Origin of the sequence: Streptomyces africanus, assembly GCF_030816955.1 — a bacterium.
GTDB classification, from domain to species: Bacteria; Actinomycetota; Actinomycetes; order Streptomycetales; family Streptomycetaceae; genus Streptomyces; species Streptomyces africanus.
In genome coordinates this window covers 6,532,838-6,646,646 of record NZ_JAUSYP010000001.1, presented here as the reverse complement: position 1 = coordinate 6,646,646, position 113,809 = coordinate 6,532,838, and the positions used below count along the sequence as shown (strand labels likewise).

The 113,809-nt window shown below is 70.5% G+C and carries 102 protein-coding genes and 6 pseudogenes (2 of these 108 cut by a window edge); 51 read left to right on the top strand and 57 right to left on the bottom strand.

Annotated elements, in window-relative coordinates:
- The 3 genes and pseudogenes from QF034_RS30810 to QF034_RS41610 all read left to right on the top strand — a co-directional run.
- Positions 1–213 carry the final stretch of a DUF6531 domain-containing protein gene (locus tag QF034_RS30810; protein WP_307177953.1) on the top strand. 4,227 nt of this gene lie to the left of the window's left edge, so 213 of the gene's 4,440 nt are visible here — the last part of the coding sequence; the start codon falls outside the window, past its left edge; it ends in the stop codon at positions 211–213.
- 774 nt (positions 214–987) lie between these two features.
- Positions 988–1,799, top strand: a pseudogene (locus tag QF034_RS30805) (UvrD-helicase domain-containing protein); the annotation flags it as partial.
- Positions 1,800–2,410: 611 nt separating this feature from the next.
- On the top strand, positions 2,411–2,725 hold the full coding sequence (locus QF034_RS41610) for a hypothetical protein (RefSeq protein ID WP_370880871.1): 315 nt from the start codon (positions 2,411–2,413) through the stop codon (positions 2,723–2,725).
- On the opposite strand, the gene bdeA is transcribed toward QF034_RS41610, so the two are convergent.
- Positions 2,644–3,582 (bottom strand): bis(hydroxyethyl) terephthalate hydrolase, encoded by a 939-nt coding sequence (bdeA, locus tag QF034_RS30795; RefSeq protein ID WP_307177952.1) that lies wholly within the window; start codon positions 3,580–3,582, stop codon positions 2,644–2,646. The genes QF034_RS41610 and bdeA overlap by 82 nt on opposite strands.
- 472 nt (positions 3,583–4,054) lie before the next feature.
- Here bdeA and QF034_RS30790 point away from each other — a divergent pair, with 472 nt between their 5' ends.
- Both QF034_RS30790 and QF034_RS30785 read left to right on the top strand, forming a co-directional pair.
- Positions 4,055–5,710 (top strand): LuxR family transcriptional regulator, encoded by a 1,656-nt coding sequence (locus QF034_RS30790; RefSeq protein ID WP_307177951.1) that lies wholly within the window; start codon positions 4,055–4,057, stop codon positions 5,708–5,710.
- Positions 5,711–5,822: 112 nt separating this feature from the next.
- Positions 5,823–6,173 (top strand): annotated as a pseudogene (locus QF034_RS30785) (hypothetical protein).
- Between the two features lie 607 nt (positions 6,174–6,780).
- On the opposite strand, the gene QF034_RS30780 reads toward QF034_RS30785, so the two are convergent.
- The 7 genes from QF034_RS30780 to QF034_RS30750 form a co-directional block, all read right to left on the bottom strand.
- Entirely contained in the window at positions 6,781–7,455 is a 675-nt protein-coding gene (locus tag QF034_RS30780) for a 4-carboxy-4-hydroxy-2-oxoadipate aldolase/oxaloacetate decarboxylase (protein ID WP_307177950.1), read from the bottom strand.
- A gap of 10 nt (positions 7,456–7,465) precedes the next feature.
- On the bottom strand, positions 7,466–8,692 hold the full coding sequence (locus QF034_RS30775; protein ID WP_307177949.1) for an aspartate transaminase: 1,227 nt from the start codon (positions 8,690–8,692) through the stop codon (positions 7,466–7,468).
- A 5-nt stretch (positions 8,693–8,697) separates the two neighbouring features.
- Positions 8,698–9,441, bottom strand: coding sequence for an SDR family oxidoreductase (locus QF034_RS30770; protein ID WP_307177948.1), 744 nt, complete (start codon positions 9,439–9,441; stop codon positions 8,698–8,700).
- Positions 9,442–9,510: 69 nt separating this feature from the next.
- Positions 9,511–10,821 carry an MFS transporter gene (locus tag QF034_RS30765; protein ID WP_307177947.1) on the bottom strand — a complete coding sequence of 437 codons (1,311 nt, stop codon included), beginning with the start codon at positions 10,819–10,821 and terminating at the stop codon, positions 9,511–9,513.
- A gap of 82 nt (positions 10,822–10,903) precedes the next feature.
- The gene (locus QF034_RS30760) at positions 10,904–11,890 is read right to left on the bottom strand and encodes a 5-oxoprolinase subunit C family protein (RefSeq protein ID WP_307177946.1); all 987 of its coding nucleotides are present in this window, start codon (positions 11,888–11,890) and stop codon (positions 10,904–10,906) included.
- On the bottom strand, positions 11,883–12,596 hold the full coding sequence (locus QF034_RS30755) for a 5-oxoprolinase subunit B family protein (protein ID WP_307177945.1): 714 nt from the start codon (positions 12,594–12,596) through the stop codon (positions 11,883–11,885). The genes QF034_RS30760 and QF034_RS30755 overlap by 8 nt, the downstream gene beginning before the upstream one ends.
- A gap of 1 nt (position 12,597) precedes the next feature.
- Positions 12,598–13,371, bottom strand: coding sequence for a LamB/YcsF family protein (locus QF034_RS30750; protein ID WP_307177944.1), 774 nt, complete (start codon positions 13,369–13,371; stop codon positions 12,598–12,600).
- Between the two features lie 333 nt (positions 13,372–13,704).
- Here QF034_RS30750 and nac point away from each other — a divergent pair, with 333 nt between their 5' ends.
- From nac to QF034_RS30715, 7 genes and pseudogenes are all read left to right on the top strand, one after another.
- Positions 13,705–14,634: a nitrogen assimilation transcriptional regulator NAC gene (gene nac / locus QF034_RS30745; protein ID WP_307177943.1), complete on the top strand. Its 930-nt coding sequence runs from the start codon at positions 13,705–13,707 to the stop codon at positions 14,632–14,634.
- Between the two features lie 102 nt (positions 14,635–14,736).
- The gene (locus QF034_RS30740) at positions 14,737–15,726 is read left to right on the top strand and encodes a 2-hydroxyacid dehydrogenase (RefSeq protein WP_307177942.1); all 990 of its coding nucleotides are present in this window, start codon (positions 14,737–14,739) and stop codon (positions 15,724–15,726) included.
- Positions 15,723–16,493, top strand: a complete 771-nt coding sequence (locus tag QF034_RS30735; protein ID WP_307177941.1) for an SDR family oxidoreductase — start codon at positions 15,723–15,725, stop codon at positions 16,491–16,493. Before QF034_RS30740 ends, QF034_RS30735 begins: the two co-directional genes overlap by 4 nt.
- 20 nt (positions 16,494–16,513) lie before the next feature.
- On the top strand, positions 16,514–17,542 hold the full coding sequence (locus tag QF034_RS30730; protein WP_307177940.1) for an L-idonate 5-dehydrogenase: 1,029 nt from the start codon (positions 16,514–16,516) through the stop codon (positions 17,540–17,542).
- A gap of 94 nt (positions 17,543–17,636) precedes the next feature.
- Positions 17,637–18,152: a hypothetical protein gene (locus QF034_RS30725; protein ID WP_307177939.1), complete on the top strand. Its 516-nt coding sequence runs from the start codon at positions 17,637–17,639 to the stop codon at positions 18,150–18,152.
- 16 nt (positions 18,153–18,168) lie between these two features.
- A pseudogene (locus tag QF034_RS30720) lies at positions 18,169–18,700 on the top strand (RICIN domain-containing protein); the annotation flags it as partial.
- A gap of 447 nt (positions 18,701–19,147) precedes the next feature.
- Positions 19,148–19,454, top strand: a pseudogene (locus tag QF034_RS30715) (SDR family NAD(P)-dependent oxidoreductase); the annotation flags it as partial.
- Here the strand turns inward: QF034_RS30715 and QF034_RS30710 are convergent.
- Positions 19,439–19,699, bottom strand: a complete 261-nt coding sequence (locus QF034_RS30710; protein WP_307177938.1) for a hypothetical protein — start codon at positions 19,697–19,699, stop codon at positions 19,439–19,441. The pseudogene QF034_RS30715 and the gene QF034_RS30710 overlap by 16 nt on opposite strands.
- 790 nt (positions 19,700–20,489) lie before the next feature.
- On the opposite strand from QF034_RS30710, the gene QF034_RS30705 reads away from it, so the two are divergent.
- The 8 genes from QF034_RS30705 to QF034_RS41605 all read left to right on the top strand — a co-directional run bounded on the left by QF034_RS30705 (position 20,490) and on the right by QF034_RS41605 (position 31,245).
- The gene (locus QF034_RS30705) at positions 20,490–21,857 is read left to right on the top strand and encodes an ABC transporter substrate-binding protein (protein ID WP_307177937.1); all 1,368 of its coding nucleotides are present in this window, start codon (positions 20,490–20,492) and stop codon (positions 21,855–21,857) included.
- A complete protein-coding gene (locus tag QF034_RS30700) occupies positions 21,812–22,840 on the top strand; it encodes an ABC transporter permease (protein WP_370880870.1) in 1,029 nt (342 codons plus the stop codon). The genes QF034_RS30705 and QF034_RS30700 overlap by 46 nt, the downstream gene beginning before the upstream one ends.
- A complete protein-coding gene (locus tag QF034_RS30695; RefSeq protein ID WP_307177936.1) occupies positions 22,837–23,802 on the top strand; it encodes a carbohydrate ABC transporter permease in 966 nt (321 codons plus the stop codon). The genes QF034_RS30700 and QF034_RS30695 overlap by 4 nt, the downstream gene beginning before the upstream one ends.
- An 88-nt stretch (positions 23,803–23,890) precedes the next feature.
- Entirely contained in the window at positions 23,891–25,360 is a 1,470-nt protein-coding gene (locus QF034_RS30690; protein ID WP_307177935.1) for a glycoside hydrolase family 43 protein, read from the top strand.
- Between the two features lie 146 nt (positions 25,361–25,506).
- Positions 25,507–27,195, top strand: a complete 1,689-nt coding sequence (locus QF034_RS30685) for a cellulase family glycosylhydrolase (RefSeq protein ID WP_307177934.1) — start codon at positions 25,507–25,509, stop codon at positions 27,193–27,195.
- Between the two features lie 81 nt (positions 27,196–27,276).
- Positions 27,277–29,418 carry a beta-galactosidase gene (locus QF034_RS30680; RefSeq protein WP_307177933.1) on the top strand — a complete coding sequence of 714 codons (2,142 nt, stop codon included), beginning with the start codon at positions 27,277–27,279 and terminating at the stop codon, positions 29,416–29,418.
- 140 nt (positions 29,419–29,558) lie between these two features.
- Positions 29,559–30,605 carry a LacI family DNA-binding transcriptional regulator gene (locus tag QF034_RS30675; protein ID WP_370880868.1) on the top strand — a complete coding sequence of 349 codons (1,047 nt, stop codon included), beginning with the start codon at positions 29,559–29,561 and terminating at the stop codon, positions 30,603–30,605.
- A gap of 373 nt (positions 30,606–30,978) precedes the next feature.
- On the top strand, positions 30,979–31,245 hold the full coding sequence (locus QF034_RS41605; RefSeq protein WP_370880972.1) for a transposase: 267 nt from the start codon (positions 30,979–30,981) through the stop codon (positions 31,243–31,245).
- 51 nt (positions 31,246–31,296) lie between these two features.
- Here QF034_RS41605 and QF034_RS30665 read toward each other — a convergent pair whose 3' ends face one another.
- The 4 genes from QF034_RS30665 to QF034_RS30650 all read right to left on the bottom strand — a co-directional run bounded on the left by QF034_RS30665 (position 31,297) and on the right by QF034_RS30650 (position 36,133).
- Positions 31,297–31,668: an STAS domain-containing protein gene (locus QF034_RS30665; RefSeq protein WP_307177932.1), complete on the bottom strand. Its 372-nt coding sequence runs from the start codon at positions 31,666–31,668 to the stop codon at positions 31,297–31,299.
- On the bottom strand, positions 31,665–33,116 hold the full coding sequence (locus QF034_RS30660) for a PP2C family protein-serine/threonine phosphatase (protein WP_307177931.1): 1,452 nt from the start codon (positions 33,114–33,116) through the stop codon (positions 31,665–31,667). Before QF034_RS30660 ends, QF034_RS30665 begins: the two co-directional genes overlap by 4 nt.
- Before the next feature lie 1,073 nt (positions 33,117–34,189).
- Positions 34,190–35,209, bottom strand: a complete 1,020-nt coding sequence (locus QF034_RS30655; RefSeq protein WP_184990417.1) for an aldo/keto reductase — start codon at positions 35,207–35,209, stop codon at positions 34,190–34,192.
- A 27-nt stretch (positions 35,210–35,236) separates the two neighbouring features.
- The gene (locus QF034_RS30650; protein WP_307177930.1) at positions 35,237–36,133 is read right to left on the bottom strand and encodes a helix-turn-helix transcriptional regulator; all 897 of its coding nucleotides are present in this window, start codon (positions 36,131–36,133) and stop codon (positions 35,237–35,239) included.
- A gap of 776 nt (positions 36,134–36,909) precedes the next feature.
- Here QF034_RS30650 and QF034_RS30645 point away from each other — a divergent pair.
- The 6 genes from QF034_RS30645 to QF034_RS30620 all read left to right on the top strand — a co-directional run bounded on the left by QF034_RS30645 (position 36,910) and on the right by QF034_RS30620 (position 44,202).
- Complete coding sequence (locus QF034_RS30645) at positions 36,910–37,800, top strand: helix-turn-helix transcriptional regulator (RefSeq protein ID WP_307177929.1); 891 nt, start codon at positions 36,910–36,912, stop codon at positions 37,798–37,800.
- A 233-nt stretch (positions 37,801–38,033) separates the two neighbouring features.
- Positions 38,034–38,675 carry a (2Fe-2S)-binding protein gene (locus QF034_RS30640; protein ID WP_307177928.1) on the top strand — a complete coding sequence of 214 codons (642 nt, stop codon included), beginning with the start codon at positions 38,034–38,036 and terminating at the stop codon, positions 38,673–38,675.
- Between the two features lie 5 nt (positions 38,676–38,680).
- A complete protein-coding gene (locus QF034_RS30635) occupies positions 38,681–39,661 on the top strand; it encodes an FAD binding domain-containing protein (protein WP_307177927.1) in 981 nt (326 codons plus the stop codon).
- Entirely contained in the window at positions 39,658–41,865 is a 2,208-nt protein-coding gene (locus tag QF034_RS30630) for a xanthine dehydrogenase family protein molybdopterin-binding subunit (RefSeq protein WP_307177926.1), read from the top strand. Before QF034_RS30635 ends, QF034_RS30630 begins: the two co-directional genes overlap by 4 nt.
- A gap of 133 nt (positions 41,866–41,998) precedes the next feature.
- Positions 41,999–43,198 (top strand): XdhC family protein, encoded by a 1,200-nt coding sequence (locus tag QF034_RS30625; RefSeq protein WP_307177925.1) that lies wholly within the window; start codon positions 41,999–42,001, stop codon positions 43,196–43,198.
- A 26-nt stretch (positions 43,199–43,224) separates the two neighbouring features.
- Positions 43,225–44,202, top strand: coding sequence for an aldo/keto reductase (locus QF034_RS30620; RefSeq protein WP_307177924.1), 978 nt, complete (start codon positions 43,225–43,227; stop codon positions 44,200–44,202).
- 351 nt (positions 44,203–44,553) lie between these two features.
- On the opposite strand, the gene QF034_RS30615 is transcribed toward QF034_RS30620, so the two are convergent.
- From QF034_RS30615 to QF034_RS30575, 9 genes are all read right to left on the bottom strand, one after another.
- A complete protein-coding gene (locus QF034_RS30615) occupies positions 44,554–44,775 on the bottom strand; it encodes a hypothetical protein (RefSeq protein WP_307177923.1) in 222 nt (73 codons plus the stop codon).
- Positions 44,775–44,987: a hypothetical protein gene (locus tag QF034_RS30610; RefSeq protein WP_370880867.1), complete on the bottom strand. Its 213-nt coding sequence runs from the start codon at positions 44,985–44,987 to the stop codon at positions 44,775–44,777. Before QF034_RS30610 ends, QF034_RS30615 begins: the two co-directional genes overlap by 1 nt.
- 356 nt (positions 44,988–45,343) lie before the next feature.
- Complete coding sequence (locus tag QF034_RS30605) at positions 45,344–46,045, bottom strand: HAD-IA family hydrolase (protein ID WP_307177922.1); 702 nt, start codon at positions 46,043–46,045, stop codon at positions 45,344–45,346.
- A gap of 100 nt (positions 46,046–46,145) precedes the next feature.
- Positions 46,146–46,346 (bottom strand): Gfo/Idh/MocA family oxidoreductase, encoded by a 201-nt coding sequence (locus QF034_RS30600; RefSeq protein WP_307177921.1) that lies wholly within the window; start codon positions 46,344–46,346, stop codon positions 46,146–46,148.
- Positions 46,343–47,392, bottom strand: a complete 1,050-nt coding sequence (locus QF034_RS30595; RefSeq protein WP_307177920.1) for an NAD(P)-dependent oxidoreductase — start codon at positions 47,390–47,392, stop codon at positions 46,343–46,345. Before QF034_RS30595 ends, QF034_RS30600 begins: the two co-directional genes overlap by 4 nt.
- 258 nt (positions 47,393–47,650) lie before the next feature.
- Complete coding sequence (locus QF034_RS30590) at positions 47,651–49,165, bottom strand: MFS transporter (RefSeq protein WP_307177919.1); 1,515 nt, start codon at positions 49,163–49,165, stop codon at positions 47,651–47,653.
- A gap of 70 nt (positions 49,166–49,235) precedes the next feature.
- Positions 49,236–50,081, bottom strand: coding sequence for an SDR family oxidoreductase (locus tag QF034_RS30585; protein ID WP_307177918.1), 846 nt, complete (start codon positions 50,079–50,081; stop codon positions 49,236–49,238).
- Between the two features lie 86 nt (positions 50,082–50,167).
- The gene (locus QF034_RS30580; RefSeq protein WP_307177917.1) at positions 50,168–50,932 is read right to left on the bottom strand and encodes an SDR family NAD(P)-dependent oxidoreductase; all 765 of its coding nucleotides are present in this window, start codon (positions 50,930–50,932) and stop codon (positions 50,168–50,170) included.
- 309 nt (positions 50,933–51,241) lie between these two features.
- The gene (locus QF034_RS30575; RefSeq protein WP_307177916.1) at positions 51,242–52,285 is read right to left on the bottom strand and encodes an NAD(P)-dependent alcohol dehydrogenase; all 1,044 of its coding nucleotides are present in this window, start codon (positions 52,283–52,285) and stop codon (positions 51,242–51,244) included.
- Positions 52,286–52,538: 253 nt separating this feature from the next.
- Between QF034_RS30575 and QF034_RS30570 the strand changes: the two genes are divergently transcribed.
- Both QF034_RS30570 and QF034_RS30565 read left to right on the top strand, forming a co-directional pair.
- The gene (locus QF034_RS30570; protein WP_307177915.1) at positions 52,539–53,426 is read left to right on the top strand and encodes a helix-turn-helix transcriptional regulator; all 888 of its coding nucleotides are present in this window, start codon (positions 52,539–52,541) and stop codon (positions 53,424–53,426) included.
- 90 nt (positions 53,427–53,516) lie between these two features.
- On the top strand, positions 53,517–53,936 hold the full coding sequence (locus QF034_RS30565; protein ID WP_307177914.1) for a (R)-mandelonitrile lyase: 420 nt from the start codon (positions 53,517–53,519) through the stop codon (positions 53,934–53,936).
- A 30-nt stretch (positions 53,937–53,966) separates the two neighbouring features.
- On the opposite strand, the gene QF034_RS30560 is transcribed toward QF034_RS30565, so the two are convergent.
- The 9 genes and pseudogenes from QF034_RS30560 to QF034_RS30520 all read right to left on the bottom strand — a co-directional run bounded on the left by QF034_RS30560 (position 53,967) and on the right by QF034_RS30520 (position 61,371).
- On the bottom strand, positions 53,967–54,623 hold the full coding sequence (locus QF034_RS30560; protein ID WP_307177913.1) for a response regulator: 657 nt from the start codon (positions 54,621–54,623) through the stop codon (positions 53,967–53,969).
- Positions 54,620–55,909, bottom strand: coding sequence for a sensor histidine kinase (locus tag QF034_RS30555; RefSeq protein WP_307177912.1), 1,290 nt, complete (start codon positions 55,907–55,909; stop codon positions 54,620–54,622). The genes QF034_RS30560 and QF034_RS30555 overlap by 4 nt, the downstream gene beginning before the upstream one ends.
- Positions 55,910–56,169: 260 nt before the next feature.
- Positions 56,170–57,000, bottom strand: a complete 831-nt coding sequence (locus QF034_RS30550) for an SDR family NAD(P)-dependent oxidoreductase (RefSeq protein ID WP_307177911.1) — start codon at positions 56,998–57,000, stop codon at positions 56,170–56,172.
- Positions 57,001–57,285: 285 nt separating this feature from the next.
- A complete protein-coding gene (locus QF034_RS30545; protein ID WP_307177910.1) occupies positions 57,286–58,506 on the bottom strand; it encodes a cytochrome P450 in 1,221 nt (406 codons plus the stop codon).
- A 94-nt stretch (positions 58,507–58,600) separates the two neighbouring features.
- On the bottom strand, positions 58,601–58,795 hold the full coding sequence (locus tag QF034_RS30540; RefSeq protein ID WP_307079882.1) for a ferredoxin: 195 nt from the start codon (positions 58,793–58,795) through the stop codon (positions 58,601–58,603).
- A 95-nt stretch (positions 58,796–58,890) separates the two neighbouring features.
- Positions 58,891–59,072, bottom strand: a pseudogene (locus QF034_RS30535) (cytochrome P450); the annotation flags it as partial.
- Positions 59,073–59,096: 24 nt separating this feature from the next.
- A complete protein-coding gene (locus tag QF034_RS30530) occupies positions 59,097–60,299 on the bottom strand; it encodes an NAD(P)/FAD-dependent oxidoreductase (protein ID WP_307177909.1) in 1,203 nt (400 codons plus the stop codon).
- Positions 60,296–60,430, bottom strand: coding sequence for a hypothetical protein (locus tag QF034_RS30525; RefSeq protein WP_307177908.1), 135 nt, complete (start codon positions 60,428–60,430; stop codon positions 60,296–60,298). The genes QF034_RS30530 and QF034_RS30525 overlap by 4 nt, the downstream gene beginning before the upstream one ends.
- A gap of 116 nt (positions 60,431–60,546) precedes the next feature.
- Complete coding sequence (locus tag QF034_RS30520; RefSeq protein WP_307177906.1) at positions 60,547–61,371, bottom strand: SDR family oxidoreductase; 825 nt, start codon at positions 61,369–61,371, stop codon at positions 60,547–60,549.
- Between the two features lie 393 nt (positions 61,372–61,764).
- Between QF034_RS30520 and QF034_RS30515 the strand changes: the two genes are divergently transcribed.
- From QF034_RS30515 to QF034_RS30505, 3 genes are all read left to right on the top strand, one after another.
- A complete protein-coding gene (locus QF034_RS30515; RefSeq protein WP_307177905.1) occupies positions 61,765–62,412 on the top strand; it encodes a TetR/AcrR family transcriptional regulator in 648 nt (215 codons plus the stop codon).
- Between the two features lie 190 nt (positions 62,413–62,602).
- On the top strand, positions 62,603–63,529 hold the full coding sequence (locus tag QF034_RS30510; RefSeq protein WP_307177904.1) for an alpha/beta hydrolase: 927 nt from the start codon (positions 62,603–62,605) through the stop codon (positions 63,527–63,529).
- A 198-nt stretch (positions 63,530–63,727) separates the two neighbouring features.
- On the top strand, positions 63,728–65,899 hold the full coding sequence (locus QF034_RS30505) for an ABC transporter permease (protein ID WP_307177903.1): 2,172 nt from the start codon (positions 63,728–63,730) through the stop codon (positions 65,897–65,899).
- Positions 65,900–66,164: 265 nt separating this feature from the next.
- Here the strand turns inward: QF034_RS30505 and QF034_RS30500 are convergent, their stop codons facing one another.
- From QF034_RS30500 to QF034_RS30480, 5 genes are all read right to left on the bottom strand, one after another.
- Positions 66,165–68,141, bottom strand: a complete 1,977-nt coding sequence (locus QF034_RS30500; protein ID WP_307177902.1) for a zinc ribbon domain-containing protein — start codon at positions 68,139–68,141, stop codon at positions 66,165–66,167.
- 253 nt (positions 68,142–68,394) lie between these two features.
- The gene (locus QF034_RS30495; RefSeq protein WP_307180010.1) at positions 68,395–69,120 is read right to left on the bottom strand and encodes an SDR family NAD(P)-dependent oxidoreductase; all 726 of its coding nucleotides are present in this window, start codon (positions 69,118–69,120) and stop codon (positions 68,395–68,397) included.
- Positions 69,117–69,293 carry a hypothetical protein gene (locus QF034_RS30490; protein WP_307177901.1) on the bottom strand — a complete coding sequence of 59 codons (177 nt, stop codon included), beginning with the start codon at positions 69,291–69,293 and terminating at the stop codon, positions 69,117–69,119. The genes QF034_RS30495 and QF034_RS30490 overlap by 4 nt, the downstream gene beginning before the upstream one ends.
- A 262-nt stretch (positions 69,294–69,555) precedes the next feature.
- On the bottom strand, positions 69,556–71,109 hold the full coding sequence (gene paaZ, locus QF034_RS30485) for a phenylacetic acid degradation bifunctional protein PaaZ (protein ID WP_307177900.1): 1,554 nt from the start codon (positions 71,107–71,109) through the stop codon (positions 69,556–69,558).
- 70 nt (positions 71,110–71,179) lie between these two features.
- The gene (locus QF034_RS30480) at positions 71,180–72,040 is read right to left on the bottom strand and encodes a VOC family protein (RefSeq protein WP_307079865.1); all 861 of its coding nucleotides are present in this window, start codon (positions 72,038–72,040) and stop codon (positions 71,180–71,182) included.
- Between the two features lie 80 nt (positions 72,041–72,120).
- On the opposite strand from QF034_RS30480, the gene QF034_RS30475 reads away from it, so the two are divergent.
- The 12 genes from QF034_RS30475 to QF034_RS30420 all read left to right on the top strand — a co-directional run bounded on the left by QF034_RS30475 (position 72,121) and on the right by QF034_RS30420 (position 83,493).
- Complete coding sequence (locus QF034_RS30475) at positions 72,121–72,711, top strand: carboxymuconolactone decarboxylase family protein (protein ID WP_307177899.1); 591 nt, start codon at positions 72,121–72,123, stop codon at positions 72,709–72,711.
- On the top strand, positions 72,708–73,556 hold the full coding sequence (locus tag QF034_RS30470) for a fumarylacetoacetate hydrolase family protein (RefSeq protein WP_307177898.1): 849 nt from the start codon (positions 72,708–72,710) through the stop codon (positions 73,554–73,556). The genes QF034_RS30475 and QF034_RS30470 overlap by 4 nt, the downstream gene beginning before the upstream one ends.
- Before the next feature lie 23 nt (positions 73,557–73,579).
- Complete coding sequence (locus tag QF034_RS30465) at positions 73,580–74,122, top strand: MarR family winged helix-turn-helix transcriptional regulator (RefSeq protein ID WP_286068058.1); 543 nt, start codon at positions 73,580–73,582, stop codon at positions 74,120–74,122.
- A 123-nt stretch (positions 74,123–74,245) separates the two neighbouring features.
- On the top strand, positions 74,246–74,776 hold the full coding sequence (locus tag QF034_RS30460) for a cupin domain-containing protein (protein ID WP_307177897.1): 531 nt from the start codon (positions 74,246–74,248) through the stop codon (positions 74,774–74,776).
- Complete coding sequence (locus QF034_RS30455; RefSeq protein WP_307177896.1) at positions 74,773–75,996, top strand: cytochrome P450; 1,224 nt, start codon at positions 74,773–74,775, stop codon at positions 75,994–75,996. The genes QF034_RS30460 and QF034_RS30455 overlap by 4 nt, the downstream gene beginning before the upstream one ends.
- A 22-nt stretch (positions 75,997–76,018) precedes the next feature.
- Complete coding sequence (locus QF034_RS30450) at positions 76,019–76,342, top strand: 2Fe-2S iron-sulfur cluster-binding protein (RefSeq protein WP_307177895.1); 324 nt, start codon at positions 76,019–76,021, stop codon at positions 76,340–76,342.
- On the top strand, positions 76,339–77,580 hold the full coding sequence (locus QF034_RS30445; RefSeq protein WP_307177894.1) for an NAD(P)/FAD-dependent oxidoreductase: 1,242 nt from the start codon (positions 76,339–76,341) through the stop codon (positions 77,578–77,580). The genes QF034_RS30450 and QF034_RS30445 overlap by 4 nt, the downstream gene beginning before the upstream one ends.
- Positions 77,577–79,028 (top strand): class I adenylate-forming enzyme family protein, encoded by a 1,452-nt coding sequence (locus QF034_RS30440; RefSeq protein ID WP_307177893.1) that lies wholly within the window; start codon positions 77,577–77,579, stop codon positions 79,026–79,028. The genes QF034_RS30445 and QF034_RS30440 overlap by 4 nt, the downstream gene beginning before the upstream one ends.
- 73 nt (positions 79,029–79,101) lie before the next feature.
- Positions 79,102–80,220: an alcohol dehydrogenase catalytic domain-containing protein gene (locus QF034_RS30435; protein ID WP_307177892.1), complete on the top strand. Its 1,119-nt coding sequence runs from the start codon at positions 79,102–79,104 to the stop codon at positions 80,218–80,220.
- Positions 80,221–80,319: 99 nt separating this feature from the next.
- The gene (locus tag QF034_RS30430; RefSeq protein WP_307177891.1) at positions 80,320–81,510 is read left to right on the top strand and encodes an acyl-CoA dehydrogenase family protein; all 1,191 of its coding nucleotides are present in this window, start codon (positions 80,320–80,322) and stop codon (positions 81,508–81,510) included.
- On the top strand, positions 81,507–82,400 hold the full coding sequence (locus QF034_RS30425) for a 3-hydroxybutyryl-CoA dehydrogenase (RefSeq protein WP_307177890.1): 894 nt from the start codon (positions 81,507–81,509) through the stop codon (positions 82,398–82,400). The genes QF034_RS30430 and QF034_RS30425 overlap by 4 nt, the downstream gene beginning before the upstream one ends.
- A gap of 4 nt (positions 82,401–82,404) precedes the next feature.
- Entirely contained in the window at positions 82,405–83,493 is a 1,089-nt protein-coding gene (locus QF034_RS30420; RefSeq protein WP_307177889.1) for an S-(hydroxymethyl)mycothiol dehydrogenase, read from the top strand.
- Between the two features lie 901 nt (positions 83,494–84,394).
- On the opposite strand, the gene QF034_RS30415 is transcribed toward QF034_RS30420, so the two are convergent.
- The 3 genes from QF034_RS30415 to QF034_RS30405 form a co-directional block, all read right to left on the bottom strand.
- Positions 84,395–85,723 carry a class I SAM-dependent RNA methyltransferase gene (locus tag QF034_RS30415; RefSeq protein WP_307177888.1) on the bottom strand — a complete coding sequence of 443 codons (1,329 nt, stop codon included), beginning with the start codon at positions 85,721–85,723 and terminating at the stop codon, positions 84,395–84,397.
- Between the two features lie 110 nt (positions 85,724–85,833).
- Entirely contained in the window at positions 85,834–87,885 is a 2,052-nt protein-coding gene (locus QF034_RS30410; RefSeq protein ID WP_307177887.1) for an APC family permease, read from the bottom strand.
- Between the two features lie 299 nt (positions 87,886–88,184).
- Positions 88,185–89,129 carry a PfkB family carbohydrate kinase gene (locus QF034_RS30405; RefSeq protein WP_307177886.1) on the bottom strand — a complete coding sequence of 315 codons (945 nt, stop codon included), beginning with the start codon at positions 89,127–89,129 and terminating at the stop codon, positions 88,185–88,187.
- 245 nt (positions 89,130–89,374) lie between these two features.
- Here QF034_RS30405 and QF034_RS30400 point away from each other — a divergent pair, with 245 nt between their 5' ends.
- Positions 89,375–90,046 carry a potassium channel family protein gene (locus QF034_RS30400; protein ID WP_307177885.1) on the top strand — a complete coding sequence of 224 codons (672 nt, stop codon included), beginning with the start codon at positions 89,375–89,377 and terminating at the stop codon, positions 90,044–90,046.
- Positions 90,046–90,723, top strand: coding sequence for a potassium channel family protein (locus QF034_RS30395; RefSeq protein WP_010035052.1), 678 nt, complete (start codon positions 90,046–90,048; stop codon positions 90,721–90,723). Before QF034_RS30400 ends, QF034_RS30395 begins: the two co-directional genes overlap by 1 nt.
- A gap of 163 nt (positions 90,724–90,886) precedes the next feature.
- On the opposite strand, the gene QF034_RS30390 is transcribed toward QF034_RS30395, so the two are convergent.
- The 8 genes from QF034_RS30390 to QF034_RS30355 all read right to left on the bottom strand — a co-directional run bounded on the left by QF034_RS30390 (position 90,887) and on the right by QF034_RS30355 (position 98,675).
- Positions 90,887–91,615, bottom strand: coding sequence for a DUF3159 domain-containing protein (locus QF034_RS30390; RefSeq protein ID WP_307177884.1), 729 nt, complete (start codon positions 91,613–91,615; stop codon positions 90,887–90,889).
- A 3-nt stretch (positions 91,616–91,618) separates the two neighbouring features.
- Positions 91,619–92,017 (bottom strand): OB-fold nucleic acid binding domain-containing protein, encoded by a 399-nt coding sequence (locus QF034_RS30385; RefSeq protein WP_086559477.1) that lies wholly within the window; start codon positions 92,015–92,017, stop codon positions 91,619–91,621.
- A gap of 53 nt (positions 92,018–92,070) precedes the next feature.
- Complete coding sequence (locus QF034_RS30380) at positions 92,071–92,754, bottom strand: response regulator (RefSeq protein WP_307177883.1); 684 nt, start codon at positions 92,752–92,754, stop codon at positions 92,071–92,073.
- The gene (locus QF034_RS30375) at positions 92,751–95,309 is read right to left on the bottom strand and encodes a sensor histidine kinase (RefSeq protein ID WP_307177882.1); all 2,559 of its coding nucleotides are present in this window, start codon (positions 95,307–95,309) and stop codon (positions 92,751–92,753) included. Before QF034_RS30375 ends, QF034_RS30380 begins: the two co-directional genes overlap by 4 nt.
- 130 nt (positions 95,310–95,439) lie before the next feature.
- Positions 95,440–96,615 (bottom strand): alginate lyase family protein, encoded by a 1,176-nt coding sequence (locus QF034_RS30370; protein WP_307177881.1) that lies wholly within the window; start codon positions 96,613–96,615, stop codon positions 95,440–95,442.
- A 164-nt stretch (positions 96,616–96,779) separates the two neighbouring features.
- Entirely contained in the window at positions 96,780–97,532 is a 753-nt protein-coding gene (locus QF034_RS30365; RefSeq protein ID WP_086559454.1) for a DUF3710 domain-containing protein, read from the bottom strand.
- Between the two features lies 1 nt (position 97,533).
- Complete coding sequence (dut, locus tag QF034_RS30360; RefSeq protein WP_307177880.1) at positions 97,534–98,094, bottom strand: dUTP diphosphatase; 561 nt, start codon at positions 98,092–98,094, stop codon at positions 97,534–97,536.
- On the bottom strand, positions 98,091–98,675 hold the full coding sequence (locus tag QF034_RS30355; RefSeq protein ID WP_307177879.1) for a PaaI family thioesterase: 585 nt from the start codon (positions 98,673–98,675) through the stop codon (positions 98,091–98,093). The genes dut and QF034_RS30355 overlap by 4 nt, the downstream gene beginning before the upstream one ends.
- 58 nt (positions 98,676–98,733) lie before the next feature.
- On the opposite strand from QF034_RS30355, the gene QF034_RS30350 reads away from it, so the two are divergent.
- Positions 98,734–99,186: a DUF3093 domain-containing protein gene (locus QF034_RS30350; protein ID WP_307177878.1), complete on the top strand. Its 453-nt coding sequence runs from the start codon at positions 98,734–98,736 to the stop codon at positions 99,184–99,186.
- Positions 99,187–99,475: 289 nt separating this feature from the next.
- Here the strand turns inward: QF034_RS30350 and QF034_RS30345 are convergent.
- From QF034_RS30345 to QF034_RS30330, 4 genes and pseudogenes are all read right to left on the bottom strand, one after another.
- Positions 99,476–100,430 (bottom strand): annotated as a pseudogene (locus QF034_RS30345) (hypothetical protein).
- 13 nt (positions 100,431–100,443) lie between these two features.
- Entirely contained in the window at positions 100,444–100,740 is a 297-nt protein-coding gene (locus tag QF034_RS30340; protein WP_003993510.1) for a DUF4193 domain-containing protein, read from the bottom strand.
- 405 nt (positions 100,741–101,145) lie between these two features.
- The gene (locus tag QF034_RS30335) at positions 101,146–102,378 is read right to left on the bottom strand and encodes a sensor histidine kinase (RefSeq protein WP_306962794.1); all 1,233 of its coding nucleotides are present in this window, start codon (positions 102,376–102,378) and stop codon (positions 101,146–101,148) included.
- Positions 102,379–102,384: 6 nt separating this feature from the next.
- A complete protein-coding gene (locus QF034_RS30330) occupies positions 102,385–103,038 on the bottom strand; it encodes a response regulator transcription factor (RefSeq protein WP_003993508.1) in 654 nt (217 codons plus the stop codon).
- 414 nt (positions 103,039–103,452) lie between these two features.
- On the opposite strand from QF034_RS30330, the gene QF034_RS30325 reads away from it, so the two are divergent.
- Positions 103,453–103,626, top strand: coding sequence for a hypothetical protein (locus QF034_RS30325; protein WP_010035018.1), 174 nt, complete (start codon positions 103,453–103,455; stop codon positions 103,624–103,626).
- 75 nt (positions 103,627–103,701) lie between these two features.
- On the opposite strand, the gene QF034_RS30320 is transcribed toward QF034_RS30325, so the two are convergent.
- Positions 103,702–104,517: an inositol monophosphatase family protein gene (locus QF034_RS30320; RefSeq protein WP_307177877.1), complete on the bottom strand. Its 816-nt coding sequence runs from the start codon at positions 104,515–104,517 to the stop codon at positions 103,702–103,704.
- Positions 104,518–104,525: 8 nt separating this feature from the next.
- Complete coding sequence (locus tag QF034_RS30315; protein ID WP_307177876.1) at positions 104,526–105,653, bottom strand: ferrochelatase; 1,128 nt, start codon at positions 105,651–105,653, stop codon at positions 104,526–104,528.
- Positions 105,654–105,813: 160 nt separating this feature from the next.
- Here QF034_RS30315 and QF034_RS30310 point away from each other — a divergent pair, with 160 nt between their 5' ends.
- From QF034_RS30310 to sepH, 3 genes are all read left to right on the top strand, one after another.
- Positions 105,814–107,052 (top strand): MFS transporter, encoded by a 1,239-nt coding sequence (locus QF034_RS30310; protein ID WP_307177875.1) that lies wholly within the window; start codon positions 105,814–105,816, stop codon positions 107,050–107,052.
- A complete protein-coding gene (locus QF034_RS30305) occupies positions 107,012–108,331 on the top strand; it encodes a D-arabinono-1,4-lactone oxidase (protein WP_307177874.1) in 1,320 nt (439 codons plus the stop codon). Before QF034_RS30310 ends, QF034_RS30305 begins: the two co-directional genes overlap by 41 nt.
- A 389-nt stretch (positions 108,332–108,720) precedes the next feature.
- Positions 108,721–109,755: a septation protein SepH gene (gene sepH / locus QF034_RS30300; protein ID WP_307177873.1), complete on the top strand. Its 1,035-nt coding sequence runs from the start codon at positions 108,721–108,723 to the stop codon at positions 109,753–109,755.
- Between the two features lie 109 nt (positions 109,756–109,864).
- Here sepH and QF034_RS30295 read toward each other — a convergent pair whose 3' ends face one another.
- Positions 109,865–110,716: a sulfurtransferase gene (locus tag QF034_RS30295; RefSeq protein WP_307177872.1), complete on the bottom strand. Its 852-nt coding sequence runs from the start codon at positions 110,714–110,716 to the stop codon at positions 109,865–109,867.
- Positions 110,717–110,967: 251 nt separating this feature from the next.
- Here QF034_RS30295 and QF034_RS30290 point away from each other — a divergent pair, with 251 nt between their 5' ends.
- Positions 110,968–111,771: a VOC family protein gene (locus QF034_RS30290; RefSeq protein WP_307177871.1), complete on the top strand. Its 804-nt coding sequence runs from the start codon at positions 110,968–110,970 to the stop codon at positions 111,769–111,771.
- A gap of 16 nt (positions 111,772–111,787) precedes the next feature.
- On the opposite strand, the gene QF034_RS30285 is transcribed toward QF034_RS30290, so the two are convergent.
- The 3 genes in view from QF034_RS30285 to QF034_RS30275 are tightly spaced (at most 51 nt apart) and all read right to left on the bottom strand, a layout consistent with a single transcriptional unit that may run on beyond the window.
- The gene (locus tag QF034_RS30285) at positions 111,788–112,438 is read right to left on the bottom strand and encodes a thymidine kinase (protein ID WP_010034989.1); all 651 of its coding nucleotides are present in this window, start codon (positions 112,436–112,438) and stop codon (positions 111,788–111,790) included.
- A 51-nt stretch (positions 112,439–112,489) separates the two neighbouring features.
- Entirely contained in the window at positions 112,490–113,686 is a 1,197-nt protein-coding gene (locus QF034_RS30280; RefSeq protein ID WP_307177870.1) for an alkaline phosphatase family protein, read from the bottom strand.
- On the bottom strand, positions 113,686–113,809 hold the end of the coding sequence (locus tag QF034_RS30275; protein WP_020270574.1) for a DUF5998 family protein. Its footprint extends 473 nt past the window's final position; the window shows 124 of its 597 coding nt (coding positions 474–597); its start codon lies off the right edge, out of view — the gene reads right to left on this strand; it ends in the stop codon at positions 113,686–113,688. The genes QF034_RS30280 and QF034_RS30275 overlap by 1 nt, the downstream gene beginning before the upstream one ends.

The following is a 113,809-nucleotide window of genomic DNA, read 5'->3' as shown; positions in this document are numbered from 1 at the left end:
GAGGGTGACGACTTCGTCCTGGGCCGACGGCTCCGGGAGGGCGTCGACGGCACCCCCGCCACCCCCAATCCACGTGCCAGGGCCGGGCAGGACAGCCACCTTCACCGCTTCGAACACGGCGAGCCCGTGGGCATCAACGGCAGCGGGCGGGAGACCAGAGACGTGGAAGTCGTCATCCGCGACGGCCATATCCATACGGCGTATCCGGTCTGAGAGGGCCGGTCGGTGACGGATACGCCGACCGCAGATAGGAGCCCATTCAGGGCAAGCTCTCAAGAAGCCGGGAGTTACGGTGACGTGGTACGCCTCGACGGCACCACGACGTGAAGGAGTGGCGTCAGCGGATCAAGGACACGGGGTACGCGGGAGCCCGCCCCGCCAACCTCGTGTGGGAGCCGTACGGCGCGGCCGGACAGCAGCGGGCCCGCGACTACGACGACCGCGTGGGCCGGGGCCTGCCCGGTGAACTCGCCGAGACGGTGTGGGTCAACCCGGCCCGGCTGCTGCTGGCCTATCTGCGCTCTCCCGACCCGGAACGCTGGAGGCGGCGAGCGGAGGCGGCTGCCGCCGGACTCAGCGGGGCGGACGAGGTCCGCGCCGCCGCGCTCACCGGCGAAGGGGCCGGCGAGGGGCTCAGGGCAGCGCTGCGCGGCGGAATGCCCGCCGGGGGCGCCGGACCCGTACGCCTGCTCTCCGGTCCCGACGCGTCGGGTTGCCGTCTGGTACTGGCCGCGGACGGCAGACGCACCCCTCCCGTGTGGACGGGACTCACCGTCCTGGACGACGGTGACGCGGCCCTCGCCGACGAGCCGGCCCACAAGCGACGCTGGCGTGCCTGGCTGTACTGGAGCAACGTGCTGCAGTTCCTGGAGCACGGAGATGGAGACAGCGCCCAGCTGACAACGAGCATGATCGACGGTTTCACCCCCGAGGTTCTCACCCTGACCGGCGGGGAGGGCTTGCTGACGTCGACGCGTACGCCGGTGCGGCCGCGAACAGCGCATCCAGAGCATCGCCCGACAGCGGGAGGAGACGGGCGGCCTCGACAACATCCACCTCCAGGACGGCTCAGTGGGCCGACTGCGCCACCGCTACCGGCACATCGTGGTGGACGAGGCACAGGATCTCCGACCCGCCCACTGGAAGATGCTGCGTGCGATGGCACCTCGCGGCGCCGACGACCTGTTCCTGGTCGGCGACACCCACCAGCGCATCTACAAGAACCAGGTGACGCTGGGAAGCCTGGGCATCAACATCCGAGGCTGGTCCTCGAAATTGAGCCTCAGTTACCGCACGACGCGGCAGATCCTGCGCTCCGCCCTCGGCGTGCTGGGCGAGACGAAGTACGACGACCTCGACGGCAGCGAGGAAACGCTCGCCGGCTATCGGTCAGTGCTCAGCGGAGGGCTTCCAGCTGGGCATGCCTTCCCGGACTGGGTCTCCGAGCGGAAGGCGTGGCCGCACTCATCGAGGAGTGGGACGCCGACACGGACATGGCCCTTCCGCACGAGCAGATCGCGATCTGCGTGCCGACGAATTCCGTCCGCCACGCCCGCAATGACCATGCGCTGGTACTCAAGCCCTTTGAACCGGAACATCGTGCCCTCGTGCCACGTTGGGCCGTCAACAGCCTGCGCGACAGGGACCCTGTCCGTTACCGGCATGAACTCCAGCGCGCCCGGTCCCTGCTGTTCGTGGCGGCGACACGGGCCCGCGACAGTGTGGACGTCTTCTGGCACGGAAAGCCCAGCCCGTTCCTCGACGACTCGTGGGTCGCCTCGGAAGCGTCGCCATCCTGAGAGTTGACCGATGGCATTCCCAACGGGATGGGAATGGTCCCGGACGTCAGAGTCATGTCCCGGATCCCGTGCGGTTACAGGCCCGGAGGCCCCAAATCGGCAGGTCAGCGTCCCCTGCCGACCGGCTCCAAAATCGCCACGCACTCCACATGATGCGTCATCGAAAACATGTCACGTTGCGCCTAGGTGAGAGAACATGCAGGTCAGGCTGGGTTTGGCGATCCCGCCAGGAGGCTGTCGGACGCCCGGAGCGTCAAATGAGCGTCACAGCCGTTGAGCTGTGAGGCCCTACTCCGGACTGCTGGGGAGGCAGTACCCCATCTGTCGCGCTCGGCGGGGCCCACGGCTGGGCAGCCCCGCACCCGACGAACGCGACCGCATCCGCGCGGCCATGGACCGCATTCTGTAGGGAACCGCACAGCGCTCCAACGGCGCGCTGACCATCGTCGCCCTGGCCCAGGAAGCCGGCGCACCCCGCAACGCTCTCGCCCAGCGCCACTTGGACCTCAAGAACGACTTCTACGCGCAGGTCAGGACACGCGGGCAGATGCCGGACTCCGAGATCCGCCCTGCGCCGTGACGCGAGCGACGCCGAGGACTTCCCCAAGCAGGTGGCCGAGCTGCACTTCCTCGGCGACGACTTCCCGGCCGAGCACCCCTACGCCGACCGCGTGTACGCCGTGCCGGGGCCCGCCCAGGACCGGCTGAACGGCGTCACCCCGCCCACCGGCCGCCTGCCGGTGTGGCTCCTCGGCTCCTCCGGGTACTCGGCGCACGCTTTGGCGTCGCTGTGGGTGGGGGACGAGACGATCCGGAATATCCGTTCTGGGCGGTCGCACCGGGGTCACGCGGTGTGCGGGCAGTTGCCCCGGTACTCCGCGATCGACGAGCTCGGCTGCGGCAACGGGCACAGGAAGTGCTCGTAGCGGGTGTCGTTGTCGATGAACCGCTTCAGCCAGCTGATGCTGTACTTCGCGATCGTCGTGTTCGACATGTTCGGCGTCAGGTGGTTGGCGTTGTTCAGCTCCAGGTACGCCCGATCCAGCGAGGACGGCAGGCTCTCGTAGAACGGTTCGGAGTGCGAGCGGACCGGGGCGACAGTGTCGCCGTCCGCTCCGACGATGAGGGTGGGCGTCTGGATCTCCGGCCAGTTCTTGTCCAGGTTCCACGCGGTGAGCGGAATGGCGGCCTTGAGCGAGGGCCGGTCCTTGGCCGCCTCCAGCGTGCCGCCGCCGCCCATCGAGTGGCCCATGACCCCGAGTCGCGTGCTGTCCACTCGGCTGCGGACGCTGCTGGTCTTCGTGAGGTAGTCGAGCGCGGCCAGCAACTGGTCACCGCGGGAGGCCGGCTGGTCCGAGGTGGTGTTGGTGTCGATGGTGAACACCACGAAGCCCTGGGAGGCGAGCCGCGGCCCCAGCCAGGCGATCGAGGACTGGCGCTCGGTGTACCCCGGGGAGATCGCCACGGCGCCGAACGTGCCGTCGCCGGTGCTGGTCGGGTAGTAGATCGTGCCACCGCCGAACCCGGACACGCTGAACTGGGAGACCCTGGTCTCGGAGACGGCGTACGCGCCGCGCGTGGCCGTCACACTGGCCTCGGTGGGGGCCGGACCACGCTCGTAGGGGTTCTCGGCGGCGTTCGCGCCGGCGGTGAGCATGGTCGCCAGGCCGGCCAGCGCCGCCGCGGACGCGAGGAGACCCAGGATCGGGCCGCGGGACCGACGGCGGTGCCGCGCCGGGCCGTTCTCCGGGGCGGGCGTGGACGACTGGGGAGTTGCCTGCATGAGCGGTTTTCCTCTCGCCTCGGCCCCTGACGGCGGGTGCGCGGGCGGTCCCGAGAGCCGGGCGCCCAACGGCTGTTGACACGTGTCGTCGGCCGCGAACCGTGTCGTCATGGAGGTCGAGGAGGACGGTGGTACGTGGATCGGGTAGGCGTCCGGGCCGTATGGGGACGGCAGGAGCGTGGGGCACTCCTGATCGGACACCTGCGGCCGGTTCCCGGGGCCACCCCGGGACGATCGGCCGGGCCCAGCGTAAGAGCCGGGACACTCCTGGGCATCGGTGAAATCACCGGTCTCACAGCTCACACTCAGCAAGCTCACGGCCGCGTCGCTCTAGGCCGCCCTCCCTTACTTGTCTGAGAATCGGCTGCCCGGGCTGCGCACTTCTGTGCTGTTCGACCAACCGATCCCCTCCAGGATGTCTTCAAACCCTCTGTTACGCTCCGGAAACGTAAGACAGGAAGCGGCAGTGAACATGTACGACCAGACAGCCGACACGGGCGGCGACCGGGCCTCCCAGTTGTTCAAGGCCGCTGAGCGTGCTCGCCGCGGCGGGCAGACCCGCCGCGCTCTTGCCCTGCTCGTGGCCGCCGCCCACAGCACGGCCGGTGACAACGCACCGCTGCGCGCCCGGGCCGAACTTCGGCGGGGTCTGCTCCTGTTGAGCGACGGCCCCGTGGCCGATGCCCACCAGACCCTGCTGCTCGCGGCCGAGTCGTTGGGCTCGCACGACGTGGAGGGCGCGGAGCAGGCCCTTGCGGCGGCGGCGGAAGCAGCCTGGGCCGCCGGCGACCTCACGGCTTACCTCCAGACGTTGGAACGCACCGCGGGCGAGACGCCGCCGGCCGGACCCCCCGAGAGCACGGGCGCCGCGGCGGCACCGTGGGGTGCCTTCCGGGCGGGCATGCGCCACGTCGTGCTGGTCGACTTCGCCCGGGCGGCGCAGGAGCTGGAGCCGCTGCTCGCCGCCGCGGCGCGCGCACAGCACCCGGACGCCCTGCTGTACGCGGGCCGCGCGGCGCTGGTGCTGGGCGACATCGCCGCCGCGCGGCGCCTGCTCGGCCGGGCCCTGGCGGCCGCCGGCGCCGAGGGCGTGTCCGGGTCGACCGCCCGCATCCTGGAGTTCCTGGCCTACGCCGAGCTGCGCGCCGGCTTCCACCAGCAGGCCCGTGCCCACGCCGAGGAAGGTCTCCGTGCCGCCCGCCGGCTCGGTCAGCGCAACATCGGCGCGCAACACCACGCCCTGCTGGCACTGGTCTTCTCCCTGGTGGGCGCCGACTCCGCCACCGAACACCACGCCAAGGCCGCCCTGTCGGTCGCCCGGCCGCATGGGCTGCTCCAGGTGAGCACCATGGCGGAGTGGGCCCGCGCCCGTGCCGACCTGGGCCACGGCCGGGCCGAACAGGCCGCGATCCGTCTCGCTCCGCTACTCCGACCGGGCCCCCGGCGCGGGCACTTCGGCCTGTGGATGCTCGCAGTGCCGTGCCTCGTAGAGGCGACGGTCCTGGCGGGACTGGACGAAGACGTCACCGACATGGTCGACCTGTACGCCGAGTGGGCCGCCCTGGGCGCCGATCCACAGGCCGTGGCCCAACTGACCCGCCTCCGAGCCCTGACGGCACGGGAAGAGGACTGCGACACTCTGTACCAGCGGGCTCTGGCGCAGCACGAGGCCGCCGGCGGCCAGTTCGAGCACGCCCGCACGCTCCTGTCCTACGGCATGTGGCTGCGCCGCCGGCGCAGGCCCCTGGAGGCCCGGCAGCAACTGCGGGCCGCCCTGGTCGGCTTCGAACGCTGCGGCGCCCTGCTGTGGGAGAAGCGAACACGGTCCGAGCTGCGGGCCGCCGGGGACAGCGCAGCCGGCGACGACGTCAGCGCTCTCGGGCGGCTGACTCCGCAACAACAGCGCGTGGCGGGCCTGGTGGCGTCGGGCGCCACGAACCGCGAAGTGGCCGCGCGACTGTCGCTCAGCCCTCGCACCGTGGACCACCACCTGCGCAACATCTTCAGCCAGCTGGACGTCCGCTCACGGGTCGAGCTGGCACTGCTGATGAACGGCGACCGAACAGAACGGAGCGGCGGCAGCGGGGGGCGAGAACGTCTGACCGGGGGCAGGGGCCGGGACGTCTGACCGGCAGCCGCTCGGCGGACGTGGTCGCTCCCCCGAGCACCTTCAGAAGCCGGCACCACCTCCTGCACCGGCCCCACTGGCGCCGCCGACGACACCAAGCCCGCACCTGCCACTGCAAACGGGCGCGGTCGCCGAGGACCTGGCGCTGTACCGGGAGAAGTTCCGGCGGCGCCTGCCGAAGTCGCTGGACGAGTTGCGCGGCCCGATCCAAGGGGTCGTGGAGCTGCCGCTGCACATGGCCTGGTCCGGGAGGACCTCGTGACCTGGGCAAGCCTCGCCGGCGCATGGGTCTGTACCGCACCGTCCTGCACGAGGGCCCGCGCAACGACCTGCCCCGCTTTCTCGACCAGGATCTGCTCCTCCAGATGTGGCCGGTTCTGCGCACCTTCGTCGGTCGCACCGTGCGCACCGTGTGGGAGGACGCCTTCCCCAGCTCGCCGCCCGCTCCCGGGCAGCCGCGTGACGGACATGCCGGAGCTGCACAGGCGGCTCCTGTCGGATGTGATCGCCCTCGGCTCGCCGTATCCTCTGGTTCTCACCGGCGAACATGCCGTGCGGGCGCACCGCCTCGTGAACCGCCCCAGCCAGGACCTCGATGTCGCCACGAGAACCCAGCACGTATGGCCGTTCGAGGGTGGAGCGGGAGGGTCGACGGCAGGAGGTCGGCGGCGGGCCCTCGGGGGGTCCAGTACGAAGGTCAACCAGCTCCGTCAGGGCAGCGGGATGCCAACCAGCGGCCTCGCTCTCGTCGATGCCCGGAGCTTTTCCCTGATCAGGCACTTGCTCCGGGCCGGTATCCAGCTCGGGTTCGAGGGTCTGGTCGGGTTCGGGGATGGCGGCGCGTTGGACGCTGAGGAACGCGGTGGCCAGCATGCGGGCGGTGACGTGGCGTGCCAGGGGGTCCACTTGCACACCCCGACGCCAACCATGCACGTGGCCATGGGCGGTCCTTCGGATCGGTCACGCTCCAGCAGTTCCGGGTTGGCCACCCCCTTCGAAGGACGGGCTGCCCGCTCCCTCTCCGTCCTCTGCCTCCCGAAGCCCGGCCTCACCCACATGCCGGACAGGACCTACTCATTGATCACGATGCCCTTCGCGGCAAGCATCGGCATCAGGTTGCAGATCTCCGCCACCGTCTTGCCGGACCGGTACGCGGCGATGAACTCCGCCTCGGTGTCAACCCGCTGCTGCGAAGCCGCGATCACCTCGGCGAGGTTCTCGCGCCGGACGACCACCACGCCATCGGCGTCCGCGCTGACCACGTCCCCGGGGCGGACCACCTGGCCTCCGACAGTGATCGGCTCGCAGACCGGGCCGACGGTCTCCTTCACGGTGCCCTTGATGCAGACGCTGTGGGAGAACACGGGGAATCCCAGAGCCCGCAGGTCCTCCGTGTCACGGACGCCGGTGTCGGTGATCAGGCCGCCGAGCCCCTTCGCCTGGCACGCGTTGGCCAGGACATCCCCGAAAGAGCCGGCCTCGGCATAGGCGCCGCCCGACACGACGATGACGTCGCCGGGGCCGGCGTAGTGGATTGCTGTCTGGAGCATCAGGTTGTCCCGCGGTGCGCAGACGACCGTGAATGCCGGACCGCACAGCTTCATGCGATGGTCGACCGGCTTGATGGTCGAGTCGAGTGCACCGAGCCGGCCCTGCGCCTCGTGGATCGTCGCGGAGGAGAAGGTGCTCAGCTGCTTGACGAGATCGGGGTCGGGGCGCTCGAACTTCGTGCTGATGTTGATCACGGAATGCCTTTCAGGCGGACACGGCAGGAGTCAGGGCGGCGCAGGCGGCGGCGACGCGCGCGCACGCCTCGGTCAGGACGTCCGTGGAGGTGGCGTAGGAGATGCGGAAGTAGCCCGGGGCCCCGTAGGCGGTGCCGTGGATCACGGCGACCTGTTGGCTGTCGAGGAGATAGCGGGCGAACTGCTCGTCGTTCTCGATCCGCTCACCGTCGGGCGTGCGCAGTCCGATGGCGTCGGCGCAGTTCACGAGCAGGTAGAAGCCACCGGCCGGGGAGGGGCAGCTCAGGCGGGGAATGTCGTTGACGAGTTTGACCGTGGTGTCGCGCCGGCTCCGGTAGACGCGGACGGTCTCCGCGACGAACTGCTGCGGACCGGTGAGAGCCGCGGCGGCGGCCGCCTGGCTGACGGAGGACGGGCAGGAGGAGATCTGCGACTGCAGCGTGCTGACCGCGGTCACCAGGTCGGCGGGTCCGGCTCCGTAGCCGATCCGCCAGCCGGTCATCGCATAGGTCTTGGACACGCCGTTGGTGAGGAACACCCGGTCGGCCAGGCGCGGTTCGACCGCGGCCAGGGACCGGTTCTCCCCGTCCGCGTACCAGATCTCGTCGTAGATCTCGTCGGTGAGGACCCGGACCCCCGGGTGCTCCAGCAGCACCTCGGCGAGCGCGCGCAGTTCGTCCGTGGTGTAGGCGGCGCCGGTGGGATTGCCGGGGGTGTTGAGGATCACCCAGCGGGTGCGGTCGGTGAGTGCCGAACGCAGCCGCCGTGGCGTCAGCTTGAAGCCCTCCGCCTCGGAGCAGGGGACGATGACGGGGGTGCCGTCGTTGGCGAGCACCATGTCCGGGTACGACACCCAGTACGGGGCGGGTACGACGACCTCGTCGCCCTCGTCCAGGGTGGCCATCAGGGCGAGGAAGATCACCTGCTTGGCGCCGCCGCCGACGGTGAGCTGTGCGTCCGTGTACTCCAGGCCGTGGCGCAGGCGGAGCTTGTGCGCGATCGCGGCCCGCAGCCGCGGTGTGCCGTTGACGGGCGTGTACTTGGTCTCTCCCTCCTCGATCGCCCGCACCGCCGCCGCCCTGACGTGGGCGGGAGTGTCGAAGTCGGGTTCGCCGACCGTGAGGTCGAGGATGGTGAGCCCTTGGCTCTTGAGTTCACGCACACGCTGCGCGGCCGCCGTGCTGGGCGAGGGGTTGATGCGGCGTACACGTGCCGCGGTGGTGCGGGCGGTGGACATCGTTCTCAGCCTCCGCGACGTTCGAAGTTCAGGCCGCCGGGGACCTGGAAGGTGGGCAGGATCTCGACGTGACCGATGTTCACGTGCCGCGGGGAGTCGACGGCGAACTCGATGGCGTCGGCGATGTCCTCGGGCTTGAGGGACTCGTAGCCGTCGTAGAACTGGCGCTGGGCGGCCTCCATGTCGCCGAGCAGCCGGCCGAAGATCTCCGTCTCCACACGGCCGGGGCAGATCTCGGTGACGCGGACGCGGCGGCCGTAGCCGTCGACGCGCAGCTGGCGGGAGAGCGTGTGCACGGCTGCCTTGGTGGCGTGGTAGATCGTGTTGCCGCCGAAGTTGTAGACGCCTGCGATCGAGCTGATGTTGACGATGTGTCCGCGGTCGCGCTCGACCATTCCGGGCATCAGAAGCCTTACGAGGTGCAGGACGGCCTGGATGTTCACGGCGATCTGCTCGTCGACGGCGAACTCGTCGGCGGTCAGGATGTTGCCGGTGCGGGAGACGCCGGCGTTGTTGACGAGGACGTCGGCCTCCAGGCCGTCCAGCACCGCGGTCAACGCCTCGGTGTCGGTGATGTCGACGGCGTGCGGAATGCAGCCGGTGGCGTCCGCGAGGGCCCGCAGGCGTTCGGCGTTGCGGGCGACGGCGTGGACTTCGAGACCGCGCTTGGCCAGCCGTTCGACGACCACGGCTCCGATTCCGGTGGACGCTCCGGTGACGAGGGCGGTCCTGTAGTCGGAGATGGGCATGAAGGTGTACTCCTTCGAGGTGGGGGGGCGGGTGCCGGTGGAGGTGGGGGGTGCCGGTGCTGGTGCCGGTCAGGTGTCGCGCAGCGGGAGGTGTGCCCGGTCCTTGACCACCGAGACCGCCGCGAGGGTGCCGAGGGCGGTGAGGACCGCGTAGAAGGCCGGCATGTTGACGTTGCCGGTGGTGGCGATGAGCCAGGTCATCAGCAGGGGCGCGGTGCCGCCGAAGAGGGCCGAGGAGACGTTGTAGCCCAGGCCGTACGCGGAGTAGCGCACGCGGGTGGGGAAGAGCTCCACGAGAAGGACGTGGATGACGCCGGTGTGTCCCGCGAAGACCACGGCCATGATGCAGGCGCCGAGGACGGCGAGAGCCAGGTTGCCGGTTCCGATCAGCAGGTAACAGGGGATGCCCACGACGGCCATGGCGATCGCGGCTGTGGCGATGACCTTCTTGCGGCCCACCCGGTCGGAGAGCCGTCCCATGTAAGGGATGGCGATGCAGATGGCGACCAGGCTGGAGGCGGTGACGAGGAGGCTCTGGACCTTGCCGAAGTGCAGTTCGGTGTTCATGAAGGTGGGCATGTAGCTGAACAGGACGTAGTACCCGGAGCCGTTCATCAGCGGTATGAACAGGGCCAGCAGCATGGCACGGCGGTGTTCCGCGGAGGAGAACGCCTCCTTGAGCGGGTTCCTGGCCAGGCTGCCCTCCTCACGCAGGCGGTTGAAGTTCGGGGTGTCCGTGATGCGCTTGCGGATGTATATGCCGGTGATGCCCAGCGGGACGGCGAGGAGGAAGGGGATACGCCAGCCCCAGGTCTCCATGCGCTCGGCGCCGAGCCCGCTGGTCATGGCGGCGGCGACGAGTGTGCCGGTGAGCAGGGAGAGGAACGAGGCGATCTGCGCGTAGCTGGTGTAGAGGCCGCGCTTGCCCTCCGGTGCGTGCTCGGCGAGGAAGCTCATCGCACCGGCCGCCTCGCCGCCGACGGAGAAGCCCTGGGCGACGCGCAGCAGGATGAGCAGGACGGGCGCGGCGATGCCGATGCCGGCGTAGGTCGGCAGGAGGCCGATGGCTGCCGTGGCGACGCTGATCAGCATGATGACGAAGACCAGCATGCGCTGGCGCCCGATGCGGTCGCCGAGGTGGCCGCAGATGATGCCGCCGAGCGGGCGGAAGAAGAAGGAGATGGCGTAGCCGAGGAACACGAGTTGCACGGCGTTCTCGGAGCCGGGGAAGAAGACGGCGGCCAGCGTGCCGGCCATGAAGCCGAAGATGCCGTTGTCGTAGAGTTCGGCGAAGATACCGACGCACCCGGCGAGGGTGATCCTGCGAGCGGTTCTCGGGTCGACGGTGTTGGGGACGGGTTGAGCGGCCATGGTACTCATGGCGTCTCCTGTCTGGCGCAGACATTGGTGCAGGGGCAGGGGGCTGCGTGCGGGGCGGCCAGGAGCAGCTGGGAAATCATGGTCAGCTGCCGACGGGAAGAGGTATGCGCAGGGCGGCGAACGTGCTGTGGACACGGGTCCTCAGCGCATCGACGGCGTTGCGCTGCGCGCGGTAGGCGGTGATCGCCTGGTCCAGCGTGCGGTGGCGGAAGCGGATGGCCTGTCCGGGACGGACCTGTCCCAGAGTGGACAGACCGGTGGCGGTGACAACGGCGAGGACGGGATAGCCGGCCGTGACGCCGCGGCCACGGTGCAGCACGAGGAGTTCGTCCCCTGCCGGTACCTCGATGGCCCCGATGGGTACGCCGCGGGAGAGGATCTCGCCCTTGGTGACACGCCGGGGTACGTCGCCCCGCAGACGCAGGCCGATGTGATTGCTCTGCGGGGTGACGGTGAAGGGAGCCGCGAAGATCCGGGCTCCGGTGTCGCCGAACTCGGCCCGGTCGGGGCCATCGGTGACGTCGATCGTCCACGGGGAGGAGAACCGCGGGAGGGGCGCGTGGAGGCGGAACAGCGGGATGCCGGAGAACGGGTGGGCGACGGGCGGGCAGGCCGTCCGCAGGACCAGTTCGTCTCCCGTACTCAGGCCGGTGCCGAATCCGAGGATGGAGTCCGGGGCGCAACTGCCCTGGAGGTAGTCGGCTTCGAAGGAGCCGAGTACAGCCAGGTAGACGCGCAGCCCTTGCCGGATGTTGCTCACCCGGACGGTGTCGCCCGCGCGGACGGAGACCGGTTCCCACTGCGGGCGGAGGACTCCGGCCACGGTGAGGTCCGCCGGGGCCCCCGTCACGGCGATGAGGATGTCGCTGGACGGGGTGCACGCGAAGTCCAGAGCGGTGATCTCCAGCAGCGGTGCCCGATCGTCGTTACCGCACAACACGTTGGCGACGCGCGCCGAGTGCTGGTCGCAGGCCCCGTTGGCCGGCAACCCGTAGCGGGAGCGGCCGACCCGGCCCAGGTCCTGCACGGTGGTGAGGCCAGGGGTACGGATCACGAGGGTCTCAGCCATGGCAGGCCGCCAAGGGGGTGTCGGCGTAGTCGTCCCACTCGTCGGTGCTGATCGCGACGAATCGGAACGCGTCCCCGGGGAAGTACGCGGTGAGCGGGTCGCTGCGCAGGTCGAGAACGCGCACGGGGGTACGGCCGAGGAGCGGCCAGCCTCCGGGCGAGGGCATCGGGCAGATCACGGCCTGGCGGCCGGCGACCGCCACGCAGCCGGGCTCGACCCGGACGCGGGGTGACGCCAGTCGCGGTACCGGCGCGGGAAAGGGCGGGCCGTCCATCATCGGCGCACCGGCGGGGGCGCCGAGGCAGCGCACCATGAGATCGGAGCCGGTGTGCAGGTCGACGACCTCGCTCACGGTCAGACCGAGCTGTGCGGCGACCTCGGGCAGGTCGGGGCCGTGCTCGCCGCCGTACACGACGGGTACTACGAAACGTCGGGGTTCCCTGGGGCGGCGGGCCGCCGAGGCGAATCGTGCGGCCTCGTGCCACAGGATGCTGCGCAGGGTGTCGTGGTCCGTGCCGGTGCAGTCGAATTCCACGAGCAGGGTGTCGTAGGTGGGTACGACACCCTGCACGCCATGGAGTTGTACGGCGTCGAGCGCGTCCGCCAAGGCGTGGACGAGCTGCCAGGCCTCCTCCGTGCCCAGCCCCACGGCCCGGGCGATCAGGCCGGAGTCACCGCAGTCCGTGATCACGACGTTGCTGTGCATGTCAGTGGCCTTTGCCGTTCAGTACCTCTTCGAGGCCGGTGATGCGGACGCCGGCGGCGAGGAGTTCGCCCCGGATGCGGCCGGCCAGCGCGATGGCTCCGGGGGTGTCTCCGTGCAGGAGCACGGTGTCGCAGACGACCGGCAGGTCCTTGCCTCCGACGCTGCTGACGACGCCCTCGGTCACCATGCGCAGGGTGCGACGGGCGATCTCGTCCGCGTCGTGGATGACCGCGCCGGATTCGGAGCGGGGCACGAGGGTGCCGTCGTCCCGGTAGGCCCGGTCGGCGATGCCGACGATCCCGACACGCAGACCGCGGTCCCGAGCCGCTTCGGCCAGCTCGCCGTCCTGGGCGAGCACGATCAGCGAGTCGTCTAGAGAGGAGACGGCGTCCACGACGGCCCTGGCGTAGTCCGGCCGGACGGCGACCAGGTTGCCCAGCCGCCCGTGCGGAGCGACGTGCCGTACTCGGGTCCCGTACGCCGTGGCGAACGCCTGCAGGGCACCGACCTGGTACAGAACGTCCGTGCGTACCTCCTCGGGCGTGAGGTCCATGGCGCGTCGGCCGAAGCCGGCCAGGTCCGGGAAGCTCGGATGGGCGCCGACGGCCACGTTCCTGTCCACGCATCCGCGGACGGTCGCGTCCATGATGCGCGGATCGCCGGCATGGAAGCCGCAGGCGACATTGGCCGAGGTGAGCAGTTCCAGGAGGGCTTCGTCGTCGCCCATCGTGTAGGCGCCGAACCCCTCGCCGAGATCGGCGACGAGATCAACCATGTGGGTCAAGGCGTCCTCCGGGAGAGAAGGGGGAATGAAATCGCCGGGCACCGTGACGCGCTCCGCATGAGAATCCGAATTCACGGGAGCGGAAAGAACGAATACGAAACGGTGGAGAAAAGCCCTGGACGAACTACCGGATGCTCGTCTTCGAGCAGCTCCACGGATGATGTTTCGCTCAACTTAATCGAGCACTCGCCCGGCCGCCAATACCTGTTCGGTTTGGCGTTATCGCGGATCGGTATGACGCCGCCCACATCCGGCCCGCCGAAGTCTGTGCTCCACCCTGGCGGCTTCCTACGATGTGACTCCGCTCGACCGGAAGGCTCCCGCATGGACACCAGACGGCTCTACTCGTTCATCAAGATCATCGATGCGGGGAGCATCACGCGCGCAGCCGACATCCTGCACATCGCACAGCCCGCACTGAGCCAGCAGCTCTCGGCCTTGGAGGCGCAGTTCGGGCAACAACTGCTGATCCGCAGCAAACGCGGGGTCGCACCGACCGAGGCGGGCCGGGCCTTGTACCGCCACGCACAGCTGATCCTGCGGCAGGTCGACCTCGCCCATGCGGCGGTCAGGGTCTCGGGCCGCGCCCCCGCCGGCAGCGTCTCGGTGGGTCTGGCCCCGTACAGCCTGGGTGCGGCGCTCGCGCTGCCCCTGCTGAAGAGCGTGCGCGAGCGCTACCCCGACATCCTGCTGCACGTCAACGAGAACTTCGGCGGCGTCATCAGCGAGGCGATCATGACTGGCCGGATGGACATGGCGTTCATCTACGGGGCAGGCCCTCTGCGCGGTGTGCAGTTCGAACACCTGCGCACGGAGGATCTCTTCCTGATCGGGGCCGAGGACGGCACCGGCACGCACGGAGAGGGGGATGTGAGCCTGCACCAACTGGAGCGCGTCCCCCTTCTGTTGCCCAGCCGGATCCACACCATCCGGCAGGTGGTGGACGCAGCCTTCCAGCAGGCGTCGATGGAGCCGACCGTGGTCGGCGAGGTCGAGTCCGCCCTCACGCTCGTGAACGCCGTGGACGCCGGCCTCGGCGCCACCGTGCTGCCCTGGTCCGCCGCCCGCGCGATCCTCGACGTCCGCTCCCTGAGCGTGCGCCGCATCGTCGACCCGGTGATCCAGGTCAAGCTCTCCCTGGTCATGTCCGACAACCAGCCGCTCTCCGAACCGGCATTGGCGGTGCACGACCTTTTCCTGGAGCTGGTGAGAGCCTTCGACGACCATTCTGGCGAGGATAAGAACCACCAATAGCGTCACACCGAATTGCTATTTGTACCCGGTCAAGACGGTGGTTAGCGTGTGCCAAAACCTCCCGCCCGGCCGGCAGGGCTTGATTCGGCACTGGAGTTACAGATGACAGTTCGCGTGCTCGCCACCCGAGAAGAACTGCCCGGTTTCGGGTTGCAGCGGCTGGCCGACGATGCGGAGGTGGTCTCCTGGCGAGGCACCGCCAAGCCCGGTCCCGACGAACTGGCCGCGATCGTCCCCGGGAGCACCGGCATCCTCGCCCTGGGCAACGACCCGGTCGACGCCGCGCTGATGGACGCCGCCGGCCCGTCACTGCGCGTGATCGCACTCGCCAGCATGGGCTTCGACAACGTGGACCGAGCCGCTGCCGCCGAGCGCGGCATCGTCGTCACCCACACGCCGGGTGTCCTCGCGGAGACCACCGCCGACCTCACCTTCGCCCTGATCCTCGCGGCCCGACGACGGCTCGGCGCCGCCGCCGCGAGCTTGGCGCAGGGCGACTGGGACCTGTTCCGGATGCACGACTACCTGGGCCTCGACATCCACGGAGCCACCATCGGCCTCATCGGCTACGGGCAGATCGGCCGTGCGGTGGCCCGCCGGGCGCAGGGCTTCGGCATGCGCGTGGTCCATCACGATCCGTACGCGGCCGACGAGCCCCTCTCGATCTCGGTGGGCCTGGAGACGCTGCTGGCCCAGGCAGACATCGTCTCGCTGCACGTACCGCTCACGGCGGAGACGCGGCATCTGATCTCCCACCGGGAACTCGCGGCGATGAAGCCGACGGCGACTCTGGTCAGCACCTCGCGCGGCGGTGTTGTGGACGAGGAGGCACTGCTCAAGGCGATCCAGGAGGGCGGACTGCACTCCGCCGGCCTCGATGTGTACGAGCGCGAGCCGATGGGCGAGGAGCTGTCCCCCCTGGTCGCCGAGCCCTACGTCGTCACCCTGCCGCACATCGGATCGGCGACGGACAGCACCCGCGCCGCCATGGTGGACCTGGCCGTCGACAACATCCTCGACGTCCTCCAGGACCGTCCCGCACGTACGCCGCTGCCCGGCACCGCGGCCGTTCCGGGCGGGGTGCGCGCATGAGCCACCCCACGTTCGACATCGCGGGAAAGACCGCCCTGGTGACCGGCTCCAGTCGTGGCATCGGCAAGGCGCTCGCCGCGGGGCTGCTGGAGGCCGGATGCACGGTCGTCCTCAACGGGCGTGACGGCGTGGCGCTGGAGACGACGCGCGCCGAGTTCGCCGCCCTGCACGGCGACCGGGTGCACGCCGCCGCGTTCGACGCGACGGATCCGGCGGCGGTTGCCGCCGGCGTCGCCGGCATCGAGGAAGAGACAGGCCCGATCGCCATCCTGGTGAACAACACGGGCGCACAGCACCGCTCCCCGCTGCTGGAGTTCACCGACGAGGACTGGCACCGCCTGCTCGACACCAATCTCACCAGCGCCTTCCTCGTCGGCCGTGAGGTCGCGCGGCGCATGGCCCCTCGTGGCCACGGCAAGATCGTGAACATCTGTTCGCTGCAGAGTGAGGTGGTCCGGCCCGGAATCGCGCCGTACGCGGCCACCAAGGGCGGTCTGAAGATGCTCACCAAAGGCATGTGCGCGGACCTCGGTCCCCTCGGTATCCAGGTCAACGGCATCGGCCCGGGGTACTTCGACACGGAACTGACGTCGGCCCTGGTGGCCGACGAGGAGTTCAGCGCCTGGGTCCGAGGGCGCACGCCTGCCGGCCGCTGGGGCACAGTCGAAGACCTCGTCGGAGCCCTGATCTTCCTCTCCTCCCCCGCGTCGGACTTCGTCAACGGACAGGTCCTCTACGTGGACGGCGGCATGCTCTCCGTCCTCTGATCGAGAAGGAAACCTCCACCATGCACGCCTGCGTCATCCACAAGGCAGGGGACCTCCGCGTCGAGGAGCTCACGCCGTCCGCGCCCGGTCCCGGAGAGGTGGCCGTCACCGTCGCCTTCGGTGGCATCTGCGGATCCGACCTGCACTACTACCGCCACGGCCGCGTCGGTGACTTCACCGTTCGGGAGCCCATGGTGCTGGGCCACGAGATCGTGGGCCACGTGGCCGCCCTGGGTCCGGGGGCCGACGGCCCGGCTGTGGGCACCCCGGTGGCCGTCCACCCGGCCACCCCGTGCGGCGACTGCACCGAGTGCGGTTCCGGCCGGCGAAACGTCTGCGCCGACACCCGCTACCTCGGCAGCGCCGCCCGCACGCCGCACGTCCAGGGCGGATTCGCCCAGCACGTCACGGTCCCGGGCGCACAGATCCGTGCCCTTCCGCCGACGCTCGACCTGCGCCGCGCGGTACTGGCCGAGCCGCTGTCCGTGGCCCTGCATGCGGTACGACGGGCAGGCGACGTACGCGGCAAGCGTGTTCTGGTCACCGGCGCGGGGCCGATCGGCTGTCTCGTCACCGCCGTCCTGCACCACAAGGGTGCCGCCGAGATCGTGGTGAGCGACCTGATCGACACGCCTCTGCGGATCGCAGGGGCCTGCGGCGCCACCGGGCTCGTCCGCGCGGACGAGCCGGACGCCCCCGCCTGGGGAGCCCCGTTCGACGTTTCGGTGGAGGCGTCCGGAGCTCCCGCAGGACTGCGCGCGTGTGTGGAGCGGACCGGCCGGGGCGGCACGGTCGTCCTCCTCGGGCTGCTGCCCCCCGGCGAGGTTCCGCTGCTCGGGAACATCACCGTCACCCGCGAACTGGAACTGCGCGGCGCCTTCCGGTTCGACGCCGAGTTCGACGAGGCGATCGAACTGCTCGCCGGCCCCCTGCCCGTCGACGCCGTCGTGACCCACACCTTCCCGCTGCCCGACGCACAGGCGGCCTTCGACATCGCCCACGACCGCACGGTCGCCTCCAAGGTTCTGCTGGATCTGACACACGCCTGAAGACCAAGGACACCCTGCGAACGCAGGCAACCACCACGACGCCGTCCTCGCGGACCTCGTACGCCGCGATCCTGGAGAACCCGAGTTCCACCAGGTGGCCCACGAGGTCCCAGGCACTCGCGCCGGTGCTGGACGACCACCCGGAATACCTGGACGCCCGCATCGTGGAGCGCATGTGCGAGCCGGAACGGCAGATCATCCTCCGGATGCCCTGGACCCACGACCGTGGAACAGTCCAGGTCAACCGGGGTTTCCGGCCATTCTGCGGGAGGCGGGTGTCCTTTTTGGGCCCGGGCAAGGCGACCACGCCGGCGGTGTGGCGACCTCAGCCCTGGATAAGCAGCAGAACGCCATCCGTCGGCAGTGGACGTTCGAGGAGACCGAGAAGCGTCTCGCGTTCGTGATGAGCGACATCCACACGCTGTGCCGCGAGAACGCCGACCGCTACGGCGGCGGGGAGGGCTACGTCCTGGGGCGCGAACGCGGGTGGTTTCCTGCTCACCGCAGCGGCGATGACCGAGCAGGGCCTCGTCTGAAATCCGGTTCAGGGGTCGGCCGGGCGCCCAGCCCACCGTGCGTGCCTGTTCGGCCTGCCGCAGCACTCCGGTGAGCGACTCCCTCGACCCAAGTCCCTCGTGTACATCCTGCCCATGGGTGCTGTCGCCACCTTCGTATGGAACGGCACCGACGGCGATCCCACCGATCCGCCCACGGGCACCATCGACCCGGCCGCCTGGTACCACGTCGCGGGCGCCGACAGCGGCGCGTGCCTCGACGCGGCCGACTGGGGCACCGGCAAACGGCACCGCGCTGCAGCAGTGGGCCTGCGGCACCGGAGCCAACCAGTCCTGGCAGTTCCGCCCCATCAACGATGGCTTCTATCAGGTCGTCAACCGGTACGACAGCAAGGTCTGGGACGTCGACGGCGGTCCCGGCGCAACCGTCGACGGCACCAAGGTCCACCCGTGGAGCTACGAAGGCGGCACCAACCAGCAGTGGCGCCCCGACTCCATCGGCACCGACGGGCAGTACCGCTTCACGGCCCGCGACAGCGGCAAGTGCCTCACAGTCGACAACGGCTCCACCGCCAACGGCGCTCGCCTCTCCCAGCAGCCCTGCACCAACTCAACTGCCCAGACGTTCACGCTGGCCGACTGATCACGGTGGGCCGCTCGGGCCCGGTGTACAACACCGGGCCCCGTTCGGGGCATCCAGCCCATCCGCTCCCGCCGACTCACTGACCCAACCTCCACGCGCTACGTGAAGGCGAAGACACGCTCAAGGATGCGGCGGCCGGCGCGGCGGCCCCAGGTCGGCTGTCCGCCTGGGAGACCTCGCTCCCCCGCTCGACCGATGGAGATGAGGTCAAGCGCTGACAGGACGGCAGAGGCCGCCGGCCCAGAGGACTCGGCCCGCCTTCCCGCCACACCCCTCGTCCACCCGGGCGGCCTGCGCGCGGACGAGGCCCGGGACTTCCGCCTCGCCGGCGTCATCGTCTTCGCCGCCACGATCGGATCGCCTGTTCCGCCCCCGAAAGCGCCACCCACCTCCGACTGGCCCTCCCGACGACCGCCGCCCGCGGTACCTCCGGCAGGAGCCGTCAAGGGACAGGCGGCCTATACCGCGGCCAAGCACGGCGTCATCGGCCTGACCCGTTCGGCCGCCCTCGACTACGCGGCCTCGGGCATCCGCATCAACGCCATCTGCCCCGGCACCATCAACACCCCCAGTGTCAGCGACATGATCGCCAAGGGAGAACTCGACCGCGCCGAAGCCGAGGCCGACCAGCCCATCAACCCGCCCCTGCACCGCCGAGGAAATAGCCCAGGCAGTCCTATGGCTGTCCAGCCCCGGAGCCGGCTTCGTCGTCGGCGTCGGCCTCCCCGTCGACGGCGGCTACGTCGCCCGATAGGGACGGGCCACGACGCCGTCGTCCGGCTGGCACCCCAAGCCCCGCTCGTAGGCACCGGTGCGTGAGGCGCCATGAAGTTCGTCAAGAACCAGCCAGCAAACCCCGGTGAAGGAGGAGCTGAGCGCGGCGATCACGTGACCGGCGGCGAAGACGGCCAAGGTCAGCACCGGGGTGGAGCGGCGGGGCAGCCGAAGCGTGGCCAGTCCCGTCACCGGGGCGCCGATGGCGGCGCCGGCGCCGGTCACGCAGCCGGCTCACCACGGGCGCCCACGCCTGAAGGCTGTTGGTGCCGCCTACGGCAAGACCGTCGCCTCGCCGAGCCAGGCCCCGCCGTACAGGGCGCTCGACGGGCGGCGCGCACGGGTGCAGCAGTGGGATCGGTCCTCTCGTCGATCGTAAGTCGTTGCAGCAGGTCGTCGAAGCGCTTCGAAAGCGTCAGCGCGGGATCGCGAATCGCCGAACGACAGCCGGCCGACGTCAGGCCGGAGAGCGGGTCCTCGGGGCAGACTTCCCAACCAACTGGATAAAAACGGCACTTGGCGACGCGTTTCGACGGTCCCATCGCTCGCAATAGAGTGTCAATGCCTCAAAGGAAAGAAAGTTTCTTTGAGTTCAACCTCTTGTTTCGATAGAAACACATCACTACCTTCCCTCCTCATGTGAAGCGCTTCGACGCCCGGAGTGCCCTCCGAGCGCGATCCGAAGGCGAGAGGGCCAGCCCCATGAGTCAAGACTTGAGCCGCAGGAAGTTCGTCGGCACGGCCGCATCCGTCGCGGGAGTCGCCATGGCAGCACCGCTGTTGTCCGCCTGCGGAGGCGGGGGCAAGCAGCACACCGGCGCCAACACCAAGTCGGGCCTGAAAGCGGCCCTGCCCGCATACGTGCCACGCAACCCCGTCAAGCCGGACATCGCCCCTGTCTCCGGCAGCGACGGCGCGGTGACGGACCCGGGCTTCCTGCGCTACCCGACCGAGCACGTCGCCACTGTCGAGGGCGTACCGGGCAGGGGCGGCAGCTACACCGCCGTCACCCCCGATGTGGGGCACGGTGCCGTCGCAGGGCAACTCGTTCTACCAGGCCATGGACAAGGTCCTCGGCATCAAGCTCACCATGAAGCCTGCCGACGGCAACAACTACTCCACCATCGTGCCGACCATGACGGCGGCCAAGCGCCTGCCCGACTGGATCCAGCTGCCCGCCTGGTGGAACAACAACATCAACGTGGGCAGGCTGGCCGGCACCCAGCTCGCCGACCTGACCCCCTACCTGTCGGGCGACAAGATCAAGAAGTATCCGAACCTCGCCGCTCTGCCGACCGGTGCCTGGCAGGCCGGGGCGTGGGGCGACAGACTGTACGGCATCCCCTGCTTCTCCAGCAGGTTCGTCGTCCCCGGCACCACGTTCTACCGGCGCGACATCCTGGAGCCGAAGGGCATCACGCCCGACCAGATCAAGTCCGTCGACGACCTGATGAGCCTCGGCAGGGAACTGACCGACGCCAAGCGCGGGGTATGGGCCTTCGACGACGTGTGGACGTACCTCTACCCTCTCTGGGGCCTGCCCAAGGAGTGGGCGATCGAGGACGGCAAACTCCGTTACTCCTTCGAGCTCCCGCAGTACCTGGAGGCCCTCGACTGGCACCACAAGCTCGCCAAGTCCGGCTATGTGCACCCTGACGCGCTCGCCGGCAACAACGCCAACGGCACCACTCGCTTCTACTCCGGAAAGGTGCTCGTCGCGGGCGGCGGCACCGGCGCCTGGAACCTGGCCGACCACCAGTCCGGCAGAGCGGCCGACAAGAACTACCGGCGCGGCGCGTTCGACGTCTTCGCCGCCGACGGCAAGAGCGCCCCGCGCACCTTCATGGGCGCCACGACCACCATGATCAGCTACTTCAACGCCAGGCTGAAGCCCGAGCAGATCAAGGAGCTCCTCGCCGTCGCCGACTACCTCGCGGCGCCGTACGGTTCCCGCGAGTACACGATGGTCAACTACGGCGTCGAGGGCGTCCACCACACGATGGAGAAGGGCGTGCCGACGGCCACCGCCGCCGGCAGGAAGTACGTCCAGTCCGCCGGGTACTCCGGGCTCGCGTCACCCGCCGCCGTGATCAGCAACCAGGGCGCCGATCTCGTCACCAAGGACTACGCCGCCTGGCAGGCCACCAACGTCAGGCGCCTGTACAAGCCGGTGTTCTGGAACATGAACATCAGCATGCCGCAGGCGATGACCACGGCCGCTGCCGCGCAGTCCGTCCAGGACGTCGTCAAGGACTGCTACCACGGCAAGAAGAAGGTCAAGGACGTTCAGGACGCGATCGCCGGCTGGAAGGCCGGCGGCGGGGACCGGCTCACGCAATGGATGACCGAGAACGTCCTGGAGAAGTACGGGACCGGCCAGTGACCACGACGGACGCACCGCACTCCGCACGACCTAAGGCACCGCACTCGCCGTGGGCTCGCGCGGCGCAGCCGAAGGGGCTCACCTGGCGGATGAGGCTGCGCCGGGACCGGACGCTGCTGATCATGACGGTGCCCGCGGTCATGCTGCTCCTGGTCTTCAACTACGCACCGCTGGTCGGGCTCGTCACCGCGTTCCAGTACTACGACCCGCTGACAGGGATCTGGACCAGCGAGTGGGCCGGGCTCGGCCAGTTCCAACAGCTGTTCCAGGACGCGCAGTTCTGGGGGTCGTTGCAGAACACCCTCTATCTCAGCTTCGTCCAGCTGATCCTCTTCTTCCCGGTCCCCATCGCGCTGGCACTGCTCCTCAACACGGTGATCAGCGAGCGGATCCGCAACGTCATCCAGTCCATCGTCTACTTGCCGCACTTCTTCTCGTGGGTCCTGGCCATCACGATCTTCCAGCAGATGCTGGGCGGCGCAGGCGTGCTCAACCAATTCCTGCGCTCGCACGACATCGGCGCCTGGAACATCATGACCGACCCCGACACCTTCGCCCTCCTCGTCACCTCTCAGGCGGTGTGGAAGGAGGCGGGCTGGGGAATCATCGTCTTCCTCGCCGCGCTGTCCGCGATCAACACGGAGCTCTACGAGGCGGCCGCCGCCGACGGCGCTGGCCGGTGGCGGCGCACCTGGCACATCACCCTGCCGGGACTGCGCGGCGTCATCATGCTGATGCTGGTGCTACGCCTCGGCAACGCCCTGACGGTGGGGTTCGAGCAGTTCCTGATCCAGCGTGACGCTGTCGGCCATGAGACGGCCGACGTGCTGGACACCTTCTCCTTCTACTACGGCATCGCCACCGGCAACTACGGCTACGGCGCGGCGGCCGGGCTCTTCAAGAGCGTGATCTCGCTGCTGCTCATCTGGGGCGCCAACCGGCTGGCGCACGCCTTCGGCGAGGACGGGTTGTACCGCAAATGACCAACGTATTCCCGATCGGCCGCAGGCCCGCCCCTGCGACATCGACGGCCCGAGGCGCCTCGAAGGCGACGCGCGCGCCCTGGGAGGAACCACCCACCGCCGTGGGACGGGCGGCGAAGGTGCTGACGCTCACCGCGGTGGTGGGCACGGTGCTGGTCCCGCTGTGGATCATCGTGGTGACCAGCTTCTCGACACCGGGTGCCATCAACCGGGCCGGTGGCCTGGTGCTGTGGCCGGACGGCCTGACAGCGCGGGCGTATCGGGAGATGCTCGGTGAACCGACCGTGCGCACAGCGCTTCTGGTGAGCCTCGCGATCACCGTGATCGGCACCGCGGTCTCCATGGTCGTCTCGGTGCTGTGCGCCTACGGTCTGTCCCGGTCCGGCTCCTTCGGGCACCGCGCCGTGCTCTGGCTGCTGATCGTCACGATGTTCGTCAGCGGCGGTCTGATCCCGACCTTCCTGGTGGTCACCGGTCTCGGCGGCTACGGCCAGTTCTGGGCGCTGATCCTGCCGAGCTCGGTCTCCGTCTTCAACATCCTGGTGCTGCGCTCCTTCTACTCGCAGACCTCCTCCGAGCTCATCGACGCGGCACGGGTGGACGGCGCGGGTGACTGGCGCATCCTGTGGTCCGTGGTGCTGCCCACCTCGCGCGCCGTGACCGCGGTGATCACCCTGTTCTACGCGGTGGGCTACTGGAACTCCTTCTTCAACGTCATGTTGTACATGCCGACGGAGAGCGAGAAGTGGCCGCTGCAGTACGTGCTCCTCACCTACGTGAACCGGGGCATCGGGCTGCCGGGCCAGACCAATGGCGGCTTCGGCGAGACACACGCGCAGACCGCTCCCCTCTCGCTGCAGATGGCCGTGGTCGTGCTGACACTCGTGCCGCTGCTCGTCGTCTACCCGTTCGTCCAGAAGCACTTCCGCACCGGCGTGCTCACCGGAGCCATCAAGGGATGACCGCCCGGATGTCCGGGCGCTCGCGGCCGTACGCCCTCACGGGGTTCGTGAACCGTCCCCTCCCACCACGATCCACCAGGAAAGGCCCATGGTGTCCGCCCAGCCCGTCATCCCCGGCTTCCATCCCGATCCCAGCGTCTGCAGGGTCGGCGACGATTACTACCTCGTCTGTTCCAGCTTCGAGTACTTCCCGGGCGTCCCGCTCTTCCACAGCCGCGACCTGCTGCACTGGACCCGGATCGGCAACGTCCTGGACAGGCCGGCGCAGCTGCGGCTGCCCGTCGGCATGCCGTCGTCCGGCGGGGTCTACGCGCCGACACTGCGCCACCACGACGGCCGTTTCTGGCTGATCGTCACCAACTGCGCGGAGGGCGGCGGCAATCTGCTGGTCACCGCCACCGACCCGGCGGGCCCCTGGTCGGACCCGGTCCGGCTGCCCGGGGTCAAGGGCATCGACCCGGACCTCGCCTGGGACGAGGACGGCACCTGCTGGTGCACGTACGCCGGTGTGAGCCAGGTCGCCATCGACCCGTACACGGGGCGCACGCTGGGCGAGGAGCGCCGTCTGTGGTCCGGGGCGCCGGGCGCCAAGGCCCCCGAGGCACCGCACCTGTACCGGATCGGTGAGTACTGGTACCTCCTCATCGCCGAGGGCGGCACCGAGCGCGGGCACGGCGTCTCGATCGCACGCGGGCCCGGCCCGGCCGGCCCCTTCGAGCCGTGCCCGCACAACCCGGTCCTCACCCACCGCGGAACGGACCACCCCGTGCAGAACACCGGCCACGGCGACCTGGTGCAAGCCCCTGACGGCTCGTGGTGGCTGGTGTTCCTCGGTGTACGGCCGCGCGGCGGCGGCCCCGACTGGCACGTGATGGGCCGCGAGACGTTCCTCGCCCCGGTCACCTGGACCGAGGACGGCTGGCCGGTCGTCGGCGACATCGTCGCGCCCGGCACCCATGCGGCGGACGAGCCCTTCCGGGACGACTTCGACCTCCCCGAGTTCCACCCGTCCTGGATCTCCGTACGCGACCGGTCCCCCGAGCACTGCACCACCAAGGAGCGCCCCGGCTGGCTGACCCTGCGGGCCCGCGGCGCGTCCCTCGACGAGCGGGACGCCGTCTTCATCGGCCTCCGACAGCAACAACTTGCCTGCCGGGTCGACGCGTTGATCGATGGAACGCAGGGCGTCGGCGGCCTCGCCGTCCGCCTCGACGAGCGGCACCACTACGGCATCGAGACGGACGGCATCCACGCGCGGGTCATCTCGCGGGTCGGCTCGGTGCGGGCCGTCGTCGCCACGCTGCCGGTGCCCGCGGGCCCGGCCGTCCTGTCCGTACGGATCACACAGCCGCCCCGGCCGCACGACGCGCGCACCGGACCCGACGTCGTCATCCTCGGCGTGGAGCAGCCCGACGGCACGTTCGCCGCACTCGCCACGCTCGACGGCCGCTATCTGTCGACCGAGGTGGCCGGCGGCTTCACGGGCCGCGTCATCGGGCTGTACGCCGCCCAAGGCACCGTCCACGCCGACTGGTTCACGTACGAGCCGACGACCTGAGCAAGCCGTCATCCCATGGATTTCCGCCTGTACGCACGTCCCGCAGGCGGAGCACCCCCCACAACCCTCCCGAATCCGAAAGGGACACAAGGGACATGACAGAGTCGCACCAAGCCGCGAGACGCCTCCCGAGGCGCATAGCCGACATGCTGCTCGCACTCGTCGCCGCCGTCGGCCTGCTGCTCGGCGCCGGGCTCACCGCTCCGGCCGCCGACGCCGCCCCGAAGAAGCCGCGCGTCCCGGCCAAGGCCATGGACGCCGTCGCCACGATGCAGCCCAGCTGGAACCTCGGCAACACCCTGGACGCCTTCCCGAACGAGACCTCCTGGGGCAACCCGCTCACCACCAGGGCGCACCTGGCGAAGATCCGCGCGGAGGGCTTCCGCAGCGTCCGTATACCGGTCACCTGGACCGACCACCAGTCCGCCACCGCCCCGTACGCCGTCGACGCCACGTTCATGGACCGGGTGGAGGAGGTCACCGACTGGGCGCTGGACGAGGGTCTCTACGTGGTGCTCAACGTCCACCACGACTCGTGGCAGTGGGTCGGCAAGATGTCCACCGACCACGACAACGTGATGGCCCGCTTCAACTCCCTCTGGAAGCAGATCTCGTCGACGTTCAAGGACAAGCCGCGCACTCTGCTCTTCGAGAGCATCAACGAGCCCGAGTTCGAGAACGCCACGGCCGAGCAGAAGGACACGTTCCTGAACGAGCTGAACACGTCGTTCCACAAGATCGTCCGCGACTCGGGCGGGCAGAACACCAACCGCATGCTCGTGCTGCCCACGATCTACTGCAAACCCGACCAACCGCTCATGGACACGCTCCACAACACGATCAGGTCCCTGAACGACCCCCATCTGATCGCCACGGTGCACTACTACAGCTGGTACCCGTTCAGCGTGAACATGGCGGGCGGCACCCACTACGACGAGGCTGCCCGGAAGGACCTGGACGGTGCCTTCACACGCATGCATGACACCTTCGTCGCGCGCGGCATCCCGGTCTATCTCGGCGAGTACGGGCTGCTCAGCTGGCCGGACCACCATCACCCCTCCCGTGTCGAGCGGGGCGAGGCCCTGAAGTACTTCGAGCACTTCGGATACGCGGCACGCCGGGCCGGAGTGACCACCGCCCTGTGGGACCCCTTCGCCTATCTGAACCGCGAGAGCTTCCAGTGGCGGGACCAGGAGCTCTTCGACCTGATCAAGTCGAGCTGGACCACCCGCTCGGGTTCGACGTCCTTCGACCGTCTCTTCGTCCCCAAGTCCGGGCGGATCACGGACCAGTCGCTCACGCTGAACCGCAACGGCCTTGCGTTCCAGGGCCTTTGGCACGGAAATCAGCGGCTTGCCGCGGGCTCGGACTACACGGTCTCCGGTGACAAGCTCACCCTGAAGGCGGCGGCACTGACCCGGCTGGTCGGCGACCGCTCGTACGGTGACAACGCCACGCTCCAGGCCCGGTTCTCGCGGGGCCAGGCATGGAAGATCCATGTGACGACGTACGACGCCCCGCAGCAGTCGGGCGCGAAGGGAACCACCTCCGCGCTCACGATCCCCACCCGGTTCCGCGGGGACCAGCTCGCCACCATGGAGGCCAAGTACGGCGACGGCACCAACGCGGGGCCCGCCGACTGGACGGCGTTCCAGGAGTTCAACATCAGCTTCACCCCCGACCACAAGGGCAACACCATCACCCTCACCGAGAAGTTCCTCACCTCGCTGCGTGACGACGCCCCGGTGACGCTGACGTTCTACTTCTACAGCGGCGCCAAGGTCACCTACCAGGTGACCAAGTCCGGTACCGCGGTGACCGGTTCGACCGCCTGATCCACGCTCCCCCGAATCGTCCCGGCTGCCGGGTTGCACGTTCCGCTCCCGACAGCCGGGGCCCGTTCATGAGGAATTCCCATGGCCACACTGCCCCCGCGCGTCCTGTTCGGCGCCGCTTACTACCACGAGTACCAGCCGTACGAGCGTCTGAAGACCGACCTCGACCTGATGGCCGAGGCCAAGTTCACCGTCATCCGGGTCGGCGAGTCGGTGTGGTCCACCTGGGAGCCTACGAGCGGACGGTTCGAGCTCGACTGGCTGCAGCCGGTCCTCGACGGCGCCCACGAACGCGGCATCTCGGTGGTCCTCGGCACCCCGACGTACGCCGTGCCGCCGTGGCTGGCCCGCCAGTACCCGGAGATCGCCGCCGAGGACGCCACCGGCAAGCCGGCCGGCTGGGGCGCCCGTCAGGAGGTCGACATCACGCATCCGGCGTTCCGGTTCCACGCGGAGCGGGTGATCCGCGCGATCGTGGCGCGATACGCCTCCCACCCCGCGGTCATCGGCTTCCAGGTCGACAACGAGCCGGGCGCGCGTCTGCCGCACAATCACGGGGTCTTCCAGCGGTTCGTGGACGACCTGCGGCAGCGCTACGGCGATGTGGAAGCTCTCAACCGCGAGTGGGGCCTGGTGTACTGGTCGCACCGGCTGGCCACGTGGGCCGACCTGTGGACGCCGGAGGGCAACGCGCAGCCGCAGTACGACCTGGCCTGGCAGGCGTTCCAGGCGCGGCAGACCACCGAGTTCATCGCTTGGCAGGCCGAGATCGTGCGCGAGTACGCGCGTCCCGAGCAGTTCGTCACCACGTGCCTCGCCTACGGCTCTCCGGCGCTTGAGGACGACGAGATGACCGACGCCCTGGACGTCACCGCGGGCAACCCGTACTACGACATGCAGGACAGCCTCACGATGCCCGAGCCGCCGCGCGAGAAGCTGCCGCGGCAATGGATGGCCTACGGGGCGTGGGCGGTGCACCTGAGCGCCGACCGGATCTACTCGTCGCGCCAGGAGCCGTTCCTGATCACCGAAACCAACGCGCAGGCGATCGGCGGCACCTCGGACAACCGCCCCGCCTTCGACGGGCAGTGGCGGCAGGCCGCGTGGGCGCTGGTCGCGCGCGGCGCCCGCATGATCGAGTACTGGCATTGGCACACGCTGCACTTCGGCGCCGAGACGTTCTGGGGTGGCATCCTGCCGCACAGTGGCCGTCCGGGCCGCGTCTTCCGTGAACTGGCCCGCCTTGGTGCGGATTTCGAGCGCGCCGGGGATCTCGTCGCCGGGCTCACGCCGGACGCCGACATTGCGATGGTGTACTCGGCGCCGAGCAAGTGGCTGATGCGCAAACACCCGCCGCTGGCCGACCCCGACGGCGGTCCGGACGGGGGCTCGTACGAGGGACTCTTCGAGCCCTTCCACCGGGGCGCGTTCGAGGCGGGGCGCCAGGTACGGATTCTGCACGCTCGCCAGTTGCACGACCCGAGCAATCAAAACGCGGGGATGGCGCCGGAATGGGTGGCCGAACGGCATCCCGTGCTCATCGCGACGGGGCTGTACGTGGCGGACGACGGCATGCTCGACTGGCTCGCTGCGTACGCCGATGCGGGCGGCCATCTCGTCCTCGGACCGCGCACCGGTTACGGCGACCACGAGGCGCGGGCACGCCACGAGGTGACACCGGCGCGGCTGGTGGAGGCGGCGGGCGTGCGCTACGACGAGTTCAGCAACCTGCACGCGGACCTGCCGCTGCGGGCCGCGCAGGGCAGTCCCCTCCGGCTCCCGGCCGGGGCCGTGGCCACCCGCTGGGTGGAGGGGCTCGCCGTGGACGATGCCGAGGTCCTCGCCGAGTACGATCACCCGCACTTCGGGCGCTGGCCCGCCGTCACCACCCGGCGCCACGGCGCGGGCCGCGTCACCTGCGTCGGCACCGTGCCGGGGCGCGATCTGGCCCGCGCGCTCGCCGTCTGGCTGGCCCCGGCCCCGGCCGGCGGCTGGCAGGACCTGCCGGACTCGGTCACCGTCGCGACCGGCACCGCTCCCGACGGCCGCCGCGTCCACGTGATCCACAACTGGAGCTGGCATCCGGCCACCGCCAAGGCTCCGGTGGACCTGACCGACGCCCTGGAGGACGGCGCTGTCGCGACCGGTGCGTCCGTGGCGCTCGGCCCGTGGGACGTGCGCGTCTTCGCCGCCGAGCCGGCACCCCCGACGGAGGACCGATGACACCAGCCACGCGCGCCCTCCGCACGCCGGTGCCGGTGACCGTCCTCGCCACCCGGCGCTCGCACGCTGGTGCCAGAATGGCGCCTCACCAACGGTGCGAACGGGGTGGGCGCACTCACCGGGAACGAGGAAAGGCAGTCGTGGCGGACAGGGACGAGAGGACGTCGGTGAAGGGCGGGAAAAGCACGCAGGACGAGGCGCCGGCGTCGGTGACCATCGCGCACATCGCGGAGTCGGCGGGCGTCTCGGTCCCCACCGTGTCGAAAGTGCTCAATGGCCGCTCCGGTGTGTCCGAAGAAACCCGGGCCCGCGTCGAGAAGCTGATCAACAAGCACGGATACCGCAAGCCGCCGGGCAATCGCCAGAAGACCGTGGAGCTGATCTTCCGTGAGCTGGACAGCATGTGGTCGGTGGAGATCCTGAAGGGCGTGGAGGAGGTGGCCGCCAGGAACCGGGTCGGCGTCCTGGTCTCCACCTTCGGGCAGCACGATTTCGACACCTCCGTCGACGACGCCATGGGGCGGCGCCCCCAGTGCGTCCTGCTGGTGGCCCAGCTCTCGGAGGCGGAACTCGAACGGCTGAAAACGAAGAACATCTCCTACGTCGCCTTCGACCCGATGTACGAGCTCCCCGACGGAGTCCCCTACGTCGGGACGACCAACTTCAAGGGCGGCCAGTCTGCGACACGCCATCTCATCGGCCTCGGACATCGGCGCATCGCCATGCTCACCGGCCCCGACCATTCGTTCTGCCAGGCCCGGGCGGCGGGCTACCGCTCCGCGCTCGAAGCGGCCAGGTTCCCGGTGGACCCGGATCTGATGGTCCGCACCCAGCTCAGCCGCGAGGACGCTCACGCCACGGCGAAGGCCCTGCTCGCCCGGCCGGATCGGCCCACCGCGATCTTCACCACGAACGACATGCAGGCGCTCGGCGTCTACCGTGCCGCTCGGGAGGCGGGCCTGCGCGTCCCGCAGGACCTGAGCGTGGTCGGCTTCGACGACGTACCGGTCGCGGCCTGGGTGGAACCCCCGCTGACCACGGTGCGCCAGCCGCTGACCGAAATGGCGGTCGCGGCAACGGAGTTGGCGCTGGCTCTCGGCCGTGGTGAGAAGGTTCCGCAGCTCGGCCTCGAGATCGCCACGCGGCTCGTGGTCCGCGACAGCACTGCTCCGCCGCCGGAGGGCTGAGACAGCGTCGGCAACTCTCCCGGGCCGCCAGTCGGCGGTCCGGGAGGTGTTTATGTTTCTCTTTCTGTTTTCGCTCATCGCGGCAACCCCGGGCCGGCTGGTCGCCGCCTGGTGAGGTGCAGCGTGTGTGAGATCGTGGACGGCAGCCATCAGCGTGGCGCCTACAGGGGCATGAACCCTTACGCGGGACGGCGTATGGCCGCGCCTCACTTTGCTCGCTCTATGTTGTCGGTCCGCCCGCCGTAAGAGGCCATCCGATCTGGGTGGTTGGGGTTCTGGGATGTTTTGTGACTGGTGGCGTCGGCGGTCGTTGCTGAGGCGTGAGTGTTCGTCGTCCGTACCGAAGTGACGTGTCCGACGCCCCCGCTGGGCTCTGATCGAACCAGTCTTCACCGTCTGGCGGGCGAGACGCACCGGGCCGGGCACAGCGGCACGGGTGCACGACTTGCGAGAGATCGTCAACGCGAGCCTCTACGTCAACCGCACCGGCCTCCCGTGGGAGTACCTGCCTTACCAGAACAGCATCTTCAACCATGGTGCCGCACTGGGCATCGACGTCGAGGTGGTGCAGCGGCCACGGACGAAGGGGTCCGAGCCGCTGCCCACAATCCGATCCCTGCGCCAGGCTCTGGGCACCTGACCGGATGGGGGCGCCACCCCCTTACGGGAAACTCCGCCGGCACCATGGGCGTCACAAAGGCTCCGGTGCGGTGTCCAGGCGCGCGCGCATGGCCGCGTCGACGGTGCTGTAGGCGGGCATGAGGGCGCTGACGCCGGTGAGGTCGAGCATCCTCGACAGGCGGTCGGGGACCGCAGCCAGTGTCAGGGAGCCGTTCGCGGCCCGTGCGCAGCGCAGGATGTTGATCAGGGCGTTGAAGCCGGAGGAGTCGCAGAAGGTCACCCGGGCCAGGTCCAGGATCAGGTGGGGGTGCCCTTGGCTGATGAGCCGCAGGCCGTCGGTCCGCAGCAGGGGCGCGGATGTGGTGTCGATTTCCCCGCTGACGCAGACCAGCGCGAGGTGGCCGTCGGCGTGGGTGGTGGTCAGGGTGAGGTTGTCGGTCACCGGGGGCGCTCCTGGCCGGCGCGGTCGGCGCCATCGAACGAGGCGGCGGCCAGGGTGGGAGCCATGGCGGTGGGCTGCTCGGGGACCGGCTGGTGGGGTACGGACAGGGCGAGCAGGGCGATGTCGTCATCTGCGCCGTCGGGAAGTGCGGCGAGCAGGTTGACTGTGTCTGCCACCAGACGGCCGGCCTGCGCGGTGCCGCGCCTGGCGAGGAAGGCGGCGACGCCGTCTTCACCGAGCATGTTCCCGTCCGTTGTGCGCGCCTCGGTGAGCCCGTCGGTGTACAGCAGCAGGCCGTGTCCGGGGGCCAGGTGGAGGGTGTGGGAGGCGAACCGGGCCTCTTCCAGGGCGCCCACGAGCATGCCGATCGCGGGGCGTACGCCGTCCACTGCCATGGACGCGTCTCCATCGGGCTGGAGGTGGAAGACCGGGGGATGGCCTCCCGTGGCGAAGGTGATGGTGAAGCCGCCGCCCGGGGCGGGGTGGAGGGTGCCGAAGACGCAGGTGCAGTAGCGGCTGCCCATCGACGGGTCGAGCAGCAGGGCGCTGTTGAGCGCGTACAGGACGTCGGTGGGGTCGTCGTGGTGCTGGGCGGCCTCGCGCAGGGTGTAGCGGGTCAGTGAGGTGACGGCGGCGGCTTCGGCTCCCTTGCCGCACACGTCCCCCAGGAAGAACGCCCACCGGTCGGCGCCGAGGGGGAAGACGTCGTAGAAGTCTCCGCCGACATCACGCGGTGAGGCGGTCTGGTAGTGGCAGGCCAGCTCCAGACCGGGGATGGCGGGCAGTGACGGGGGCAGCAGGGTCCGCTGCAGGGTGGAGGCGAATGCCGCGATCGCCTCCCTGTCCCGTTCGGCCCGCTCACGGGCCTCCTCCTGCGTCTTGCGGCGTTCTTGCTCTTCGCGCAGCAGCCGCAGGCCCGACAGCCGCAGTTCCATGGCGTCGACGACCATCGCGGCCAGGTCGGCCAGGTTCGCGGTGTCGTCCTCGGTGATCACCCGCGGCTTTGTGTCCAGGACGTTGACCGTGCCCAGCCGGTGACCGTCGGAGGTGATGATCGGCGCCGCGGCGTAGAACCGCACTCCGAGCGGGCCGGTCACCAGCGGATTGGAGCGGGCGACCGGGTCGGTCAGCGTGTCGGGGATGACGAGGGCGTCATCGCGCAGGATCGCCGAGGCACACAGTCCCGGATCCCGCCCGATCTGGGTGACCCCCTCCAGGCCGTGGGCGGCCTTGAACCAGATCCGGTCGGCATCCACGATCGTCACGGTGGCCACCGGCACGTCGAACAGGCGGGCGGCCATCGCCGCGACCCGGTCGAACGCTCCGTCCGGCGGAGTGTCAAGGATGTTGTAGCGGCGCACCGCCGCCATCCGCGCCGCCTCTTCACCGGCCGACGGCATGTGCCTCAGCCGCGGCTCATCCGGCGACGCCGCGGGGAGACCCGGCATGACTCGGCTCCTGCCTTACACCGTCCTGGGCCGGCTCCGGCGGCCGACCGTCGCCCACGACACTACGACACCACGCAGGGCGAACATGTCCTTCTCCCGGCCGCGTGATCATGGCACCCGTGCCGACCGACGAAAAAACCATGGCCCGCCCCTCGCCGTTCCCCACTGCCTCGCCCTGCACGGCGTACGTAGGCTGCGTCCGCTGTGCCAGGACGCCACCGACTTCTGGGACGACCCGTCTGGCGGGCCGGCACGGCGGGTCAGGCCCTGGGCGATGACGTCGAGCCGAGCACCGGAACGAGCAGGGGCGGGGGTCAGGCGGCGGCTTTGACGGTGGCCACATCTCCAGCTTCGCGTCGTACACGTCGGTGACGCCGGCGATCACCAAACTCGCCGGCACGCCTCGCAGCGGTAGTTTCATCTGACGAAGGGGCCACGGGGCGGCCGGCGCTCCGTGCGGCCCGACACACGAACCGCTCCCTGGCCTCATGCGCAAGCTGACGCACTATCAGACCGAGCGTCACATGAGCGTCAGGCCTGCCTTGCGAGGACCCTGCGCAGACCCGGGAGCGACACGCGCCCGTCTTCCCTTCACTGACAGAAGTCCCAGGTCAGGGGCGCTCCTCCGGCATGCTGCACCCTCCACGTCATGCACTTCGGGAAACAGGTCGAGCATACCTGGATGCACCTGCGAAATCAGAAGAAAGTGCAGGTCAGAGCCCCTTTACCGCGGGCTCCAAAATAGCCACACACTCCACGTGCGCCGTCATCGGAAACACGTCACCCCAGTAGGGTTCGATAAACTCGCAGGTCAGAGCGGATTTTTTGACTCTCTCGGGAGCGATTAGACGCGCAGAGCGTCAAATGAGCGTCACGCCGGGCAGCGGTGACGCCGCATGCCGACCTACTGCGAGGCGCCGCCCCTGCCCGCCGCGCGTGCAGGGCCAGGGAGACAAAGCTCTGTCAGGGGAGTGGGCGGTCGAGCGGGGCACAGCCCCGGGGCCGATCACTCCGCCGGTATGCCGTCACGGTGACCCGACTCGATCGACCATGACCGGCCGAGCCGGGTCACGTCAGCGCCGCCGCTGGTCAGCCCGCAGCTCGAAGTCTCCGTAGCTGTTGTCGACGGGGTTGACCGTGACTCCGGGGGCGACGATCTCGTCGATGGCGTCGAGCACGTCGGAAGACAGCGTGATGTCGGCGGCGGGCAGGAACGCCTCCAGCTGCTCCATGGTGCGCGGGCCGATGATCGCCGAGGTGACGCCGGGGTGGTTGATGACGAAGGCGACGGCCAGCTCGATCAGGGTGAGACCGGCCTTCTCCGCCAGGACGGCGAGCTGTTCGACGGCGTCGAGCTTGCGCTGGTTGGCGGGGGTGCTCATGTCGAACCGGGCCTGAGGGCGCGCCGCGGAGGCTGGGCCCTCGGAGGCGTTCTTGCGGTAGCGGCCGGAGAGCCACCCGCCGGAGAGCGGACTGTAGGTGAGCGTGCCCATGCCGTGACGGCGCACGGTGGGGAGCACGTCCTCCTCGATGCCCCGGACCAGGATCGAGTACGGCGGCTGCTCGGTCACGAACCGCTCCAGGTGCCGCTCCCGCGAGGTCCACTGGGCCTCGACGATCTGGGAGCCGGAGTAGGACGAGGAGCCGATGTAGCGGATCTTGCCCTGATGCACCAGGTCGGAGAGGGCGCCGAGGGTCTCTGCCACGTCCGTGTCCTGGCTGGGTCGGTGTACCTGGTAGAGGTCGATGTGGTCGGTGCCGAGCCGCCGCAGGGAGTTCTCGACCTCGCGGATGATCCAGCGCCGTGAGCCGCCTCGCTGGTTGGGGTCGTCCTGGTCCATCGGCATGAAGAACTTGGTCGCCAGGAAGACGTCCTCGCGTCGGTCCTTGAGCGCCTTGCCGACGATCTCTTCGGAGACGCCGGCGGAGTACACGTCAGCGGTGTCGACGAAGTTGATACCCGCGTCGAGGGCGCGGTGAATGATCCGGATCGAGTCGGCTTCGTCCTCGTTGCCCCAGGGGCCGAACATCATCGCGCCCAGGCAGAGCGGGCTGACCTGGACGCCTGTGCGGCCGAGCGGTCGGTACTGCATGAAGTGGTTCTCCTCGATCGAGGGTGGTCAGTCGTTCCGGGAGGGCACTACGGTGCCGGTGCCCGCCCAGCTGGCGAGGAGGCCGAGAGCCTCCCGCTCCCGGGAGTCCGGTTCGGGTGTGTAGAAGTTGAGGCGGAGTCCAGGGTCGGACGGCAGGTCCATCGCCTCGTAGGGCAGGGCGAGATCGCCGACCAGCGGATGGTGCAGGTTCTTCACGCCCGAGCGGTGGAACTTCACGTCGTGGCGGGCCCAGCGGCGTGCGAAGTCGTCGCTCCTGGTGGTCAACTCCCCGACCAGGTCGGTCAGCGCCTTGTCGTGCGGTGCGCGGCCGGTCTCGGTGCGCAGGAAGGCGACCGCGTCGTCGGCCCCCTTGTCCCAGTCGGCCCAGAATTCCCTGCTCGCGGGGTCCAGGAACATGAAGCGGGCGCTGTTGACCGGCCCGCGTTGCGCGAACAGCGGTGAGTCGTAGACCGGCGCGTACATTGCCCGCCCCAGGGTGTTGGCGGCCAGGATGTCGAAGCGGGCGTTGCGTACGTAGGCCGGCACATCGGCCATGGAGTCGAGCAGGCGCAGGATCGTCGGCCGCACCCGGGAGGCGGTCGCCGTGGGGCGTCGGCCCGACGGTGCCGCCGCCCGGGCCAGGTCGTAGAGGTGGGTGCGCTCGGCCTCGTCGAGTTGCAGTGCGTGCGCGAGGGCTTCGAGCACCGAGTCCGAGGCACCGCTGAGGTTCCCGCGCTCGAGCCGGACGTAGTAGTCCACACTCATTCCCGCGAGCAGGGCGACCTCCTCGCGACGCAGCCCCGCCACGCGTCGCTTTCCGCCGTAGACCGGGATCCCGGCCTGCTGCGGGGTGAGCCGCGCCCGTCGGGTACTCAGGAACTCGCGCACTTCGGCGGCGAGGTCCTTCTTGGTGCTGTCGGCCATGCGCAGATCCTGGTGTTGTCGTCGGCCGCGCCTACGGCGGACAGCGGCGGGCGCGGATCGGTGTGGAGCGTGCTCGCCCCGAGCCGGGCCCGTGCGCCGTCGCGCAGGACGTCGCCGAAGCGGGAGGGCGGCGCCGGACAGACGGTGCGGCTCAGCCGACGGGCTGGTGTGGATGCCGGAGCCGGGGGCACTGCGACCTCCTTTTGATCGTCCTGTGTGTCGTGCCGAGACCTTCACGTTAGGTCCGTCCGAGCCGGCCTGCGAGGTACTGCCAGTACCTGGAAGAGCAGTGACTCCCACTCGTGGGCCCTATCCGCTTGTCCTCACCGGCGGATACGCCGTCCGGGCACACCAGCTCGTGAACCGTCCCAGCCAGGACCTCGATGTCGCTACCGTGACGGTGGCGTCGATGATCATGCCTTCGGCGAGGGTGACCGCCACTTCGGTGGATCCCGCTGCCGCCGCTGTACTCGCCCTCCGCGTATGCCCTGACCGGTCAGCGCGAGCCGACCGTTGACGGTGAGCAACTGGCATCGACCAGGGCGCCGCACTCATCACTGCGCACTCCGCAAGGCCGGATCGGCTGCGCGATGAATTCCCTTGGCTTTGCACCGGCGACCTCGATAGCGCCGACATGGGGGCGCGGTAAGTACCCGCCGTCCAGGCGACCACCCGCAGTTCCCACGTGCGCCGCCGTACGGGCCCCGCTCTTCGGGGGGTCTGCCAGTACCCCTTACAAGGCCCCGGCGGGCACAACGCCGTCCTACGGTGGTCCCATGGACCGCAGCAGCGAGATCCGTGAGTTCCTGCGCACCCGCCGGGCCCGGATCACCCCCGAGCAGGCCGGCCTCGCCCCACACCCGGGGCCCCGCCGCGTGCCGGGGCTGCGCCGCGAGGAAGTCGCCCAGCTCGCCGGAGTCAGCGTCGACTACTACGTCCGCCTCGAACGCGGCCGCACCCAGGGCGTCTCCGAAACCGTCCTGGACGCCGTCGCCCGCGCCCTGCACCTCGACGACACCGAACGCGCCCATCTCTTCACCCTCGCCCAGCCCAAGCCCACCGCCCGGGCCCGCCGCAAGCGCCCCCTCGCCCCCCAAAGGGTCCACCCGGTCCTCTACCGCGCCCTGGACTCACTCAGCGTCCCCGCGGTGATCGAGGGGCGACGCCTGGACGTCCTGGCCGCCAACAAGCTCGCCTGCGCCCTCTACACGGACTTCGAAGCCCGGCCCCACCGCGAGCGCAACTTCGCCCGCTACGTCTTCCTCGACGACGCCGCCTTCAGGCTGTACACCGACTGGGACCAGGTGGCCGAGACGTGCGTGGCCAGGCTCCGCCTGTACGCCGGCCGCCACCCCGATGACGCCCAACTCACCGAGCTGATCGGCGAGTTGTCCCTGCACAGCGACACCTTCCGCAGCATGTGGGCCGACCACGACGTCCGCGCCCATACCACCGGCATCAAACGCCTGCACCACCCGCTCGTCGGCGATCTCACCCTCGAATTCGCAGTCCTGGCCGTCGAGGGCGACCCCGAACAATCCCTCGTCATCTACACCCCCGAACCCGCCTCTCCCTCCGCCGAGGCCCTCAACATCCTCGCCAGCTGGACCACCACGCACACCACCAGCCCCCACACCACCGGACAGACACACAACCCCGCCGGCTGACACCCGCGACGCAAGCGCCGGATCGCATCCGGAGCAGAGCGGCAACGACGGTCGCGCGCCTGATGGGTGCAGCTGACCTGCCGACGCATGCCCTCATGCGCAGACGCAGCATCCGTCATCGCCGGGCGACGGGCAGACCAGCCGGTGGCCACGCCTTGGAGACGACGCCCGTCCTCCTGCAAGTGCGCCGATGAGCAAGGCCGTTGACCTTCCACCGAGTAGAAAGCGTACGCATGTCTACTGAAGTCACTGATTCACCTGTTCCTCCGCCGGCCACGCCCCCGTCGGAACCGTCCCGACGCACGTTTGTCGCCACGACCGCCGCTGTCGGTGGTGCTGTAGTGGCGGGCGGCCTGGTCGCGGGACCGTTCGGCCTGGGCGCCGAGGAGGCGGCCGCCGCTGACGCGCCGCCCAGCGGCCGTGTCTCCCTGACCGTCAACGGCGAGCGGCACACCGTCACCGTCGACAACCGGACCTCGCTGCTGGATCTGCTGCGAGAGCATCTGGACCTCACCGGCAGCAAGAAGGGCTGCAACGCCGGTGCTTGCGGGGCCTGCACGGTCCTGGTCGACGGACGGCAGGTCAACTCCTGTCTGACGCTGGCGATACGGCTGGAGGGCGCCGAGGTCACCACCATCGAGGGCCTGGCCGACGGCGACGAACTGCACCCGCTGCAGCAGGCGTTCATCGAACAGGACGCCTTCCAGTGCGGCTACTGCACCCCCGGCCAGATCATGTCCGGCGTCGGCTGCATCCAGGAGGGCCACACCGGCTCCAAGGACGAGATCCGGGAGTGGATGAGCGGCAACATCTGCCGCTGCGGCTGTTACGTCAAGATCGTGCGCGCGGTCGAGCAGACCGCGCACGGGAAGTGAGTGCCATGTACCCCTTCTCCTACACCACGGCGGACAGCACCCGCGAGGCCCTGGACGCGGGCCGGCGCGGCGGGCGGTACATCGCCGGCGGTACCACCCTGGTCGACCTCATGCGCGAGACCGTCGAACGCCCCAGAACCCTGGTCGACATCACGGCTCTGCCCCTGCGGGAGGTCACCGTCACCGAGCGCGGCGGCCTGCGCATCGGCGCCCTGGTGCGGATGGCCGAGGCCGCCGCCCATCCCAAGGTGCGCACTCTCTACCCCGTGATCTCGCAGGCGCTGGAGCTGAGCGCGTCGGCCCAGTTGCGGAACATGGCCACCATCGGCGGCAACATCATGCAGCGCACCCGGTGCACGTACTTCCGGGACGTCACCGCGAACTGCAACAAGCGCGAGCCGGGCTCCGGCTGTGCGGCACTGGAAGGCTTCAACCGTACGCACGCGATCCTGGGCACGTCCGCGGACTGCGTGGCCACCCACCCCTCGGACGTGGCCGTCGCCTTCGCCGCGCTGGAGGCGACCGTCCACCTGCTCGGCCCGGCCGGGGAACGCAGCGTCCCCTTCGCCGACTTCCTGCTCCGGCCCGGCAGCACACCCAACCGCGAACAGGCCCTCCGCCCCGGTGAGTTGATCACCGCCGTGGAGATCCCGGCCCACCCCCGTCCCCTCAAGTCCGGCTATCTGAAGGTCCGCGACCGGCAGTCGTACGAGTTCGCCCTGACCTCCGCGGCCGTCGCCCTGCACGTACGCGGCGGGCGGATCCAGGAGGCGATGGTCGCCGCCGGAGGCGTCGGCACCGTGCCGTGGAAGCTGCCCGCCGTCGAGCGTCACCTCATCGGCGAACGACCGTCGGAAAGCCTGTGGGCCGCGGCGGCCGAACGCGCCGCCGAGGGGGCCCGCCCCCTGGAGCACAACCGCTTCAAGGTCGAGTTGCTGAAACGGACCGTCGAACGCCAGCTGCGCGTCGTAGGAGGTACCAAGTGAGCCCCCAGCCGCAGGCAGCAGTCGGCGCGCCGCTCTCCCGTGTGGACGGCCGGCTGAAGGTGACCGGGAAGGCGACGTACGCCGCCGAGCACGACATCAAGGGCGTGGTCCATGCCGTCGTCGTCGACAGCAGCGTCGCCCGCGGCCGGATCACCGGCATCGACACCCGCGCCGCCCTCGCCCAGCCCGGCGTCCTGAAGGTGATCAGCCACCTCAACGCACCCAAGCTGGCCTACCGCGACAACCCCGCCTCGATCGACCCGCTGGAGGGCGATCGACTGCACGTCTTCCAGGACGACCAGGTCCTCTTCCACGGGCAGCCGGTCGCCGTCGTCGTCGCCGCCACGCTGGAGACGGCGCAGCACGCGGCGAGCCTGGTGAAGGTCTCCTACGACGCCCGGCAGCCGTCGACCGACATGGCCGACCCGGCCGACCGCCCGGACTGGAAGCCCATCACCTACGCGCGCGGTGACGCGGACAAGGCGCTCGCCTCCGCCGCCGTACAGCTGGATGTCACGTACCATCTGGGCCGCAACCACCACAACCCGATGGAGCCGCACGCCACCATCGCCCGCTGGGACGGGGACAAGCTGACACTGTGGGACAAGACCCAGTGGGTGCCGGGCACGCAGGTCGAGCTGGCCGCCGTGTTCGGTATCCCGCAGGAGTCGATCCGGGTCATCTCGCCGTTCGTCGGCGGCGGGTTCGGCGGCGCGATCCGCTCCTGGCCGCACGTCACGATCGCGGCCGTCGCCGCCCGTGAGACGGGCCGCCCGGTCAAACTCGTGCTTTCGCGCAAGCAGCTCTACTTCGGGGTCGGTTACCGGCCCACGTACGAGTTCCGGCTGGGCCTGGGCAGTGACCGGCGCGGGCGCCTGACCGCCATGGTCAACGACCTCACGGCCGAGACCTCGACGTACGAGAACTTCGTGGAAGAGGGCGTCCTGGCCCCCGGCAACATGTTCTACAGCACCCCCAACGTCCGCCAGGAATACCGGACGGTGTCGCTCGACGTGAACACGCCGTGCTGGATGCGCGGGCCCGGCTACGCCACCGGCTCCTTCGCCGTCGAGTCGGCGATGGACGAACTCGCCCACGAACTCGGCATCGACCCGATCGAGCTGCGCAGGCGCAACGAGCCGGCCGAGGACGAGTCGAGCGGACTGCCGTTCTCCACCCGGCGGCTGCGCGAGTGCTACACCACCGGCGCCCGCGAGTTCGGCTGGGACCGCCGCAACCCCAAGCCCCGCTCGACCCGCGACGGGGACTGGCTGATCGGCACCGGCATGGCCGCCGGCGTCTACCATCACCTCTACTGGGCGGCCCAGGCGTCGGTCCGGCTCGACGCCGACGGCACGGCCCTGGTCGAGGCCGCGACCAGCGACATGGGCCCGGGCACCTACACCTCCCAGACCCAGCTCGCCGCCGACGCCCTCGGTCTGACCATGCGCAACGTGACCTTCCGGCTCGGCGACTCCCGTATGCCGGTGACCCCGCCGCACGGCGGCTCCATGACCATGGCCAACGTGGGCTCAGCCGTCCAGGACGGCTGCGACAAGCTGCGCAAACAGGCGATCCAACTCGCCGTCGAGGACGAGGACTCGCCGCTGTACGGCGCCGACACCGACACCGTCGTCGTACGCGGCGGCCGGCTGTACGTGAAGGACAATCCCGCGCGCGGGGAGACCTACCAGCGGCTGCTGGCCCGCAACAACCGCACCCACCTCGAGGTGCTCGGCTCCTACACTCCCGAAGAGTCCCACCGGGCCTCGGTGCACTCCTACGGCGCGGTGTTCGCCGAGGTCGCCGTCGACGCCCGCCTCGGTCTCGTCCGGGTGCGGCGGATGCTCGGCGTGTACGACGTGGGCCGCGTCATCAGCCCCAAGCTCGCCGACAGCCAGGCCCTGGGCGGCATGGTCGGCGGCATCGGGCAGGCCCTCCTTGAGCACATGGTCATGGACCAGCGCGACGGCCGGATCGTGAACGCCGACCTGGCCAACTACCTCGTCCCCGTCAACGCCGACATCCCCGACCTCAAGGCCATCTACCTCGACGGGGAGGACCACGAGGCCGACCCCATCGGCGTCAAGGGCATCGGCGAAGTCGTCCAGCTCGGGGTGGCCGCCTCCCTCGCCAACGCGGTCTTCCACGCCACCGGACGCCGCATCCGCACCCTGCCCATCACGGCCGAAGCCCTGCTCTGAGCAACCGGGCCCGCCACGACCGCCCTGCGGGCCGCCCCGCCACGCAGGGCACACCAGGGCCGCCGCCGCGAACTCCGTTCCCCCGGCGGTGCGGCGGCGGCCCGTTCACCACGTCCTCGAGGAAGACCCGTCCATGCTGAACATCGCGGAAACGCTGTACGCCTGGTGCGGGGAAGCCCGTCCCTTCGCCCTCGCCACCGTCGTCGACGTCAGCGGCAGCGCACCCCTGCCACCCGGCACCGCGCTCGCCGTGAGCGCCGACGGCGACGTGATCGGCAGCGTCTCCGGCGGCTGCGTAGAGGCAGCGGTCTACGAACTGTGCCGGCAGACACTCGAATCCGGCGGTGCTCCGGTACTGACGCGCTTCGGCTACTCGGATTCCGACGCCTTCGACGTGGGCCTGACCTGCGGTGGCGAAATCGAGATCCTGGTACAGCGGGTGGATCCCGCGGTGCAGCCCCATCTCACCTCAGCCCTCACCGAGATGGTGGCGGGCCGGCCCGCCGCGGTGGCCCAGATCGTGGACGGCCCGGAAGAACTCCTCGGCGGTACCCTTCACGTGCCTGCCGAGGGCCCGTACGACGGAACCCTGGGCGGGCAACGCGAGGACGAGGTCGTCGCGGCGCAGGCACGTGCGCTGCTGCGGGCCGGCCGCACCGGCCGGATCGAGGTCGGAGGAGACGCCGACACCTGCCCCGAGCGGCTGTCGGTTCTCGTCCACACCAGTGCCCGGCCTCCCCGCATGCTGATCTTCGGTGCCGTCGACTTCGCCGACGCGCTGAGCGAGGCGGGGCGTTTTCTGGGCTACCGAGTCACCGTGTGCGACGCCCGTCCTGTCTTCGCCACCCGCGCCCGCTTCCCGCACGCGGACGAGGTCGTGACCGACTGGCCGCACCGGTACCTGGCCGCCACCGAAGTGGACTCCCGTACCGCCATCTGCGTCCTCACCCACGACGCCAAGTTCGACATCCCCCTCCTGCGCCTCGCGCTGAGCCTGCCGGTCGGCTACATCGGGGCCATGGGCTCCCGGCGCACCCACGAACAGCGCCTGGAACTGCTGCGGGAGGCCGGCGTACCGGAGGCAGACCTCGCCCGCCTCAACTCCCCGATCGGGCTCGACCTTGGCGCCCACACACCCCAGGAAACGGCCATCTCCATCACCGCCGAGATCATCGCCCACGCCAACGAGGGCACCGGCCTGCCCCTGTCCCGCCGCACCGGCCCGATCCATGCCCCAGTCTCGGCGTCCCGGAAGGGGGCACTGGCGGACCCCCCGAAAAGCAGTACCCCATACGCGGGCCCGGTGGCGGTCGACGGCTGGTTGCCTGGATAAGGAAACCAAAAGAACGGAGCTATCTGATGCAGCACGTCTCACTCGGTGGGCTGAACGTCTCCCGGATCGGCCTGGGCGCCATGGGGATGTCCGCCTTCTACTCCGGTGCGAGCACCGATGACGCCGAGTCGATCCGCGCCATCCACCGGGCACTGGACCTGGGCGTCACCCATCTCGACACGGCCGAGATCTACGGGCCGTTCATCAATGAGGAACTGGTCGGCCAGGCCCTCCGAGGCCGCCGCGACCAGGTCGTCCTGGCGACGAAGTTCGGCATGTTCTCGCACTCCGGCGGCGGAGCCTACGTCCTCGACAGCAGCCCGGCGAACATCCGCACCGCCGTCGAAGGCTCCCTGAAGCGGCTCGGCACCGACTACATCGACCTGTACTACCAGCACCGGGTCGACCCCGACACCCCGATCGAGGAGACCGTCGGCGCCCTGGCCGAGCTGGTCGCAGAAGGCAAGGTCCGCCACATCGGCCTGTCCGAGGCCGGGGTCGAGACGATCCGCCGCGCCCACGCCGTCCACCCGGTCGCCGCGCTGCAGACCGAGTACTCCCTGTGGACCCGCGACGTGGAGGCCGAACTGCTGCCACTGCTGCGCGAACTCGGCATCGGCCTGGTGCCCTACTCGCCGCTCGGCCACGGCTTCCTCACCGGCACGTTCCGCTCCACCGAGGACATCGCCGACGACGACTGGCGCAAGACCAACCCGCGCTTCACTGGTGAGAACCTCAAGCTCAACCTGCGCATCGTCGACGAGGTCCAGGCCATCGCCACCGAGGTCGACGCCACGACGGCCCAGATCGCCCTGGCCTGGCTTCTCGCGCAGGGCGACGACGTCGCCCCGATCCCAGGCACCAAGCGCGCCGCCCGCGTCGAGGAGAACACCGCCGCCGACGGCATCAAGCTCAGCACCGACCAGATCGAGCGGCTCAACAACCTCACCCCGCCGGCCGGCGCCCGCCATGACGAGGCGAACATGGCCTCCATCGAGCACTGACCGACCACACCGGGGCATCGGCGCCCGTCCAGCACCGAACCGCCCTCAGGCTCACGCGGCTCAGGCTCTCTGAGCTCCCACTGCTGCCCCGGCACGTCCGCCGGGGCAGCAGCTCGTTTTCCACCACGGGCGCCGAGGTCGTGCGGGAGACGTCCGAGGCGAGGGTCATATAGGTCGTCAGGCCTCGTTCAGGGCCGTGGTGGCCGGCCCGACGGTGCCCGGCGGGATGCCCCGATGGCTGAGGGCGTCTTCGACGGCCTGGACGCAGGGCCGCCAGGGCGGTATTGCCTGGGGTGTGCCGCGTAATCCTGGCGGGTCCAGCAGCACGGGTCCCCGAGCAGCGGGAGCAGGTCAGGGGTGGGGGTTAGGGGCACGGCGGAAGACGGCGGCGGGGCCGATGACCTGCGGGCCGAACTTGTCACGAATCCGGTCGGCGGCGCCTTCCGCGGCAAGGCGGGCCTCGTGGGCGTCATCGAGGGACAGCTGCCGGGCCACCTGGTCGGCGTCGAGGAGGTCGTCGCCCTTCAGGATCAGACCGGTCAGGCGGCCACGCTGCAGGCCGGCGGCGTCCATCAACTGGTAGGCGAGCTGGCGCAGGTCGTCCTCATGGGCGGAAGGGGCCGTCGGGCGGCGGGTCCAGTCCCAGCTGCCGCCGTCGTCTTCTTCGCCGCCGTCTTCATGGCCGGCTGCTTCTTTGCGGTCTTCTTCTTCGGCAGCTCGTGGACGTCGGCGTCCTCGCCGCGGGAGGCCTTGGCCTGCTGGCCGGACTCGGTCAGGGCGGCCATGAGATCGAGGACCTTGCCCGGCTGCTCGGGCTCCGGGGCTGGCGCGGTTGAAGCAAAAGTGTTCGCCGAGACGCACGTCGCGCGGTCGCGACGCGGGTGTTGGTCGCCGTGGTGGTGGCGGTGAGGGTGGCCCGGCCGGCTACAGCGTTCGTCGGACCCGGAAGGGGTGGTGGTGGGCCGGGGAGTCCGGCATTGGAAACATCAGGAACCAGCCGCCGAGGAAGAGGTGGTCGTCGAACGTCCTGATGGACGTCTCGTCGGCCGGACCCAGGTCCGGGTCGGCTGCGCTCCGCGTCCACCGCAGGTTGGCTTAACCCGCGCGTGGGGTGGGCGGTGACGCGAAGCTGCGGGTTTCGTCATCGGGTCTGCGCCGCCGAGTCGGCCGGAGGGGTCCGGGCGGGTGGCGTGACCGGTCGCAGGTGGTTCTCGGCCGCCAGCAGCCCCTCCCCCGACCAACGCAGCGACCGCAGGTCGGCGACCACGACGTCCGCGTCCATCACCAGTGCCCGTTCGCCGACGCCGACGACGCCGCCCACTCCGGCTCGGCGGGCGGCCTCGATGCCGGACGTGCTGTCCTCCAGGACGACGGTGTGCTCGATTGGGGTGCCCAGCGCCTTGGCGCCGGAGAGATACCCCTCGGGATGCGGCTTGCCGTCCGTGACGTCGTCCGCGGTGACCAGTACGGACGGCACCGGGAGCCCTGAGGCTTTCAGGCGGGCGGTGGCCAGTGCCCGGGTCCCGGACGTGACCACCGCCCACGTGCCCTGCGGCAGTGACGCGAGGAGGTCGGCGGCTCCGGGGACCGCCGTAACCTGGGCAGCGTCCTCCAGTTCGAAGGCGTCGATGGCGGTAAGTGCCTCGGCGCGCAAAGCCGGCGGGATCAACAGCCGCACGGTGTCGGCGGATCGGCGGCCGTGGACGGCGGCGGCTACTTCGTCGGGATCGAGGCCGTAGGCCTGGGCCCAGCGGCTCCAGGAGGCGATGACGCTCTTGTCGGAGTCGACCAGGACGCCGTCGCAGTCGAAGAGCAGGGCTCGGGCGGGGAGGGTGACGGACATGGCGGTCCTTGGGTGCGAAGGTGGTCGGGCAGGCCGGTGCGCTCCGGGGAGGGCCGGGCCTGCCCGTGAGTCGGTTACGTGCGTGTGGTGCCGCCGGTGCTCAGTTCGCGTCCGCGTGGTCGAGCGCGTCGTCGAGGGATGGGTATCCACGGTCCGCGCCGAAGGCTTCAGCCGCGGACCGCCCCTTTTCTCCGTCCGGGTGCACCGCGGCCACCAGGTGCGCCCCGGCGCCTCGGGCTGCGCGGGTATGCACGACGGCCATGAAGCCGGCACCGGCCACGGCGACTCGCATGGCACTCATGCGTTCCTCGCACCCGCCGCGGTGGTGACCGGACGGCTGCGGTAGCGGTGGACGAGCTCCCGGGCCGCCACCTGCATACGCACCGGCGGCAGGCCCGCCCTGATCTGCAAGAGGTCGTCGAGGACCATCTCCCCGATCTTCTCGAAGGCCGCGGGGATACCGCCGGCCCGGTGCGCGGACAGCACGAGTCCTTCCACCGCACGCGCCGGGTGATCGGCCGTCACCGGCTCCTCGGGCCAGACGTCCAGTGCCGCGAGGAAGTGGCCCTGGCTGACGAGTTCGATCAGGGCCGTGAAGTCGGCGACCGCGGCCCGGCTGACCAGGACCAGGCGGGCACCGGGGCGCAGTCGGCGCAGCCGTGCCTCGCTGAGCAGCCGCTCGCTCTCCTCGGTGATCGTGGCCAGGACGAACAGGACCTGGCTGGTCTCCAGTACCTCGTCGAGCGAGGCCGGGATCACTCCGTGCTCCTCCAGGTGGCGCTCCGGCAGCCACGGGTCGTAGACACGGATGGTGGCCCGGAACGGCACGAGCAGCTCGTGCAGCGCGCGCCCGAGGTTGCCGAAGCCGATAAGGCCGATCTCGGCGCCGCGCAGCAGGATGGAGTCGGTGTTGGACGCGAAGGTGTACCCCTCGGCGCCGGCCCGGAAGGCGCGGTCCTCGCGGGTGATGCCCCGGGCCAGGTCGAGCGCGAGGCCGAGGGAGTACTCGGCGACGGCCTGTGCGTAAGCGGGTCCGCAGCCGAGCACGTGGACACCGCGGTCGGCGCAGGCGGCGTAGTCAACGTTGGGGAAGAAGTTGCCCTCGACGTTGCACAGGGCCCGCAGGCTCACGGCACGCTCGACGCGTTCGGCGGGCAGGTCGGGCTGGCCGACCACGGCGAAGGCTCGGGGAAGCGCCAGGTCCAGCTGCCGTTCGGCGTCGGGATCGCCTTCGAGGTCGAGCACCTCGAACTCCTCGTGCAGTCGACGCAGGGTCACCGGGGCGAAGGTCCGCTCGGTGGACTGGGGCGCGGGGTAAAGGACGACCAGTTCCTTGGGATGTGTCATCGGGCGGCTTTCTGTGGGGGCGGAGAAAGGGGGCCGGGCACGGTGCGTTCTTCGGAGCGCAGACGGAGCATGACGTTCTCGGCCTTTGTGGGCTTGGCCGGGCCAGGGTCGCGGCAGCAGAGGCATCAAGGGACTTGACCGGGGCCAACAGGCTCGAAATCTCATGCTCGCGGGCAGTTTGCTCGCTGAGTACGAGGAACGGCACGTGCGGACCGTCAAGGGGTGTCTCGACGTTCCACATGTGCCGTTCCTCGTGCGTCAGCGCGTCAGCTCAAGCTCCCTCTCCTCGAGATCGAGTCTGCCCGCTGAGGGCCCACCTCCCGCCGCAGTGTCGCCCCGCAGCACGACCAGGACGACAGCGGTGATCAGCAGCCCAACTGCGGTCAACGCGGCCACGGCGATCACCGCCGTCCCCATGCCGGGGAGCAGTTCCCCGGCCCGGGCCCCGCCCGAGCTCGACATGATGGCGGTGACGACGGCCATCATCACGGCCCCACCGACCTGGATGAAGGTGTTGAGCAGTCCTGAAGCCAACCCCTGCTCGTCATCCGAAACGCCTGCGGTCGCCTGCGAGTTGACCGCGGGAAACAACACCGCGAATCCGATCCCGAGCAGCACCATGGTCGGGAACATGAAGTTCCAGTAGCTCATGCCCGGCGACGTACGCAGGAACAACAGATAAGCCGCACCGAACGCCAGCAGGCCCACCCCCACCAGGACCGTGGTGTTGAACCGGTCGAGGACGCGTTCGATCTTGATCGCGGAGATCACGACGATCAGCCCGACCGGCAGGAAGGCCACCGCCATGCTGATAGGGCTCCACCCGAGCGAACCCTGGACGTAGAGCGTGGCGAGGAACTGGAAGGCGGCATAGCCGCCGAACATCACGAAGCCGGCGACGTTCGCATGCACCAGCCGCACCGAACGCAGGATGCCCAGGCGGAGGAGCGGGTGAGGGTGGCGCAGCTCGATGACGACGAACGACACCGCGAGCAGGGTTGAGATCGCGAAGAGGGCCAGTGTCTGGGCGCTGGCCCAGCCGACCTCGGGAGCCTGTACGACGGCATACACCAGGATCAGCAGGGACACTGTGGAACTCAGCGCGCCGAGCAGGTCGAACTGCGCGAAGCTGAACTTCTCCCGGGCCACCCTCGGCACGACCCGCATTCCGATCACGAGCAGGAGCAGCGCGACCGGGCCGGGGAAGAGCAGGGTGGCACGCCACGAGAGCTCGGTGAGGAAACCTCCGAAGACCAGCCCGAGCGAGAACCCGGAGGCTCCGCAGGCGGAGTAGATCGAGAACGCCTTGTTGCGGGCGGGGCCCTCGGCGAACGTGGTGGTGATGATCGACAGGCCGGCCGGCACGGTGAACCCGGCACTCACACCCTTGACGAAGCGCAGCGCGATGATCAGCGCGTCCAACGTCGACAGGGCACTGATGACCGAGGCGACACCGAAGACGCCGACCGCCGCGAGGAACACCCGGCGGCGACCCAGGAGGTCCGAGACCCGCCCACCGAGGAGCAGGAAACCGCCGTAGCCGAGGACGTACGCGGAGACGATCCATTGGAGGATGGCCGTGTCCATGGCCAGGTCCCTGCCGATGGAGGGGAGGGCGACTCCGACCATGGATATGTCGAGGGCGTCGAGGAAGAGTGCCCCGCACAAGGTGACCAGAAGCAGCCAGGTCCGGCTGTTCCAGCCCGTCGACGCGGAGACCGCGAAACCCTGCGGGTCACTGGTCTGGGGGATGGGTGAGGTGGTGTTGGGCAAGGAAGGCAAAGGAGTCTGGTGCCCTTCGGACAGGGAGATACTGGTGGGTCCGCCCGGTGTGTGGGGTGGTTCAGGCGTTGGTGTCGTCGTGGCCGAGGTTGCCGCCCAGTGCGCGGGAGGCTTCGACCTGGGCGAGGAGTTCGCGGGCCTTGGCCGTGACGCCCTCGATGGCGTCGGCGCCGGCGACGAAGCGCACCGGCGGCTGCTCCTGCCCGACAACGGTCAGCAGGGCGCGGGCGAGCTTGACGGGATCACCCGGCTGCTGCCCGTTGATGCTCTTCCACGCCGCGACCGTGGCAGTGGTGCGCTCGGCGTAGTCGGCGATGGTCGGCTCGGGCCAAGTGGTGGAGGCATCCACCAGCAGCTCGGTACGGAAGTAACCGGGCTCCACGATCGTGGTGCGGATGTTGTACGGCGCGATGTCCTGGTGCAGGGCCTCCATCCAGCCCTCCACGGCGAACTTGGAAGCCGCGTAGGCGGCGGTGAACTCCGTGCCCACCTGACCGGCCAGCGAGGAGATCGACACGACGTGACCGTCGCGCTGAGCACGCATCACGGGCAGGACCGCACGGGTGACGTTCATCGGGCCGAACAGGTTGGTCTCGATCTGCTGGCGCATGTGCTCCGGGGAGACCTCCTCGAAGTAGCCGGCGAAGAAGTTCCCCGCATTGTTGATCAGCACGTCGATACGGCCGAACCGCTCGACCGCCGCCTGCGCGGCCGCCTGCGCCTCCTCCAGACTGGTCACATCCAGCCTCACGGTCAGCAGGTTGTCCTGCGGCCCGCCCAGCGTCTTCTCAACCTCCTCGGGGCGCCGCCCGGTGGCCACGACCTGGTGACCGGCCGCCAGAGCCTCACGGACGATGTCCGTGCCCAGACCGCGCCCGGCACCAGTGACAAAAATGACCTTGCTCATAACGATTCCTTTCCGGGGCCGATGCAGCCCGGGTGATGGGGTGTTGATGCGTTGCCCTGGCCGGGGAGGCCGCGCGATGGAGGTGCTCAGGCTTGCTCGGTGGGCATGATCCACAGCTCGCCGACCGCGGCGTGCCGGGGACGGGTGACCATGTAGGTGACACCGTCCGCGATGTCCTCGGGCGCGAGGACCTCGGTTCCATCGAAGAAGGGGTTGATCACCTCGTCGCGGATCTCGGGCTTGTTGTGCGTGCCCAGTTCGCTCTCCACGGCACCCGGCTCGACGACACCGACGCGTACGTGGCGCTGGGTGACTTCCTGGCGCAGGGACTCGGTGAAGGCGTGCACGCCGAACTTGGTGGCGTTGTAGACACCGAACCCGCTGCTCGCCACGCGACCGGCGTAGGAGCCGATGTTGACGATGTCGGCGACCTGGCGCGGCGCCTGTTCGGCAGCCTTCAGCAGATGCGGCAGGGCGGCGCGGGTGGTGTAGAGCAGACCCTGGACGTTGACCGCGATCATGCGGTCCCACTCCTCGGCGTCCGCCCCGACGACAGGCCCGACGAGCATCAGACCGGCGTTGTTGACCAGGGTGTCCAGCCGCCCGAACCGCTCGACGACCTGCCCCACGGCCACTTCTGCCTGGTGACGGTCGGTGATGTCCGCTTCCACCGCCAGCGCGGTGCCACCGGCTTTCTCGATCTCGGCAGCAAGAGCTTCCAGGCGGTCCTTGCGGCGAGCCACGAGCGCCACCGAGGCGCCCTGCCCGGCGAGCTCGCGGGCGGTGGCGGCGCCGATCCCGCTGCTCGCGCCGGTGACGAGAGCGACGGTTCCGGTCAGTGTCGTAGCCATGGGGGGTGTCCTCATCTCCAAACGTGGGGTGAAAGGGCAGACGGCGGGCTGCGGCGGCGACGATCTCCTGCGTGCCGCTACGGCGCGTACTACTCGAGTGATCGATGCCGTGCAGCAGGCCCGCTATCCAGGCAACCACCCGCCTGCCCTGCCCGGGCCCCTGTACGGGGCACGCCTCTTCCGGGGGTCTGCCAGTACCCCCCTCGCCGGTTCCGGCGAGGGGGGCGCCGTACGGACCCCATCGACCGCCGTGGCCAGGCGCCGTCGCCGCCGGCGACCAGGTCCAAGCGGCCACGGCCTGAGGGCGGCTCAAGCGAGCGTGGCGGTGTCGATCACGAAGCGGTAGCGCACGTCCGAGGCGAGGACGCGCTCGTAGGCGTCGTTGATCTTCGAGGCGGGGATGACCTCGATTTCGGCACCGAGGCCGTGCTCGCCACAGAAGTCGAGCATCTCCTGGGTTTCGCGGATGCCTCCGATCGCCGAGCCGGCGTAGGAGCGTCGGCCGAGGATCAACGAGAAGGCGTTGACCGACAGCGGCTCCGCCGGGGCGCCGACGTTGACCATCGTGCCGTCGATGGCCAGCAGCGAGAGATAAGCGCTGACGTCGAGCGGCGCGCTGACGGTATTGACGATCAGGTCGAAGGTGCCGGCCAGCTTCTCGAAGGTGTCCGGGTCGCTGGTGGCGTGGTAGGCGTCCGCGCCGAGGCGCAGTCCGTCGTCGATCTTCTTCAGTGACTGGGACAGGACGGTGACCTCCGCACCCATGGCGTGGGCGAGCTTGACGGCCATGTGGCCGAGTCCGCCCAGGCCGACGACGGCGACCTTCCGGCCCGGCCCGGCACCCCAGTGACGCAGCGGGGAGTAGGTGGTGATGCCTGCGCACAGCAGTGGCGCGGCCTCGTCCAGGCCCAGGGTCTGGGGAATCTTGACCACGAAGTCCTCGGTGACCACGACGTGGGTCGAGTAGCCGCCCTGGGTGATCGTGCCATCCCGGTCGACGGAGCCGTAGGTGAGGATGTTGCCGCGCAGGCAGTATTGCTCTTCGCCCTTGAGGCAGCTCGTGCACTCACCGCAGGAGCCGACCATGCAGCCGACGCCCACCCGGTCGCCGACGGCGTGACGGGTGACCGCGGGGCCGATCTCGGTGACGATACCGGCGATCTCGTGACCGGGGACCAGCGGATACGGGACCTCGCCCCACTCGCTGCGGACGTGGTGGATGTCGGAGTGGCAGATCCCGGCGTACTTGACCTCGATCAGGACATCGTGCGGACCCAGGTCGCGGCGCTGGATCGTGGTGGGGACGAGCGGCGCGGTCGCGGAGACCGCGGCATAGGCGTTGACGGTGAGCACAGGTTCTCCTGGTCTGGCGTGTGCGGTTCCCACGGCGGTCACACCGCGGGGGTCTGACGGACGGCCGGTGGAGGTTCCCCGCCGACGGGGCGGCGTCACATCAGGTCTTGCGGGCCGGCGTAGCGGGCCCGATATCCACGCAACCACGCGGCGGCCCCCGCCAGAGCCCCCGTAGGGGGCACGGCTCACAGGGGGGTCCGGCAGTGCCCCTTTCCAGCACCTGACGCGTCCGGGATCGTCGTACGGTAGTTCTATGGACCGCAGCAGCGAGATCCGTGAGTTCCTGCGCACCCGCCGGGCCCGGATCACCCCCGAACAGGCCGGTCTCGCCCCGCACGGCGGCGCCCGCCGCGTGCCGGGGCTGCGCCGCGAGGAAGTCGCCCAGCTCGCCGGGGTCAGCGTCGACTACTACGTCCGCCTGGAGCGAGGCCGCACCCAGGGCGTCTCCGAAACCGTCCTGGACGCCGTCGCCCGCGCCCTGCACCTCGACGAGACCGAACGCGCCCACCTCTTCGACCTCACCCAGCCCACCCCCGCCCGGACCCGCCGCAAGCGGCCGCTCGCCCCCCAGCGAGTCCACCCGGTCCTGTACCGGACCCTGGACTCTCTCAGCGTCCCCGCGGTGGTCCAGGGGCGACGCACAGACGTCCTTGCCGCCAACAAGCTCGCCCACGCCCTCTACACCGACTTCGAAGCCAGGCCCCGCCGCGAACGCAACTTCGCCCGCTTCGTCTTCCTCGACGAGGCCGCCCGCACGCTGTACGCCGACTGGGACCAGGTCGCCGGCGACTGCCTGGCTTTGCTGCGCCTGTACGCCGGCCGCCACCCCGACGACCCGCAGCTCACGGAGCTGATCGGCGAGCTGTCCCTGCACAGCGACACCTTCCGCCGCATGTGGGCCGACCACGACGTCACCGCCCACACCACCGGCACCAAACGCCTCCACCACCCGCTCGTCGGCGACCTCACCCTCGACTACGTGGTCCTCGCCGTCGAAGGCGACCCCGAACAGACCCTGGTCATCTACACCCCGGAGCCGGCATCCCCCTCTGCCGAAGCCCTGGGCATCCTCGCCAGCTGGACCAGCACGTCCACCACCCGCCCCCACACCTCCGGACAGACACACAACCCAGCCGGCTGACACCCGCGGACATTCGCAGCACCAGCGCCCGAAGCGGCCCATCGCCGCATCACGGCCATATCCCAGCGCGCCTTCGCCAGGAGAGGCACCATGGAATTCGCCAAGCAGCAGCGCACCGTCAAGGCACCGGCCGACTGGTTCACGGGTGACGTGTGGTTCGACGTGATCCACGCCGGCCAGGAGCCGTCCCGGATGCGCGCCAACCTGGTGCGCTTCTCCCCCGGCGCACGCACCCACTGGCACTCTCACGCCCTGGGCCAGGCCCTGTACGTCGTCTCCGGCACCGCCCTGATCGGCACCCGCGACGGCACGGTCTTCGAGGCTGCTCACCCCGGCGAAACCGTCACCTGCCCGCCCGGCGAGGAGCACTGGCACGGCGCCGTGTCCGACGGTTTCATGGAGCACATCGCCATGTGGGAGGGTCTCGGCGACGGTATCCCGGAGACCGAATGGCGGGAGCCGGTCACCGACCAGCAGTACAACGGGCCGCGCACCACCAGCCGGGCCTGAACCGGCAACCGCCCCGTGAGCGGGCCCGGTTCATGCCGGCCGGACCAGTCCCACGTCGTAGGCGAAGACCACGGCCTGGACGCGGTCGCGGGCGCCGGTCTTGGCGAGGATGCGGCCGACGTGGGACTTGACGGTGGTTTCGGCGACGTGGAGGTGGGCGGCGATCTCGGCGTTGCTGTAGCCGCAGGCGATGGCGCTGAGGACCTCGCGTTCGCGGTCGGTGAGGGAGGCGAGCCGGCGTTCCTGATCACGACTGCGGTGGCTGATCTTCTGGCTGAAGACGTCGATGAGTTTCCGCGTGAGGCCGGGCGCGATGACGGCGTCTCCGGCGGCCACCGCGCGGATGGCGGCGACGAGTTCGTCGGGCTTGACGTCCTTCAGGAGGAATCCGCTGGCGCCCGCGCGCAGGGCCGCGTAGGCGTTTTCGTCGAGGTCGAAGGTAGTCAGGACCAGGACGTGGGAGCGGCTGCCGGAGGTGACGATGCGTCGGGTGGCCTCGATGCCGTCCATGCCGGGCATGCGGATGTCCATGAGGACGATGTCGGGGTGGAGTTCGGCGGTCATCCTGACCGCTTCGGCTCCGTCGGCGGCTTCGCCGACCAAGGTCAGGTCGGGGTGCTGTTCGAGGAGCATGGTGAAGCCGAAGCGGTGCAGGGCCTGGTCGTCGACGATGAGGACGGTGGTCATGACGGGCGGTTTCCCGTGGTCTGTGCCGGGGCGGGGAGGGTGAGCCTCTGCCCGTGGGGGTCGTCCTGGTGCCTGTGAGGCCGGGAGGCCGGCCGAGACGTGGAGGGTGTGGCGGGGGCCGCGGTGGGAGTGAGGACGGCGCGGACGGTCCAGCCTCCGCGGGTGTTGGGGCCGGCGGTGATGCTGCCCTGGTAGAGGGCGGCGCGCTGGCGCATGCCGACCAGGCCCTGGCCTGCGCCGTCGTTCCGGTCGACCCCGTGCCGGGCACGGTGCGGGCCGGTGTCCTCGATGGTGACGTGGACCAGCATGTGGTCCGCGCAGACGGCGACCTGGATGGTCGGGTCGGGTGCGGCGTGTTTGAGGGTGTTGGTGAGGGCCTCTTGCACGATGCGGTAGACGACCAGTTGGAGTCCCGTGGCGAGTCCTTCCAGGTCGCCCTCGGTGTGCAGGGTGACGCTGGGGCCCGCTGCCCTCACCCGTTCCAGCAGGGCGTCGAGGTCGGCCAGACCCGGTTGGGGGGCGAGCGGGGCGGTGCCGGGCTCGTCGTGGATGACGGTGAGGAGGCGGCGCAGGTCGCCCAGGGCGCCGCGCCCGCTGTCGGCGATGAGCCGCAGGGTGTCGGCGCCGCGTCTGGGTTCGTTCTCGGTGAGTCCGGCGGCGCCGTTGGCCAGGCCCACGACGACGGACAGGGTGTGGCCGAGGATGTCGTGCATCTCGCGGGCGATGCGGGCGCGTTCGGCGGCTGCGGCAAGACGGGCACGCTGGTCGCGTTCCACTTCCAAGCGCACGGCACGGTCCTGCAGGGCCGTGATGTAGGAGTTCACGAGTCGGCTGATGACACCCAGTCCGGCGATCGCCACGACGTCGAGCAGCATGATCAGGATCAGCGCGGGAGCCTGCAGGAAGTGGTCGAACTGCCCGTCGTCCGAGTAGACCACGTACGCCGCGATCCCTTGCGCGAGGCCGAGGGCCAGGGCAACGACCAGTTGGCGGGCGGTTCCACGGCGGCCCACATTGAGCAGGGCCACCAGGCGCCCGGCGTCCGCAGCCGTCAGGATTCCCAGGGGGAGTGCCGCCACGGCGGTGGCGGTGGTGATGGCGTAGACCGTCATGGGGTGCTGCTTGCGCCAGAGCAGCGGGACGGTGAGCCCGGCGATCAGCGCCAGGACCGCCGGGACGCCGGGTCCGTCGGCCGCGTCCAGGAGGGAGGGCAGGCCGAACGCGGCGCACAGGGCCGGCACGCCCCAGCGTGAGACCTGCGGATGGGCCTTTTCCGCACGATTCATCGACGCCAGCCAGCACAGCAGAGGGCGGAACGTGCGGTGTTCCGGGCCACTCAGCAGGGTCCGTGGATCTACGGGATGAGCCGTCGGTGCTGGTGCGGTCACTGTCGTACATCCTTCATGGTGTGAGCGGGCCTTCCAGCGGTCCTGGCGGTGACGGCCGAGGGCAGGATTTGGAGACCGGCCGGGGCGGGTTTCCCGCCCGTGCGGCCTGCGGCCCGAACCCGCGCCCCGGGGTGTCGGCCGGAGCGCCGGGCGGCTCGTCAGACGGCGGACCAGCCGTCGTCGACGGGCAGGACAGCGCCGTTGATCATCTCGGCGGCATCGGAGGCGAGGAAGACGATGGCGGCGGCCTGCTCCTCGGGGGTGGACCGTCGGCCGGGGTTGGTGCGGAGGAAGTCGCGCATGACGGTGGGCCCGTGCGGGGCCGGCCCGCCGTCGGGCTGGGCCTCGCCCAGCATGGTGTTCACGAGGGCCGTGATCTTGGCCGGTTCCAGGGAGTTGGTGAGGTTGTTGGTCTGTGTCCCGCCAGGGGCGATGGCGTTGGTGCGGATGCCCTGCCCCCGGTACATCACGGCGAGGCTCTTGACCAGGCCCACGACGCCGTGCTTGGAGGCGGTGTAGGCAGTACCGGACGCGCTGCCGCGGAACCCGGCCTCGGACGCGGTGAAGACGATCGTGCCGTGGCCCGCTTCAAGCATGTGCGGCAACGCGGCCCGGGTCAGCAGGAAGGGCGCCGTCAGGTTGATCCGTATGACGCGTTCCCACTCGGCGTCCTCGACGTCGGCCAGAGCCGACATGCTGTCTGTGATGCCTGCGTTGTTCACCAGGACGTCCAGGCTGCCGAAGGTCCGGATGACGGTGGCCACGACCTCGTCGACCACCTGCGGGTCGCTGAGGTCGCCGGCGACTGCGACGGCGGTGCTACCCGCCGCCTCGATCGCCTTGGCGGTCTCCTCGGCGCCGTCCTTGTTCAGGTCCGCGACCAGGACCTTGGCTCCCTCCTTGGCGAACATCAGGGCCGCGGCCCTGCCGATGCCCGAGGCCGCCCCGGTGACGATGACGCTGCGCCCTTCAAATCCCTTGCCGCTCATGGGTATTCCTCTTCTCTATGTGCGTTTCACGCCTCTGTGCGTGCGGTCTGATCCCGCCTGACGGTCGGCGGTGGTCCTTGCGTTGCGGACCGGTGTCCGCGGGCCCGGCGGCGGTGGGACATGTGATCCGCCGCCGGGCCCGGGATGCGCGCCGTACCCCCTGTCCCCACGGAGCACGGCGCGGTGGGGCCGCCGCCGCTCAGGACGGCCCCGTTCGGTGTGCCCGGGCTCAGTGAGCCGGGGCCTGTGGTGGCTGACTGCGCAGGGCGCTGTCCGCCTCGCCGGTCACCAGGCGACCGGCAGTTCGCGGACGCCGTAGACGGCCATGTCGTGCCGGAGCCGCAGCTCCTCCAGCGGCACCGCCAGCCGCAGCCCGGGCAGCCTGCGCAGCAGGGTGGGCAGCGCCACCTGCAGCTCCATCCGCGCCAGGGACTGGCCCAGGCACTGGTGGGTGCCGTAGCCGAAGGCGACGTGGCCGCGGGAGTTGCGGTCGACGTCCAGGGCATCGGGCCGGTCGAGGAAGGCCGGGTCGCGGTTGCCGGCGGGCAGGTTGACGGTCACTCCCTCACCGGCCCGGATGAGCTGTCCGCCGAGGGTGAGGTCCTCGGTGGCGACGCGCCAGACGTGGTCCTGGGGGACCGTCAGGTAGCGCAGCAGTTCCTCGATCGCGTTCGCGACCACGGCCGGGTCGTCGGTGTCGCGGATGCGGGCTGCCTGGTCGGGGTGGACCAGCAGGGCCAGGGTGCTCAGGGCGGTCATGTTGGCCGTGGTCTCGTGGCCGGCGATCAGCAGCATGAGGCCGTCCATCGCCACGTCTTCACGGGTGAGTTCGCCGGTGGCGACCCGCTCGCCGATCAGACGGCTGATGAGGTCGTCGCCCGGCTCGCGCTCCTTGCGCCCCACCAGCTCCAGCAGGTAGCCGAAGAGGGCGCCGCTGGCCACCCGCTTGCCCTGCTCCGTGGTGTTCGCGTCGGTCAGGGTGTTGCTGTGCTGCTGGAAGAACTCGTGGTCGGAGTAGGGCACTCCGAGCAACAGGGAGATCACCAGGGACGGGATGGGCAGCGCGTAGTCCCGGACCAGGTCCGCCGGCTGTCCCTTGGCGATCATCTGGTCGAGGAAGTCGTCCGCCATCTTCTGGACGTCCGGGCGCATCCGCTCCACCCGTTTGATCGTCAATTCCCCGGTGAGCATCATCCGCAGCCGGGCGTGCTCGGGGTCGTCCATGCGCTGGAAACTCTGGGGCAGATCACCGGGTTTCCCGGAAGAAGCCGGGTAGCCGGGACGTCGGTCGTCCGAGCTGAGGCGCGGGTCGCTCAGAGCCGCGCGGACGTCCGCATACCGGCTCACCACCCACAGCGGCTCGCCGTGCGACACCGCCCGCTGGAGCCCTTCGGCCTCACGCCAGTCGGTGTACTCCTGGGGCGGGTCGAAGGGGCAGCGTGCGTCACGCTTGCCGGGGAAGGCGGGCAGGCCGGTCGGGTCGTTCGTGGGGGTTGATGTACTCATGGATGCTCCTGTGGGGGGGTTGCTGTGGGGGTGTCGGCACCGCACACGACTGGTGGTGCCTGGTGAGGTGTCGGCGGGCGACGGTCGGCAGGCGTCACTCCGCCAGGTGGATGGCGGCGGCCGGGCAGACCATGGCCGACTCGCGGACCGCCTCGTGCACCTCCGGCGCGGGCGTCTCGTCCAGCAGTACGACCATGCCGTCCTCGTCGCGCTGGTCGAACACCTCGGGCGCGATCATCACGCACTGCCCGGAGGCGACACACTTGGGAACGTCTACTTCAACCTTCATGGCATCTCCATTCGTTGGACTGCCTCCCCGCCCCGACCGGGTGGGGGGCTCTGGTCAGAAATCGGTCAGGGCCTGCGGTCGGCCGGTTCGTGTCATCAGGCGGCCGGCAGTTCGTGCAGGCCGTAGGTGACCAAGTCGTGCCGGAACCGCAGCTCCGCCGGCGGCGCCGCGAGCCGCAGCCCGGGCAGCCTGCGCAGCAGGGTGGGAAGGGCCACCGGGAGTCGACGCGGGCCAGGGGCTGGCGCAGGCACTGGTGGATGCCGTAGCCGAAGGCGACGTCGCTGAGTCGTTGAGCTCGCGGTCAGGCGGCGGCTGCGTCACTGGCGGCCGACTCCCATGCGGTGCCGGCCGCGACGAGGGCCCGCAGGGCTCGGACGGTCTTCGGCGGCAGGCCCACGGCGAGTGCGCCGGCCAGCCGGTCCCCTGTCCGGTAGGCGACGAGGAGCCGCCGCTGCGCCGAGTCGTGTTCCATGACCAGCGCCTCGTCGTGGCCACGGAGGTATCCGTACGCCTGGATCCTCATCCCGTACTGGTCGGACCAGAAGTACGGCACCGGCGCGAACGGCCGCCGCGCGTCCGGGTTCAGCAGGTTGCGGGCGACGGCCATGCCCTGCTCCGCGGCGTTGGTGCGGTGCTCGATGCGCATCGCCGTACCGAAGAGCGGGTTGTGCCAGCGCGCCACGTCCCCGACCCCGTACACACCGGGTGCGGCCGCGCTGATCTCGTCGCAGACCAGTCCGTTGTCCACGGTGAGCCCGCTGCCGGCCAGCCACTCGGTGTTGGGCAGGGAGCCGATGGCCACCAGCACGTCGTCCGCCGGAAGGACGGTTCCGTCGGCCAGTCCGACGCCCGTGACCTCGCCCTCGGCACCGAGGATTCCGGCGACCTGGGCTCCGGTGTGCAGCCGGACCCCGTGGTCGCGGTGGATCTGGGCCAGGAACTGACCGGCCTGTTCACCGACGGCCTGCGCCAGAGGGAGAGGAGCCGCCTCCAGGAGCGTGACCTCCACCCCGAGCCCTCGGGCCACGGCGGCCGCCTCGGCACCGATGAACCCGGCGCCGACGATCACCAGTCTCCGCCCGGGCCGCAGCCGCGCCTTGAACGCCAGAGCGTCCTCCAGGGTGCGCAGCGTGTGCACTCCGGCCAGCCCTTCGGTTCCGGGCAGGCCACGGGGACGGACTCCGGTCGCGATGACCAGGGCGTCGTACGACACGCGGGTGCCGTCGGCCAGAGCCACGGTGCGCCTGGCCGTATCCAGCCCGGTCGCGGTCATACCCAGACGTAGGTCCAGCCCCAGCGCGTCGATGTCCTCCGGCCGACGCAGTGGCAGCCGGTCCGGCTGCCACTCCCCCGTCAGGATCTGCTTCGACAACGGCGGGCGATCGTACGGCAGATGCTCCTCGCCACCGATGAGCGTGAGCCCACCCTTGTACCCCAGCCTGCGCAGCGCCTCCGCAGTGGCCAGCCCGCCCGCCGACGCGCCGACGATGACGACCCGGTTCACGACTCCGCCAGGTGGACGGCGGCGGCCGGGCAGACCATGGCCGACTCTCGGACCGCGTCGTGCAGGTGGGGCGCGATCAGCACGTACTGCCCGGGGGCGACACACTTGGGAACATCGACTTTCTCCTTCATCTGAATCTCCTTCGTTGAATCGCCGGTTCGCCGGATCGCCCAGGTGCGGTGGACACCGGTTCAGAAACGGGCACCGAGAGCCGAGGTGCTGCGGCGCTGGTACACCGTGCGGTCGCTCAGCCGAGGCGCCCGGTACGGATCGCGGCGAGGACGCCGCCGTCGACCAGCAGGTCGGTTCCGGAGATGAAGCCGGCAGCGGGGCTGAGGAGGTATTCGGTGGCTGCGGCGATCTCAGCGGGGGTGCCCACACGCCCGGCGTTGGAGGCGTCGGTCATCGCCTTCATCACGGCGGCGTGCGGGCCGCTCAGCTCGGCCTGGCCCATGGGCGTGGCGATGACACCCGGGCTGATCGCGTTGACCCGAGCTCCCCGGGCTCCCCAGATCGTGCTCGCGGCCTGAACGCGCAACAGGTTGGCCTGCTTGGCGAAGCCATAGGCGTAGGAGGCGCTGCCGAAGTTGCCGGGGGCGAGGATCGGCAGGGACATCAGCTCGTCGGCCGGGGTGGTGGCCAACTGCAGCGCGTCCGGGCCCGGGATGGGCGGGTTGTGGTAAGCGGCCATGCTGGCGATGACCACCCCGGCCCCACCGGGCGCGACGACCTTGCCGAACTCCTCCAGTACCAGGGCCACGCCCAGCAGGTCGACCTCCAGGATGGCCGGCACGGGGGCCTGCACGGGAGACAGCCCGGCGGTGTGCACCACGGAACGCACCTCTCCCAGAGAAGCGGCCCGCTCGGCGAGCGCGGTGACCGCCTCGCGTCTGGAGACGTCGACGACGAGGGAGGTCGCCTCGTAGCCCTCGTCGTGCAGTTGCTTGGCCACCGCGTCCAGGGTCTCCTCGTTGAAGTCCGCGAGGAGCAGGTGGGCACCTGGGCCGATACGGCGGGCGATGGCTTGACCCATACCTCCCACGCCGGTGATTACTGCCACGTTCTGCGACATGCTCACTTCCCTTCTCAAAGGCAGCCGCCGACCGCGGCCACTACTTGACTACGGCTTCGTGACCTCACATCGCTCCGGCCGACAGGGCACGACCCGCGGGGCCGACAGCGGCCCCGAGCGTTCCCGAAGAGCGCGGTGCGGCCGCGGCGCATCGCGGACCGTGCCCGCGCATCGGAATACGGCACCGAGGGGCGCGCACGGTGAGCTGCCCCAATGGGGGCCAGTGACCGGCTTGCTATGGCGATGGCCATCGGCGGCATGGGCGTTCGAACAGCCGTGGCTGGCGTGTGGTGCACCGCCAGGCTCATGGCGAGCTGCCGCCGTGGACCACACTAGGCACACTCACCCGATCTTGCCAAGAAGGAAAACTTGCCAAGGTGGAAAAAATCCTGGATGGTTGTCGGCATGACGAAAGAGCCGAGCCTGCGTGAACGGAAGAAGCTGGCGACCCGGGCGGCATTGAGCCGTGCGGCCTGGTCCCTGATGGTCGAGCGGGGACTCGACGCGGCGACCCCGGAGGCGATCGCTGCGGCAGTGGATGTGTCGCCGCGCACGTTTCGTAACTACTTCGCCAGTCGCGAGGAAGCGATCCTCGACGGCCTGGTACGGAGCGGCACTTCCCTGCTCGACGCCATGCGCGCCAGGCCCATGGAGGAGCCGCCGTGGGACTCCCTGACACAGGTGCTTCCGTCCTTCGCCGCGCAATACGCCGGTCAACGGGACAACATCGCGGTGCTGATGCGCGTGGTCGGCGAGCAGCCGTCGATGCGGGCGCAGCACCTGGTCACGTACGAGCAGGCCGATCAGCAGCTCGCGGAACTCTTCGCCGAACGCACCGGCACCGACGCCGAGCGGGACTTGACTCCCCGCCTGCTGGCCGCCGCGGCAGCTGCCGTGCTGCGAACGTCCATGGAGATGTGGGCAAAGGGCGACACCGACGTCGCGCTGCCCGATCTTGTTCGTGAGGGACTCCTGCAGGTGCGCGCCGGCCTTCCCACGGGTGCCCCGGTGGCGGCCTCCCAGCCGTCGCCGGCTGTGTAGCTGTGCACGCGCCAGTGAATCGCGTGATCTCGCACAACCTTGACGAGGAGGAGCGCCTCATGGCCCCGTTCCCATACAGGCTGAACCGATCCGCGTTCCCTCGGCGATGTCCTGCCGCCGCACCGGCCGGGCGCCACCGCGCCATCTCACACCGGTCGGCCGGTGCAGCCCCGGGGAGCCCGAGAAACCGATGAGTGCCTTCCACCCTGATCTCACGCTCGCACGCTTCCTCCCCAAGATGTCCTACGGGCCCGTGACCTCGGGCATCATGCGGAGTCTGAAGCCGCGCCCGACCGCCCCTGGGACCGACCTCACCGTTCAGGAAATAGTCGTGCCCGGGCCGAAGGGCGCACCGTCCGTCTCGCTCCGCGTCTTCCAGCCGACCGGTTTGAAGGCGACTGCTCCGGCTCTGCTCTGGATACACGGCGGCGGCCTCATCTTCGGAGCCCCGGAACAGGACGACCGGACGAGCATCGCCTTCGCCCGCCAACTCGGCATCACCGTCGCCGCGGTCCGCTATCGACGGGCGTCGGACAGTCCCGCGCCCGCGGCCGTCGAGGACGCCTACGCCGCACTGCGCGGCCTGGTCGCGCGGGCGAGCGAACTCCACATCGACGTCGACCGCATCGCGATCGGGGGTGCGAGCGCGGGTGGCGGAATCGCCGCGGCCCTCGCGCTGCTCGCCCATGACCGTGCCGAGATCCGGCCGGTGTTCCAACTGCTGGTCTACCCGATGCTCGACGACCGCACGACGACGAGAACGGACCTGGACGCGCGGAACATGCGTCTCTGGACTCCCCAGAGCAACCGATACGGCTGGTCCTCCTACCTCGGCGACGCCGTAGCGGGCCCGGATGTCTCCCCCTACGCGGCCGCAGCCCGCCGCGAGGACCTCACCGGGCTCCCCCCGGCCTGGATCGGCGTCGGCACCCTCGATCTCTTCCACGACGAGGACGTCGAGTACGCGCGCCGCCTCAGCGACAGCAACGTCCCCTGCGAACTCCACATCGTTCCCGGCGCGTTCCACGGGTTCGACGCGGTGTTCCCCAAGGCTGACGTTTCCCAGCAGTTCTGGCGCCGACAGGCGCGCGCGCTGGATGCCGCGCTGTCCGGCTGACACACCGGCGCGCCTCTCCGCGCCATTAACGGGACGACCCCCTCGCCCCGCACTCGCATCGCCATCGAAGTCCTTCAGACGCCCGACGACTGCACCTGCGCCAGAGCGCTGCCACTTTCGGGCTGAACACCACACCTTTGCACAGCGCGGAGAAGGCGCCTGCGCCTTGCGCCCCAGCACATCCACCAGGAGCACATCATGGAAACACCGACCCCCGTCCGCGATGCCGGCGGGCGCGAGCCGGGTTCGCCCGAGGCGGGTACATCCGACGCGGACAGGAAGATGAAGATCGTCAAGTACGTCTTCCTCTTTGTCATGCCCTTCCTCATGGTCACGATGATGTACGCGACGTACATGGGCACCATGCACTCGCCGCAGACCCGGGACATGCCGGTCGCCGTCGTCGGCTCGGGAGCCGTGGCCCAGTCCGTCGTCGACGAGCTGGCCTCCGCCAAGGACGGAGCCGCCGAACCCCGGCTGGTGGCCGACCGCACGGAGGCACTCGACCAGCTCAAGGACCGTGACGTCGCCGGCGTCCTGCAGCTCCCCGCGGACGGCGCCACCGAGGCGACCCTCTACACGGCCCAGGGAGCCGGCGCCTCACAGGCATCAACGGTCAAACAGCTCCTCGCCCCGGTGGCAGCGGGTCACGACTGGACGACCAAGACCGAGGACATCGCGCCCCTGCCCGCCGGTGACAGCGCGGGCATCGCGGTGCTGTTCGCCGCGATCGGCATGATGATGGTCGGGTACTCCCCGCTGAGCGGCATGATCGCGGCGGTGCCCCATCTGCTCTCCGTGCGCAGGTTCCTGCCGATACTGGCCGGCTGGGCGGTGGCGACCAGCTCGCTGATCTGGCTGATCCTGGGGCCGATCGTGGGCGCCATCGACGGCCACTATCTGCAGTTCGTCGGAGTCGGCCTGCTCGCGACCGGCGCGGTGGCCCTCAGCCAGCTGCTGTTCGTGAAACTCATCGGCGGACTGGCGGTGCTGCCCGGCATGCTGCTGTGGATGGTCTTCGGGGTGCCCGCCTCCAACCTCGCCATGCCGATCCACTCGATGCCCGGCTTCTTCGGCTTCCTGCACAACGTGCTGCCGCTGCCGGCCGCGGGCGAGGCGCTGCGCTCCATCGTCTACTTCAACGGCCGCGGAGTCGGCACCCACCTGCTCACCCTCGCCGTCTGGCTCGTCGCCGCCCTCGCGCTCAACCTCCTGGTGGAACGCCGCAAGGGGCTCACCATTCCAAACACCGAGGCGACCGACGACCCCCACTTCCCCCGGCCCGCGATGGCCGGTGGACCGGTGCGCTCCAAGCGGCTCCGGTACTTCGCGGTGGCCGCCTTCCCGCTGACCATCCTCACCGCCGTCGTCGGCCTGATGAGCGCCTCCCTGCACGAGCCGCAGGTCCGCGACATGCCCGTCGTGGTCGTCGGCGCCTCACAGGAACAGGCCACGCAGGCGGCCCGCGGTCTGCAGGACGGCCTGGGCGACCTGCTCTCCCTGACCACCAGCACCTCCCTCGACGCGGCGACGGACCAGATCCGCGAGGGCAAGACCGTCGGCGTGTACGTCCTGCCCACCTCAAGGGGCGGCGAGGCCTCGCTGTACACCTCCTCGGCTGCGGGCGTGAGCCAGAACACCGCGCTGCAGGCGATGTTCCAACAGATCTCGGCGAGCCAGAAAGCCCCGCTGGAACTGACCGACGTCCAGCCGCTGAACGCCTCCGACTCCAACGGCAGCAACAGCATGTACGCGGCCATGGCCTGGATCATGGCCGGCTTCCTGATCATGGCGGTGCTGCGCGGCGGCGCGCCCGAGATCAACCGGCTGCGACAGCTGCTGCCGATGCTGGCCGGCTGGGCGGTCGGCATGGCCGTATGGCTGTGGTTCCTCTTCGACGTCCTGATCGGCGCGATCAACGGCCACGCCTGGGCGATGATCGGCTTCGGAGCACTGACGATCTTCTGCATCTCGATGTTCACCGGAGTCTTCACCCGCACCCTCGGCATCGCCGGCATCATCCCCGTACTGCTGATCGCGATATTGGTCGGGGTCCCCGCCTCCGGCGGAGGTATCTCGCTCTACATGGTCCCCGAACTCTTCCGCGACCTGAACGACCTCCTGCCCCTGCCCGCCGCCGTCGACATCGTCCGCGCCACGGTCTACTTCGACCACTCCGGTGTCGCCGGCCACCTCGCGACCATCGCCGCCTGGGGCGCCGTGTGCCTGCTGCTGCATGTGCTGATCGACCGGGGCATCGCCCGCCGCAACCGCAAGGACGGTGCGGACGGCGGCCCCGACACTCACCAGGGCGGTCAGGAGGCCGAGAGGCCCGCCCCCGAGCCGCTCGACCGGACCGGCATCGCCTGAGGCACCCTGCGCGCTGTCGCCCCGGGTAGCAGGCGGACCACGCGCCGACGTTCCTGACCGGGGCCCCCGTCCGACGGGACGGGGACCCCACACGATGCACCGATGCAGCAGAAGCGGCTCCGGTGCAGGTGCACCGGGCCCGCCAGGAGGTCAACGCGGGAGCGGGCTGGTGGCCGAGGCGACGGCCCGAGCCGCCGCGACCTGTCGGACACAGGACAGCCCTGACCGCCGACCTCACACTCCCGAGCGTAGGAAGCGTCTCTGATCAGCTAAGCGATCCTATGCAAGATGTGGTGTCTGGCATGGGTGGTGTCCACCGTGGAGGGGTGGCGTGGGCGTGCAGGTGGAAGCCTGCGCCCAGTGCTGCTCCTCGTGGCCGGTGTCGGCGGGTGGTGGGTGTGCTGATCGTCGTCACGTCCTGGTGCCGGTGGGCTGCGCGAGGCAGCCGTCTGCGGCCCGTGTGAGCGTGTCCCTCCGGACGCTGTCCCGCCGGACCCGAAGGGCCGGTGGTGGAGGGTGCCCTGCGTCGCCTGGGCGCGGGGCGTGTGGTGCGGCGCCGGGTGGGGCCGGTCTTGGACCGATCCCGGCGGTCTGCGGGGGTGGCCGGTTCGACCATGGCTTGGGCTTCGAGCTTGTCCACCACGCTGCGGATGACCATGGCGCCGCTGGCGCGGTCGGTCACGGTCTTGCTCTGGTGGGTGAGGCCGCGGGCGGCGATGCGCTGCCAGGCACCGGTGTCGCGGTCGCCCTGCCAGCCGCAGTCCGGGTTGGGGCACAGGGCCCATTTCCAGCCCTGTGTGGTGGGCCGGTCGGGGGCTTTGCGGTGGCGCAGCGGGACGAGGCAGCGGGGGCAGTGACGGGATGTGCCCCGGGCCGGGACAGTGACCACGGCGATGCCCGCCTCGGCGGCCAGGTGCCGCATCCGCTCCACGATCTGCCCGCGTACCTGCTGGGAGATGCGGGTGTTCAGGGTGCGGCCCATGCCGCGGGCCTCCATGGAGCGGAGGTCTTCGACGTAGATCACCGTCGCGGAGGCGGTGATGGCCTGGTCGACCGTCCAGCGGGCGGCGGACCAGGCGAGCGCGTCGTTGAGGTTCGAGCGCCGGGCCGAGATGTGCTGGATCTCGTCGGCCAGGACGGCCTGTTTGCCGGTCAGCACATGGCTGTTGGTGTCCCCGATGAGGCGTTGGTAGTGGTCGGTCTTGGCGTGCAGGTGCTCGCTCTCGCGGCGCAGGCGGTGCCCTTTGGCCAGGACACCGGCCGCCCGGAACATGCCCCCGGCCCCCACAGCCGTGATACGCCCGTCGTCGTGCAGGCGGACCGTGCCCGCGCTGAGCAGCGTATTCAGCCCCCAGTCCACGCCGAGCGCGACCGTGTGCCCCGTGCGGGCGGACTTCGGCACCGCGTGGGTGTAGGCGAGATCGGCCCGCACCCCGCCGTGGTGGACGCGGAGTGTGGGCAGGTGCAGCACCGCACCGGGCGGGACGGTCGGCGGCAGTGCGAGGGGGCACGCCACCCACGTCCAGTCCTTGTACGACTGCGGGTCCGATCGGATGGGCAGCTGCAGCCGTAGCAGCACCCGGCCCGGATCATCCCCGCGTGCGATCGTGGCCTGCTGCCCGTCGCACGCGGACAGCAGCAGCATCCGCGCACTGCGGGGTGCGGCCTCCAGCTCGAACACATCGGCCGGCAACCGGCCGTGCTTGTGCCGGAAGGCGGTGATCTGCCGGGTGCGGGAGGTGATGACGCCGGAGGGCAGATCCCGGCCGCCGGGGACGGCCTCGCGGACAGCGTCCCACTCGTTGGGGGCGCGCTTCGTGGGGTCGGCGGGCCACGTCCCGATGACCCCGGCGGTCAGATCGGCCCGCCACTTCACCGACCGCAGCGTGCGCCCGGCCTGTTCCTGGGCCATGCGCACGATCCGGTCGTTGACACGGACGCCCTCGGCCAGGGTGACACTCCAACCCAGACGCCGCAGCGCCATCCACGCGTTCGACGGCAACACCCGACCCCCGGCATCCACGCCCGAGGCCATCAGATCCACGTCGGCGGCATTCCAGTGCCCGGCCAGCAGATCGGCGGCCATCCCGGACACCAGATCAGCGGCCCAGCCCACCCGCCGCGCCAGCACCGCCGCGGTAAGGACTTGCCCGGTCTTCTCCTCCACCCCGCAACGCAACAGGCCAGGGGCACAGGCGGTACGGGACGCCTCGCCCTCGCCGAGCGGCAGTTTCCGGCTCACCGGCACCCCCTTCCCCGCTCGTGGTGCTGTCATCCGATCAACGACACCCCCACGAAAAGGTCACGCATTCGATCCCCGCACCCACATACGACACCGCCATCCGCACCGGACACACGGCACGACGCCAACGAACGACACATCACTACGGATCCCAAAAGAAACACGAAAGCCTCCCGGCAGATGCCGGGAGGCTCCCTCTCGGGCCCGTCACTCTCGTTGTGCCTGAGGCTGTCGATCTGCTGTCCTCCACCGCTCAGAGCACGGTGCCCACCTCCTCGGTCAACGTCCGCAGGAGGTTGTCCTGGAACGCCTCGTCGTGCACTGCGCGGTGCGGCTGCTGCCGCCGGCGGTGATACCAGTAGCCGCCGGTCGTCAGGGCCTGCGGTTCGTCGCTCGACGCAAGCCACTCCTGCGTTTGACGACCGAGCTCCAGATCATCCGGTGCGTTCGGTCCGCCCATCTTCGTCGGCACCCAGCCCGGATCCACGGCGTTGCTCAGCACTCCTGGGCGCAGACGGGCCACCGCGGCCGCAAGCGTCGTGACGAACAGCTTGCTGTCGGCGTACGAGCCCGCGCTCTCGCCCCGCCAGTTGACGCCGGCGAGCGCGGGGCGCCCACCGAAATGCGAGCCGCTGCTCAGGTACACCAGCCGACGCGGCCCGCGGAGCAGGGCCGTGAGCAGGTACGGCGCGATGATGTTGACCGGCATGACCGCCGGTCCGCTCCACACGCCGGCGTTGTGGATGACCGCGTCGAGGGGCTTGGCGTCATTCAGCTCGGCGGCGATGCGCCGTACGGCGTCACGGTCGGTGAAGTCGCCCACCACAAGGTGCGCCCCACGGGTGACCAGCGCGTCGAGGCCCGCCGCGCGCTCCCGGTTCCGGGCGTGCACCACCACGTCGTGGCCCGCGGACAACAGTGAAGCCGCCGCGGCGCGTCCAAGGCCGTCCGCGGAACCGGTCACCAGGATTCGACTCACCATCGCACCGCCTCTCGGACGCGCGAGATCCGGGCGGGCGCCACGACGGGGAGCGTGAGCGCCGCGCGCACTGTCGCCCGCCGCACGGTCACACCGAGGGGCGCTTGAACGGCCGGTTTGTCCCGCTCATCGGCGCGGACGTTGTCGGCAGTGCGCATGTCCGCTCTTCGCATGGGGGTGTCTCCTTGCTTTCATTGGCCCAGTCGCGCTTTGCTCCGGTTCGAAGATCGAGAACGTCAGGGAAGGGCGGTCTTGTTTCCGTGACAGGCATGAGCCTCGCACTCACGGACCGAGATCAACTCTCTCAAACGCCGACCACGCGTGGCGGCGGTGAGTCCGCGACGACGCTCCGCTACGCACACGCAGCTTGTTTCGTCACGGCCCTCCGCTGACGGTCACACCGCACGGACCACTCGCACACCGACGACACCGCAGTCACTTGGTACGGAAGGTGTCGAGGAGTCGGGGCGATGCCTGGAGTGCCGTGCGTTGCATCAGGTCGAGGACTCCTCGGGTGCCTGCCATCTCCGATCCCCCGCCGGCCCGGCCGGGGCCCCCGTGTCGCAGGGCGGGGAGCGGTGATCCGTGGCCGGTGGTCTGCGTCATGTTCGCCGAGTCCATGAGGTGCAGCCGGCCGTGCCAGGGGGCCGCCTCCCGTACGAAGGCGGTCGTCCAGGCGAGGTCGTCGCCGACGACCGAGGCGGCGAGGCTGCCCCGGCCGCGCGCCACCAGGTCCATGGCGTGGGCGGTGTCGCGGTAGGCCAGCACGGTCGCGGCCGGTCCGAACGGCTCCACCTCGTGGGGCGCGGCGGCGTCCGGGTCCGCGGAGATGAGGAGGGTGTCCAGGAACGCCCCCCGCTGCGGGTCGGCGTCGACCACCCGCACCTTGTCCGGGTCACCGTGGACGAGGCGCCCGGACTCCGCGATCCGCCGCACCGCGCGGCGTACGTCGTCGCGCTGCGCGAGGCTGACGACCGCCCCCATCCGCACTCCTTCCGCGGCGGGGTTGCCGATGGTCACCCCGGCGAGCTCGGACGCGACGGCGTCGAGCGTGGCTGCCTCGTGCTCCCGTGGGACGAGGACGCGGCGGATCGCGGTGCACTTCTGGCCCGCCTTGACCGTCATCTCGGTCACGACCTCGCGTACGAACGCCTCGAAGAGCGGCGTTCCGGGCGTGACGTCCGGGGCCAGCACGATGGCGTTGACGGAGTCGGCCTCCGCGTTGAAGCGTACGGAGCGGGCCAAAAGGTTGGGATGTGTGCGCAGCGTCTGTGCGGTGGCGGCCGAGCCTGTGAAGGAGAGGACGTCCTGCTCCTGGAGGAGACCGAGTGCCGGACGCACCGAGCCGACGACCAGCTGCAGCGAGCCGGGCGGCAGGACACCGGCGTCCGTGACGATCCGCACGAGGTGTTCGGTGAGGTAGGCGGTGGGAGTGGCCGGCTTGATCACGCTGGGCAGGCCGGCCAGCAGCGCCTGGGCCAGCTTCTCCAGGGGTGCCCAGACCGGGAAGTTGAAGGCGTTCACCTGAAGCATCAGGCCCGGTGAGGGGGTGACGAGGTGGACGCCGAGGAAGTCCTCACCCCGGGCGAGGCGTTCGGCGGGGCCTTCGAGAAGGTGGGGGGCGTCCGGCAGTTCGGTGCGTGCGCGGATCGCGTAGTCGCGCAGGACGCGGATGCCGCCGTCGACGTCGTGGCGGGCGTCCGCCAGGGTGGCTCCGGCGCGGGTCGACAGGGCGTACAGCTCCTCGCGGCGCGCGCGGACAGCCGCGGCGACCGCGTCCAGCAGGTCTGCTCGCCGGTGGAAGGTCAGCACCCGCAGTGCCTGGCCGCCGGCGCGGCGGGCGTGGTCGAACGCGGCCACCAGGTCGAGGCCCGTGGAGGAGACGCGGCAGACCAACTCTCCGGTGACGGCGTCGTGCACATCGGTCGCGGAGGCGTCGGTGGCCGTCGGCGCGGCCCAGGTGTCCTGCAGATAGCTCTCGAGAAGCATGGGATGCGGCCCGCTTTCGTCGGAGGGGTCGGGGGTTGACTGCTGGGGGGGCGGAGCGCCCCGCAGTCCTCTACGGGACCGGGTGGTGACCCCAGATGTCGGCCGTGTACGTACGGCTCACCCAGGTGCTCTCGTCGACCTGTACGCCGCCCGCGCCGATCTCGATGCCGAAGCCGGCCGGTGAGGTCATGTAGAAGGAGAACATCCCGTCGTTGGCGTGCTTGCCGAGCGTGGCCATGAGTTCGACGTCGTGTTCGCGCGTCCGGTCCAGGGCGCGGCCGACCTCTTCCGGGGTGGTCACCTCGCACAGGATGTGGTGGGTGCCCTCGTTCTTGTACGAGCGGATGAAGGCGATGCTGTGGTGCCGGGGGTTGCAGCCGAGGAAGTAGAAGGTGCCCCAGGGGTAGTCGGCGGTGTCGCTGAGCCGGAAGCCCAGGACATCGCAGTAGAAGTCGACCGCCTCCTGGACGTGCGGCGTCTTCATCACCACGTGTCCGAGTCCCTGCTCGCCGGTCACGAAGTCGACGCCCAGCGGTGACACGAACTGGCTCGGGGCGAGACGACGGCCGCAGAACAGCTCGGTGCGGATGCCGAGGGGGCCACCGAAGTGCACCATGCGGGTCACCTGGCGGTCCCGGCATTCCTCCTCGGTGCCTGCCGTCACGTCGACGCCGGACTCCTTGAGGCGCACCGTCATCTCGTCGATCGCCGCCCCGTCACGGACCTCCCAGCCGATGACCGTGACGCCACCGGTCTCCGCCTCCGTCAGCCACATGCGGAACGGATGCTGGTCCATCCGCAGGCGATGGCGCACGGGCCCGCCAGGGTCCCCGGGCTCGACCGCGAGACCTATCACTGTGCGGGCGTACTCCGCCCACGCTGTCGGATCGGGCGTGCCGATCCCCACGTAACCAAGGCTCTGGATCGTCATGCGAGGACGATATTTGTTAGACCCTTGACGGTCAAGGCTCTGACGAATACCTTGCCGTCATCGAGCCGAGGAGGACTCCGATGCCGGAGAAACGCCGCCTGCAGCCCGTCGACGAGACCGACCTGCAGGAGAAGACACTGGCGTCGCTGGCGCCGTACCGCGACCAGGACGGCCGGATCCACACGATCTGGGCGACCCTGGCCCACCACGAGGACGCGCTGCGCCGCTACCTCGTCTTCAGCAACCACGTGCTGGGCAAGAACACCCTGCCGCTGCCGTCCCGGGAGCTGATGATCCTGCGGATCGCCGCCCGGGCGCAGGCGGCCTACGAGTGGGACCAGCACGTGCGTATCGCCCGCCGGGCCGGCCTGTCGGACGAGGCGATCCTGGCGGCCGCGACCGGCGCCTGGGACGGACTCGGCGACCTCGACCGGGTGCTGCTCACCGCCACCGACTCGCTCGTCGACCGGCAGGGCGTGGACGACGAGCTGTGGAACCGGCTGACGGACCACCTGAGTACCGAGCAGGTCATCGACGTCCTCTACACCGTCGGCCAGTACCTGACCATCGCCACCGTCATCAACACGCTCGGCGTCCAGGTCGAGGGCGACCTCACCCTGCCCCTCCCCCACCCCGCCGACCAGGCCGTTCAGAAGGAAGTGCCCGCATGAAGCTCGCCAACCTCGCCGGCCGCCCCGTCGTCGTGCGCGACGACCGTGCCCTCGACATCGCCGACGCGAGCAAGGGGGAGATCGAGCCGCGCCTGGAGGTGCTGTCCGACCTGTCCCTCCAGGACGAGCTGCGCACGCTCGCCGAGCGGGCCGCGGAGGCGGACTGGCGGGAGTTCGACCCGCGCGAACTGGGCCGGGTCGCCAAGCCGTACAAGGCCATCGGGGTCGCCCTCAACTACCGGGCGCACGCCGAGGAGTCGAATCTCCCGGTCCCCGACGAGCCGTCGGTGTTCGCCAAGTTCGCGTCGTCCGTGGTCGGCCCCTACGACGCGATCGTCGTGGAGCCGCAGTACGACAAGGTCGACTACGAGGCGGAACTCGTGGTCGTCATGGGCCGCACCGGCAAGAACATCTCGCAGGCCGACGCCTGGTCGTACGTGGCGGGCGTGACCGCCGGCCAGGACATCAGCGACCGCAAGGAGCAGTGGCGCAAGCCGATCAACCAGTTCACGCTGCCGAAGTCGTACGACACCTTCAGCCCGATCGGCCCGTTCCTGGTGACCGTCGACGAGTTCGAGGACCCGGACGACATCGAGGTGGCCGGCTGGGTCGACGAGCTCGAGGTGCAGCGCGGCCGCACCTCCGACCTCATCTTCAGCGTGCCTCAACTGATCGCCTGGCTGTCGAAGCGGGTGACGTTCGAACCGGGCGACCTGATCTTCACCGGCACCCCGGCCGGCTGCGGAGTCCGCCGTACACCCCGCCTCTACCTCACCGAGGGCAAGGTCCTGCGGACCGAGGTCACCGGCGTCGGCACTATGGTCAACCCGGTCATCGCCGGTTGAAATCGAACGGAAGGCGCGAGATCGTGACGGACACCGTGCGCGAGCCGGGCACCACGGGCACCAGCCGAACCCGGGAATTCTCCGAGCTCCTGCGCCACCACCATCGTGAGCTGGGCACCACCGATCCGCGGGACCTCGACGCGATCGAGATGGTCACCGACCTCACCCGCCTCGAGGCCCGGCTGACCAAGGACTTCGAGAAGCACGTCCACCGGCCGCTCGGCCTGACCTGGGCGGGCTTCCGGATCCTGAACGCCCTGTGGATCTACGGCCCGCTCGGCCAACAGGACATCGGCCGGGTCTCGGGGTCCACCCGCGCCAGCATCTCGAGCGCGCTGGCGACCCTGGAGAGCCGTGGCCTGGTCACGCGTGAACGCGTCGAGACCGACCGCCGTCAGCTGTTCGTCGAGCTCACCCCGGAGGGCCAGGAGACACTGCGGCTGGCCATCCAGGCGCAGACCAAGCGCGAGCGGGCGTGGACCGCCGTACTCCGCGACGATCAGCTCAGTGAACTGGTCCACCTGCTGCGTACGCTGGTCAACCAGGAGACCCCGCCCGCGGAGTGACCGGGCCCGGGGGACCGGCCCACCGACTCGTGCTCGGAGCCGCCGGACCGCACTCGTCGAGATCAGTAAGAACTTTTACCGTCAAATATCTAACAGTAGGTTGGTTTCTCAAGGGAGAGAATCATGGTCCGTCGAGTCGTCACCGGTGTCAGCCCGAGCGGCAAGCCCGTGATCATCAGTGACGGCGAGCCGCCGCGCACCCGCCAGTTCACCCATACCCCCGGCTTCGCCCGGTCCCTGGTGTGGAACACGGCCGCACCCGCCGTCCCGTCGGCCGACCCGACGGCGTCCCTGAAGTCCTTCGTGCCCGCTCCGGGCGAGACCGTCGCGCTGACCGTCACCTTCCCGCCGGCCAGTGTCTACGCCGACCCGAGCTGGGACCCCGCGGCCGCGGCCGCCGAGCAGCTGGAGGCCAGCCCCGGCCTCGCCGAGCTCTTCGAGCCCGACAACCCCGGCATGCACACCACGCCCACCGTCGACTACGGCGTCGTCCTGAGCGGCGAGATCGTCCTCGACCTCGACGGCGGCGAGAGCGCGGTGCTGAAGCCCGGTGACCTCATCGTGCAGAACGCCACCCGGCACGCCTGGCGCAACCTCGGCGAGGAGCCCGCCACGGTGTTCTTCGTCCTGATGGGCGCGGGAGGAACCTCATGAGCGCCCTGACGACCGCGGCGCCCGGCGCGCCCGTCGTCGAGCTCGATCTCGCCGAGCTGCGCCGCGACCCCTACCCCGCCTACGCCGAGCTGCGCCGCACCGCACCGCTCGCCTGGGTCCCCTCCGTGGGACGGCACCTGCTCACCCGGTACGACGACATCGTCCACGCCGAGAAGCTGCCCGAGGTCTTCAGCTCCCGCGAGGAGGGCTCGCTGCTGCTGCGCACGGTCGGCCCCAACATGCTCCGCGAGGACGACCCGGACCACCGGCGTCTGCGCGCCGCGGCCGAGCCGCCCACCCGGCCCCGCCAGGTCCGCGACCAGTGGGCCGCCGCCTTCGAGCGCACCGCGCACAAGCTGCTCGACCGGATCGCCGGCCGCGGCGAGGGCGACCTCATACGCGACTTCGCCGAGCCGCTCGTCGCCGCCAACCTGGCCCTGGTACTGGGCCTGCGCAACGCGAGCGCCGACGACATCGCCGACTGGTCGCGGGCGATGATGGACGGCAACAGCAACTACGCCGACGACCCCGACATCTGGCTGCGCGCCGAGCGCGCGACCCGGGCCATCGAGGAAGCGGTGGCCGAGATGGCGGAGGTCACGCGCCGCGAGCCCGACGGCTCGGTGATCTCCTCCATGGTCCACGCGGCTGACCCGGTGGAACTCGCCGAGATCCAGAACAACGTCAAGGTCATCATCGGCGGAGGCGTCAACGAGCCGCGCGACGTGTTCGGCGTGGGCGCCTGGGCACTGCTTCAACGGCCCGACGCTCTGGACCGGGCACTCAAGGACCCATCGGCCTGGAAGCGGGTCTTCGAGGAGACCGCCCGCTGGATCTCGCCGATCGGCATGTATCCCCGCCAGCTCACCCAGGACTACGAGATAGCCGGCGTCACCCTGCCCGCGGGCAGCCGCGTCGCCCTCGTCATCGCCTCGGGCAACCGCGACGAGTCGGTCTTCGAACGGGCCGACGAGTTCGACCTCGACCGACCGCACCGCCCCCACCTCGCCTTCGGCGGCGGACCGCACTTCTGCATGGGCGCGTGGGTCGCGCGCCACGAGGTCAGCGCCATCGCCTGGCCCCTCGTCTTCAGCCGTCTGAAGGGACTCCGCCTCGACGACGGTGCTACAGCATCCGACAGCGGCTCCGCCGCGGGCGGTCTGGACGGCTGGGTGTTCCGCGGGCTCACCTCGCTGAACGTCACCTGGCAAGCCGCCTGAGCCGTCCCCCCGGGAGGACTTCATGCCCACCGTCATCTTCCAGCTGCCCGACGGGACCGAACGCAAGGTCACCGCCGAGTCGGGGACCGTGCTCATGCAGGCGGCCGTCTCAGGCGGCGTCGAGGGCATCGTCGCCGAGTGCGGCGGCAACGCCTCCTGCGCCACCTGCCACGTCTACGTCGACTCGGAACAGGCCGAGCTGGTAGGCCCGCCGAACGACGTCGAGGACGAGATGCTGGACTTCACCGCCGCCGAACGCCGGCTCACGAGCCGGCTCAGCTGCCAGATCAACCTCTCCGACGCCCTCGACGGCCTGGTCGTCCACGTACCCGAGGAGCAGGTATGACGAGCACGGCGGGCGTGGTCGTCGTCGGCGGCGGGCAGGCCGCGTTCAGCGTCGTGTCGACACTGCGCGCATCCGGCTACGACGCTCCGGTCACCGTGTTCGCCGCCGAGCCCCATCTGCCTTACCAGCGGCCGCCGTTGTCGAAGAAGGCCCACACCGAGCCGGACGGTCTCCGCGTCGAGCTGGTGCCGGAGTCCTTCTACCGCGAGCGGAACATCGACCTGCGGCTCGGGGACGACGTGGTCGCCCTCGACACCGCCGCCGCCACGGTCGTCACCCGCACCGGGGCCCGCGTTCCCTACGCCCATCTCGTGCTGGCGACCGGCGCCCGCAACCGTCCGCTGCCCGTCCCCGGCGCCGAGCTGGACGGCGTCCACGCCCTGCGCTCGCTCGACGACGCCCTGACCATCGGCCGGGCACTGACGACTGCCCGTGACGTGGTCATCGTGGGCGGCGGATTCATCGGCCTCGAGCTGGCCCGGGTCGCGCTGACACGCGGCGCACGGGTGACCGTGGTGGAGCTGGCCGATCGGTTGCTGAGCCGGGCCGTGTCACGGGAGCTGGAGCTCCCTCTGCGGGAACGGCACGAGCATGCCGGTGTCCGGGTCCTGACCGGGACGGGCGTACGGGCCCTGGAGGGACCGGGCCGGGTGGAGCGGGTCGTCACGGACCGCGAGCTCCTGCCCGCCGACCTCGTCGTCTACGGCATCGGCGCCATCCCCCGGGACGACCTGGCACGGGAGGCCGGACTCGCCGTGGCGGACGGCGTGATCGTGGACGAGCAGCTGCGCTCGGTCACCGATCCCCGTATCTCCGCCGTCGGTGACTGCGCCCGCCATCCGCATCCGCACGCGGAGGGGCCGGTCCGGCTGGAGTCGGTGCAGAACGCCATCGACCAGGGGACGCTGGTCGGCCGACGCATCGCCGGCTCGCCCGCCTCGTACGAGAGTCTGCCGTGGTTCTGGAGCGACCAGGGCGACCTCAAGTTGCAGATCGCCGGGCTGCGTTCCCCTTCCGACGAGGTGCGACTCGTGCCCGGCGACTCCCCGGAGCGGCTGGCCGGGTACGCCTTCCGCGACGGTCTGCTGGTGGCCGTGGAGACCTTGAACTGGCCCGCCGAACATCTGGCCGCCCGCCGGTTGCTGGAGCGTCGGACGCCGGTCTTGGCCGGCGACCTGGCGGGGACGACTCTCGGCGCTCTCGCCCGGGCCAGACGCGCGGCGGAGGTGAGGGCATGACGAGCACCTTCGGCGCCCACCTCCTCACCACCGCGGTCGAGGCCGGGTCCCGGACCGCCCTCGTCTTCGAGGACCGGTCCTGGACCTATGCCGAACTGGACCTGGCCGTACGGCGGACCGCGGCCCGCCTCGACAAATACGGGGTGCGCAAGGGCGATCGCGTGGTGATGCAGGGCGCGGCCCGGCCCGAGGCCCTGATCACGCTGTTCGCGGTGACGCGGATGGGGGCGGTGCTCGTGCCGCTGCACCCGCAGGTGACCGAGGGCGAGCTCACCGTCGTCTGCGAGGAAACCGCGCCGCGTGCTGTGGTGGGCGACGAGGGATTCCCGGACGGGACGGGCATCCGCCTGACGTGGGACGACCTGCACGTCGACGACGAGCCGTCCGCGCCCGTCGCCGGAGAGCCCCCGACCGGCTCGGACATCGCGATCATCGCGTTCACGTCCGGCACCTCCGGACGCCCCAAGGGCGTCGCGCTGACCCACGACAACCTGCACTGGAGCATGGCGGGCGGGCTGTCGCGGCTGCCCGTCGACGAGGACGACACCGCCCTCGTCTCCACGCCGCTGGCCCACGTCGCCGTGCTCGGCGGGCTTCCGCAGTACACCTGGGCGCGGCGCGGGACGGTGATCCTGGCCCCGCGCTTCGACCCGGACCTGTTCATCGACCTGGTCCTCGGCCACAAGGTCACCTGCGCCTTCGCCGTACCGGCCATGTCCGCCCTGCTGGCCCGCCACCCCCGCTTCGGCAGTGGCGACCTGGACAGCCTGCGGTGGATCCTGTCCGGCGGGTCACCGGCCCAGACCGCCACCCGCGAGCAGTTCCGGGCGCGCGGGATAGGTGTGGTCAACTCCTACGGGCTGACGGAGACCGCGGCCGGGGTGACGTACTCCGCGCCCGACGAGACGGCCGACTCCACCGGTTCGCCGGTCCCCGACGTCGAGTTGAGAGTCGTGGACGCGACCGGGGCGACCGCACTGACCGGTTCCTCCGGTGAGATCTGGGTGCGGGGGCCGTCGGTGGCGGACGCGTACTGGACCGCCGCCGGAACGGTGCCCGTGACCGACCGGGAGGGCTGGTTCCACACCGGGGACCGCGGGCGGTTCGACACGCAGGGCCGCCTCTCGGTCGTCGGACGGCTCAAGGACACCATCATCACCGGCGGGGAGAACGTCGATCCCGCCGAGGTCGAGAACGCCCTCGCCGACTTCCCCGATGTCGTCGAGGTAGCCGTGTCCGGGGCGCCGGACCCGGTCTGGGGTGAGGTCGTGACCGCCTTCCTCGTCACCGACTCCGGTACGCCGACCCTGGACGACATCCGCGGACACCTCGACGGCCGGCTCGCCCGGCACAAGTGGCCCCGGCGCCTGTGCGTCGTCCCCGCACTGCCCCGCGGGGCCACCGGAAAGCTGCAGCGCGCGCGGCTGACGACGCTGCTGGACAACTGACCCACCCTCCACACCTCCCAGAGACCGCGCCGCAGTGGGCGCCGTCTCCCCCAGCCATACCCGAGGAGACGCCATGAGTGCGACCATGCGAGCCGCGCGGATGCACGCCGTCGGCGAGCCGATGAGGATCGAGGAACTCCCCGTTCCCGAGCCCGGCCCCGGTGACGTCCGCGTGGCCGTCCACGCCGTCAACATCGTTCCGAACCTGGCCAACATCCTGAACATGTGGACGACCTGGTTCCCGCACAGCCCGCTGCCGACCCTGCCGGCGATCTTCGGACTGGACCCGGCGGGCGTGGTCGAGGCCGTCGGTGAGGGCGTCCAGGCGTTCAAGCCGGGCGACCGGGTGTACGTCAACCCGGGCCGTTCCTGCGGGTCGTGCCGGTCCTGTCGCAACGACGACTCGATCAACTGCGCCAGCTACGCCTTCGCCGGGTATTTCGGCTTCTCACCGACCGCGCTCGACCTGCTCGACCGCTACCAGGGCGGCCTCGCCGAGTACATGGTGGCGCCCGCGTACAGTCTGGTGAAGCTGCCGGACGCACTGTCGTTCAACGCAGCCGCCCGCTTCGGCTACCTCGGCACCATGTACTCCGCTCTCCGCAAGGCCGGGGCAGGCCCGGGCAAGACGATTCTGATCAATGGCATCAGCGGCACCCTGGGCATCGGCGCCGCGCTCCTCGCCCCCGCCCTGGGCCTGACCCACGTATACGGGACCGGCCGCGACAAGGACCTGCTCGACCAGGTCGGCAAACTGGCGAACGGCCGGCTGAACCTGCACTCCCTCGACGACGGCCCGGTCGACGAGTGGATCCACGAGCAGACCGACGGCTACGGCGTCGACATCTACATCGACGCGCTAGGCCCCGGTGCCCCGCACGAGACCTTCCGGGCCGGCATGCGCGCCATGGCGCGCGGCGGCATCGCGGTGAACATCGGCGCCGTCGCCGGTGACCTGCCCATCGACATCCACCGGATGATGGACCAGCAGCTGCGCCTGATCGGCTCGGCGTGGTTCACCTCCGGCGAGGGGCAGGCCATGGCCGCCATGGTCGAGGGGGGCCTACTGGATCTCGGCCCGCTGGAGCACCAGGTGTTCCCGTTGGAGCAGGTCAACGACGCTATCGGCGGAATCGCCCAGCGCAACGGCGGCTTCAGCAACTTCATCATCAGCCCGACCCTCACCGCGTGAGCGACGTGACGATCTGACGACCGCCTTCCGGCCGGGGGCCGTCGGTCCTCCCCTGACCGGCGGCCTCCTCCTCTCCCCCTCCCGATCCCTGGAGACCTGATGCACACCCCACACTCCCCGCGCCCGGCCGACCCCCTCGACCTGCTGGAACTCGACAGCCTGCTGACGCCGGACGAGCGCGCCGTACGCGACGCCGTACGCACCTTCTGCGACCGACGCGTCGAACCGCACATCGCCGAGTGGTTCGAACAGGGCGAGATCGAGGACATCCGCGGCCTCACCAAGGAACTCGGCGAACTCGGCCTGCTGGGCATGCACTTGGAGGGCTACGGCTGCGCGGGGATGAGCGCCGTCGACTACGGCCTCGCCTGTCTGGAACTGGAGGCAACCGACTCCGGGCTGCGTTCCCTGGTGTCGGTCCAGGGCTCGCTGGCCATGTACGCGATCCATGCCTTCGGCTCCGAGGAGCAGAAGGAGGAGTGGCTGCCGCGCCTCGCAGCGGGCACCGCCATCGGCTGCTTCGGCCTCACCGAGCCCGACTCCGGCTCCGATCCCGGCAGCATGCGCACCGCCGCCCGCCGCGACGGCGACGACTGGATCCTCGACGGGCGCAAGATGTGGATCACCAACGGCTCGGTCGCCGACGTGGCCGTCGTCTGGGCCCGCACCGAGGACGGGGTGCGCGGCTTCGTCGTCCCCACCGACACCCCCGGTTTCTCGGCACCCGCCATCAAGCACAAGATGTCACTGAGGGCCTCGGTGACCAGCGAGCTCGTGCTCGACTCGATACGACTGCCCGGATCCGCCGTGCTGCCTGAGGTACGAGGACTGCGCGGGCCGCTGTCCTGCCTCAACGAGGCGCGGTACGGAATCGCGTGGGGCGCGATGGGCGCCGCACGGTCCTCCTTCCGGGCGGCGCTGGCCTACGCGGGCGACCGGGTCCAGTTCGGCCGCCCGATCAGCTCCTTCCAGCTGACCCAGGCCAAACTGACCGACATGGCACTGGAGTTGGCCAAGGGCACGCTACTGGCCTTCCACCTGGGCCGCACCAAGGACGACCGGGGCCTGCGCCCCGAACAGGTCAGCTACGGCAAGCTCAACAACACCCGCGCCGCACTGGAGATCTGCCGCACCGCCCGCACCGTCATGGGCGCCAACGGCATCTCACTGGAGTACCCGGTCATCCGGCACGCCAACAACCTGGAGTCGATCCTCACCTACGAGGGCACCGTCGAGATGCACACCCTCATGATCGGCCAGGCGCTGACGGGGCAGGCGGCCTTCCGATGAGCGGTGCGCCGGGCGCCGACATCCGTCGGGTCGGTGTCATCGGCTGCGGTCTGATGGGCGCGGGCATCGCCGAAGTGTGCGCCCGGGCCGGGCTGGACGTGGTGGTCCACGAGGTGAGTCCCGGCGCGGCCGATGCCGGGCGGGTCCGGATCACCGCCTCGCTCGACCGGGGCGTACGGCGCGGCAAGCTCACCGGCGAGGAACGCGACGCCGCGCTCGCCCGGGTCTTGGTCACCCCCGACCTCACCGAGTTGGCCGACCGGGACCTGTTGGTGGAGGCGGCGACAGAGGATGAGAAGACCAAGGTCGAACTGTTCGCCGAGCTCGACCGGGTCGTCACCCGCGAGGACGCGCTGCTCGCGTCGAACACCTCGTCCCTCCCCATCATGAAGCTGGGCATGGCCACCACACGCCCACACCAGGTGATCGGGGTGCACTTCTTCAACCCGGTCCCGGTACTCGGCCTGGTGGAGATCGTGCCGTCCCTGCTGACGAGCACTCACACCCGACATCGCGCGGAGCAGTTCGTCACCGACGTGCTCGGCAAGCACGTGATCCGCTCCCAGGACCGGGCCGGGTTCGTGGTGAACGCCCTCCTGGTGCCGTACCTGCTCTCCGCGATCCGCATGCTGGAGTCCGGCTTCGCCTCCGCGAAGGACATCGACAACGGCATGGTCCTCGGCTGCGCCCACCCCCTGGGCCCGCTGAGCCTGGCCGACCTGATCGGCCTGGACACCCTCGCGGCGATCGCCGACGCGATGTACGCCGACTTCAAGGAACCGCTGCACGCCGCGCCTCCGCTGCTGCTGCGCATGGTGGAGGCCGGGTTGCTCGGACGAAAGTCCGGGCGCGGCTTCCACGACTACTCGGAATCGAAGAAGGGCGACTGACCCCATGGCGCAGGAAGTACGCGGCGTGATCGCACCGGGCAAGGGCGAGCCGGTGCGGGTGGAGACGATCGTCGTGCCCGACCCAGGGCCCGGGGAGGCGGTCGTACGCATCCAGGCGTGCGGGGTGTGTCATACCGACCTGCACTACCAACAGGGCGGGATCAGCGACGAGTTCCCCTTCCTGCTCGGCCATGAGGCGGCGGGCGACGTGGAGTCGGTCGGCGAGGGCGTCACCGATGTCGCGCCCGGGGACTTCGTGATCCTCAACTGGCGTGCCGTGTGCGGGCAGTGCCGCGCCTGTCTGCGGGGGCGCCCGTGGTTCTGCTTCGACACCCGCAACGCCGAGCAGAGGATGACCCTCGCGGGCAGCGGCCGGGAGCTGTCTGCGGCCCTCGGTATCGGTGCCTTCGCCGAGAAGACCCTGGTCGCCGCCGGGCAGTGCACCAAGGTCGACCCGGCGGTCGCCCCGCAGGTGGCCGGGCTCCTCGGCTGCGGCGTGATGGCCGGCATAGGTGCCGCCATCAACACCGGCGGCGTCGGCCGCGGTGACAGCGTCGCCGTCATCGGCTGCGGGGGTGTCGGCGCCGCGGCGATCGTCGGCTCACACCTGGCGGGTGCGGCGAAGATCATCGCCATCGACATCGACGAGCGGAAACTGGAGACGGCCCGCACCATGGGCGCCACCCATACCGTCAATTCCAAGGAGACCGAGCCCGTCGAGGCGATCCTTGAGCTGACGGGCGGCTTCGGCGCCGACGTGGTCATCGAGGCCGTGGGCCGCCCGGAGACGTACAAGCAGGCGTTCTACGCACGCGACCTCGCCGGCACCGTCGTCCTCGTCGGCGTCCCCACGCCCGAGATGAAGCTCGAACTACCGCTGTTGGACATCTTCGGTCGCGGCGGGGCGCTCAAGTCCTCCTGGTACGGCGACTGCCTGCCCTCCCGCGACTTCCCCCTGCTCATCGACCTGCACCTGCAAGGCCGCCTGCCGCTGGAGAAGTTCGTCACCGAGACCATCCAACTGGACGGAGTGGAGGCTGCGTTCCAGCGGATGCATCACGGCGACGTGCTGCGCTCGGTGGTGGTGCTGTGACGATGGGGCTCTGCCGGGGGCCAGCCCAGGACGATCCCAGCGCGGGAGCGCCATCCCGGCACCAGAGGGCTGACGCCCCTCGGCACTCCTATGCGGCTTGCGCGCCGGCACGCGCGCTTGCCTCCTCCGAGGGCTGGGCCGCCATGTCGAGAGGCACGGACCGCAGGTCACTGCCGCGGGTGACTGCTGCCACGACTAAGTCCGCGTCGTGGTGTGCGCCCATCGAGCAGCCGAGCAGGCGCCGGGAGAACAGGTCGCTGACTGTGGCGAATTAGAGCTTGCCCTCCTGGGTAGCGCTTGCGTCATGTCGCCCGCCCAGACGAGGTCGGATTCCTTGTCAGGTGAAGTCCCGCTTTACGAAGTCCGGTGCGGCTGACCGCTTGCCATCGACGTCGGCGCGACGTACGACCGCTCCCGCACGAGCTACCCGGTCTGCCAAGGGTGCCCTCGAGGGCTGCGTCTGCCTGGAGCACGGCGCCCACTGCCCCATCCGCCCCTTGGGCTTGACCTGCATGGTCACAATCCAGTACACGACCAACGAACTAGTCACCGGCCTCGGGGGCGTCTTCTGACCGCTTGGTCCTACTGGCCCTGCGCCTCAACCGCGCGTCGGAAACCGCCGAGACCGACACCGCGAACGCCGACCAGGACCTTCGCGGGCTTGGTAGCCAGTCAGACGAGCGTCGTGACGCCCCATCAGAAGCAGCGTCGAACGAGCGTCAAGACATGTCCCCAACCGCCCCTCACGAAGCCGAGGCAGAGCGCTCATCGCCCGCACCCTGCTGCTCGAAGCAGCAGGTGAGGCATGTGGCGCGAGCCTGCGACGCACTCCACGCGATGGACTTCTGGAAACAGATCGAGCGTACCCGCCACGCCTGGGCCATCCAGCAGAACCCGCAGGTCAGAGCCGCTTCGAAGCAGGCTCCAGAATCGCCACACACTCCACGTGCGACGTCATCGGAAACAGATCGAACGCCCGCAGCATCCGCACCCGATACCCCCCGTCCCGGAAGTACCCCAGGTCTCGCGCCAACGCAGCGGGGTCGCACGCCACATAGGCGATCCGCCGTGCTCCGAGCGACGACAGGTGCTGGACCGTCTTCCGGCCCGCCCCGGCCCGGGGAGGGTCGAGGACGATCAGGTCGACCTCGGTGATCCCCGTGCGCGGCAGGACCGACTCGACCTTGCCCTGCTCGATCCGGACGCGGTCGAACTCGGCGAGGTTGTGCCGGGCGTCCTCCACCGCGCGCTTGCCGGACTCGATGCCGAGGACAGCGCCCTGGTCGCCGACCCGGTCGGCGAGGGCACCGGCGAAGAGGCCGACACCGCAGTACAGGTCGAGGGCCATGTCGCCCTTGCGGGGCAGGAGGCCCTGCATCACGGCCGTCACCAGGGTGTCCGCGGCCCGCGGGTGGACCTGCCAGAAGCCGCCACCCCCGACGCGGTAGGTCCGGCCGTCCGCACGCTCGCGGACGAAGGGGCGGCCGTGGACGCGGTGGACGCCACCGGAGCGCTCGTCCACGCGCAGCACCGACACCGGGCGGTCGAGCTCGACCAGCGGGAGGCGCGCTCCCGGCTTCGGCGTGAGGATCACCTGGCGGTCCTGCGAACCCGTCGCCGCGATCGCCTCGACGGAGTCCATGCCGGTCCAGACCCGCTTCTCGATGCCCAGCTCGCTGACCCCCTCCGCGGCGATCATGCAGTGGTCGATCGGCTCGACCTCGTGGGAGCGGTGCCGGCGCAGGCCCGCACGGCCGTCGGCCGTGACCGCGTACTGGACGCGGGTACGCCAGGACGGGACCTGGCCCGCGGGCACCTTGTCGCCCTCTGCGGGCACGACCGTGCCGTCCCAGCCGGCCTCCTCCGGAGTGAGGCCCGCGAGGTGCTGGAGCTGCTCTGCGATGACGTCGGCCTTCAGGCGCCGCTGCGCGCCCGGCTTGGCGTGCTGCCAGTCGCAGCCGCCGCAGCGGCCCGGGCCGGCGAACGGGCAGGGGACGTCGATCCGGTCCTTGGAGGCGTCCAGCACCTCCACCGCGTCCGCGCGCAGGAACCGGGCGCCCTCCTCGCCCTCCGTCACCCGCGCCACGACCCGCTCACCGGGCAGCGCGTGCCGGACGAACAGCACCTGGCCCTCGGACGTACGGGCGATGCAGTGACCGCCGTGGGCGACGGGGCCGATCTCGACCTCGTACTCCTCTCCCACCAGCGACTTCTTCGGTTCTGCCTGCATGGTGGGGTGACTCCAAAACACGTGGGGGGCAAGGGCCGGACGGAAACGGCCGGACAACAGCCCACCAGTCTACGTGGGTGCCGCCCGGCCGCTTCACACGAGCCGTCTTCTCACGACTTGTGCTCGGTGGACTCCTTCGACCGCACCTGGGCGGGCCCCCGCCGCACCGAACCCGGCGCGTTCCACTCCGCCTGCCTGCGGGCCCGCCGCTTCGCTGCCTCGGAGGACTGGAGCTGGTACGGCACCGAGGTCACCATGATCCCCGGCGTGAACAGCAGCCGGCCCTTCAGCCGCAGGGCGCTCTGGTTGTGCAGCAGATGCTCGTACCAGTGGCCGACGACGTACTCGGGGATGATCACGGACACCGCGTCCCGCGGCGACTCCTTGCGCAGGCCCTTGACGTACTCGATGATCGGCCGCGTGATCTCGCGGTAGGGCGAGTCCAGGACCTTCAGCGGTACGTCGATGCCGCGCCGCTCCCACTCCTCGCGCAGCGCCTTGGTCTCCGCCGGGTCGACGTTGACGCTCAGGGCCTCCAGGCTGTCCGAGCGCATCAGCTTGGCGTAGGCCAGGGCGCGCAGCGCCGGGCGGTGGATCTTGGAGATCAGGACGACGGAGTGGATGCGGGACGGCCGTACGCTGTCGTCGCTCGGGCCCTCGGGGGCGGCGATCTCCTCGGCGACGCGGTCGTAGTGCTTACGGATGGCCGTCATCGTCGCGTAGAAGATCACCATGCCGAGCAGGGCGACCCACGCGCCGTGCGTGAACTTGGTGACGAGGACGACCACCAGCACGAGGCCGGTGAAGAAGGCGCCGAAGGCGTTGATGGCGCGTGAGCGGATCATGTGGCGGCGCTTGGTCTGATCCTGCTCGGTGGCCAGGAGGCGGTTCCAGTGCCGGACCATGCCGGTCTGGCTGAGCGTGAAGGACACGAACACGCCGACGATGTACAGCTGGATCAGGCGCGTGGAGTCGGCGCCGTAGATGCCCACCAGCAGTCCGGCGGCGCCCGCGAGGAGCACGATGCCGTTGGAGAAGGCGAGGCGGTCGCCGCGGGTGTGCAGCTGGCGCGGCAGGTAGCGGTCCTGGGCGAGGATCGAGCCGAGCAGCGGGAAGCCGTTGTAGGCGGTGTTCGCGGCGAGGAACAGCACCAGCGCGGTGGCCGCGGCCAGCACGATGAACAGGAAGCTGCCCTTGCCGAAGACGGCCTCGGCGACCTGGGAGATCACCGGGTTCTGCACATAGTCCTCGCCGATCGGGACCCCGTTGTGGAAGAGGTCCCGGGCCGGGTTCTCGGCCATGCGGACGTCGGTCGTGGCGGCCAGGGCGATGATGCCGCAGAACATGGTGACGGCGAGCAGGCCCATCATCGCGAGCGTGGTCGCGGCGTTCTTGGACTTGGGCTTGCGGAAGGCCGGCACGCCGTTGGAGATCGCCTCGACGCCGGTGAGCGCGGCGCAGCCGGAGGAGAAGGCGCGCAGCAGCAGGAAGACCAGGGCGAAGCCCGCCAGGCCCTGGTGCTCGGGTTTGATGACGTAGTCCGCCGTCGGTGCCCGCATGGTGTCGCCGAGGACCAGTCCGCGGAAGGCGCCCCAGGCGATCATGGTGAAGACGCCCGCGACGAAGACGTACGTCGGGATGGCGAACAGCGAGCCCGACTCCTTCACGCCGCGCAGGTTCATCAGCGTCAGCAGCACGATCACGCCGATCGCGCACAGCACCTTGTGTTCGACCACGAACGGGACCGCGGAGCCCAGGTTCTCGATGCCGGAGGAGATCGACACCGCGACGGTGAGGACGTAGTCGACGAGCAGGGCGCTCGCGACCGTCAGGCCGGCCCGGGGGCCGAGGTTGGTGTTCGCCACCTCGTAGTCGCCGCCACCGCTGGGGTAGGCGTGCACGTTCTGCCGGTACGACGCCACCACGGTGAACATCAGCACGACGACCGCGACCGCGATCCACGGACTGAAGTGGTACGCCGTCACACCCGCGATCGACAGGACCAGCAGCACCTCCCCCGGCGCGTACGCGACGGAGGACAGCGGGTCGGAGGCGAAGACGGGTAGTGCGATGCGCTTCGGCAGGAGCGTTTCGCCCAGCCGGTCACTGCGCAGTGCGCGCCCGATCAGGATCCGTTTGGGCACGTCGGTCAGTTTGGACACAACAGTGGATCGTAAGCGTTCGATTGCGGGCTCGCCCACCCGCCACCCCCCATCGGCCCTCCGTCTGCTCTCCGAGTGAATTCAGAGGCTGCTGCGGCTGCGGGTTCGGCAGGTCACCCGGATCCCATGCCTATATGACTAAGCCCCGTCCGTCTCCCGGCCGTTGCCGCCCCTGGAGGTCCCATGCACCCGACCGCAGAACTGATCGGCGCCACGGCCGCCCTCATCGCCCTCGGAATCCTCACCTTGGCCAGCGTGCGCAGCATCAGCCGCCGCAAGGACGTGTCGCCGGACACGCCCTAGAGGGGCGGACGCCCCTGTCCGCCGCTGAACCGCGCCCGCTCCAGCTCCGCCACCCGCGCACGCAGTTCCTCCCGCCCGATGCTCTCCGTCCGGGTCGACGGGACTGTGCAGGCGTATGCCCCGGCCACTGTGCCGTGCAGGGCGCAGTGGTGGGGCGGGGCGCCCTGCAGCCAGGCGAAGAGGAACGCGGCGGCGAAGGCGTCGCCCGCGCCGTTGGAGTCGACGACCGGTGCCGGGGGTGCGGCGGCGGGGACGTGGGTCAGCTCGCCGTCGGTCAGCAGGTACGCGCCGTCCGCGCCGGCGGTGGCGACGACGGTCCGGGCCCGGCCCCGCTCGGTGATCCGCCGCATGGTCCGCTCCGGGTCGGCCAGGGCCGTGCAGGAGAGGAAGACCAGGTCGGCCTGGTGGGCGAAGGTCTCGTGGTAGGGGTCGGAGCCGTCCCAGTCGTGCAGGTCGGTCGAGATCGTGATGCCCGCCTCGCGCAGGACCGGCAGCGCGTGGGCGCACGGCTGGGTGATGACGACATGGGCGTGCCGGCCGGCCGCGGCCAGGTCCCGCAGCACGGCTTCGGGCAGCCGGTCCGTCTCCGCCGAGCGGGTGGCGTCGTACAGCGACAGCCGTCTGCCGTCGGGGCCGACGAGGTTGACGGCGCGCTTGGTGCCGAGCGGCTGGGGGACGGCGGTGAGCGCGATGCCGTGGTCCCGGTGCAGGGCGCGGACCAGGTCGCCCTCGGGGTCGTCGCCGAGCAGGTCGACGTGGTGCGTGCGCAGCCCCAGCGCGCTCGCGGCCAGCGCGACGAAGTCCCCGCTCTGGCCCGCGCGCGTCACGATCCCGGGCCGGATCATGTGGCTGTCGGCCAACGGCACGGGCAGCTCGGGCACGTGCACGATCGTGTCCACGCCCGCGCCGCCCAGGACAAGGACGTCGATCTCGCTCCTCATGGTGGCTTCCTCCCCGCCGAGGCCCGGCAGGGCCCTCGGCAACGCCCTCGACTTTGCCGATACGTTGGACTCGGGCAGTCGAACGCGGCACCGCCCCCGGAAGGCATCATGGCGTGATTCCACCGGCATGATGTTGCCTGGCGGCCCGCACTCAGGCCGCGACTGGTGCCTGGCGAGCCGAAAGAGAGACATGAGCAGGACATTGTTGATGGTCAGAGGGCCCGTAGGAAGCACGGTGTGACGCGATGCATATTGTGATCATGGGTTGCGGAAGGGTGGGTTCCGCCCTGGCCCAGAACCTGGAGCAACAGGGCCACACCGTCGCCGTGGTCGACCAGGACCCCACCGCCTTCCGCCGCCTGGGGTCCTCCTTCGGCGGCCGCCGGGTCACCGGGGTCGGCTTCGACCAGGACACCCTGCGCGAGGCGGGCATCGAGGAGGCCGGTGCCTTCGCCGCCGTCTCCAGCGGTGACAACTCCAACATCATCGCCGCGCGCGTGGCCCGCGAGATGTTCGGCATCGAGAACGTCGCCGCCCGCATCTACGACCCCCGCCGCGCCGAGGTCTACCAGCGCCTGGGCATCCCCACCGTCGCGACCGTCCGCTGGACGGCCGACCAGATGCTGCGGCGCCTGCTCCCCTCGGGCGCCGAGCCGCTGTGGCGCGACCCCACCGGGGGCGTCCAGCTCGCCGAGGTGCACACCTCCCCGGCCTGGGTCGGCCACAAGATCAGCCGGATCCAGGAGGAGACCGGCGTGCGCGTGGCGTTCCTGACCCGGCTCGGCGAGGCGGTCCTGCCCACCTCGCAGACGGTGTTGCAGGAGGGCGACCTGGTGCACGTGATGATGCGCACCGACGAGGTCGACACGGTCGAGGCGGCGTTCGCCAAGGGTCCCGAAGAGGAGGGCGGTCACTGATGAGGGTCGCCATTGCCGGTGCCGGCGCGGTCGGCCGCTCGATCGCGGGCGAACTGCTGGAGAACGGCCACGAGGTCCTGCTGATCGACAAGGCGCCGACCGCCATCTCGGTCGAACGCGTCCCGCAGGCCGAGTGGCTGCTGGCCGACGCGTGCGAGATCACGTCCCTGGACGAGGCGGCGCTCCAGCGCTGCAACGTCGTCATCGCCGCGACCGGCGACGACAAGGTGAACCTGGTCGTCTCGCTCCTCGCCAAGACGGAGTACGGCGTTCCGCGGGTGGTCGCCCGGGTGAACAACCCGAAGAACGAGTGGCTGTTCAACGAGTCCTGGGGCGTGGACGTCGCCGTGTCCACACCGCGTCTGATGTCGGCCCTGGTCGAGGAGGCGGTGAGCGTGGGCGACCTGGTCCGCCTGCTCCGCTTCAGCCACGGCGACGCCAACCTGGTCGAGCTGACCCTGCCGGAGGAGTCGGCCCTGGCCGGCACCCAGGTCGGGGACGTCGAGTGGCCCGAGGACACGTCCCTGGTCACGATCATCCGCGGCACCCGCGTCCTGACACCCTCCCGGGAGGACTCCCTGGAGGCGGGCGACGAACTCCTCTTCGTGGCCGCACAGGCCCGTGAGGAGCAGCTGGAGGACCTGCTGTCGGTACGCCGGGACAGCGCGGCGAGCTGAGCGGGGCCCCTCCGGGGGGTACGCAGAAGGGGCGTCCTGGGTTCTCAGGACGCCCCTGTCTTTTTGCTTCACTTCTCGACCGACCGCGTCGGGCGGCGGGTGGGCACAGGTCCCGGGGGTCTGGGGGCGGAGCCCCCGGCAGGTCCGGCACGAACGCCGGGCACTACTCGGCCGGCCGGGCGGCAGCCTCCCGCTCCCTCTCCTCCGCGGCCTTCTCCTCCGCCTCCATCTCCGCGAACACGTCGATCGGCGCGGGCGCCTTCGCCAGGAAGACCCACGTCAGCCACACGGCGAACAGGAACGGCGGGATCTTCAGGGCAATCAGGACCCAGCCCAGCTGCGTGGTGTCGGCCCACCAGTACAGCGGGAAGAGGATCGCGCACTTGGCGAGCAGGATCGCGCCCCACGCGTAACTGGCCTTCGCGTACGCCTTCTTCCGGCCGGGGTTCCGCGTACGCCAGGAGAGGTTCTCCTTGAAGACCGGGCCGAGGATCAGCCCGATCAGCGGGACACCGCACAGGGTGGTGACGATGTACGCGAGTCCCAGACCCAGCGTGTAGAGCATGCCGGGCAGGTAGAAGTCCTTGGCGTTGCCGGTCATCATCGCGAAGACGACACCGAAGGCCACACCGAAGACACCGCTGAAGGCGTGCTTGACGGTGTCCTTCCTCACCAGCCGGACCACCACCAGCACCAGCGACACCGCCAGCGCCGCGATCGCCGACAGGTGCAGGTCCTTGTTGATCGTGTAGATGGTGACGAACAGCAGGCCGGGCACCACCGTCTCGACCATGCCCCGCACGCCGCCGAACGCTTCGAACAGGGCGGCCTCGGTCACCGCCCGGGCGTCGTCCGCAGATGTCTCTTCGGTCGGCTTGTCGAGCGACGTCACCGGCTACTCCCGTCCGAGGGGTCTCAGTTCGTACTTGGGATTGAACAGCACCCGGCGGCCCCGGCTCATCGAGATCCGGCCCGATGCGATCAGCTTGCGCCCCGGCTCTATGCCCACGATGGAGCGCCGGCCGAGCCACACCACGTCCAGCGCGGCGGAGCCGTCGAACAGCTCGGCCTCCAGGGCCGGGACTCCGGCGCGCGGTCGCAGGGTGACCGTGCGCAAGGTACCAGTAACCGTCACTATCTGCCGGTCCTGGCAGTCACCGATCCGGGTACAGCCCGTGGTCTCGGTGTCCTCGCGCAGCTCCTCGGACTCCAGGTCCTCCTGTGACGAGGAGAGCCGGTCGAGCATGCGCCGGAACCGGCCCGCAGGCTTCTGCGAACGAGGAACAGCACTCATGTCTAGAGCGTACCGGGGGCTGCTGAAAGCCACGTAGTCCCGTGGCGAGGACCTCACTTCTCGAACCGGTACCCCATCCCCGGCTCCGTGATGAAGTGCTTGGGGTGGGAGGGGTCCGCCTCCAGCTTCCGCCGCAGCTGCGCCATGTACACGCGCAGATAGTTGGTCTCCGTCCCGTACGACGGCCCCCAGACCTCCTGGAGCAGCCGCTTCTGCCCGACCAGCCGGCCGCTGTTGCGGACCAGGACCTCCAGCAGGTGCCACTCGGTGGGAGTCAGCCGTACGTCCTTGCCGGCGCGGTCGACCTTCTTCGCGGCCAGGTCGACGGTGAACTCGCCGGTCTCGACGACCATGTCGTCCGCACCGCCGCCGGCCGGCTCGGCCCGGCGCACGGCGGCCCGCAGCCGGGCCAGCAGTTCGTCCATGCCGAAGGGCTTGGTGACGTAGTCGTCGGCGCCCGCGTCCAGCGCCTGAACCTTCTCGTCGGAGGAGTGCCGGGCGGACAGCACCAGGATCGGCACCCGGGTCCAGCCGCGCAGGCCCCTGATCACCTCGACGCCGTCCATGTCGGGCAGGCCGAGGTCGAGGACGACCACGTCGGGGTGGCGGGCGGCGGCGAGCCGGAGGGCGGTGGCACCGTCGTGGGCGGCGTCGACCTCGTACGTGCGTGCCCTGAGGTTGATCACGAGGGCCCGCACGATCTGCGGCTCGTCGTCGACCACCAGCACACGGGTCATGAGGAGGCCTGCCTTTCCGGTTCTGCCGCGCGGTCCGCCGCGTGGCGGAGCTCCGGGCGGGATCCCGCCGCACGGAGGGTGAGGACCATGGTGAGCCCGCCGCCGGGGGTGTCCTCGGCGCCGAGCGTGCCGCCCATGGCCTCGGCGAAGCCGCGCGCCACCGCGAGCCCCAGTCCCACGCCGGCGCCGCGCGGGGCGTCGCCGTGGCGCTGGAAGGGCTCGAAGACGCGCTCCTTGGCCTCGTCGGGGACGCCGGGCCCCCGGTCGACCACCCGCACCTCGACCCGGTCGGCGAGTGCGCTGGCGGCGACCAGCACGGGCGTGCCGGACGGACTGTACTTGACGGCGTTCTCAACGAGGTTGGCCATGGCCCGCTCCAGCAGCCCGGGGTCCACGTCGACCATGGGCAGGGTCTCCGGGACGTCCAGGCCGACGCTGCCGTCGGGTACGCCGCCGAGCGCCATCGGCACCACTTCGTCGAGGTCGATCTCGCGGATCAGCGGGGTGACCGTGCCGGTCCGGAGCCGGGACATGTCGAGCAGGTTGCCGACGAGATGGTCGAGGCGGTCGGCGCCCTCCTCGATGCCGGCCAGCAGCTCCGCCCGGTCCTCCTCGGACCACTCGACGTCCTCGGAGCGCAGGGAGGTCACCGCCGCCTTGATCCCGGCGAGCGGGGTGCGCAGGTCGTGGCTGACGGCGGCGAGCAGCGCCGTGCGGATGCGGTCGCCCTCGGCGAGCGCGCGGGCCCGGTCGGCTTCCTCACGGAGCCGGCTGCGGTCCAGGACGACGGCGGCCTGGGCGGCGAAGGCGGCCAGCACGCGGCGGTCCTCGGCGGGCAGGACGCGGCCGGTCAGCGCGAGCGCCATGTGGTCCCCGACCGGCATGTCCACGTCCGCCTGGTCGGGCCGCTCGACGGGACGTCCGTGCCCGACGCGGCCGGCGCAGGTCCACGGCTCGACATCGCCCGCCCGTTCCAGCAGGGCCGCCGACTCCATGCCGAAGGTCTCGCGGACCCGTTCCAGAAGGTCCTCCAGGCCGGTCTCGCCGCGCAGCACGTTGCCCGCGAGGAAGGACAGGATCCCGGACTCGGCCCGCAGCCGGGCCGCCTGGTGGGTGCGGCGGGCGGCGAGGTCGACCACGGAGGCCACCGCGGCCCCGACGGCGACGAAGATCGCGATGGCGAGGACGTTCTTCGGGTCGGCGATGGTCCACCGGTGCAGGGGCGGTGAGTAGAAGTAGTTCAGCAGCAGGGAGCCCACCGCCGCCGAGGCCAGCGCCGGGAACAGCCCGCCGAGCAGGGCCGCGGCCACGGTCAGCGCCAGGAACAGCAGCATGTCGTTGGCGAGGCCGAGGTCGACGGCGTGGAGCAGCGCCGCCAGGGCCGGCGGGCCGGCGACACCGACCAGCCAGCCCCAGACCCGGCGGGAGCGCCCGAGGCGCGCGCCCCGGGCCACCGGCAGTCCGCGGCCCTTGGCGACCTCGTCGTGGGTGACGATGTGCACGTCGAGGTCGGAGCCGGACCGCTGGGCGACCGTCGCGCCGACGCCGGGCCCGAAGGCGTACTGCCAGGTCTTGCGGCGCGAGGAGCCCAGCACGAGCTGGGTGGCGTTCACCCCGCGGGCGAAGGCGAGCAGCGCGGCCGGTATGTCGTCGCCGACCACGTGGTGGAATGTTCCGCCGAGGTCCTCGACGAGGGTCCGCTGCATCGCCAGTTCCTTGGGCGAGGCCGAGGGCAGCCCGTCGCTGCGGGCTATGTAGACGGCCAGCACCTCGCCGCCGGCGCCCTTGCCGGCCAGCCGTGCGGCCCTGCGGATCAGCGTGCGGCCCTCGGGGCCGCCGGTCAGGCCGACCACGATCCGCTCGCGCGAACCCCAGATCCTCGCCACCCGGTGCTCGCTGCGGTACTCGGTGAGGTGGGCGTCGACCCGGTCGGCCACCCACAGCAGGGCCAGCTCGCGCAGGGCGGTCAGGTTGCCGGGGCGGAAGTAGTTCGACAGTGCCGCGTCGACCTTGTCGGGCGGGTGGATGTTGCCGTGCGCCATCCGCCGCCGCAGCGCCTCGGGCGACATGTCGACCAGCTCGACCTGGTCGGCCCGCCGCACCACCTCGTCCGGCACGGTCTCCCGCTCCCGCACACCGGTGATCGACTCGACGACGTCGCCGAGGGACTCCAGGTGCTGGATGTCGACGGTCGAGACGACGTCGATCCCGGCCGCGAGCAGTTCCTCGACGTCCTGCCAGCGCTTGGCGTTGCGGGACCCCGGGACGTTCGTGTGGGCCAGTTCGTCCACCAGGGCGACCTGCGGGCGGCGGGCGAGGACGGCGTCGAGATCCATCTCGGGGAAGACGCCGCCGCGGTACGCCAGCCGCCGGCACGGCACCCGCTCCAGCCCGTGCAGCATCGTCTCGGTGCGGGGCCGGTCGTGGTGCTCGACGAAGGCGACCACGCAGTCGGTGCCCCGCTCGACGCGGCGGTGCGCCTCGGACAGCATCGCGTACGTCTTGCCGACGCCCGGTGCCGCACCGAGGTGGATCCGAAGCTTGCCGCGTGCCATGGCCTCATTGTCTTCCGGTCCGCTGCCTGCGCAGCCTCGACCTTACGGCCGGGCAGAGCGGCACGTCGGCGCCGGGCGCGTCGCCGGACCGTCCTTGACGGAACCCTGACGCGCCCGGCCGTTCAGCGGGTCACCCGGGGTTGTCGCCGTGGGTGAGGGTCTCCCAGGCGACGAAGAGGTTGTTGCTGCCGGCGGGGCGGCCGCGCAGGGTCAGCGTCCCGGTGTTGGTCATGGCGTGTCCGAGGCGGTTGGCCAGGGCGTTGTGGCCGACCTCGGTGATCGGCCCGAGCCCCGGCTTCAGCGAGCCGCCGCACAGCCAGCCGGGAGCGGCGGTACCGAGCTCGAATTTGGCGTGGAAGCCGAGCCCGTGGCGCAGCCGCTCGCCGACGTCGGTGCCGTAGAGGTCCTGCCCCTGGATCCGGCTGGTCTCGGCGACGTGCGAGATGGCCGAGAGCCCGTACCCGGTGTGCGTGAAGTCCCGGCAGGTCTCCTGGCTGAGACCGTCGACGAAGGTCGACTGGCCCTGCCAGTACTTGACGACCTTCTCCCGGGTGTTCAGGTTCTGGCTCGGCACGGTCTTCGGCAGGTCGCCGTCGGAGGCCAGGTAGACGTAGGCGGCCGTGCGCGTGCGGAACTTCGCCATGGCCTTGTCGTACGACGCCTTGTCCTCCAGGAAGACGGAGATGCCGACGGCGGCCTCCATCATCGACAGCTCCCAGTTGCCGTTGGAGTTCGAGCCGTTGATCACTTCGGGGAGGTAGACGTTCCGGAGCATGGTGGCGAAGCGGCCGGCGTCGGCCCAGTTGCCGGTGTACGTGTACTTGATGATCTCGGCGGCCTTGGGCCAGGAGGAGCCGGCCCAGCCGGTCTGCAGGGGCGCGTTGCTGTTGGTGTGGTCCCTGATCACGGCGGACCAGGCGTCCATCAGCTCGATCGCCTTGCGCGCGTGCCGTTCGTCGCGGGTGACGTACCAGGCGAGGGCCTGGGTGTAGGCGGCGATCGCGTCCTCGCGTTCGTCGGTGCAGCCGTTGTCGGGGTTGGAGTACGAACCGCACTCGACGACCGCCCGGGGCCTGGGCGTGCGGTTCAGGTCGGCGTACTTGCCGGCCATCATCCGGTCGAAGGCGCCCTTCCAGGGCTGGGCGCCGGCATTGACCTTGGAGCGGGTGAAGTCCAGCTGGCCCTTGGAGACGGTGACTCCGGGGTGGACGAAGGCGGCGGGGGCGCCGGGAGCGGCGCCGGCGGGCCAGGCGAGGGCACCGGCGACGAGGGCGGCCGCGGCCGCGAGGAGTGCGGTTCTGCGCATACGTGGAGGCCTTCCGTTCTCGTATGTGAACGTAAAGCGCCTTTATGAACAGACGCGTTGGACGGAGACGGTAGGTACAGACCAATGCCCCGTCAAGGCTCCCGGCATGAAGCATGAGAAAGGGCCGCACCCCTGGGGGTGCGGCCCTGGTGTCTCTGCGACGCTCAGCGAACCTCGGTGATCTCCGGTCCGCGCTGGAGCTGGCCCATTCCGCCGGCGAAACGGGAGCCCTCCTCCTGCTGGACGCCCTCGGGGACCATCTGGGCGTCGTCGGGCAGCTTCAGGACGATCGGGTCGCGGGGCGCCATCGGGCCCTCGCCGCGGACCACGACGGTGTCCCGGAAGATCTGCTCGAGCAGCCCGGCGGCCTGCGGCTGCACCGCGCCCTGGCCCGAGATGACCCCGCGCAGGAACCAGCGGGGGCCGTCCACACCGACGAACCGCACGACCTGGAAGCCGCCGGTGCCGTCCGGCAGCTGCACCGGCACCTGAGCCCGCAACTCCCAGCCCAGCGGCCCTTCGACCTCGTCGACGATGCCGCCCTGCTGGGTGATGCCCGAGCCGATCTCCTCGCGCACCTCGGCCCAGATGCCCTCACGCTTGGGCGCTGCGAAGCCCTGCAACTGGATGGCGCTGTCCCTCAGCACGACCGTCGCCGCCACGATCGCGTCACCCGCGACCTCGACCCGCAGCTCCATGCCGTCGACGCCCGGCACGAACAGACCGCCCAGGTCGACCCGGCCCTCGCCCGGGTCGCGCACCTCGGAGCTGTCCCAGGGCCCGTCGGGCCGCGGCGCCGGCTCGAGCCTCAGGCGCTCGCCCTCGCCGCCCGCCTCACTGTCGACACCGTCGACGACCTGCTCGGCCTCGCCGGCCGCGTCCTCGGCGGCATCCCTCTTCTTGCGACGTCCGAACACGTCACTGTCCTTCCCGGTCGGATACGACCGAAGCGTATCGATTCCCACCCGCCTGACCGCCCAGGGCGGCCTGACCGCTTGTGTCGCTCGTCCCGTCCACCGCGGCGTGTCCTCCGGTGGACCCGAAGCCCCCCTCGGCCCGCGCGGAGCCGGGAAGCTCCGCCACCTCCCGGAAGCGGACCCTCTCGACCTGCTGGACGACCAGTTGGGCAATCCGGTCGAAGCGCTCGAACCGCACGTCCTCGCGCGGGTCGAGATTCACCACGATCACCTTGATCTCCCCACGGTACCCGGCATCAACCGTCCCCGGGGCATTCACCAGGGCGACGCCACAGCGGGCGGCCAGGCCGGACCGGGGGTGCACGAAGGCCGCGTACCCCTCCGGCAGCGCCACAGACACTCCCGTGGGCAGCACGGCCCGCTCGCCCGGCGCCAGCCGGCACGCCTCGGTGGTGCGCAGATCGGCTCCCGCGTCCCCGGGGTGCGCATACGACGGCAGTGGTACGTCCGGATCGACGCGCCGGATCAGCACGTCGAGTTCTTGACGCGTCTCACGGCTCACGGGTTCACCTCGAAGGCGCGGGCGCGCCGGACCTGGTCCGGGTCGTTCATGGCCGCCCGGATCTCCTCCTGACGGCCGTGGTCGACGAAGTGATCGACCTTGACCTCGATGAAGAGCGCGTCGGCGCGCACGGCGACGGGTCCGTCGGGGCCGCCGACGCGTCCGGTGGCGGTCGAGTAGATCTTCCGCCCGGCCACCGCCGTCACCTCCGCCTCCAGGTACAGCGTGGTACCGACGGGCACGGGCCGTACGAAGTCGGTCTCCAGCCGTCCGGTCACGGCGATCGTGCGCAACAGCCAGTTCAGCGAACCGAGCGTCTCGTCCAGGGCGGAGGTGAGCACACCGCCGTGGGCGAGGCCCGGGGCGCCCTGGTGGGCGGGCTGCACGGTGAACTCGGCGGTGAGTGACACGCCCTCGCCGGCCCGGGCCTCCAGGTGCAACCCGTGCGGCTGGTCGCCACCACAGCCGAAACACTGGCCGTAGTGCGCGCCGAGGGGCTCACCGGGCGCCGGAGCGTCCGGATGCCGCACCGGTCGCACGGCGTCGGCCGGAGGCTGAAGAGCAGTGGAAGTACGACTCACAGCCGGAGACCTTACCCGCGCGTCGGCCCCTTCCGGACACCGTGCCAAGCTTGGCTCCATGCAGCTCTCCGCCGCCCCGTACGAAGAACGCCTGACCGCTCCCCGGTCCTGGTGGCTGATCTCGTTCCTGGTCGGGGTCTCCATGGCCCTGGTCCTGCTCCCGTTCGGCACGCTGCCGATGCTCGGCGGCCTGGCCGGCGGCACGGCGGTCGCGGCCGTCGCCGCGAGTTCGTACGGCTCGGTCCGCATCCGTGTGGTGGGCGATTCCCTGATCGCGGGCGAGGCGAAGATCCCGGTCGCGGCGCTGGGCGAGGCGGAGGTCCTGGACGCGGAGGAAACCCGCGCCTGGCGCACCCACAAGGCCGACCCGCGCGCCTTCATGCTGCTGCGCGCCTACATCCCCACCGCCCTGCGCGTGGAGGTCACGGACCCGGAGGACCCGACTCCGTACCTGTACCTGTCCACGCGCGAGCCGGAGCGCCTGGCGGAGGCGCTGAGGGCGGCGAAGTAGGCATAGCACGCTTGCGCCGGGCTTCACCCGGTACGGGGCTTCATCCGGTGCGCGCGGGCTTCATCCGGCGGCTGACGGCGGACTGACGGCGGACTGACGGCCCGCGCACGGCCCACCTGCCCGCCGGCCAACTGACGCGGGGCGGCACCCGGCACAGGCCTCGATCCCCCGGTCCCCCGGTTCGGATGGGCGGACGCGCGTCGTCCGCGTCGCGCACGCGCTCGTAGCCGTGAGGCATGCGCCCCGCACCGGGGAAGCCCCCGTACCCGCGGACCGCCTCGGCGTCGCCTCAGCGTCCGTCGTCGCGCTTGTCGTGTCTCTCGTCGAGGCGGCCCAAGGGGTCGTCGGTGATCTCGCCCATCTCCAAGGCGTCCGCCGGTCGCTCCAGGGCGGGGAGCGCCTCCAGGGCCTCCCAGGGCACCTGCATCTTGCGCAGGTCCCTCGCGGATCCGGGCGGCGAGCTTTCTCGTCTCGCTGCGGTTCATGGCCGCCCCGACGGCAGCGCCCACCAGGAACGGCACCAGGTTCGGCATGCTGCGGACCATCCGCTTCGTGATCCGCTGTCGCAGCTCGCGCTTCATGCGGCTGTTCAGCGCCGTGCTCAGCGTCGACGGCCTGGTCGCGTCGATCCCGCGCTCCCCCGACCAGGCGTCGAGATACGCCGTGCTGCGCTGCTTGAGGCTGCCGGGCGGCCGGACGCCGTAGACCTCGTGGAGTTCGGCGATCAGCTTCAGCTCGATCGCCGCGACGCCGGTGACCTCCGCGGCCAGTTCCGTCGGCATCGCGGGCGGCACGGGAAGCATCGCCGCCGCGCCGATGCCCGCTCCGACCGTCGCCGTCGCCTTCGCCGCGCCCGCGACGAGTTTGTCCGCGAGCTCTTCGGGCCCCAGGCCCGGGAACTGCCTGCGCAGGGTCGCCAGGTCCCGTATGGGGACGCGCGGGGCCAGTTCGATGATCCGGTCGGCGAGGTGCGCGAGCCCCGCACGGGCCCGTTCGCCGCCCTTGCGGGCGCCGTCCCAGGCCCTCTCCCGGATCGCCCCCGCCCGTCGTCGGGCGACGGGTGCGGGGACGTCGACGGACGCCGGGAGGTCACCCCGGTCCGCTGCCGGTTCGAGCGAGGCCGCCCCCGTACCGGTTGAGCCTCGCTCGTCGTCACGCGCGCCGTGCTTCGGGCCGTCGATCGGCCCTTCGTCCGCTTTCCGCTTGGAGAAGCGGCGCTTCCAGGGAGGGGTCGAGCCAGTCACGGCCGACCCGTCCTCAGTCGCAGTCGCGGCAGATCGGCTGACCGTTCTTCTCCCGGGCCAGCTGGCTGCGGTGGTGCACCAGGAAGCAGCTCATGCAGGTGAACTCGTCCTGCTGCTTCGGGAGCACTCGGACTGCCAGCTCCTCGTTCGAGAGATCGGCGCCGGGCAGCTCGAGGCCTTCCGCGGCCTCGAACTCGTCGACGTCCACTGCGGAGGCCGACTTGTCGTTCCTCCGAGCCTTCAGCTCTTCGAGGCTGTCCGAGTCAACGTCGTCGTCGGTCTTGCGTGGAGTGTCGTAATCGGTTGCCATGTCGCTCTCCCCCTCTGGGTGTCTGCGGTGTCTCCAGCGCACGTAACGCGTGAGAGGCCGGACTTGTGCCCGACCTGAGGCGGAGATTTTGCCTCACATCAAGGTCTGTTACTCAATCGACACCCAACCGGACTCCTCACGAGTGATCGGCTTGGATGGCGATGGGGACCGTACACGGTCCCAATGCCGCACTACAAAGGCGTCTCACCGTGTACTTCCCGTGATCAAGACCCTCGAAAACCGGGATTTTCCCGGCTTTCCGACAGGACACATGATCACGGAGAGTAGATGACCGGAAAAGCGCCTCTGTGATCGATCACACACGGGGCGCGCGCCGTGAGATCTTGAAAATTCCGCGCAAAGCGAACATCCCCGTGTGTCGCCGAGTTGATCGGCGACATGATCTCAGATGGGCAGCGTGACTCGCATCACGAGTCCACCCCCTTCGCGCGGCTGCGCATAGATGTGCCCGCCGTGGGCCCGGGCCACCGACCGGACGATCGACAGACCGAGTCCCACACCCTTGTCGCTGCCCGTGCGCTCCGTGCGCAGCCGCCGGAACGGCTCGAAGAGGTTGTCGATCTCGTACGCCGGCACGACCGGGCCCGTGTTGGAGACGACCAGCACCGCCTGACCGTGCTGGACGTCGGTGGTGACCTCGACCCAGCCGCCCTCGGCCACGTTGTACCGCACGGCGTTCTGCACCAGGTTGAGGGCGATCCGCTCCAGCAGCACTCCATTGCCCTGGACGACCGCGGGCTTCTGCTCGCCGCGGATGCGCACGCCCTTGGCCTCGGCCTCGCCGTGCACCTGGTCGATGGCCTGCTCGGCGACCTCCGCGAGGTCCACCGGGCCCCGCTCGACGATCTGGTTGTCGCTGCGGGCGAGCAGCAGCAGGCCCTCGACGAGCTGCTCGCTGCGCTCGTTGGTGGCCAGCAGCGTCTTGCCGAGTTGCTGGAGCTCCACCGGCGCGCCCGGGTCGGACAGGTGCACCTCGAGGAGCGTGCGGTTGATCGCCAGCGGTGTTCTCAGCTCGTGCGAGGCGTTGCCCACGAAGCGCTGCTGGGCGGTGAAGGCGCGCTGCAGCCGCTCCAGCATGTCGTCGAAGGTGTCCGCCAGCTCCTTGAGCTCGTCGTCCGGGCCGTCCAGCTCGATCCGGCGGGACAGGTCGGAGCCGGCCACCGCGCGGGCGGTACGGGTGATCCGGCCCAGCGGCGACAGGACCCGGCCGGCCATCGCGTAGCCGAAGGCGAAGGCGATGACCGCCAGGCCCAGCAGGGACAGGAGCGAGCGGCTGAGCAGGCTGTCCAGGGCGTGCCGGCGCTGATCATTGACGCACGCGTTCATGGCGTTGTTGAACTCGCTGGGCGAGGCCTGGTCGGGCAGGTTGCAGATGTCGCTGGTGACCTTGCCCTCGACGATCTTGAACGGCAGGTCGCTGCCCACGTTCAGGGCCTGCGCGGCCAGCAGGTAGATGATCGACAGCAGCAGGATGCCGGCGATCAGGAACATGCCGCCGTAGAGCAGCGTGAGCCTTATGCGGATGGTCGGGCGCAGCCAGGGGAGCGGCGGCGCGGGCCGCCGGGGGTCCCAGGTGGGCTTCGGGGGTGCCTGAGGAGGCACGGGAGTGGTGGCCACGGCCGATCAGATCCGGTAGCCCGAGCCGGGAACGGTGACGATCACGGGCGGCTCGCCGAGCTTGCGGCGCAGGGTCATGACCGTCACGCGGACGACGTTCGTGAACGGGTCGGTGTTCTCGTCCCAGGCCTTCTCCAGCAGCTGCTCCGCCGAGACGACGGCGCCCTCGCTGCGCATCAGCACCTCCAGGACGGCGAACTCCTTGGGCGCGAGCTGGACCTCCTTGCCGTCGCGGAAGACCTCGCGGCGGTTGGGGTCGAGCTTGATCCCGGCGCGCTCCAGGACCGGCGGCAGGGGAACGCTGGTGCGCCGGCCGAGGGCCCGCACGCGCGCGATGAGCTCACTGAACGCGAACGGCTTGGGCAGATAGTCGTCGGCGCCGATCTCCAGGCCCTCCACCCGGTCGCTGACGTCGCCTGAGGCCGTGAGCATCAGCACGCGCGTGGGCATGCCGAGCTCGACGATCTTGCGGCAGACGTCGTCGCCGTGCACGAGCGGGAGGTCGCGGTCGAGGACGACCACGTCGTAGTCGTTGACGCCGATGCGCTCCAGGGCGGCCGCGCCGTCGTACACGACGTCGACGGCCATGGCCTCCCGGCGCAGTCCGGTGGCCACCGCATCGGCGAGCAGTTGCTCGTCCTCGACGACGAGTACGCGCACGTCCCTGGTCCTTCCTCATGTCCACCCGCGTAGCGCCGCACAGGCGCAGCCGGGCAGGGGTCTTCGACGGTCTGTTGGTGTGTTGCCCTCCATCCTGCCCTTTTCGGCCATAAGTCGGAGGTAAGGCGGGTGAGCGGGCGGGGCCCGATGCGGAATAAGAGATTTTCTCCCGCGGTTAGGTTTCCACGGAAGGGAGCTTGGGGAGGACGGCTTTACATCCCACGATCACCCTCTGCTGGCACCGCACCACCATGCGGTGCGCGTCAACCCGCTTTGCCGCAGGGCGGGCGTGGGTGTCCGGCACCGTCGCCGCCCAGCCGAGCGGCGCTGGGCATCCACCGGAGACGTGATCGTCCCTTCCGAACGGCACACCCCCGTGCCAACGACCCACGACCCAGGACGAGGGGGCGCAGCATGGACGCATTCACCGCAGGACTTCTGCAGCGCATAAGGGCGACCGAGTCCGATCTGTCCCGGGCTCGCGACGAGGGCGACGACTTCCTCGTCGAGGTGGAGCAGGGCGAGCTCGACGACCTGCGCCGCCTCGCCGCCGAGCACGGTGTGGAGGTCGGCGCGACGAGCGTCTGATCAGGCCGTACGGAGCGGGCCCCGGCGAATCCAGCGCCGGGGCCCGCTTCGTCGTTCCAGGGGTCGGTTCCAGGGTCAGTCGTGCCAGGCGCCGAAGTCCTCCAGGAGGCCCTGGAGGGGCTCGAAGACGCCCGGGGTACCCGCGACTGTCAGATCCCCTGACGGGCGCTCTCCGGGGCGTCCACCGGTCAGCGCGCCCGCCTCCCGGGCGATCAGGTCGCCCGCCGCGAGGTCCCAGGCGTGCAGACCGCGCTCGTAGTAGCCGTCGAGGCGACCGGCCGCCAGGTCGCACAGGTCGACCGCGGCCGAACCGCCGCGCCGGATGTCGCGCAGCAGCGGGATCAGCCGCTGGGCGACCTCGGCCTGGTGGGCGCGGACCTCGGCCACGTAGTTGAAGCCCGTCGAGACCAGCGCCTGGTCCAGGGGCGGCGCGGGCCGGCAGGCCAGCCTGCGCTCGCCGTCCCAGGCGCCGGTGGCCCAGGCACCTCCGCCGAGCACCGCGTGGAAGGTCTCGCCGCGCATCGGGGCCGCGACGACCCCGACGACGGTCTCGCCGTCCCGCTCGGCGGCGATGGAGACGGACCAGGTGGGCAGCCCGTACAGGTAGTTGACCGTGCCGTCGAGTGGGTCGATGACCCAGCGGACGCCGCTCGTGCCCTCCGTGGCGGCGCCCTCCTCGCCGAGGATGCCGTCGTCCGGGCGGCGCTCGGCGATCAGGCCGGTGATCAGCTTCTCGGCCGCGATGTCCATCTCCGTGACGACGTCGATGGGGCTGGACTTGGTCGCGGCCACCGCGAGGTCGGCCGGGCGTCCGTCCCGCAGCAGCGCGCCCGCGCGCCGGGCGGCCTCCTGGGCGAGAGCGAGCAGGTCCTGGTGCAGGGGGTCGGTCACGGGGCTCCTCACGCGTAGGTGCTGTCGGCGCCCGCGGCGGCGGGCCGGGGGGCGCGGGCCGGGCAGCAGCCGACCGGGCAGAGGCGGTGGCTCGCCCCGAGGGCGCCCAGGGCGCAGGGCGTGGCCTCCTGCCCGCGCTCGACGGCGGCGCGCTCCGCGACGAGCTCGCGGATCGCGGCGGCGAACCTCGGGTCGGCGCCGACGGTCGCCGAGCGGCGCATCGGCAGCCCCAGCTCCTCCGCCTTGGCCTTGGCCTCCGTGTCGAGGTCGTAGAGGACCTCCATGTGGTCGGAGACGAACCCGATGGGGGCGATCACCACGGCCGGGACACCGGCCGCGTGCCGCTCGTCGAGGTGGTCGCAGATGTCGGGCTCCAGCCACGGGATGTGCGGGGCGCCGGAGCGGGACTGGTAGACGAGCTGCCAGGGGTGGTCGACGCCGGTGCGTTCCCGGACGGCGTCCGCGATCAGCTGCGCCACGTCCAGGTGCTGCCTGACGTACGCGCCGCCGTCGCCGTGGTCCTCGACGGGCCCGGAGGTGTCGGCGGAGGCCGTCGGGATCGAGTGCGTCGAGAACGCGAGGTGCGCCCCGTCCCGGACGTCCTCGGGCAGCTCGGCGAGGGAGCGGATCACCCCGTCGATCATGGGCTCGAGGAAGCCGGGGTGGTTGAAGTAGTGCCGCAGCTTGTCGACCTTCGGCAGCTCCAGCCCCTCGGCCTGAAGCGCCGCGAGCGCGTCGGCGAGGTTCTCGCGGTACTGGCGGCAGCCCGAGTACGAGGCGTAGGCGCTGGTGGCGAGGACCAGGATGCGGCGACGGCCGTCGCGGACCATCTCGCGCAGCGTGTCCGTCAGATACGGCGCCCAGTTGCGGTTGCCCCAGTAGACCGGCAGGTCCAGGCCGTGCTCGGCGAAGTCCTTGCGCAGGGCGTCCAGCAGGGCGCGGTTCTGGTCGTTGATGGGGCTGACCCCGCCGAACAGGAAGTAGTGCTGCCCGACTTCCTTGAGGCGTTCTTTGGGGATGCCGCGCCCACGCGTCACGTTCTCCAGGAACGGGACCACGTCGTCCGGGCCTTTCGGGCCGCCGAAGGAGAGCAGGAGCAGGGCGTCGTAGGGGCTGACATCGCGCGCGTCTGGCATGAGTCGATCCTGCCACCCTGCACTGACGGCCGGGAAACGGCGGGGTGACACCCGCGCGGCGGCCGGCCCCCGGGCGGGCCTTGACGGGTGCGTCGGGCGCACCCCGAGGCGTAATCTGTGTCGACTGCGTTCGCAGCTTACTGAGCCCTTCGGAGACCCCGTGCCCAGCCCCTACCGCGCCCTGTTCGCCGCGCCCGGCACCAAGGGTTTCTCCGCCGCGGGCTTCCTCGGCCGTATTCCGGTGTCGATGATGGGCATCGGCGTCGTCACGATGGTCTCCCAGCTCACCGGACGGTACGGCCTGGCGGGCGCCCTGTCGGCCACCATCGCGCTGGCGGCGGCGGTGGCCGGACCGCAGGTCTCGCGACTGGTGGACCAGTACGGCCAGCGGCGGGTGCTGCGGCCGGCGACGCTGATCTCGCTGACCGCGGCGGCCGTCCTGCTGTGCGCCGTGCACTACGGGTGGCCGGACTGGGTGCTGTTCACGGCGTGCGTCGGTGTCGGCTGCGTGCCGAGCGTCGGCGCGATGATCCGGGCCCGCTGGGCGGCCCTGTACCGGGGCACTCCGCAGCTGCACACCGCGTACTCCTTCGAGTCCGTGGTGGACGAGGTGTGCTTCATCTTCGGGCCGATCATCTCCATCGGTCTGTCCACGGCCTGGTTCCCGGAGGCCGGTCCGCTGCTCGCCGCCTGCTTCCTGGCCGTGGGCGTCTTCTGGCTGACCGCGCAGCGCGCCACCGAGCCGGAGCCGCACCCGCGCGAGCACCGCGGCGGGGGCACGGCCCTGCGCTCGCGGGGCCTTCAGGTCCTGGTGGCCACCTTCGCGGCGACCGGGGCGATCTTCGGAGCGGTCGACGTGGTCACCGTGGCCTTCGCCGACGAGGAGGGGCACAAGGCCGCCGCGAGCATCATCCTGGCGCTGTACGCGGCCGGTTCCTGTGTGGCGGGCATGGTCTTCGGGCTGCTGCACTTCGCCGGGGCGCCGGAACGCCGGTGGTTGCTGGGCGTGTGTGCCATGGCCGTGAGTATGATCCCCCTCCTACTGGTCGGAAACTTGCCGTTTCTGGCCGTGGCGCTGTTCGTTGCGGGACTGTCCATCGCTCCGACGATGATCACGACGATGTCCCTCATCGAAGAGCACGTACCACGTGCGCAGCTCACCGAGGGCATGACCTGGGTGAGCACCGGGCTCGCGGTGGGGGTCGCGCTCGGCTCCTCCGCGGCCGGCTGGGTGATCGACGCGGCCGGAGCACGTGCCGGGTACGGGGTTCCGGCGGTGGCCGGGGCCGTCGCGGTCGCGGTGGGTTTCCTCGGATTCCGTCGGCTCGAGCGGCCGGCTACGGGTCGGGGAGGCTCCGTTGAGCAGCACAGCGAACGGAAAGAACGGCACGTGGCGTAACTGGGGCGGCAATGTCTGCGCGCGTCCCGCGCGGGAGGTCACCCCGGCCTCCGTCGACGAGCTGGCCGCCGCCGTGCGGCGGGCCGCCGAGGACGGCCTGAAGGTGAAGGCCGTCGGCACGGGGCACTCCTTCACGTCCATAGCGGCGACGGACGGTGTGTTGATCCGCCCTCAACTGTTGACCGGGATACGCGCCATTGATCGCGAGGCCATGACCGTCACGGTGGAGGCCGGCACCCCGCTCAAGAGACTCAACATGGCCCTCGCCCGGGAGGGACTGTCGCTGACGAACATGGGCGACATCATGGAGCAGACGGTCTCCGGGGCGACCAGCACCGGCACCCACGGCACGGGCCGTGACTCCGGCTCGATCGCCGCCCAGATCAAGGGCCTGGAACTGGTCACCGCCGACGGCTCGGTCCTCACCTGCTCCGAGAAGGAGAACCCGGAGGTCTTCGCGGCCGCCCGTATCGGCCTCGGCGCCCTGGGCATCGTCACCGCGATCACGTTCGCCGTGGAGCCGGTCTTCCTGCTCACGGCCCGCGAGGAGCCGATGCCGTTCGACCGGGTCCTCGCCGACTTCGAGGAACTCTGGGCCGAGAACGAGCACTTCGAGTTCTACTGGTTCCCGCACACCGGGAACACCAACACCAAGCGCAACAACCGCAGCGCGGGCCCGGAGAAGCCGGTGCCGCAGCTCCAGAGCTGGTTCGAGGACGAGTTCCTCTCCAACGGGGTCTTCCAGGTGGCCAACTGGGTCGGCCGCGCGGCGCCCGCCACGATTCCCGCGATCGCCCGGATCTCCAGCAAGGCCCTGTCCGCGCGGACCTACACGGACATCCCTTACAAGGTCTTCACCTCGCCGCGCCGGGTGCGTTTCGTGGAGATGGAGTACGGCGTTCCGCGCGCGGCCGTCGTCGAGGCGCTGCGCGAGCTGAAGACGATGGTCGACCGTTCCGGCCTGAAGGTCAGCTTCCCCGTGGAGGTGCGCACGGCACCGGCGGACGACATCACGCTGTCCACCGCCTCGGGCCGGGACACCGCCTACATCGCCGTGCACATGTTCCAGGGCACGCCCTACCAGCGGTACTTCACCGCGGCCGAGCGCATCTTCACCGCCCATGAGGGACGTCCGCACTGGGGCAAGGTGCACACCAGGGACGCCGAGTACTTCTCCCGGGTGTATCCGCGCTTCGAAGAGTTCACGGCGTTGCGGGACCGGCTCGATCCTGATCGGCGGTTCCAGAACGACTACTTGCGGAGGGTCCTGGGGGCGTAGGGGACGCGCCGGGGGTGGTGTTCCCCACGTTCGAGATCGCGAAATGGGGGCAGCGGGCGGCCGAGTCCGCCCCCTTGCCAGAAGTTGGACGGCGCGCCAATCCACGCACGTGGCCCGAATGGAGTACTGTTGCGAGCCCTGGGTCCGGTCTCCCGTCAGGGTGTACGGGGCCTTAAGGACCGCCGGGAGGGGGCTAGTTGCACAGGGTGACAGAGTTCGTCACTTAGCGTTGCGAATAGGTAACCGTGCCATAACGGCGATCCAGGGCCCGCGCCCGACACGCCGGGCAACTCGGCAAGGTTGTGGCAGGCTGCACCCGGGCAGGCCACACTCGACTAGCGGAAGCAGCGACGCACGTGACGTCGGCAGGCACCACCCGGGAGGTCCCCATGCCCGAACTGCGTGTCGTGGCCGTCTCGAATGACGGCACACGGCTGGTGCTGAAGGCTGCGGACAGCACGGAGTACACGCTTCCCATCGACGAACGGCTCCGCGCCGCCGTGCGCGGCGACCGTCCTCGCCTGGGCCAGATCGAGATCGAGGTGGAGAGCCACCTCCGCCCCCGCGACATCCAGGCGCGTATACGAGCCGGCGCGACGGCGGAAGAGGTCGCGCAGCTCGCCGGCATCCCCGTGGACCGGGTCCGCCGCTTCGAGGGTCCGGTGCTCGCCGAGCGTGCGTTCATGGCCGAGCGGGCCCGCAAGACCCCGGTCCGCCGCCCCGGCGAGAACTCCGGTCCGCCGCTGGGCGAGGCCGTGGCCGAGCGGCTGCTGCTGCGCGGTGCCGAGAAGGACACCGTCCAGTGGGACTCGTGGCGTCGCGACGACGGCACGTGGGAAGTCCTGCTGGTCTACCGCGTCGCGGGCGAACCGCACTCGGCGAGCTGGACGTACGACCCGCCCCGGCGGCTCGTCCAGGCCGTCGACGACGAGGCGCGCATGCTCATCGGCGAGACCGACGACCTGGCCGCGCCCGAGCCCAGCTTCCCGTTCGTCCCGCGGATCGCCCGGCTGCCGCGCGACCGGCCGCTGGACCGTTCCGCCGACCGGGAGCGGCCCAGCCTTCCGGCGGCGGCGTCCGAGCCGGTGGAGGAGAGCACGGGTGAGCGGGACTCGCTGACCAGCCTGCTGGAGGCAGTGCCGAGTTTCCGCGGCGACCTGGTCGTGCCGGAACGCCCCGCTCCGGAGCCCGAGGAGGAGCCCGTCGCCGAAGCCGAGGAGGAGGAGCCCCCGGCTCCCGCGGCCTCGGCCGGTTCCGCCTACGCGGACATCCTCATGCCGCGCTCCGTCGGCAGCCACCGCGACCGGCTCATCGGGGCCACCGACCGCCAGGCCGAGGCCGACGGCGTCCGGCCCGGCCGCAGAGCCGCCGTCCCGAGCTGGGACGAGATCGTGTTCGGGACGCGGCGCAAGAAGCAGGAGTAGCCGGATCGGCTGCATGAGAGCGAGGGCCGCGCCCTTTGGGCGCGGCCCTCGCTCTCATGCCCGGTGACTGACGATGGCTCATGCCCGGTTACCGAGAACTCCTGCCGGGTTACTGGGGATCCGGTCCCACGGCCACCGGCCGGTCCGGGTCCGAGGACCACTGAGACCACGAACCCACGTACAGCTCCGCCGGAATGCCCGCGACCGCCAGCGCGAGGACCTCATGCGCCGCGGACACCCCCGACCCGCAGTACACGCCGACCCGCGCCTCCTCGCTCACCCCGAGCTCCTGGAAACGCGCGCGCAGTTCCTCGGCGGGGAGGAAGCACCCGTCCGCCCCCACGTTCTCCGTGGTGGGCGCCGACACCGCTCCCGGGATGTGCCCGGCCACCGGATCGATCGGCTCCACCTCGCCCCGGTACCGCTCCCCCGCCCGCGCGTCCAGCAGCACCCCGGAGCGCGCCAACGCCGCGGCGGCGTCGGCGTCGAGCAGGCCGGCCGCTCCCGGCTCGGGTACGAAGTCGCCCTCGGCCGGAGTCGGCACGGTCTTCTCCAGCGGACCCTCCCAGGCCGGCAACCCGCCGTCGAGGACTCGCACGTCCGGGTGACCCGTCCAGCGCAGCAGCCACCACGCCCGGGCCGCCGCCCAGCCCTGGCCGCCGTCGTAGACGACCACCGGCGTCCCGGACGACACACCCGCCCGGCGCATCGCCGCACCGAAGCGCGCGAGGTCGGGCAGCGGATGCCGGCCGCCCTCCCCCGGCGCCGAGGCCAACTCCCGGTCCAGGTCGACGAAGACGGCCCCCGGAAGGTGCCCTTCCTCGTACGCGGCCCGGCCGTCGTAGGGCGGCTCACCGGTCGCCTTGGCCATGGTGAGCTGCCAGCGGACATCGAGCAGGACGGGCGGGTTGGCACCCGTCAGATCGCTCGCGAGGTCGGATGCGGAGATGATGGCGTTCATGGCTCCATCCTCGCGCACAGGGGTGGCCGAGCCGTGCGGGTCCGGCTACTGTGCTCGGCCGGACCGGGACGCTCACGCGCTGTACGGGAACAAGCACTTGCTGTACAGCTGAACGACACGTGCCGACAAGCGCGCCGCACGGGGCGGCGCACCGCCCGTCAGGCATTCTCCCGGACAGGGGCCGCCCCGCTGGACGTACCCCCGTGGGCTGCGGAGAGCGCGCCCACCGCGAGGCCGAGAAGAGAGTGACGATGACCGACGCACGGGAGTCCGCCGGCCCGAACGGCGCAGGACCCGCTCGGCACGCGCCCGGCACCCCCTGCTGGGTGAGCCTGATGGTGCACGGGCCGGCCGCGACCCAGGAGTTCTACGGAACGCTGTTCGGCTGGGAGTTCCAGCCGGGCCCCCGGCAACTCGGCCCGTACGTACGGGCGCTGCTCGACGGACACGAGGTGGCGGGCATCGGCCAACTGCCGCCGGACCGCCATCTGCCCATCGCGTGGACCCCCTACTTCCCCTCGGAGAACGTGGATCTGACCGCCGAGACGGTGCGCAGCTGCGGCGGCACGGTCGGCGTGGGCCCGCTGGACGCCGCCGACGCGGGCCGTCTCGCGATCTGTTCCGATCCCTCGGGTGCGGTCTTCGGCGTCTGGCAGGCCGCCGCTCACCACGGCACGGCCGTCTCGGGCGCCCCCGGCACGCCCGCCTGGAACGAGCTGCTGACCTACGAGTCGGCGAGCGTCGCCAAGTTCTACCGGTCGGTGTTCGGCTACCAGGAGGAGCCGTCGGTGTCCGCCGGCTTCGACTACGTGACCCTGCACCTCGGGGACCGTCCCGTCGCCGGCATCCACGGGCTGGGGCAGGCACTGCCCCGCGACCGGGGCCCGCACTGGGTGACGTACTTCCAGGCCGACGACGTCGACGACGCCCTGGACCACCTGGTGCATCTGGGCGGGCACGTCCTCACGCCGGCCCACGACACGGCGCACGGCCGGGCGGCGATGGTGGCGGACCCGGAGGGGGCCCGGTTCGCGCTGCTGCGACGGCAGCGCTGACGCACCGCCCGAGTGGTCAGGAGGACGACACCGGCAACACGTCCGGGGACAGGGCCGCCGCGCGGGCCGTCGCCGAGGTCATGCGGCGCCGGTGGTGACGGCGGCACAGGACCTCGTAGCCGACCTCGTCGGCGGAGTGGGTGACGTCTCCGACGACGACCTGGGCGCCCTCGACGACCATGACGCCGCCTATCGTGCGGGCGTTGTGCGTGGCCCGGGCGCCGCACCAGCACAGGGCCTCGACCTGGAGCACCTCGACCCGGTCGGCCAGTTCCACCAGCCGCTGGGAGCCGGGGAACAGCTTGGAGCGGAAGTCGGTCGTGATGCCGAAGGCGTAGACGTCGAGGCCCAGGTCATCGACCACCCGGGCGAGTTGGTCGATCTGCTCCGGCGCGAGGAACTGCGCCTCGTCGGCGATCACGTAGTCCGCGCGGCCGCCCTGCGAGAGGTGGTCGACGAGGTAGGCGTAGAGGTCCTGGCCGTCCTCGACCTCCACCGCGTCCGTGACCAGGCCGAGGCGCGAGGACAGCTTGCCCTCGCCGGCGCGGTCGTCACGCGAGAAGATCATGCCCTGGAGGCCTCGCGCCGAGCGGTTGTGCTCGATCTGGAGAGCCAGCGTCGACTTCCCGCAGTCCATCGTTCCGGAGAAGAACACCAGCTCGGGCATGTCGAGTTGAGCACCTTTCGGCGAGAGAGGTCGGGCGAACGGGGTGGGGCTTCAGGAGCGTACTTCGAGCAGCGGGACCAGCTGCTCGGCGGGGGTCATCGAACCGTGGTTGCCGACCATCGCCGACTCCTTCGGCTCCCGCTCGGAGGCGATGAGCAGGACGTCGTCGCGCGCGGCGGCGACCACGTCGCCGATCCGGCCGTACACCCGTTCGTCGATCTTCGGGCCGAACCAGCCCGCCGCGATGGCCTCGTCGCGGGAGGCCACCCAGAACTGCTCGCCGAGCACCTCGCGCCAGCAGGTCAGGACGTCGCCCGCGGCGCCGGGCACCGCGTAGACGTGCCGGGCGCGGCCCTCGCCGCCGAGCAGGGCGACGCCGGCGCTCAGCTCCCAGTCCTCGTCGAAGTCGATGCGGTGCTCTTCGTCGAAGGGCACGTCGATCATGCCGTGGTCGGCGGTGACGTAGAGGGCGCTGCGCGGCGGCAGTTGTTCGGCCAGGCGCTGGACCAGGCGGTCGGCGTACATGAGCTGGCCGCGCCAGGTGTCGGAGTCGACGCCGAAGCGGTGGCCGGCGCCGTCGACCTCGGCGAAGTACGTGTAGACCAGGGAGCGGTCGCCCGCGGCCAGTTGCTCGGCCGCCAGGTCCATACGGTCCTCGCCGGTCAGCCGCCCGAGGAACGTTCCGCCGCTGAGCGCGACCCTGGTCAGCGGGGTGTTCTCGAAGGTCGGGGACGACACCTGCGCGGAGTGCACGCCCGCCTCGTGGGCCAGCTGGAAGACCGTCGGGTACGGCTGCCAGGGGCCGGGCGGGGCCCACGGCTGCCAGCGCAGCTGGTTCATCAGCTCGCCGGTGTCCGGGTTGCGCACGGTGTAGCCGGGCAGGCCGTGCACGCCGGGCGGCAGGCCGGTGCCGACCGAGGCGAGGGAGGTGGCCGTGGTCGCCGGGTAGCCGGCGGTGAGCGGACGTCCGGTGCCGCCGCGCGAGGTGGCGAGCAGGGACGTCATGAAGGGGGCGTCCTCGGGGTGCGCCCTGAGCTGCTCCCAGCCGAGGCCGTCGATCAGGAACACGCAGTTCCGGTCGGCGGGGGTCAGCTCGGAGATCGCGGCGCTCATGCCCGGCACGCCCAGGCCGGCGGCCAGCGTGGGCAGCAGGTCGGCGAGGGAGCCGCTGCCGTACTCGGGGACCGGTGCGGAGGTGACGGTGAGCGGTTCGGGGTGCTGGTCCCAGGCCGTCTTGGGGTGTGCCATCAGCGAGCGGTGTCCGCGGTCGCCTCGGAGAGCGCCTGCGCGAAGGCGAGCGCCTGGCGCACGGTCTCCGGTCCGTCCCCCGCCTCGCTGACGCGCAGGCTGAGGTCGTCCGCCGTCGAGTTG

What these genes read in the sequence shown, in the direction of transcription:
- QF034_RS30375 (WP_307177882.1), bottom strand. Translation starts at nt 95,309, where the DNA reads ATGGCACGCGGCAAGCTTCGGATCCACCTCGGTGCGGCACCGGGCGTC.
- QF034_RS30775 (WP_307177949.1), bottom strand. Translation starts at nt 8,692, where the DNA reads ATGTCCACCGCCCGCACCACCGCGGCACGTGTACGCCGCATCAACCCC.
- QF034_RS30520 (WP_307177906.1), bottom strand. Translation starts at nt 61,371, where the DNA reads ATGTCGCAGAACGTGGCAGTAATCACCGGCGTGGGAGGTATGGGTCAA.
- QF034_RS30395 (WP_010035052.1), top strand. Translation starts at nt 90,046, where the DNA reads ATGAGGGTCGCCATTGCCGGTGCCGGCGCGGTCGGCCGCTCGATCGCG.
- QF034_RS30490 (WP_307177901.1), bottom strand. Translation starts at nt 69,293, where the DNA reads ATGCGAAGAGCGGACATGCGCACTGCCGACAACGTCCGCGCCGATGAG.
- QF034_RS30580 (WP_307177917.1), bottom strand. Translation starts at nt 50,932, where the DNA reads ATGGCTACGACACTGACCGGAACCGTCGCTCTCGTCACCGGCGCGAGC.
- QF034_RS30510 (WP_307177904.1), top strand. Translation starts at nt 62,603, where the DNA reads ATGAGTGCCTTCCACCCTGATCTCACGCTCGCACGCTTCCTCCCCAAG.
- QF034_RS30625 (WP_307177925.1), top strand. Translation starts at nt 41,999, where the DNA reads ATGCTGAACATCGCGGAAACGCTGTACGCCTGGTGCGGGGAAGCCCGT.
- QF034_RS30570 (WP_307177915.1), top strand. Translation starts at nt 52,539, where the DNA reads ATGGACCGCAGCAGCGAGATCCGTGAGTTCCTGCGCACCCGCCGGGCC.
- QF034_RS30435 (WP_307177892.1), top strand. Translation starts at nt 79,102, where the DNA reads ATGAGTGCGACCATGCGAGCCGCGCGGATGCACGCCGTCGGCGAGCCG.
- QF034_RS30620 (WP_307177924.1), top strand. Translation starts at nt 43,225, where the DNA reads ATGCAGCACGTCTCACTCGGTGGGCTGAACGTCTCCCGGATCGGCCTG.
- QF034_RS30290 (WP_307177871.1), top strand. Translation starts at nt 110,968, where the DNA reads ATGACCGACGCACGGGAGTCCGCCGGCCCGAACGGCGCAGGACCCGCT.
- QF034_RS30400 (WP_307177885.1), top strand. Translation starts at nt 89,375, where the DNA reads ATGCATATTGTGATCATGGGTTGCGGAAGGGTGGGTTCCGCCCTGGCC.
- QF034_RS30540 (WP_307079882.1), bottom strand. Translation starts at nt 58,795, where the DNA reads ATGAAGGTTGAAGTAGACGTTCCCAAGTGTGTCGCCTCCGGGCAGTGC.
- QF034_RS30600 (WP_307177921.1), bottom strand. Translation starts at nt 46,346, where the DNA reads ATGAGTGCCATGCGAGTCGCCGTGGCCGGTGCCGGCTTCATGGCCGTC.
- QF034_RS30480 (WP_307079865.1), bottom strand. Translation starts at nt 72,040, where the DNA reads ATGACGATCCAGAGCCTTGGTTACGTGGGGATCGGCACGCCCGATCCG.
- QF034_RS30405 (WP_307177886.1), bottom strand. Translation starts at nt 89,129, where the DNA reads ATGAGGAGCGAGATCGACGTCCTTGTCCTGGGCGGCGCGGGCGTGGAC.
- QF034_RS30525 (WP_307177908.1), bottom strand. Translation starts at nt 60,430, where the DNA reads ATGAAGGAGAAAGTCGATGTTCCCAAGTGTGTCGCCCCCGGGCAGTAC.
- QF034_RS30610 (WP_370880867.1), bottom strand. Translation starts at nt 44,987, where the DNA reads ATGGCCGCCCTGACCGAGTCCGGCCAGCAGGCCAAGGCCTCCCGCGGC.
- QF034_RS30740 (WP_307177942.1), top strand. Translation starts at nt 14,737, where the DNA reads ATGACAGTTCGCGTGCTCGCCACCCGAGAAGAACTGCCCGGTTTCGGG.
- QF034_RS30770 (WP_307177948.1), bottom strand. Translation starts at nt 9,441, where the DNA reads ATGCCCATCTCCGACTACAGGACCGCCCTCGTCACCGGAGCGTCCACC.
- QF034_RS30750 (WP_307177944.1), bottom strand. Translation starts at nt 13,371, where the DNA reads ATGGTTGATCTCGTCGCCGATCTCGGCGAGGGGTTCGGCGCCTACACG.
- QF034_RS30615 (WP_307177923.1), bottom strand. Translation starts at nt 44,775, where the DNA reads ATGGACGCCGCCGGCCTGCAGCGTGGCCGCCTGACCGGTCTGATCCTG.
- QF034_RS30565 (WP_307177914.1), top strand. Translation starts at nt 53,517, where the DNA reads ATGGAATTCGCCAAGCAGCAGCGCACCGTCAAGGCACCGGCCGACTGG.
- QF034_RS30765 (WP_307177947.1), bottom strand. Translation starts at nt 10,821, where the DNA reads ATGAGTACCATGGCCGCTCAACCCGTCCCCAACACCGTCGACCCGAGA.
- QF034_RS30755 (WP_307177945.1), bottom strand. Translation starts at nt 12,596, where the DNA reads ATGCACAGCAACGTCGTGATCACGGACTGCGGTGACTCCGGCCTGATC.
- QF034_RS30470 (WP_307177898.1), top strand. Translation starts at nt 72,708, where the DNA reads ATGAAGCTCGCCAACCTCGCCGGCCGCCCCGTCGTCGTGCGCGACGAC.
- QF034_RS30475 (WP_307177899.1), top strand. Translation starts at nt 72,121, where the DNA reads ATGCCGGAGAAACGCCGCCTGCAGCCCGTCGACGAGACCGACCTGCAG.
- QF034_RS30685 (WP_307177934.1), top strand. Translation starts at nt 25,507, where the DNA reads ATGCTGCTCGCACTCGTCGCCGCCGTCGGCCTGCTGCTCGGCGCCGGG.
- QF034_RS30760 (WP_307177946.1), bottom strand. Translation starts at nt 11,890, where the DNA reads ATGGCTGAGACCCTCGTGATCCGTACCCCTGGCCTCACCACCGTGCAG.
- QF034_RS30325 (WP_010035018.1), top strand. Translation starts at nt 103,453, where the DNA reads ATGGACGCATTCACCGCAGGACTTCTGCAGCGCATAAGGGCGACCGAG.
- QF034_RS30655 (WP_184990417.1), bottom strand. Translation starts at nt 35,209, where the DNA reads ATGCAGTACCGACCGCTCGGCCGCACAGGCGTCCAGGTCAGCCCGCTC.
- QF034_RS30315 (WP_307177876.1), bottom strand. Translation starts at nt 105,653, where the DNA reads ATGCCAGACGCGCGCGATGTCAGCCCCTACGACGCCCTGCTCCTGCTC.
- QF034_RS30280 (WP_307177870.1), bottom strand. Translation starts at nt 113,686, where the DNA reads ATGGCACACCCCAAGACGGCCTGGGACCAGCACCCCGAACCGCTCACC.
- QF034_RS30420 (WP_307177889.1), top strand. Translation starts at nt 82,405, where the DNA reads ATGGCGCAGGAAGTACGCGGCGTGATCGCACCGGGCAAGGGCGAGCCG.
- QF034_RS30700 (WP_370880870.1), top strand. Translation starts at nt 21,812, where the DNA reads ATGGATGACCGAGAACGTCCTGGAGAAGTACGGGACCGGCCAGTGACC.
- QF034_RS30505 (WP_307177903.1), top strand. Translation starts at nt 63,728, where the DNA reads ATGGAAACACCGACCCCCGTCCGCGATGCCGGCGGGCGCGAGCCGGGT.
- QF034_RS30555 (WP_307177912.1), bottom strand. Translation starts at nt 55,909, where the DNA reads ATGAATCGTGCGGAAAAGGCCCATCCGCAGGTCTCACGCTGGGGCGTG.
- QF034_RS30430 (WP_307177891.1), top strand. Translation starts at nt 80,320, where the DNA reads ATGCACACCCCACACTCCCCGCGCCCGGCCGACCCCCTCGACCTGCTG.
- QF034_RS30695 (WP_307177936.1), top strand. Translation starts at nt 22,837, where the DNA reads ATGACCAACGTATTCCCGATCGGCCGCAGGCCCGCCCCTGCGACATCG.
- QF034_RS30455 (WP_307177896.1), top strand. Translation starts at nt 74,773, where the DNA reads ATGAGCGCCCTGACGACCGCGGCGCCCGGCGCGCCCGTCGTCGAGCTC.
- QF034_RS30790 (WP_307177951.1), top strand. Translation starts at nt 4,055, where the DNA reads ATGTACGACCAGACAGCCGACACGGGCGGCGACCGGGCCTCCCAGTTG.
- QF034_RS30645 (WP_307177929.1), top strand. Translation starts at nt 36,910, where the DNA reads ATGGACCGCAGCAGCGAGATCCGTGAGTTCCTGCGCACCCGCCGGGCC.
- QF034_RS30425 (WP_307177890.1), top strand. Translation starts at nt 81,507, where the DNA reads ATGAGCGGTGCGCCGGGCGCCGACATCCGTCGGGTCGGTGTCATCGGC.
- QF034_RS30515 (WP_307177905.1), top strand. Translation starts at nt 61,765, where the DNA reads ATGGTTGTCGGCATGACGAAAGAGCCGAGCCTGCGTGAACGGAAGAAG.
- QF034_RS30585 (WP_307177918.1), bottom strand. Translation starts at nt 50,081, where the DNA reads ATGAGCAAGGTCATTTTTGTCACTGGTGCCGGGCGCGGTCTGGGCACG.
- QF034_RS30595 (WP_307177920.1), bottom strand. Translation starts at nt 47,392, where the DNA reads ATGACACATCCCAAGGAACTGGTCGTCCTTTACCCCGCGCCCCAGTCC.
- QF034_RS30560 (WP_307177913.1), bottom strand. Translation starts at nt 54,623, where the DNA reads ATGACCACCGTCCTCATCGTCGACGACCAGGCCCTGCACCGCTTCGGC.
- QF034_RS30445 (WP_307177894.1), top strand. Translation starts at nt 76,339, where the DNA reads ATGACGAGCACGGCGGGCGTGGTCGTCGTCGGCGGCGGGCAGGCCGCG.
- QF034_RS30680 (WP_307177933.1), top strand. Translation starts at nt 27,277, where the DNA reads ATGGCCACACTGCCCCCGCGCGTCCTGTTCGGCGCCGCTTACTACCAC.
- QF034_RS30385 (WP_086559477.1), bottom strand. Translation starts at nt 92,017, where the DNA reads ATGAGTGCTGTTCCTCGTTCGCAGAAGCCTGCGGGCCGGTTCCGGCGC.
- QF034_RS30660 (WP_307177931.1), bottom strand. Translation starts at nt 33,116, where the DNA reads ATGCCGGGTCTCCCCGCGGCGTCGCCGGATGAGCCGCGGCTGAGGCAC.
- QF034_RS30460 (WP_307177897.1), top strand. Translation starts at nt 74,246, where the DNA reads ATGGTCCGTCGAGTCGTCACCGGTGTCAGCCCGAGCGGCAAGCCCGTG.
- QF034_RS30635 (WP_307177927.1), top strand. Translation starts at nt 38,681, where the DNA reads ATGTACCCCTTCTCCTACACCACGGCGGACAGCACCCGCGAGGCCCTG.
- nac (WP_307177943.1), top strand. Translation starts at nt 13,705, where the DNA reads ATGGACACCAGACGGCTCTACTCGTTCATCAAGATCATCGATGCGGGG.
- QF034_RS30640 (WP_307177928.1), top strand. Translation starts at nt 38,034, where the DNA reads ATGTCTACTGAAGTCACTGATTCACCTGTTCCTCCGCCGGCCACGCCC.
- QF034_RS30730 (WP_307177940.1), top strand. Translation starts at nt 16,514, where the DNA reads ATGCACGCCTGCGTCATCCACAAGGCAGGGGACCTCCGCGTCGAGGAG.
- QF034_RS30285 (WP_010034989.1), bottom strand. Translation starts at nt 112,438, where the DNA reads ATGCCCGAGCTGGTGTTCTTCTCCGGAACGATGGACTGCGGGAAGTCG.
- QF034_RS30450 (WP_307177895.1), top strand. Translation starts at nt 76,019, where the DNA reads ATGCCCACCGTCATCTTCCAGCTGCCCGACGGGACCGAACGCAAGGTC.
- bdeA (WP_307177952.1), bottom strand. Translation starts at nt 3,582, where the DNA reads ATGCAGGCAACTCCCCAGTCGTCCACGCCCGCCCCGGAGAACGGCCCG.
- QF034_RS30550 (WP_307177911.1), bottom strand. Translation starts at nt 57,000, where the DNA reads ATGAGCGGCAAGGGATTTGAAGGGCGCAGCGTCATCGTCACCGGGGCG.
- sepH (WP_307177873.1), top strand. Translation starts at nt 108,721, where the DNA reads ATGCCCGAACTGCGTGTCGTGGCCGTCTCGAATGACGGCACACGGCTG.
- QF034_RS30370 (WP_307177881.1), bottom strand. Translation starts at nt 96,615, where the DNA reads ATGCGCAGAACCGCACTCCTCGCGGCCGCGGCCGCCCTCGTCGCCGGT.
- QF034_RS30690 (WP_307177935.1), top strand. Translation starts at nt 23,891, where the DNA reads ATGGTGTCCGCCCAGCCCGTCATCCCCGGCTTCCATCCCGATCCCAGC.
- paaZ (WP_307177900.1), bottom strand. Translation starts at nt 71,109, where the DNA reads ATGCTTCTCGAGAGCTATCTGCAGGACACCTGGGCCGCGCCGACGGCC.
- QF034_RS30380 (WP_307177883.1), bottom strand. Translation starts at nt 92,754, where the DNA reads ATGACCCGTGTGCTGGTGGTCGACGACGAGCCGCAGATCGTGCGGGCC.
- QF034_RS30440 (WP_307177893.1), top strand. Translation starts at nt 77,577, where the DNA reads ATGACGAGCACCTTCGGCGCCCACCTCCTCACCACCGCGGTCGAGGCC.
- QF034_RS30735 (WP_307177941.1), top strand. Translation starts at nt 15,723, where the DNA reads ATGAGCCACCCCACGTTCGACATCGCGGGAAAGACCGCCCTGGTGACC.
- QF034_RS30605 (WP_307177922.1), bottom strand. Translation starts at nt 46,045, where the DNA reads ATGTCCGTCACCCTCCCCGCCCGAGCCCTGCTCTTCGACTGCGACGGC.
- QF034_RS30545 (WP_307177910.1), bottom strand. Translation starts at nt 58,506, where the DNA reads ATGAGTACATCAACCCCCACGAACGACCCGACCGGCCTGCCCGCCTTC.
- QF034_RS30295 (WP_307177872.1), bottom strand. Translation starts at nt 110,716, where the DNA reads ATGAACGCCATCATCTCCGCATCCGACCTCGCGAGCGATCTGACGGGT.
- QF034_RS30650 (WP_307177930.1), bottom strand. Translation starts at nt 36,133, where the DNA reads ATGGCCGACAGCACCAAGAAGGACCTCGCCGCCGAAGTGCGCGAGTTC.
- QF034_RS30415 (WP_307177888.1), bottom strand. Translation starts at nt 85,723, where the DNA reads ATGCAGGCAGAACCGAAGAAGTCGCTGGTGGGAGAGGAGTACGAGGTC.
- QF034_RS30350 (WP_307177878.1), top strand. Translation starts at nt 98,734, where the DNA reads ATGCAGCTCTCCGCCGCCCCGTACGAAGAACGCCTGACCGCTCCCCGG.
- QF034_RS30340 (WP_003993510.1), bottom strand. Translation starts at nt 100,740, where the DNA reads ATGGCAACCGATTACGACACTCCACGCAAGACCGACGACGACGTTGAC.
- QF034_RS30705 (WP_307177937.1), top strand. Translation starts at nt 20,490, where the DNA reads ATGTGGGGCACGGTGCCGTCGCAGGGCAACTCGTTCTACCAGGCCATG.